At 70.1% G+C, this 113,340-nt stretch carries 101 protein-coding genes and 2 pseudogenes (2 of these 103 cut by a window edge); 50 read left to right on the top strand and 53 right to left on the bottom strand.

Annotation, left to right across the window (positions count from 1 at the left end; all coding sequences use genetic code 11):
- On the bottom strand, positions 1 to 2,271 hold the 5' portion of the coding sequence (locus tag ACIBLA_RS19315; RefSeq protein ID WP_399199250.1) for an alpha-L-fucosidase. Its footprint begins 222 nt before the window's first position; the window shows 2,271 of its 2,493 coding nt (coding positions 1-2,271); its start codon is at positions 2,269 to 2,271; the stop codon falls past the left edge of the window.
- 262 nt (positions 2,272 to 2,533) lie between these two features.
- On the opposite strand from ACIBLA_RS19315, the gene ACIBLA_RS19310 reads away from it, so the two are divergent.
- Positions 2,534 to 2,794: a hypothetical protein gene (locus ACIBLA_RS19310; RefSeq protein ID WP_399199248.1), complete on the top strand. Its 261-nt coding sequence runs from the start codon at positions 2,534 to 2,536 to the stop codon at positions 2,792 to 2,794.
- A gap of 79 nt (positions 2,795 to 2,873) precedes the next feature.
- Here ACIBLA_RS19310 and ACIBLA_RS19305 read toward each other — a convergent pair.
- Together ACIBLA_RS19305 and ACIBLA_RS19300 are read right to left on the bottom strand one after the other, a co-directional pair.
- Positions 2,874 to 3,041 (bottom strand): annotated as a pseudogene (locus tag ACIBLA_RS19305) (S8 family serine peptidase); the annotation flags it as partial.
- Positions 3,042 to 3,178: 137 nt separating this feature from the next.
- Positions 3,179 to 3,997, bottom strand: coding sequence for an endo alpha-1,4 polygalactosaminidase (locus tag ACIBLA_RS19300; protein ID WP_399199247.1), 819 nt, complete (start codon positions 3,995 to 3,997; stop codon positions 3,179 to 3,181).
- A gap of 326 nt (positions 3,998 to 4,323) precedes the next feature.
- On the opposite strand from ACIBLA_RS19300, the gene ACIBLA_RS19295 reads away from it, so the two are divergent.
- The 3 genes from ACIBLA_RS19295 (at position 4,324) to ACIBLA_RS19285 (ending at position 8,329) form a co-directional block, all read left to right on the top strand.
- Positions 4,324 to 5,721 carry a hypothetical protein gene (locus tag ACIBLA_RS19295; RefSeq protein WP_399199245.1) on the top strand — a complete coding sequence of 466 codons (1,398 nt, stop codon included), beginning with the start codon at positions 4,324 to 4,326 and terminating at the stop codon, positions 5,719 to 5,721.
- Positions 5,722 to 5,807: 86 nt separating this feature from the next.
- Complete coding sequence (locus ACIBLA_RS19290) at positions 5,808 to 7,058, top strand: MoxR family ATPase (RefSeq protein ID WP_363241991.1); 1,251 nt, start codon at positions 5,808 to 5,810, stop codon at positions 7,056 to 7,058.
- Positions 7,055 to 8,329, top strand: a complete 1,275-nt coding sequence (locus ACIBLA_RS19285) for a VWA-like domain-containing protein (RefSeq protein WP_399199244.1) — start codon at positions 7,055 to 7,057, stop codon at positions 8,327 to 8,329. Before ACIBLA_RS19290 ends, ACIBLA_RS19285 begins: the two co-directional genes overlap by 4 nt.
- A gap of 82 nt (positions 8,330 to 8,411) precedes the next feature.
- On the opposite strand, the gene ACIBLA_RS19280 is transcribed toward ACIBLA_RS19285, so the two are convergent.
- The 5 genes from ACIBLA_RS19280 to ACIBLA_RS19260 form a co-directional block, all read right to left on the bottom strand.
- Entirely contained in the window at positions 8,412 to 8,825 is a 414-nt protein-coding gene (locus ACIBLA_RS19280) for a hypothetical protein (RefSeq protein ID WP_399199243.1), read from the bottom strand.
- 38 nt (positions 8,826 to 8,863) lie between these two features.
- Positions 8,864 to 11,788, bottom strand: coding sequence for a glycoside hydrolase family 2 TIM barrel-domain containing protein (locus tag ACIBLA_RS19275; RefSeq protein WP_399199242.1), 2,925 nt, complete (start codon positions 11,786 to 11,788; stop codon positions 8,864 to 8,866).
- Complete coding sequence (locus ACIBLA_RS19270) at positions 11,785 to 12,447, bottom strand: response regulator transcription factor (protein ID WP_363241986.1); 663 nt, start codon at positions 12,445 to 12,447, stop codon at positions 11,785 to 11,787. Before ACIBLA_RS19270 ends, ACIBLA_RS19275 begins: the two co-directional genes overlap by 4 nt.
- The gene (locus tag ACIBLA_RS19265) at positions 12,444 to 13,574 is read right to left on the bottom strand and encodes a sensor histidine kinase (RefSeq protein ID WP_399199240.1); all 1,131 of its coding nucleotides are present in this window, start codon (positions 13,572 to 13,574) and stop codon (positions 12,444 to 12,446) included. The genes ACIBLA_RS19270 and ACIBLA_RS19265 overlap by 4 nt, the downstream gene beginning before the upstream one ends.
- Positions 13,575 to 13,693: 119 nt before the next feature.
- Entirely contained in the window at positions 13,694 to 14,722 is a 1,029-nt protein-coding gene (locus ACIBLA_RS19260; protein ID WP_399199239.1) for a ParB/RepB/Spo0J family partition protein, read from the bottom strand.
- Between the two features lie 237 nt (positions 14,723 to 14,959).
- Here ACIBLA_RS19260 and ACIBLA_RS19255 point away from each other — a divergent pair, with 237 nt between their 5' ends.
- Positions 14,960 to 16,450, top strand: coding sequence for a vanadium-dependent haloperoxidase (locus tag ACIBLA_RS19255; protein WP_399199237.1), 1,491 nt, complete (start codon positions 14,960 to 14,962; stop codon positions 16,448 to 16,450).
- A gap of 108 nt (positions 16,451 to 16,558) precedes the next feature.
- Here the strand turns inward: ACIBLA_RS19255 and ACIBLA_RS19250 are convergent, their stop codons facing one another.
- Genes ACIBLA_RS19250 through ACIBLA_RS19240 form a run of 3 tightly spaced genes read right to left on the bottom strand, consistent with a single transcriptional unit; the run spans position 16,559 to position 20,228 of the window.
- A complete protein-coding gene (locus ACIBLA_RS19250; RefSeq protein WP_363241982.1) occupies positions 16,559 to 18,157 on the bottom strand; it encodes an FAD-dependent monooxygenase in 1,599 nt (532 codons plus the stop codon).
- A gap of 59 nt (positions 18,158 to 18,216) precedes the next feature.
- Positions 18,217 to 19,893, bottom strand: a complete 1,677-nt coding sequence (locus ACIBLA_RS19245) for a Na+:solute symporter (RefSeq protein ID WP_363241981.1) — start codon at positions 19,891 to 19,893, stop codon at positions 18,217 to 18,219.
- Positions 19,890 to 20,228, bottom strand: a complete 339-nt coding sequence (locus tag ACIBLA_RS19240; RefSeq protein ID WP_363241980.1) for a DUF485 domain-containing protein — start codon at positions 20,226 to 20,228, stop codon at positions 19,890 to 19,892. The genes ACIBLA_RS19245 and ACIBLA_RS19240 overlap by 4 nt, the downstream gene beginning before the upstream one ends.
- Before the next feature lie 199 nt (positions 20,229 to 20,427).
- Between ACIBLA_RS19240 and ACIBLA_RS19235 the strand changes: the two genes are divergently transcribed.
- Complete coding sequence (locus ACIBLA_RS19235) at positions 20,428 to 21,168, top strand: DUF6081 family protein (protein ID WP_363241979.1); 741 nt, start codon at positions 20,428 to 20,430, stop codon at positions 21,166 to 21,168.
- Here the strand turns inward: ACIBLA_RS19235 and ACIBLA_RS19230 are convergent.
- The 10 genes from ACIBLA_RS19230 to ACIBLA_RS19185 form a co-directional block, all read right to left on the bottom strand.
- Complete coding sequence (locus ACIBLA_RS19230; RefSeq protein WP_399199236.1) at positions 21,161 to 21,862, bottom strand: SDR family NAD(P)-dependent oxidoreductase; 702 nt, start codon at positions 21,860 to 21,862, stop codon at positions 21,161 to 21,163. The genes ACIBLA_RS19235 and ACIBLA_RS19230 overlap by 8 nt on opposite strands.
- A gap of 206 nt (positions 21,863 to 22,068) precedes the next feature.
- The gene (locus ACIBLA_RS19225; RefSeq protein WP_399199235.1) at positions 22,069 to 23,637 is read right to left on the bottom strand and encodes a DUF6851 domain-containing protein; all 1,569 of its coding nucleotides are present in this window, start codon (positions 23,635 to 23,637) and stop codon (positions 22,069 to 22,071) included.
- Between the two features lie 135 nt (positions 23,638 to 23,772).
- A complete protein-coding gene (locus ACIBLA_RS19220) occupies positions 23,773 to 24,411 on the bottom strand; it encodes an isochorismatase family protein (protein ID WP_399199234.1) in 639 nt (212 codons plus the stop codon).
- A gap of 50 nt (positions 24,412 to 24,461) precedes the next feature.
- The gene (locus ACIBLA_RS19215; RefSeq protein ID WP_399199233.1) at positions 24,462 to 25,247 is read right to left on the bottom strand and encodes a 2,3-dihydro-2,3-dihydroxybenzoate dehydrogenase; all 786 of its coding nucleotides are present in this window, start codon (positions 25,245 to 25,247) and stop codon (positions 24,462 to 24,464) included.
- On the bottom strand, positions 25,247 to 26,437 hold the full coding sequence (locus ACIBLA_RS19210; protein WP_399199232.1) for an FAD-dependent monooxygenase: 1,191 nt from the start codon (positions 26,435 to 26,437) through the stop codon (positions 25,247 to 25,249). Before ACIBLA_RS19210 ends, ACIBLA_RS19215 begins: the two co-directional genes overlap by 1 nt.
- Positions 26,438 to 26,447: 10 nt before the next feature.
- Positions 26,448 to 27,767 carry an AMP-binding protein gene (locus tag ACIBLA_RS19205; RefSeq protein WP_363241973.1) on the bottom strand — a complete coding sequence of 440 codons (1,320 nt, stop codon included), beginning with the start codon at positions 27,765 to 27,767 and terminating at the stop codon, positions 26,448 to 26,450.
- Positions 27,764 to 28,525 carry an amidohydrolase family protein gene (locus tag ACIBLA_RS19200; protein WP_399199231.1) on the bottom strand — a complete coding sequence of 254 codons (762 nt, stop codon included), beginning with the start codon at positions 28,523 to 28,525 and terminating at the stop codon, positions 27,764 to 27,766. The genes ACIBLA_RS19205 and ACIBLA_RS19200 overlap by 4 nt, the downstream gene beginning before the upstream one ends.
- 35 nt (positions 28,526 to 28,560) lie before the next feature.
- Positions 28,561 to 29,664, bottom strand: coding sequence for a 3-dehydroquinate synthase II (locus ACIBLA_RS19195; protein WP_363241971.1), 1,104 nt, complete (start codon positions 29,662 to 29,664; stop codon positions 28,561 to 28,563).
- A gap of 33 nt (positions 29,665 to 29,697) precedes the next feature.
- Positions 29,698 to 30,522: a 2-amino-3,7-dideoxy-D-threo-hept-6-ulosonate synthase gene (locus ACIBLA_RS19190; protein ID WP_363241970.1), complete on the bottom strand. Its 825-nt coding sequence runs from the start codon at positions 30,520 to 30,522 to the stop codon at positions 29,698 to 29,700.
- Positions 30,523 to 30,563: 41 nt separating this feature from the next.
- Positions 30,564 to 31,811, bottom strand: coding sequence for an aspartate kinase (locus ACIBLA_RS19185; protein ID WP_363241969.1), 1,248 nt, complete (start codon positions 31,809 to 31,811; stop codon positions 30,564 to 30,566).
- 225 nt (positions 31,812 to 32,036) lie between these two features.
- Between ACIBLA_RS19185 and ACIBLA_RS19180 the strand changes: the two genes are divergently transcribed.
- Complete coding sequence (locus tag ACIBLA_RS19180; RefSeq protein WP_399199230.1) at positions 32,037 to 33,995, top strand: anthranilate synthase family protein; 1,959 nt, start codon at positions 32,037 to 32,039, stop codon at positions 33,993 to 33,995.
- Here the strand turns inward: ACIBLA_RS19180 and ACIBLA_RS19175 are convergent.
- Entirely contained in the window at positions 33,949 to 35,178 is a 1,230-nt protein-coding gene (locus ACIBLA_RS19175) for a 3-deoxy-7-phosphoheptulonate synthase (protein WP_399199229.1), read from the bottom strand. The two genes, ACIBLA_RS19180 and ACIBLA_RS19175, sit on opposite strands and share 47 nt — an antisense overlap.
- A gap of 360 nt (positions 35,179 to 35,538) precedes the next feature.
- Here ACIBLA_RS19175 and ACIBLA_RS19170 point away from each other — a divergent pair, with 360 nt between their 5' ends.
- Positions 35,539 to 36,690 (top strand): response regulator, encoded by a 1,152-nt coding sequence (locus tag ACIBLA_RS19170; RefSeq protein WP_399199228.1) that lies wholly within the window; start codon positions 35,539 to 35,541, stop codon positions 36,688 to 36,690.
- Positions 36,691 to 36,709: 19 nt separating this feature from the next.
- Here the strand turns inward: ACIBLA_RS19170 and ACIBLA_RS19165 are convergent, their stop codons facing one another.
- Both ACIBLA_RS19165 and ACIBLA_RS19160 read right to left on the bottom strand, forming a co-directional pair.
- Positions 36,710 to 37,600 carry an aromatic prenyltransferase gene (locus tag ACIBLA_RS19165; protein ID WP_399199227.1) on the bottom strand — a complete coding sequence of 297 codons (891 nt, stop codon included), beginning with the start codon at positions 37,598 to 37,600 and terminating at the stop codon, positions 36,710 to 36,712.
- 54 nt (positions 37,601 to 37,654) lie between these two features.
- Entirely contained in the window at positions 37,655 to 38,743 is a 1,089-nt protein-coding gene (locus ACIBLA_RS19160) for a polyprenyl synthetase family protein (protein WP_363241965.1), read from the bottom strand.
- A 290-nt stretch (positions 38,744 to 39,033) separates the two neighbouring features.
- Here ACIBLA_RS19160 and ACIBLA_RS19155 point away from each other — a divergent pair, with 290 nt between their 5' ends.
- Positions 39,034 to 41,691 carry an AAA family ATPase gene (locus ACIBLA_RS19155; protein WP_399199226.1) on the top strand — a complete coding sequence of 886 codons (2,658 nt, stop codon included), beginning with the start codon at positions 39,034 to 39,036 and terminating at the stop codon, positions 41,689 to 41,691.
- A 22-nt stretch (positions 41,692 to 41,713) separates the two neighbouring features.
- Here the strand turns inward: ACIBLA_RS19155 and ACIBLA_RS19150 are convergent, their stop codons facing one another.
- The 3 genes from ACIBLA_RS19150 to ACIBLA_RS19140 form a co-directional block, all read right to left on the bottom strand.
- The gene (locus ACIBLA_RS19150) at positions 41,714 to 43,420 is read right to left on the bottom strand and encodes a LuxR C-terminal-related transcriptional regulator (RefSeq protein WP_399199225.1); all 1,707 of its coding nucleotides are present in this window, start codon (positions 43,418 to 43,420) and stop codon (positions 41,714 to 41,716) included.
- 472 nt (positions 43,421 to 43,892) lie between these two features.
- Positions 43,893 to 46,070, bottom strand: coding sequence for an MMPL family transporter (locus ACIBLA_RS19145; protein WP_363241962.1), 2,178 nt, complete (start codon positions 46,068 to 46,070; stop codon positions 43,893 to 43,895).
- A gap of 161 nt (positions 46,071 to 46,231) precedes the next feature.
- Positions 46,232 to 46,636, bottom strand: coding sequence for a DUF6223 family protein (locus tag ACIBLA_RS19140; protein WP_363241961.1), 405 nt, complete (start codon positions 46,634 to 46,636; stop codon positions 46,232 to 46,234).
- Positions 46,637 to 46,906: 270 nt separating this feature from the next.
- Here ACIBLA_RS19140 and ACIBLA_RS19135 point away from each other — a divergent pair, with 270 nt between their 5' ends.
- A complete protein-coding gene (locus ACIBLA_RS19135; protein ID WP_363241959.1) occupies positions 46,907 to 47,314 on the top strand; it encodes a DoxX family protein in 408 nt (135 codons plus the stop codon).
- A gap of 53 nt (positions 47,315 to 47,367) precedes the next feature.
- Here the strand turns inward: ACIBLA_RS19135 and ACIBLA_RS19130 are convergent, their stop codons facing one another.
- Entirely contained in the window at positions 47,368 to 47,790 is a 423-nt protein-coding gene (locus ACIBLA_RS19130; RefSeq protein WP_363241958.1) for a YjbQ family protein, read from the bottom strand.
- A gap of 92 nt (positions 47,791 to 47,882) precedes the next feature.
- On the opposite strand from ACIBLA_RS19130, the gene ACIBLA_RS19125 reads away from it, so the two are divergent.
- Positions 47,883 to 48,983, top strand: a complete 1,101-nt coding sequence (locus ACIBLA_RS19125) for an NAD(P)-binding domain-containing protein (RefSeq protein ID WP_399199224.1) — start codon at positions 47,883 to 47,885, stop codon at positions 48,981 to 48,983.
- Between the two features lie 21 nt (positions 48,984 to 49,004).
- Here ACIBLA_RS19125 and mltG read toward each other — a convergent pair whose 3' ends face one another.
- The gene (mltG, locus tag ACIBLA_RS19120) at positions 49,005 to 49,853 is read right to left on the bottom strand and encodes an endolytic transglycosylase MltG (protein ID WP_363241956.1); all 849 of its coding nucleotides are present in this window, start codon (positions 49,851 to 49,853) and stop codon (positions 49,005 to 49,007) included.
- A 377-nt stretch (positions 49,854 to 50,230) separates the two neighbouring features.
- Entirely contained in the window at positions 50,231 to 52,075 is a 1,845-nt protein-coding gene (locus tag ACIBLA_RS19115) for a NovA family novobiocin export ABC transporter (protein WP_399199223.1), read from the bottom strand.
- Positions 52,076 to 52,191: 116 nt separating this feature from the next.
- On the opposite strand from ACIBLA_RS19115, the gene ACIBLA_RS19110 reads away from it, so the two are divergent.
- The 4 genes from ACIBLA_RS19110 to ACIBLA_RS19095 all read left to right on the top strand — a co-directional run bounded on the left by ACIBLA_RS19110 (position 52,192) and on the right by ACIBLA_RS19095 (position 58,116).
- Positions 52,192 to 52,653 carry a MarR family transcriptional regulator gene (locus tag ACIBLA_RS19110; protein WP_363241954.1) on the top strand — a complete coding sequence of 154 codons (462 nt, stop codon included), beginning with the start codon at positions 52,192 to 52,194 and terminating at the stop codon, positions 52,651 to 52,653.
- A gap of 143 nt (positions 52,654 to 52,796) precedes the next feature.
- On the top strand, positions 52,797 to 54,260 hold the full coding sequence (locus tag ACIBLA_RS19105) for a Gfo/Idh/MocA family protein (RefSeq protein WP_399199222.1): 1,464 nt from the start codon (positions 52,797 to 52,799) through the stop codon (positions 54,258 to 54,260).
- A 200-nt stretch (positions 54,261 to 54,460) separates the two neighbouring features.
- Positions 54,461 to 56,329, top strand: a complete 1,869-nt coding sequence (locus tag ACIBLA_RS19100) for an ABC transporter transmembrane domain-containing protein (RefSeq protein WP_399199221.1) — start codon at positions 54,461 to 54,463, stop codon at positions 56,327 to 56,329.
- Positions 56,326 to 58,116 (top strand): ABC transporter ATP-binding protein, encoded by a 1,791-nt coding sequence (locus tag ACIBLA_RS19095; protein WP_363241950.1) that lies wholly within the window; start codon positions 56,326 to 56,328, stop codon positions 58,114 to 58,116. The genes ACIBLA_RS19100 and ACIBLA_RS19095 overlap by 4 nt, the downstream gene beginning before the upstream one ends.
- A 158-nt stretch (positions 58,117 to 58,274) precedes the next feature.
- Here ACIBLA_RS19095 and ACIBLA_RS19090 read toward each other — a convergent pair whose 3' ends face one another.
- Positions 58,275 to 59,066, bottom strand: coding sequence for a metal-dependent hydrolase (locus tag ACIBLA_RS19090; RefSeq protein ID WP_363241949.1), 792 nt, complete (start codon positions 59,064 to 59,066; stop codon positions 58,275 to 58,277).
- A 108-nt stretch (positions 59,067 to 59,174) separates the two neighbouring features.
- Here ACIBLA_RS19090 and ACIBLA_RS19085 point away from each other — a divergent pair, with 108 nt between their 5' ends.
- The 8 genes from ACIBLA_RS19085 to ACIBLA_RS19050 all read left to right on the top strand — a co-directional run bounded on the left by ACIBLA_RS19085 (position 59,175) and on the right by ACIBLA_RS19050 (position 68,785).
- Positions 59,175 to 61,757, top strand: coding sequence for a DEAD/DEAH box helicase (locus tag ACIBLA_RS19085; RefSeq protein WP_399199220.1), 2,583 nt, complete (start codon positions 59,175 to 59,177; stop codon positions 61,755 to 61,757).
- Positions 61,758 to 61,793: 36 nt separating this feature from the next.
- On the top strand, positions 61,794 to 62,666 hold the full coding sequence (locus tag ACIBLA_RS19080; protein WP_363241947.1) for an acyl-CoA thioesterase II: 873 nt from the start codon (positions 61,794 to 61,796) through the stop codon (positions 62,664 to 62,666).
- 52 nt (positions 62,667 to 62,718) lie between these two features.
- A complete protein-coding gene (locus tag ACIBLA_RS19075; RefSeq protein ID WP_363241946.1) occupies positions 62,719 to 63,207 on the top strand; it encodes a glutathione peroxidase in 489 nt (162 codons plus the stop codon).
- A gap of 396 nt (positions 63,208 to 63,603) precedes the next feature.
- Positions 63,604 to 64,704, top strand: coding sequence for an ABC transporter ATP-binding protein (locus ACIBLA_RS19070; RefSeq protein WP_399199219.1), 1,101 nt, complete (start codon positions 63,604 to 63,606; stop codon positions 64,702 to 64,704).
- A gap of 34 nt (positions 64,705 to 64,738) precedes the next feature.
- Positions 64,739 to 66,124: an ABC transporter substrate-binding protein gene (locus ACIBLA_RS19065; protein WP_399199218.1), complete on the top strand. Its 1,386-nt coding sequence runs from the start codon at positions 64,739 to 64,741 to the stop codon at positions 66,122 to 66,124.
- Positions 66,121 to 66,978: a metallophosphoesterase gene (locus ACIBLA_RS19060; protein WP_399199217.1), complete on the top strand. Its 858-nt coding sequence runs from the start codon at positions 66,121 to 66,123 to the stop codon at positions 66,976 to 66,978. The genes ACIBLA_RS19065 and ACIBLA_RS19060 overlap by 4 nt, the downstream gene beginning before the upstream one ends.
- A complete protein-coding gene (locus ACIBLA_RS19055; protein WP_399199216.1) occupies positions 66,972 to 67,928 on the top strand; it encodes a carbohydrate ABC transporter permease in 957 nt (318 codons plus the stop codon). The genes ACIBLA_RS19060 and ACIBLA_RS19055 overlap by 7 nt, the downstream gene beginning before the upstream one ends.
- A gap of 11 nt (positions 67,929 to 67,939) precedes the next feature.
- Complete coding sequence (locus ACIBLA_RS19050; RefSeq protein WP_363241941.1) at positions 67,940 to 68,785, top strand: carbohydrate ABC transporter permease; 846 nt, start codon at positions 67,940 to 67,942, stop codon at positions 68,783 to 68,785.
- On the opposite strand, the gene ACIBLA_RS19045 is transcribed toward ACIBLA_RS19050, so the two are convergent.
- Positions 68,786 to 69,697, bottom strand: a complete 912-nt coding sequence (locus ACIBLA_RS19045; protein WP_399199215.1) for a LysR substrate-binding domain-containing protein — start codon at positions 69,695 to 69,697, stop codon at positions 68,786 to 68,788.
- A gap of 198 nt (positions 69,698 to 69,895) precedes the next feature.
- Between ACIBLA_RS19045 and ACIBLA_RS19040 the strand changes: the two genes are divergently transcribed.
- Positions 69,896 to 70,549 carry an HAD-IA family hydrolase gene (locus ACIBLA_RS19040; RefSeq protein ID WP_399199214.1) on the top strand — a complete coding sequence of 218 codons (654 nt, stop codon included), beginning with the start codon at positions 69,896 to 69,898 and terminating at the stop codon, positions 70,547 to 70,549.
- Positions 70,550 to 70,615: 66 nt separating this feature from the next.
- Here ACIBLA_RS19040 and ACIBLA_RS19035 read toward each other — a convergent pair whose 3' ends face one another.
- Entirely contained in the window at positions 70,616 to 71,857 is a 1,242-nt protein-coding gene (locus ACIBLA_RS19035; protein ID WP_363241938.1) for an acyl-CoA dehydrogenase family protein, read from the bottom strand.
- 153 nt (positions 71,858 to 72,010) lie between these two features.
- Between ACIBLA_RS19035 and ACIBLA_RS19030 the strand changes: the two genes are divergently transcribed.
- Positions 72,011 to 72,670: a TetR family transcriptional regulator gene (locus tag ACIBLA_RS19030; protein WP_363241937.1), complete on the top strand. Its 660-nt coding sequence runs from the start codon at positions 72,011 to 72,013 to the stop codon at positions 72,668 to 72,670.
- A 34-nt stretch (positions 72,671 to 72,704) separates the two neighbouring features.
- On the opposite strand, the gene def is transcribed toward ACIBLA_RS19030, so the two are convergent.
- Positions 72,705 to 73,241 (bottom strand): peptide deformylase, encoded by a 537-nt coding sequence (gene def / locus ACIBLA_RS19025; protein WP_363241935.1) that lies wholly within the window; start codon positions 73,239 to 73,241, stop codon positions 72,705 to 72,707.
- Positions 73,242 to 73,489: 248 nt separating this feature from the next.
- Between def and ACIBLA_RS19020 the strand changes: the two genes are divergently transcribed.
- The 12 genes from ACIBLA_RS19020 (at position 73,490) to ACIBLA_RS18965 (ending at position 86,558) form a co-directional block, all read left to right on the top strand.
- Positions 73,490 to 74,770, top strand: a complete 1,281-nt coding sequence (locus tag ACIBLA_RS19020; protein WP_399199213.1) for an ROK family protein — start codon at positions 73,490 to 73,492, stop codon at positions 74,768 to 74,770.
- A 5-nt stretch (positions 74,771 to 74,775) separates the two neighbouring features.
- A complete protein-coding gene (locus tag ACIBLA_RS19015; protein WP_399199212.1) occupies positions 74,776 to 76,065 on the top strand; it encodes an extracellular solute-binding protein in 1,290 nt (429 codons plus the stop codon).
- Positions 76,066 to 76,081: 16 nt separating this feature from the next.
- Positions 76,082 to 77,056 carry a sugar ABC transporter permease gene (locus ACIBLA_RS19010; protein ID WP_363241932.1) on the top strand — a complete coding sequence of 325 codons (975 nt, stop codon included), beginning with the start codon at positions 76,082 to 76,084 and terminating at the stop codon, positions 77,054 to 77,056.
- Positions 77,053 to 77,895 carry a carbohydrate ABC transporter permease gene (locus ACIBLA_RS19005; protein ID WP_399199211.1) on the top strand — a complete coding sequence of 281 codons (843 nt, stop codon included), beginning with the start codon at positions 77,053 to 77,055 and terminating at the stop codon, positions 77,893 to 77,895. Before ACIBLA_RS19010 ends, ACIBLA_RS19005 begins: the two co-directional genes overlap by 4 nt.
- A gap of 37 nt (positions 77,896 to 77,932) precedes the next feature.
- Positions 77,933 to 79,402 (top strand): glycoside hydrolase family 3 protein, encoded by a 1,470-nt coding sequence (locus tag ACIBLA_RS19000; protein ID WP_399199210.1) that lies wholly within the window; start codon positions 77,933 to 77,935, stop codon positions 79,400 to 79,402.
- Positions 79,360 to 80,571, top strand: a complete 1,212-nt coding sequence (gene nagA, locus ACIBLA_RS18995) for an N-acetylglucosamine-6-phosphate deacetylase (RefSeq protein ID WP_399199209.1) — start codon at positions 79,360 to 79,362, stop codon at positions 80,569 to 80,571. The genes ACIBLA_RS19000 and nagA overlap by 43 nt, the downstream gene beginning before the upstream one ends.
- Positions 80,572 to 81,022: 451 nt before the next feature.
- Positions 81,023 to 82,261 (top strand): MurT ligase domain-containing protein, encoded by a 1,239-nt coding sequence (locus ACIBLA_RS18990; protein WP_363241928.1) that lies wholly within the window; start codon positions 81,023 to 81,025, stop codon positions 82,259 to 82,261.
- A 48-nt stretch (positions 82,262 to 82,309) separates the two neighbouring features.
- Positions 82,310 to 83,038 (top strand): glutamine amidotransferase, encoded by a 729-nt coding sequence (locus ACIBLA_RS18985; RefSeq protein WP_363241927.1) that lies wholly within the window; start codon positions 82,310 to 82,312, stop codon positions 83,036 to 83,038.
- A gap of 138 nt (positions 83,039 to 83,176) precedes the next feature.
- Positions 83,177 to 84,202 carry a 6-phosphofructokinase gene (locus ACIBLA_RS18980; protein WP_363241926.1) on the top strand — a complete coding sequence of 342 codons (1,026 nt, stop codon included), beginning with the start codon at positions 83,177 to 83,179 and terminating at the stop codon, positions 84,200 to 84,202.
- Between the two features lie 131 nt (positions 84,203 to 84,333).
- The gene (locus tag ACIBLA_RS18975; RefSeq protein ID WP_399199208.1) at positions 84,334 to 85,284 is read left to right on the top strand and encodes a cytochrome c oxidase assembly protein; all 951 of its coding nucleotides are present in this window, start codon (positions 84,334 to 84,336) and stop codon (positions 85,282 to 85,284) included.
- A gap of 73 nt (positions 85,285 to 85,357) precedes the next feature.
- Positions 85,358 to 85,522, top strand: coding sequence for a hypothetical protein (locus ACIBLA_RS18970; RefSeq protein ID WP_363241924.1), 165 nt, complete (start codon positions 85,358 to 85,360; stop codon positions 85,520 to 85,522).
- 64 nt (positions 85,523 to 85,586) lie between these two features.
- Positions 85,587 to 86,558 carry an NADP-dependent oxidoreductase gene (locus ACIBLA_RS18965; protein WP_399199207.1) on the top strand — a complete coding sequence of 324 codons (972 nt, stop codon included), beginning with the start codon at positions 85,587 to 85,589 and terminating at the stop codon, positions 86,556 to 86,558.
- A 123-nt stretch (positions 86,559 to 86,681) separates the two neighbouring features.
- Here ACIBLA_RS18965 and ACIBLA_RS18960 read toward each other — a convergent pair whose 3' ends face one another.
- The 5 genes from ACIBLA_RS18960 to ACIBLA_RS18940 all read right to left on the bottom strand — a co-directional run bounded on the left by ACIBLA_RS18960 (position 86,682) and on the right by ACIBLA_RS18940 (position 90,110).
- Positions 86,682 to 87,842, bottom strand: coding sequence for an SPFH domain-containing protein (locus ACIBLA_RS18960; protein ID WP_363241922.1), 1,161 nt, complete (start codon positions 87,840 to 87,842; stop codon positions 86,682 to 86,684).
- Positions 87,843 to 87,876: 34 nt separating this feature from the next.
- Complete coding sequence (locus ACIBLA_RS18955) at positions 87,877 to 88,098, bottom strand: hypothetical protein (protein WP_363241921.1); 222 nt, start codon at positions 88,096 to 88,098, stop codon at positions 87,877 to 87,879.
- A gap of 131 nt (positions 88,099 to 88,229) precedes the next feature.
- Positions 88,230 to 88,688: a hypothetical protein gene (locus ACIBLA_RS18950; protein WP_363241920.1), complete on the bottom strand. Its 459-nt coding sequence runs from the start codon at positions 88,686 to 88,688 to the stop codon at positions 88,230 to 88,232.
- A gap of 102 nt (positions 88,689 to 88,790) precedes the next feature.
- On the bottom strand, positions 88,791 to 89,363 hold the full coding sequence (locus ACIBLA_RS18945) for a hypothetical protein (RefSeq protein WP_363241919.1): 573 nt from the start codon (positions 89,361 to 89,363) through the stop codon (positions 88,791 to 88,793).
- A 162-nt stretch (positions 89,364 to 89,525) separates the two neighbouring features.
- The gene (locus ACIBLA_RS18940; protein WP_399199206.1) at positions 89,526 to 90,110 is read right to left on the bottom strand and encodes a hypothetical protein; all 585 of its coding nucleotides are present in this window, start codon (positions 90,108 to 90,110) and stop codon (positions 89,526 to 89,528) included.
- A gap of 250 nt (positions 90,111 to 90,360) precedes the next feature.
- Here ACIBLA_RS18940 and ACIBLA_RS18935 point away from each other — a divergent pair, with 250 nt between their 5' ends.
- Complete coding sequence (locus tag ACIBLA_RS18935) at positions 90,361 to 91,077, top strand: lysophospholipid acyltransferase family protein (RefSeq protein ID WP_363241917.1); 717 nt, start codon at positions 90,361 to 90,363, stop codon at positions 91,075 to 91,077.
- 205 nt (positions 91,078 to 91,282) lie between these two features.
- Here ACIBLA_RS18935 and ACIBLA_RS18930 read toward each other — a convergent pair whose 3' ends face one another.
- The 8 genes from ACIBLA_RS18930 to ACIBLA_RS18895 all read right to left on the bottom strand — a co-directional run bounded on the left by ACIBLA_RS18930 (position 91,283) and on the right by ACIBLA_RS18895 (position 98,320).
- Positions 91,283 to 92,896, bottom strand: coding sequence for an alpha/beta hydrolase (locus ACIBLA_RS18930; RefSeq protein ID WP_399199205.1), 1,614 nt, complete (start codon positions 92,894 to 92,896; stop codon positions 91,283 to 91,285).
- Positions 92,897 to 93,040: 144 nt separating this feature from the next.
- Positions 93,041 to 93,811: an urease accessory protein UreD gene (locus tag ACIBLA_RS18925; RefSeq protein WP_363244218.1), complete on the bottom strand. Its 771-nt coding sequence runs from the start codon at positions 93,809 to 93,811 to the stop codon at positions 93,041 to 93,043.
- A complete protein-coding gene (gene ureG / locus ACIBLA_RS18920) occupies positions 93,808 to 94,503 on the bottom strand; it encodes an urease accessory protein UreG (RefSeq protein ID WP_363244217.1) in 696 nt (231 codons plus the stop codon). The genes ACIBLA_RS18925 and ureG overlap by 4 nt, the downstream gene beginning before the upstream one ends.
- 37 nt (positions 94,504 to 94,540) lie before the next feature.
- On the bottom strand, positions 94,541 to 95,215 hold the full coding sequence (locus tag ACIBLA_RS18915; protein WP_399199204.1) for an urease accessory protein UreF: 675 nt from the start codon (positions 95,213 to 95,215) through the stop codon (positions 94,541 to 94,543).
- Positions 95,215 to 96,936, bottom strand: a complete 1,722-nt coding sequence (locus ACIBLA_RS18910; protein ID WP_363244215.1) for an urease subunit alpha — start codon at positions 96,934 to 96,936, stop codon at positions 95,215 to 95,217. Before ACIBLA_RS18910 ends, ACIBLA_RS18915 begins: the two co-directional genes overlap by 1 nt.
- On the bottom strand, positions 96,929 to 97,240 hold the full coding sequence (locus tag ACIBLA_RS18905) for an urease subunit beta (RefSeq protein ID WP_363244214.1): 312 nt from the start codon (positions 97,238 to 97,240) through the stop codon (positions 96,929 to 96,931). Before ACIBLA_RS18905 ends, ACIBLA_RS18910 begins: the two co-directional genes overlap by 8 nt.
- Positions 97,241 to 97,255: 15 nt before the next feature.
- On the bottom strand, positions 97,256 to 97,558 hold the full coding sequence (locus ACIBLA_RS18900) for an urease subunit gamma (RefSeq protein WP_069626722.1): 303 nt from the start codon (positions 97,556 to 97,558) through the stop codon (positions 97,256 to 97,258).
- Between the two features lie 135 nt (positions 97,559 to 97,693).
- Positions 97,694 to 98,320 carry a TetR/AcrR family transcriptional regulator gene (locus tag ACIBLA_RS18895; RefSeq protein ID WP_399199203.1) on the bottom strand — a complete coding sequence of 209 codons (627 nt, stop codon included), beginning with the start codon at positions 98,318 to 98,320 and terminating at the stop codon, positions 97,694 to 97,696.
- A 122-nt stretch (positions 98,321 to 98,442) separates the two neighbouring features.
- Here ACIBLA_RS18895 and ACIBLA_RS18890 point away from each other — a divergent pair.
- A pseudogene (locus ACIBLA_RS18890) lies at positions 98,443 to 99,427 on the top strand (ABC transporter permease).
- Between the two features lie 195 nt (positions 99,428 to 99,622).
- On the opposite strand, the gene ACIBLA_RS18885 reads toward ACIBLA_RS18890, so the two are convergent.
- Entirely contained in the window at positions 99,623 to 99,907 is a 285-nt protein-coding gene (locus ACIBLA_RS18885) for a type II toxin-antitoxin system Phd/YefM family antitoxin (RefSeq protein ID WP_399199202.1), read from the bottom strand.
- Between the two features lie 84 nt (positions 99,908 to 99,991).
- Here ACIBLA_RS18885 and ACIBLA_RS18880 point away from each other — a divergent pair, with 84 nt between their 5' ends.
- Both ACIBLA_RS18880 and ACIBLA_RS18875 read left to right on the top strand, forming a co-directional pair.
- The gene (locus ACIBLA_RS18880; protein ID WP_399199201.1) at positions 99,992 to 100,627 is read left to right on the top strand and encodes an ATP-dependent Clp protease proteolytic subunit; all 636 of its coding nucleotides are present in this window, start codon (positions 99,992 to 99,994) and stop codon (positions 100,625 to 100,627) included.
- A 7-nt stretch (positions 100,628 to 100,634) separates the two neighbouring features.
- On the top strand, positions 100,635 to 100,943 hold the full coding sequence (locus ACIBLA_RS18875; protein WP_399199200.1) for a hypothetical protein: 309 nt from the start codon (positions 100,635 to 100,637) through the stop codon (positions 100,941 to 100,943).
- A 30-nt stretch (positions 100,944 to 100,973) separates the two neighbouring features.
- On the opposite strand, the gene ACIBLA_RS18870 is transcribed toward ACIBLA_RS18875, so the two are convergent.
- Both ACIBLA_RS18870 and ACIBLA_RS18865 read right to left on the bottom strand, forming a co-directional pair.
- Complete coding sequence (locus tag ACIBLA_RS18870) at positions 100,974 to 101,405, bottom strand: ATP-binding protein (protein ID WP_399199199.1); 432 nt, start codon at positions 101,403 to 101,405, stop codon at positions 100,974 to 100,976.
- Between the two features lie 241 nt (positions 101,406 to 101,646).
- On the bottom strand, positions 101,647 to 102,852 hold the full coding sequence (locus ACIBLA_RS18865) for an 8-amino-7-oxononanoate synthase (RefSeq protein WP_399199198.1): 1,206 nt from the start codon (positions 102,850 to 102,852) through the stop codon (positions 101,647 to 101,649).
- 143 nt (positions 102,853 to 102,995) lie between these two features.
- Between ACIBLA_RS18865 and bioB the strand changes: the two genes are divergently transcribed.
- The 4 genes from bioB (at position 102,996) to ACIBLA_RS18845 (ending at position 106,969) form a co-directional block, all read left to right on the top strand.
- On the top strand, positions 102,996 to 104,150 hold the full coding sequence (gene bioB, locus ACIBLA_RS18860) for a biotin synthase BioB (protein ID WP_399199197.1): 1,155 nt from the start codon (positions 102,996 to 102,998) through the stop codon (positions 104,148 to 104,150).
- Complete coding sequence (locus tag ACIBLA_RS18855) at positions 104,143 to 105,459, top strand: adenosylmethionine--8-amino-7-oxononanoate transaminase (protein ID WP_399199196.1); 1,317 nt, start codon at positions 104,143 to 104,145, stop codon at positions 105,457 to 105,459. Before bioB ends, ACIBLA_RS18855 begins: the two co-directional genes overlap by 8 nt.
- A gap of 1 nt (position 105,460) precedes the next feature.
- Complete coding sequence (bioD, locus tag ACIBLA_RS18850; protein WP_363244204.1) at positions 105,461 to 106,201, top strand: dethiobiotin synthase; 741 nt, start codon at positions 105,461 to 105,463, stop codon at positions 106,199 to 106,201.
- 87 nt (positions 106,202 to 106,288) lie between these two features.
- A complete protein-coding gene (locus ACIBLA_RS18845; RefSeq protein WP_363244223.1) occupies positions 106,289 to 106,969 on the top strand; it encodes a class I SAM-dependent methyltransferase in 681 nt (226 codons plus the stop codon).
- Positions 106,970 to 107,007: 38 nt separating this feature from the next.
- Here the strand turns inward: ACIBLA_RS18845 and ACIBLA_RS18840 are convergent, their stop codons facing one another.
- From ACIBLA_RS18840 to ACIBLA_RS18830, 3 genes are read right to left on the bottom strand one after another with little or no spacing between them, the layout of a single operon-like run.
- Positions 107,008 to 107,421, bottom strand: coding sequence for a fic family toxin-antitoxin system, toxin component (locus tag ACIBLA_RS18840; RefSeq protein ID WP_363244203.1), 414 nt, complete (start codon positions 107,419 to 107,421; stop codon positions 107,008 to 107,010).
- A 48-nt stretch (positions 107,422 to 107,469) separates the two neighbouring features.
- Positions 107,470 to 108,303, bottom strand: coding sequence for a protein phosphatase 2C domain-containing protein (locus ACIBLA_RS18835; RefSeq protein ID WP_363244202.1), 834 nt, complete (start codon positions 108,301 to 108,303; stop codon positions 107,470 to 107,472).
- Positions 108,304 to 108,348: 45 nt separating this feature from the next.
- Positions 108,349 to 108,597 (bottom strand): toxin-antitoxin system HicB family antitoxin, encoded by a 249-nt coding sequence (locus ACIBLA_RS18830; RefSeq protein ID WP_363244201.1) that lies wholly within the window; start codon positions 108,595 to 108,597, stop codon positions 108,349 to 108,351.
- 134 nt (positions 108,598 to 108,731) lie between these two features.
- On the opposite strand from ACIBLA_RS18830, the gene ACIBLA_RS18825 reads away from it, so the two are divergent.
- The 5 genes from ACIBLA_RS18825 to ACIBLA_RS18805 all read left to right on the top strand — a co-directional run.
- Positions 108,732 to 109,610, top strand: a complete 879-nt coding sequence (locus tag ACIBLA_RS18825; RefSeq protein ID WP_399199195.1) for an LLM class F420-dependent oxidoreductase — start codon at positions 108,732 to 108,734, stop codon at positions 109,608 to 109,610.
- A 90-nt stretch (positions 109,611 to 109,700) separates the two neighbouring features.
- A complete protein-coding gene (locus tag ACIBLA_RS18820; protein WP_399199194.1) occupies positions 109,701 to 110,339 on the top strand; it encodes a LysE family translocator in 639 nt (212 codons plus the stop codon).
- A gap of 117 nt (positions 110,340 to 110,456) precedes the next feature.
- Positions 110,457 to 111,836 (top strand): hemolysin family protein, encoded by a 1,380-nt coding sequence (locus ACIBLA_RS18815; RefSeq protein WP_363244198.1) that lies wholly within the window; start codon positions 110,457 to 110,459, stop codon positions 111,834 to 111,836.
- Positions 111,833 to 112,855, top strand: a complete 1,023-nt coding sequence (locus ACIBLA_RS18810; RefSeq protein ID WP_399199193.1) for a hemolysin family protein — start codon at positions 111,833 to 111,835, stop codon at positions 112,853 to 112,855. The genes ACIBLA_RS18815 and ACIBLA_RS18810 overlap by 4 nt, the downstream gene beginning before the upstream one ends.
- Positions 112,856 to 112,902: 47 nt before the next feature.
- Positions 112,903 to 113,340, top strand: partial view of an SGNH/GDSL hydrolase family protein gene (locus ACIBLA_RS18805; protein ID WP_399199192.1) — the 5' portion only. It continues 360 nt past the right edge of the window; the window shows 438 of its 798 coding nt (coding positions 1-438); its start codon is at positions 112,903 to 112,905; its stop codon lies beyond the right edge, outside the window.

Below are 113,340 nucleotides of genomic sequence, written 5' to 3'. Positions count from 1 at the left end.
ACGTTCCGCGCAGCAGTCGGTGCGGTTCCAGATCTCGACGGTGTCGATGCTGTGGGACCGTTCCAGATCGACCTGCCACCACGCCTCGCGGGAGGGTTCCGCGGTGTGGGTCGTGGTGTTGTCGCGCAGGTAGTCCCCCGCGGTGTTCCCGTCGACCGCGCGGCCGGCGACCCCGTCCCACGCCGTGCTCGACTGGGTCGCGGCCTTGCCGCGCGCCACGTTGGGCAGGACGACCTCGACAGGGCTGGTGAGTTCCAGGACCCGTCGTCCGCCGCCGGTCACGGCGGTTTCGAGGGCGGCCGGGCCGGTCGCGGTCCCCGCCGGTACCGAAACGGGGGCGGTCAGGCTGTGGGTACGGCCCGCCCCCAGGCCGCTGAACTTCTCTCCCCCGCCCGTGGTCCACCCTTCGGGCGCCCGCAGTGCCAGGGTGCCTTGTGCCGCGCTGTGGCCGAGGTTCGTCACATGGACGGGGACGTCCGTCACCGTGCCAGTCGTGAGCTGCCGCGGTGCCTGGGCCCAGGAGACGACGCTTCCGGTGGGTGCGACGAGCATGGCGTCGAGGCGCAGCCCGAGGTCCTCGCCCGCGTGGTCCGGCTGTTCGAGGGTGACGGTGACGGGGGTGACCTGACCGGGCCGTACGGAGAAGGGGCCGACGGCCTCGCGGGTCAGGTCCTCGCCCTTCACCAGCCGTGCCCGCGAGCCGACTTGGAGCCGGTAGAGGGCGTCCGGGCGGGCTTCTCCGCGTATCGCCAGCGACACCTGCCCGGCACGGTCGGCGGTGACGTACGCGGTGTGGCGCACGGTGGTCCGCCGAGTGCTGGAGTAGTTGCCGTCGTCGGCGTAGCTGGAGCCGTGCTCGAAGTCCGCCGCGCCGAGGGCCGCCGCTCCGCCGCGGCCCAGGGCGACGGTCTGTTCGGGGATGACGCGCAGCTCGCCGCCGAGTTCGACCTTGATCACGGGGAGCACCTGGTCGCTTGGCGTGGGCGGCAGTGTGACGACGAGGTCGTCCCCGTCCCTGCGCCAGTCGAGCCGTTCCGCCGCCCCGTCCTCGGCCACGTCTCGTACGGAGGTGGCCAGGCCGGGCAGGCGCAGTTCGCCCGACTCCGGCCAGTCGGTCACATGCAGGAACAGGTCACGGCCGTTGACCGTCACCTCGCCCCAGGGCTGCCCGCCGAAGCGGGTGGCGGACGCGTCGAGGACGGCGCCGGGGTGGCGGGCGAGCCAGTCGCCCATCCCGCGCAGGACATCGGCCTCGAACTCGACGACCGAACCGTCGCCGCGCGGACCGATGTTGAGCAGATAGTTGCCGCCGCGGGCCCGTACCCCGGTGAATCCGGCGACCAGGTCCCGGATCTTGCCGGGCAGGTCGTCGCGGACCTGCCAGCTGCGGTAGCCCCAGGTGTCGTGGTAGATCGACGCGGGAGTCTGCCAGGCGCCGTCGAGTGCGACGGAGGGGATCTCGTTGTCGCCGAGTGTGCGGAAGTCACCCTTGTTGTTCCACACCCGGCTGTTCACCGCGGCGTGCGGCTGGAGTTCTCGGACGATTCCGGCGAACTCCTCGCTCTGCGCGTCGGTGGGCGACGACATGTCGAACCACACCTCGGCGATGTCACCGTAGTTGGTCATCAGTTCGCGGATCTGTGCCTTGATGACGGGTTCCATCGAGGCGGGGATCGGATTGTTGTTGTTGCCGTCGAAGGCGTGGCCCTGGTGCCAGTCCACCAGGGAGAAGTAGAAGCCGAACTTCAGTCCCTGGCTGCGGCATTCGTCGGCGAGCGCCTTCAGGGGGTCCTTGCCGTAGGGGGTCGCGTCCGTCACGTCGTAGTCGGTGGTCGCGGTGTCGAACATCGAGAAGCCGTCGTGGTGCTTGCTGGTGATGACGACGTAACGCATGCCGGCCCGCTTGGCGAGCGAACAGATCTCGGCGGGGTCGAACCGGTCGGGCCGGAAGCGGGCGGCGACGTCGAGATACTCCTCCTCGGAGATGCCGGCCCACATCTGGATCTGCTCGCTGTACCCGGAGGTGACCGGCTTCCCCTGCCAGACACCGCCCAGTTCGGAGAAGAGACCCCAGTGGATGAACATCCCGAACTGGAGCCGCTGCCAAGCCGCGAGGTCTTCGTCGGCGCTGAGATCGATCGCGCCCGGAATCCCCCGGACGGACGGCGCGCCGGGCCGGTCCGCCGATGTGGCGACCGCCGCGGGAGGACTCGTCGCCACCGCCCCGACGGCGAGCAGCAATGCGAGCATGATGCCGATCATCTTGCGCATGGCGACATTCCTCCGCGAGCGATCCCGTGGGATACATCCGACCCTGAAAACCCAATTAGGCACTTTGCGGCCATATTTGACCTGCCTGAGAGTCAACACATCGGATGTTAAGGGCCAGTTGGCCGTGTGTCACCCCTCCGGCAGAGACCACGCCCACGGACCTGCCGGTCCGCCGAAACCTGTTTTCCCGCAGGCACAATGGCTCGGGCGATCCCCGACGGCCTCGCGATCGGCCGTCCGCCCTCACCATCCAGGAGCAGCCATGACCACGGAACAGGAAGCCCGCGACGCCATCCATCACGCGTTCGGCGACAGCGCGCACGCCGACGTGACCGCCTTCCCGGCGGGCAATCTCTCCATCACTCTCACCAAGGGCGAGCACGCGGCGACGATCGACGGGCACCCGGAGAGCGGCTGGGGATGGACGGTCGACCCCGCCGACGACGAGGGGTTCAGCGGGCACGAGAACACCGCCGGCACGCTCGACGAGGCGCTGGCCGACGTACGCGCCGCGCTCTTCTGACCTGGAAGAACCCGGAAGGACCCGGACGTGGATGGCGTTCCCCCGTCCGGGTCCCCGGTCGTCGTGCGTGCTCGTCGTGTTACGGGACGAGCTTGAGCAGCTTGTTCGGCGAGCCGGTTCCAACGCCCGTGATGACGTCGGACGTCGCGCCGTTCACCAGCGCCGTGGCGACGGCCGCCGGGGAGGCGCCCGGATGGTTCGTCAGGTAGATCGCGGCGGCCCCCGAGACGCGCGGCGCGGCGAAGGAATGACACACTCCGTCAACTTCCCGCCACACAGGGGCAATACGGCCGTCGCGAGCCCGGCGTGACCGGTTCGCCGTGCCACCGACGGACCGATCGGTATCACCGGTTACCGCATGGGGGGGCCGGTCCGGCAGCGTGGTCAGCAGGTCTGGCGGAGGTAGCCGCTGCTGCCCGCGGGCACGACGTCCATGTCGCGGCGGACGATGCTCAGAGTGTCCCGCCAGCCCGCGCACGCGGTCGCGAGCCCCTTGGGCGTGTACTCGATGACGATCACGTTGTCACCGAAGTACTCGGTGAAGGAGTCGCACTCCTCGTACTCCCCGCACTCCTCGACGATCGCGAAGTCGAGCCCGGTGTCGTCGCGGAACTCGGCGAGATCAGCCGTGTTCTTCTGACCGATCGCCAGACCCCTGTCGTGCGCGTGCTGCGACAGCAGGGTGATGAAGGCCATGGCGGCGGAGGAGCCGAACTGGCCCCGACTCCGCTCGTAACTGTCGTAGTTGTCGGGTTCCACGGCCTGGAAGCCGCTGTTCGCGCAGCCGTCGATCCAGCCGTTCACCTTCGCCGCGATACGGTCCCGCTTGCCCGAGGTGCTGACGTCCAGGATGGCCTCGTCCCACTCCTCGTCGATGATGACGTCGCCGTTGGCGTCGCGGAGCAGGAGGTCGGGCTCCCACTCGTCCAGTTCGTCGGGCTGGACCTGGAAGGCGTTGACGTAACAGATGTTGTAGAGCCCGCCCGCCGGGGAGTCCTCGCGGTCACGGCTGACCACGCCGACCCCGGCGGGCGGCGGGTACGCGCCGCCGATCTGGTAGTCGAACCCGGCATGGACCGGGGGAGGGGGCGCGGCGGCCGAGGCGCCCGCGGAGGGCGAGGTGAGAAGGGGGGTGATCAACGCCACCGTGAGGCCGGCGACCGCGGTGAGGAACCGGCGGGCACGGACACGTGTGATGCTCACAGTCGAGCTCCAGAGAGCTGGAGGGTACGTCCCCGCCTCGGACCCCCGAGGGTGTCCTGGCGACTCTGTCCGGACTTGCGGGCCTCATGGACCCGTCCACCGGCTAGGCGTACCTCTGGCGCCGTGTGCTCAGCTCAACTCTGCTCGCTCAGCAGCGGCGTTGCGAGGAGTAAAGCGAGCGGACCTCCTCCATGTCAACAGAGCCCGATGCGGGGGGGGCATCGGCAGAGGACCTGACAGAACCGGGCGGCGAGCGCTATGGTCGGCGCGATGACTACTTTCTCCGTCTGCAGATTGGGGGACCCGTCCGCGCAAGGTGAGTGCTGATGCTCACTGAGACCGCGAATGGGAATTCCCGCTATTCCTTCTGGCGGCGTGTGCGCGAGTTCGCCGTGCCGCCCTCCATGATCGAGACCGCGACAGCCCGCCGTCAGGTCGGCGACTGGGCGGGGGCGTGCGCCGCCGCCGGTATCGACGTCGATCTCCGTCTGCGTTCCGTGGCCCGTACGTACGGCCAGGATCTGGCGGCCCAAGTCCGGGCCGATCTCCGCCACTTGGCTCCCGATCTGTTGCGCTGGCACCTGCCGAGGATCGCTCCCGACGGTCTGCTGCGCCCCGGATCGACCATCGCCCTCGCCCGGTACGACCCCGGCTCCGGCCCGGTGGATCTCGTGGTCCGGACTCCGCCCGCCTGGGCGGACGCCGGGCAGCGGATCAGTCTCGCGCTGTGGGACGGATCCCATGCCGGGGCGAGCGCCAGCCGCCATCCGCATCCCCATCCCGACCGGCGGTTCCGGCTCGATCTGCATCGCCATCTGTGGGACGCGCGCAGGACCGACGAGCTTACGGCGCGGGCCGGGGTCAACTCTCCGTCCGGCGAGGGGCGTTCGGCGCCAGGGTCTGACGTGCTGGAGAGGGTGCCGCCAGCGCTCGGCTGCGCCGTCGACCGATGGGCGGACGAGGCCGGGATACTGCTCCGCGCCGAGGGCCGGTCCAGCGGCGCCTTCACCGTGCGGCTCGGGTCCCGGCTACGGCTGGACCTGGAACTGGTCGCGGACGAGGGCGGCGCCGGGCCGCCCGTGCCGCGGATCGCCCCGGCGGGCAGGACCGGCCGCTCGCCCGCGCCTCCGCTGCTGCCCGACGCGGCGACGTGGGTGCTGCCCGATCTGGAGCTGATCCACACCGGTGCGCTCGATGTCGACCGGCTGCACCCGCTGGTCGCCTCGGCGCTCGTACCGGGACACTCTCCGCCGGCTCCGTCCCGGATCGCGGAACAGGCCGGGCAGCCGCGCCTCGTGGAGTGCCGGGGAGCGCGGCACCGGATCGGCCTGGTCGACGGGGTGTTGGCGCCCTTGGACCACGACCCGGTCGAGATCCGGCGCGAGGAGCTGCTGGCCGCGCTGACCGGTACCCCTCTTGCCTGTCTGCGGGCGATCGACGAGGCGCACCGGAGACCGGACTGCCTCACCGGAGTCCGTGAACGCCTCGACCATGGTGATGTCGCCGGTGCGCTGGCCGTTGTCGAGGGTCTGCTGGGCCCCGACGCACTGCTGCGCGACGGCGCGCTGCGGGACGAGCTGGAGGCGGCTGCCCAACGGCGTATCACCTACGGCCTGTTCAGGACGGGCATGGTCGGACCCGGCCCCCGGTCCGGCCGCAGCATGCCGCACGGCGAACGCCCCCGTGACCACCGTTCGCATCCGCGCGTCGTAGCCACTCGCTGACGCGGGACCGCCAGTTCCACGGGGTCAACCAGCCCCGCACTCACTTCACTCACTCCGCTCACCAACGAACCCAAAGGTGATGACACTTGTCCACACGCACCGCGCCCGCCCCTGCCCGGAACTCCCAACTCGACGTGGCCGGTGACCTGTTGGCCCTGCTGCGCGACACGACCACCGAACCGCGCCCCGACACCCAGCTGGAGGCACTGACCCTGGCCGTGGCCGCCGACCTGCCCGTACTCCTGTGGGGTGAGCCGGGGATCGGCAAGACAGCCGCCCTGACACAGCTCGCCGCTTCGCTGGACCTTCCGCTGACCACGGTGATCGCGAGCGTCCATGAGCCCTCCGACTTCGCGGGCCTGCCTGTCGTCGGGGACGACCCCGCCGAGCAGGGTGTGCCGATGGCCCCGCCGGACTGGGCGGTTCGGCTCGTACGGGCAGGGCGTGGGCTGCTGTTCCTGGACGAGCTGTCCACCGCTCCGCCGGCCGTTCAGGCGGCCCTGCTCCGCCTCGTACTGGAACGTAGGATCGGCGCCCTCCAACTGCCGCCCGACGTGCGGATCGTGGCCGCCGCCAATCCACGCGCCTCGGCGGCCGACGGATGGGAGCTGAGCCCGCCGCTGGCGAACCGGTTCGTTCATCTCCAGTGGATCCACGACCACGAGGTGGTCGTACGCGGCCTCGGTGGGACATGGCCGCAGGCGACGCTGCCACGGCTCGACCCACGTCTGCTGCCGGAGGCCGTGGACTTCGCCCGCCGCGCCGTGTGCGGGCTGCTCTCGGCACGCGCCGGGCTTGTGCACCGGCTGCCCAGCAACGAGACCCGGCAGGGCGGACCTTGGCCGTCGCCCCGGAGCTGGGAGATGACACTGCGCCTCATCGCCTTCGCGACCGCCGCCGGATCCTCGCGGGACGTACTGTCCCTGCTCGTCCGGGGCACCGTCGGGGACGGTCCGGGGCTGGAACTGCTGGCGAGTCTGGACCGGATGGACCTCCCGGACCCCGAGACGCTGCTCGCCGATCCGGCGAACGCCGTTCTGCCCGAGCGGGGTGACCTGCGCCAGGCCGTACTCGACGGGGTGGTACGGGCGGTGCGCGAGCGCCCCGAGAAGTCCCGCTGGGACGCGGCGTGGGCGCTCCTGGTGCTGGCGATGGAGACCGGGGCCCCGGACCTGGTGGTCGTGCCCGCGACCACGCTCGCCTCGCTGCGCCAGGAGGAGTGGGACGTTCCGTCGTCGATCGACCGGCTGGCAGGGGCGGTGTCGCTGTCCCGGCGGGCGGACCGCGCGGCGTCGCGCGCCGCGTCCGTCGCGTCCGTCGCCGGGGCCGCCCGATGACACCGGACACGGACACGAGCACGGCCACGGCCGGACTGGACCTCGACAAACTCCTCGCCGCCCGACTGCACGCCGTTCGGGTCCGGCCCTTCATGGCGACGGCTCTCTTCGCTCTCCATGTGGTGGAGTCCCGGCAGGTGCCGACGATGGCCGTCGACCGGCACTGGCGGTGCTACGTCTCGCCGGCGTTCGTGGCCCGGACGCCGGTGGAGGAACTGGCCGGGGTCTGGGTGCACGAGGTGTCGCACCTGCTCCGTGACCACCACGGGCGCGGTGACCGGGTCGCGCGGGCCAACGGGCTGACCGGGCCGGGGGAACGGCTGCGGATGAACATCGCGGCGGACTGCGAGATCAACGACGATGTGTTCGGCGACGGACTGGTCAGGCCCGAAGACGCCGTCGGGCCATGGTCGTTGGGGCTCTCCGCAGGTGAGCTGATGGAGGACTATCTGCGCCAGTTCCGGCTCGGGACGAATACCCGGAACGTGACCTGGCTGGACTGCGGCAGTGGCGCCGACGGCCTGGAGCGGGAGTGGGACCTGGGAGCGGACGGCGCGCACGGACTGAGCGCTCAGGAGCGGGACGCTGTCCGGTTCCGGGTGGCGCAGGGCATCAGGGCCCGTCCGGGGAATGTCTCGAAGAGGTGGCAGCGGTGGGCGGAGGAGGCGTTCCATCCGCCGCAGCCGTGGCGGGAGTTGCTGGGGGCGGCGGTCCGCTCGGCGGCCTCCGGCTCGGGCGCGGGCGAGGACTACACGTACGGCCGGCCGTCGCGGCGCTCGGCCGGGGTGCCCGGCGCCGTACTGCCGAGCCTGCGGCGCAAACCGCCGCGGGTCGCGGTCGTCATCGACACGTCCGGCTCGGTCAGCGACGCCGAACTGGGCAGCGCGCTGCACGAGGTCGCCGCCATCTCCCGTGCGGTGGGCGGGCGTCGGGACCTGATCACGGTGCTGCCGTGCGACGCGGCGGCCCAGCTGGTGCACCCGCTCTGCCGGGCCGCGGGGATACCGCTGATGGGTGGTGGGGGTACGGATCTGCGTACGGGCTTCGCCAAGGCGCTCCGTAAGGGACCCCGACCGGATGTCATCGTGGTCCTCACCGACGGCCAGACCCCCTGGCCCGACACCCGGCCACCGTGCCGGACGGTGGTGGGCCTGTTCGACCGGCAGTCGTCCTCGACGTCGTGGGACGAGAACGATCCCGACTATGTGCCCGACTCGCCGCCCGCATGGGCGCGCGCGGTCTCCATCGGGTCGGCGACCCCCGCACGGTGACGGCTTCTCAGGACGCGGGCGGCCGGGGCGCTCTCCCACCCGCGGCCCGGCGGACGTCGCCTCCGCCGGGCCGGGGCCGTGGTCAGTCGGCGTTGAGGACGGCGATGCCCGCCTCGCCCTCGGCGAACCGGGCCAGCAGCTCGGGGAGCGAGGCCGAGCCGTCGTCGTCGATGAGCAGCACCGGCTGCTTCTCCCCGTCCCGCTCGGCCGGGACGAAATCCGTCACGATCACGCGGCGCAGCAAGGTGTCCGGGTGTCCGGACGTGGAGATGACGACCGCGAGCCGATCCCCGTCCCGCTCGTAGCGGGCGGACAGGTCGAAGGGCAGCAGGTAGAACACCCCCTCCTCGTCTTCGTGTCCCCGGTCGAGCAGCTGCGAGATCATGCGCCGGCCTGTCTCCTGGGAGGTGTGGTCGTGGCCGAGGAGCACCACCGGGCCGCCGTCCGGGTCCAGTCCGGGAACCGTGGTGATCCACATACGCGCCGAGTCATCCATGGCGGTGATTCAAGCGCATGGCACCGACAGTGCCCGGATCACGGGGTGGCCTCGGGAGTGAAGGTGAGCGTGAGGGTGGCGCTGTCCGGGTGGAGGCGGTATTGAGGCAGGACGCCGGGGCCGCAGGAAGCCGAGCCGAGGCCGTTCTGGGCGAGGTCGAGGTTGAGCACGATCGTGTCACCGGGTTCGAGGTCCGTGGTGTGGGCCGCCGCGGCCAGGTGCTCGGACGTCCAGCGGCGCGCGGTGAAGGCGAAGGCCGGTTCGCCGTCCACGCGCAGGCCCGCCCCGTCGGCGGAGGTCAGCCGCAGCCACCGCAGGTCGATGCGGTTGCCGTTCTCCTGGGGGAAGACATACGGCGTCTGGAGGGCGTCGACGGTGCTGGTGAAGCGGCCGATCCGGGCCGCCTGGCGGCTGTCGGCGTACGCCTCACCCGGTCCGCGCCCGAACCACTCCGCGCGGCCGAGGGCGGCGGGCACGGTCATCCGTACACCGAGCCTGGGCAGTGTGCACGGCCAGGTGCCCTCCGGCTCGACCTCCAGGCGCAGTCGCAGGCGCTGTTGGTCCGCGCTCCAGTGGTAGTCGGCGCGCATCCCGAAGCCGAGGCCGGGCGGCGCGACCCGTGTGCGTACGACGAGGGCGTCGCCGAGCAGTTCGGTGCCCACGAGGCGGTGCTGCAACCGGTGCAGCCCGGCGGCCCGCCAGCTCCGTTCGTCGGGGTTCTCGGAGCCGCGGTCGTTGTCGGTGGGAGCGCGCCACAGGTCGAGCCGGGGACCTTCGACGGGCAGGCCGCCGAGCGCGGTCAACTGCCCGGTCAGCGGGTCGAACACGCCGGGCCCCAGTCGCAGCGCCGATTCCGTCATGTCCGGGGCGGCCCCGGCCGCCGGGGCGGGGAGTGCCGGGGCGGCGGTGACGGGTGTCTGGCCCCATGCCACGACGTGCCCGGCCTTCGCCCACGCGGTGTCGGCGGCGAGCGCCGCCCGTACGGTGAGCCAGCTCTCCGCGCCGGTGGCGGGAAGCACGGGAAGGGGCAGGTCGGTGCTGTCGCCCGCGGCGAGCGGCGGCACGGTGAGTGTGCCGCGCGCGACCTCGGTCCCCTCCTGCTCAAGCACCCAGGAGAAGTCGAGATGCGCCGACGACAGGATGTCGTAGTGGTTGGTGACGCGTAGCGCGCCGTCGGCCCCCGTGATCCGCACCGGCTCGAAGACCTTGGCGAACTCCGCGAGAGCGGGCGAAGGCGTGCGGTCGGGGTGCACGATTCCGTCGATCACGAAGTTGCCGTCGTGCAGGGGCTCGTCGAAATCGCCGCCGTACGCGAAGTAGGCGCGGCCCTCCGCGTCCTGCCGGGCCAGGCCGTGGTCGATCCACTCCCACACGAAGCCGCCCTGGCAACGCGGGTGACGTTCGAACAGCTCGCGGTACTCCAGCAGGCCGCCCGGCCCATTGCCCATCGCATGGCCGAACTCGCACAAGATGAAGGGCAGTTCACGGATCCGCTCGGGTCCCTCGACGCCCCGTCCGATGCGGTCCACCACCTCGTGGCTCGCGTACATCCGACTGTGGACGTCGGTGTAGGCGCAGTCGGCGTCGCCTTCGTAGTGCAGGGGGCGAGTGGGGTCGCGCCGGTGGGTCCACTCGGCGGCGGCGGCCAGATTTCGCCCGGTGCCCGCCTCGTTGCCGAGCGACCACAGGACGACCGAGGGGTGGTTCTTGTCCCGTTCGACCATGCGGCGCATCCGGTCCAGATACGCGTCCGCCCAGCGGGGGTCGTCGCTGGGGTTGCCCTGCCAGTCGAGTTCGGAGAAGCCGTGCGTCTCCAGGTCGCACTCGTCGATGACCCAGAGGCCGTAGGTGTCGCACAGGTCCAGGAACGCCGGGTCGGGTGGGTAGTGGCTGGTGCGGACGGCGTTGACGTTGTGCCGTTTCATGAGTTCGACATCGGCGACGGCGAACTCGCGGGGCACGACGCGTCCCGAATCCGGGTGGAATTCATGGCGGTTGACACCGCGGAAGACGATGCGGCGGCCGTTCACCCTGAGTTGGCCGTCCTCGACGGTGACGGTGCGGAAGCCGATCCGTACGGGCACGCGCTCGGTCCCGGTGTGGACCTCGCCCTCGTACAGCCGGGGTTCCTCGGCGCTCCAGGGCGTCACGTCCGCCACCTCGGCGGGTTGCCCGGCGGGCAGGCCGACGACGCCGAGTTCGGGAACGCTGATCCGTACGCCGCTGTCCGCGTCGAGGCGCAGTGTGCCGCGCGCGGTGAGATGGTCGTAACCGGCGTCGACGGTGAAGTCCCGTACCCCGCCGGCCGGACGGGCGAGCAGGGTGACATCGCGGAAGATACCGGACAGCCACCACATGTCCTGGTCCTCCAGATAGCTGGCCGCGGACCACTGGTGGACACGGACGGCGAGCAGATTGCCGCGCGGTCGCAGCAGCGGGCCGACATCGAACTCCGCCGGCAGCCTGCTGCCCTTGGTCACGCCCAGTTCCGTGCCGTTGAGCCAGACACGTCCGCAGGAGTCGATGCCGTCGAAACGCAGCACGGCCGGCTCGTCCGGCCACTCGTCGGGCAGGTCGAAGGAGAGCCGGTAATCGCCCGTCGGGTTGTCGGAGGGCACATGGGGCGGGTTGACCGGGAAGGGATAGCGGACGTTGGTGTAGGCGGGACTGCCGTGGCCGGCCAGCTGCCAGTGGCCGGGGACGGGGATGTCGTCCCAGCCCTTGTCGTCGTAGTCGTCCCGTTCGATCCCGTCCGGCGCGGCCTCGGCCGACGGCGAGAGCAGGAAACGCCAACTGCCGCCCAGGCCGAGCGCGGGCGCGTCGGAGCGGAAGGCGGACCGGGGCGCCGACGAGCCGTGGCTGGGGGCCGGGTCTTCGACGTACGACGAGGAGGTCAACAGTTTCCCTTCAGCCCTTGGGGGCGCCGGCCTCGATCGGCCCGGCAGCGGGAGCGGTGCGGTCATCGGCCGCGGGGGGCCACCAGGCCGGATTCGTAGGCGAGGACGACGAGTTGGGCGCGGTCGCGGGCCTGGAGCTTGGTCATGGCCCGGTTGATATGGGTCTTCGCGGTCAGCGGGCTGATCACCATGTAGTCGGCGATCTGGTCGTTGGACAGACCCTGCGCGGCCAGAGCGACGGCTTCGCGTTCACGGTTGGTCAGCTCCTCCAGCCCGGTACCGACCTCCGCGTCGAGGGGCTGCGCGACGTACCGGCTGATCAGCATCCTCGTGATCGAGGGTGAGAGCAGGGCGTCTCCGCGCGCGGCGACGCGTACCGAGTGGAGGAAGTCGTCCGGCCGGATGTCCTTGACGAGGAATCCGGCGGCGCCGGCGCGCAGGGCGTTGAAGACGTTCTCGTCGAGGCCGTAGTTGGTCAGGATGACGACATGGATCTGGGACAGCAGCGGGTCCGCCGCGATCTGCCGGGTCGCCTCGATGCCGTCCATGACGGGCATCGAGATGTCGATGATGGCGAGGTCAGGCCGGTGTTCCCTGGCCTGGGCCAGGCCCTCCTTGCCGTTGGCGGCCTCGGCCACCACCTCGATGTCGTCCTCGGCGTCGAGAAGTGCGCGGAACCCGCTGCGCAGGAGCGGCTGGTCGTCCACCAGCAGGACACGGATCACGAGATCCTCGCCACGGGGAGTTCGGCCTGCACGGTGAATCCACCCTCGGTGCGGGGTTCGGCGCGGAGGCGACCGCCCAGTGCGGTGACGCGTTCGCGCATGCCCAACAGCCCGACCCCGGGCACCGGCGCGGAGCACGAACCGGCCGTGCCGTCGTCGTCGATCCGGATGGCGAGGGCGTCCGGGCGGTAGTCGATCCGGATCGTGGCGGTGGTGGCGGCGGCATGGCGGGCGGTGTTGGTGAGCGACTCCTGGACGATCCGGTACGCGGTCCGGTCGACCGCGTCGGGCACGTCGTGCCGCTGTCCCTCGATCGTCAGCGTCGTCTTCAGCCCTATCCCGAGGGCCCGTTCCACGAGCTCCGGCAGGTGGTCGAGCCCCTGCGACGGGGTCTCGGTGTTGTCGCGCAGCGTCTCCAGGGTCGCTCGCAGCTCCCGTGTCGCCTCACGGCCCGCCTGCTGGATCGCCAGCAGGGCCTCGGGCACCTGCTCACCGCGTTTGCGGGCGAGGTGGACGGCAACCTCGGACTGCACCTTGACGATCGAGATCTGGTGGGTGAGCGAATCGTGCAACTCCCGTGCGATGTGCAGCCGTTCCTCGGTGGCGCGCAGTCGGGCGGTCTCGTCACGGGTGCGCTCCGCCTCGTCCGCGCGGCGCTCCGCCTGCCACAGTGCCTCACCCGCGGCGCCGGCGGCGATCAGCCAGGCCAGTTCGAGGACGCCTCGCGCCTGTACGAACGCGTCACCCGCGGGCCCGTCTCCCGGAGAGACCATGACCGCGAGCGGGAGAACGACCAGCACCGCCACACTCGCGACCAGTGTGATGGCCCGGTGGCCCGCCCGTACGGCGGCGTACACGGCGAACAGGTACGCGACTGCGGGCACCTCGAAACCGACCGCGTTGTAGGCCAGTACGCACAGCCCGGTGACGGCCAGGGCGAGAACGGGAGACCGGCGGCCGAGGGCCAGCCCCAGGCCGCTCCCCACCACCAGCATGTACCCGAACAGGTCGAGTTCCGTATGGACGTGATCCTCGGACAGCGCGGTGACCAGGAGCGCCGCCGCCACGGAGGGAGGGATCACCCAGCCTCTGACCTGGGCCCAGACACTGGCCAGTCCTGTGCTCATGTCTGCACTTTAGCCGGATACGGCCGCGATCAACTCCTGCCGGGGAAGGAGTAGTTGGCTACCACGCCCACAGTATTCCGGCGGCGCCCGAGCGCCTGGCGCCGGCGTCGGCGTCGGGCTCATCCGGAGTATTCGGGTCGTGTCCGCGCCGTGCGCTCAAGTTCCTGCGCCAGCTCCAGCCAGGCCCCGGCACACGACCGCGCCAGTTCGGCGACGGAATCCCGCCAGTGCGGCGGTACGGCGTCGACCAGCTCGCACCATTCGACCGGCTCGACCACATGGCCGTCGAACCACCGGACGAAGGCGCGGCCGTTCTCCGCGTACTTCACCGCGGGATCACTGCTCAGATTGGTCCGCACCGCGTGCCACTCGCCCCGCCGAGGAGCGGCGGGCATTCCCGCGACCGCCCCGGCCCGCCGCGGCACCGCCGCGTCGTCGGCCGCCGGTACGTACGCCTTGACGATGCCACGCCGGGGGGTCAACACCGGTTCCTGACCCGCTCGTAGACGCTCACGTACGTCTCGGGCCGTCCCCACCGAGACGCCGGCCTCCCTGGCGATCACCCGCAGAGGGGCGTCGGGCTTCATGGCGATCACGTCACTCGCCCGCCGCCGGCCGGCGGAACCGTCGACGGGGCGGACCCGCCCGTCTCGGCCCACGCGGGTGCTGTCCCGCGCGGCCGGGACGAGGCAGCGCTGACGGATCGCGCTCACCGTCGTCGGAGACAGCCCCGTGGCAGCCGCTACGGCGCGGTCCGACCACTGACGGTACGTCGTGAGGACACGGACGGCCGCCGCCTCGCGATCGGCCGACGAGAGCGGCAGCCCGTGCTTGATGTTCGCGTGGACGGAGAGCAGGAAGGCTTCGCTGTCGTCACCTTCGAAGAAGAGGACGCAGACCGTCCCGTCGCCGCGGAGCTTGGCGGCTCGGAGCCGGTGCATGCCGTCGATGACCCGCATCGTGCTCCGGTGGACGAGAATCGGCGGAAGATCGCGCGCCGCCGCCAACAGCTCCACATGTTCGGGATTCTCCCCGGCCAGTCGGGGTGAATCGCCGGGAAGAAGTGCGGATATCGGCACCGGCACCGGGTTCGAACTTACCGGCTCAGCCTTGCTGTCCAATTCCAGGGTCTTCAGATAGTTCCGCATCCGAACACTCACCTATTTCATCCCCGAAAGCGATATGGCTTCCCCCTGCATCGTTGCTGACGAGCCGCGCCGCCAGCAACCCCCACCGGGGTCGTGAGCGGGTAGTGTCCACTGCTCGATCGAGTAGTGGACGCCGGGATTCGAAGCCGCTAGCGTCGTCAAAATCCGCCAACCTCGACCAATAAGAACGAACCCTCTTGCGGCTGTTTCAGAAGGTCGACGACAAGGAGAATATCCGTGACGAATGTGAGGCGGCTGCCGGGACGGCGCCTGGGGTACGCGGTGACCGTCGCCACCGCGGTGGCTCTGGTGGGATCACTGACCAGCGCGGCGCCGGCGTACCCGCAAAAGGCGGCAGGATTCGACCTCGACAACGGGAACGCCCTGATAGAAGTCGTCTATCCGAAGTTCCAGCGGGTGTCGCGAGAGCAGAGCTCCGGCCGATCCGTCTCATTCACCGTGGATCACGCCCTGCTGATAGAAATGCCTTGGTTCGACGCCCTGGCTCCCTATCATCCGACGGCTTCGGGAATCTTCTCGGATCTCGGCCGCCGTCCGAGCGACGAACACACGACGCGCAACAAGAATATCGCCGTCATCTACTCCGCCTTCACCTCGCTCAACGAAATTCTCCCGCAACACCGGTCCCGATGGCTGGAGATGATGGAAGCAGCGGGTCTCGATCCCAACAACACCGCGGAGGATCCGACCACTCCGAGCGGTATCGGGATTCTCGCCGCCAAGAACGCCATTGCGGCGCGAGAGGGCGACGGTTCCAACCGGGAAGGCGACAAGGGCGGCCGTAAGTACAATCAGCAGCCTTACGCGGACTACACCGGCTACCGGCCGGTCAACAGCCCGTACGAGCTGCGCGACCCGTCCCGCTGGCAGCCCAACGTGACGTCCACGAACAACGTCTTGCGGTCCCAGCAGTTCGCGACTCCCCACTACGGCCTCGTGAAGCCGTTCTCGTACGACAGCCCCACCCGGTTCGAGGTCTCTCCCCCGACGAGCAGCGACCACCGCAATCGCGGGGCGTACCAGCGTCAGGCCGACGAGGTCCTGAAGGCGTCGGCGAACCTGAACGACGAAAAGAAGATGACCGCCGAGCTGTTCAACGACAAGGTCCTCACCTTCGGGGCCGTCGCCGGTACGCCGGTGGTCACCCAGGGCAAGTACAGCACCGAGAAGATGGTGCATTACATCACCACCTCGGACGTCGCCTTTGTCGATGTCACCATCGCCACATGGCATTTCAAGCGCAAGTACGACTCGGTGCGGCCGTTCAGCGCGATCCGCCATCTGTACGGGAAGAAGAACGTAACGGCGTGGGGCGGGCCTCAGAAGGGCACCGTCAGCGACATCACCGGAAACGAGTGGCAGAGCTATCTGCACACGAACTCGTCCGACCACCCCGAGTACCCGTCGGCCTCGTCTTCGCTCTGCTTCGCGTTCGCCCAGCAGGTTCGGCGTTTCACCGGCACCGACAAGATCGACATCAATTTTCCGGTCGCCAAGGGTTCCTCCCTGGTCGAACCGGGAGTGACCCCTGCCAATGACATCAGTCTCAAGTGGAGCAACTGGACCGATTTCGCCGACGACTGCGGTGAGAGCAGGGTCTGGGGCGGTGAGAACTTCCCCGCCTCGATCGAGGCCTCGCGCGAGTACGCACCGGAGATCGGCGACCTCAGCTACGACTACATCCAGCGCAAGCTGAACGGCGGCTGATCTTCGCTCCGTTGAACCTGGCTGCTGACGGTGCCGCACCCCCTCCGGCACCGTCGGCAGCCAACTGCTGTCCGCGCCGGCCGCCCGCGGCGGCGTACGCGAAGCGGCTCACCCGGCGCCTCGTACCCGCCGGACCACGGCGGCCGGGTCGGGGTGGGCCGTGTTCCCGCGCCATGCCACATGATGGTCGGGCCTGAGAAGCACCAGGTCGCGCTCCCACACCCGCCGGGCCCCGGCGTCGGGCACCACCGTGTGGCTGACCGGCAGGCCTTGAGCGGCTGCCTCTTCGAGCAGTGTGTCGGCCCTGCCGTCGCCGGCGAAGTCGATGAGCGTGAAGGACGGGCCGAAGCGGTCGAAGAGCGGTTGCCCGCCTTCGAGGAGAAGGCTCGGCGGACGTCCTCCGGGCCAGGTCGTCGGTGTGTACTCCTGGGGGCGCCACGGAGGTTCGGGCGAGTCGTCGTGGCAGACGACGGGCGAGTCGTGGTAGCGGTAACCGAGTTCGATCCCCGCGTACTCGTTCTCGCCCCGCTGGGCGCGCAGGAAGGACGCGACGGTCGGGAGCGAGGCGCCCTCGCGAAGGAGTGTCCCCGCCTTGATGTGCACGCCGAGGTGTCGCTGTGACGTACGCATGTTGCGCAGACCCACCGGATGGCGTTCCGCCTCGTAGCTGTCGAGCAGCCGGGGACCGCCGAAGCCTGTGACGACGGCGGCGAGTTTCCAGGCCGCGTCGATCGCGTCGCCGATGCCCGTGTTCATTCCGTAGGCACCGGTCGGGAACATGCGGTGGGCGGAGTCCCCGGCGAGGAGCACCCGTCCGGCCCGGTACTGGTCCGCCATCACGAAGCCGGGGCGCCAGCGAGAGGTCATCAGCACTTTGTCGATCTTCAGGTCCGTGCGCATGGTGTCGCGCAGGAAGGCCGCCGGATCCGCCGGCGGGGTGTCGAACTCCGACGAGTCCACACCGTTCACATGCGCGGTCCAGGTGTCGACCTCGTCCTGGGCGATGATGATGTAGCGGAACGCGAAGTAGTGCCAGAACTGTCCGTGCCGGTGCAGGGTGTTCAGGTCACGGCTCTTGAAGTGCACCATGAACGCGCTCGGCAGTCCGGGTGCGTCGACGCCCTCCTGGCCGATGCCCACCGCCGTACGGACCCGGCTCGACGCACCGTCGCACCCGATCACGTACCGGGACCGGATCCGGACCTCGGCGTCCGTCAGCACGTCGACCAGGTGGCTGGTCACCGTGGAGTCGTCCTGGGTGAGGGAGTCGAACCGCAGGCCGCCCCGTAGATCGATCAGCGGATGACGCAGGCAGTGGGCCCGCAGTACCGGCTCCAGATCGATCTGGGAGATGCGCTGGCCGGGCTCGGCGGGACGGGTGCCGTCGTTGTGTGCGGCGATGCGGCGCCATTCCTCGGCGACCGAGGGGAGGCGCCACTCGGTGATCGGCTCGCCGGCCAGGCCGGTCGACCAGATCACGTCGGCCGGATGCTCCGGTCCGACGCCCGCGGACCGTACGTCGTCGGCGATGCCCAGTCGCCGGAAGAACTCCATGCTCCGGGAGTTGACGTAGTCGAGCTTCGGATGAACGGACGTCTCGAACCCCTGGTCGACAAGAACGCAGGGGACGCCGTGGCGGGCGAGCGCCAGTGCGGCGACCATGCCGACCGGTCCCGCGCCCACGACCAGAACCGGTACCGGATCCACGATTTCCTCCCGAGGGGTGTGGGGCGGCACGACGACCGCCCCACACCGTTCGCGATCGCTCAACGCGCTTCGCTGGGTGTCCGGCTCTCCGGATCGCGCTTCTGCGGGCCGCCGACGGGCGCGTCCTGCCGTCGAGCGGGAAGGACGGCGCCGGTATGGGCACGGACCTGCAGCTCGGCGAAGCCGGCGTCGTTCCGCTCCTTGCTGATGATCGTCCCGATGTAGCCGAGCAGGAAGGCGACCGGCACCGAGACGAGTCCGGGCTCGATGTCGACGAACTTGAAATTGGCGTCGGGGAAGATGGCGTCCTCCCTGGCCGACACACCGTCGGAGAACACGACCATGAACAGGGTCACGGCGATGCCCCCGTACACCGTCCACAGCAGTCCGGAGGTGTTGAAGCGACGCCAGAACAGCGAGTAGACGACCGCCGGCAGGACCGCGGCACCCGCCACGTCGATCGACGTCGGAATGAAGATGTGTGTCCGCACCGGCAGCATCGCGACACCCACGACGACGGCGGCGATGCCGATGATCTTCACGTTGCGCCGGATGTCCTTCAGTTCGGCCGCCGGTTCAAGGCGCCGTCCGCGCACCACGTTGATGTCCTTGGAGACCGCCGTCACCGCGTTGATCAGCAGAGCCGCGAAGACTCCGACGATCGTCAGAAGGGCGATCACCGCGAGTGTGCCGACCATGAACTGCCCGCCGAGGTCGTCCGCGAGCTTGGGCAGACTGATGTCACGGTGCGGCTTGATCACGCCGATGTTGTCTCCACCGAGGACCGCGACGGCGCCGAGGCCGACGAGGGACATGCAGAGATAGAACGCGACGACGATCATCGACGCCCAGCCGGCCGACCGCCGCGCGGCCTGTCCGCTGGTCACCGCGAGGTTGCGCATGAAGAGGAACGGGATCGCCGCGACCCCGACGACGATGCAGAAGAGCTTCGACAGGTGGACCCACCGTCCGGCGCCCTCACCGAACAGGCGGCCCGGACCGAGGAGATCGTAACCACCCTTGTGCGCCGCGGCGTTGGCCTCTGCCTGGGAGAGGAGGGTGAAGGGGTTCATGTCGAACTTGGCCAGGACCAGCGTGGTGAGCACCGCCACGACGGCGAACGCCACAATCGCCTTGAACACCAGGATCCGGGTGATTCCGAGCATTCCGCCCACATACACGTACAGGACGGTGATCAGCCCGACGACGCAGACCATGAGGGCCAGGCCCAGCATCTCGTCGAGACCGAACCACCGGTTGAAGATGAACGCGATCGCGGCCATGTTGATGATCGTGAACATGGTGAAGATCAGCAGGATGACGACGGCCGACGCGATCCGTGCCGGGCGTTCACGGGCGCGCATCGCGAACAGGTCGCCCAGCGTGTTCACGCCCAGGTTGCGCATGGGCGAGGCGAATATCAGCACCCCGAGCATCATGGACATCGTGAAGGCCGTCATCAGCAGAACGGCGTCGTAGCCGCTCAGCGCGATGTGGCCGGTGATGATGAACATGGTGGAGTACATGAGGGGCGCCGAGGCCAGCGCGACGGCGTTCTGGCCGAGGCCGATCCGCCGGCCCGCGAGCAGGAAGTCGTCCGGGCCGCGCGTGCTGTCGCTGTCCTTCTTCGCCAGGAAGTACACGAGCACCGCGGCGAGGATGCTGAGGGGGATGGCGATCGCCGGCGCTGCCCAGGTGTTGTCGACCGGGGGCGGTGGATCGGCAAGGATGGTCATCGGGATTCTCCTTCCAGTTCCGCCCGGATCCGCTCACTGAGGGGATCCAGTCGAGTGCGGGCGTATCGCAGGTACAGCCCGGAGAGCGCCACCACGAAGACGAACGACAACAGGACGAACACCAGGCCGACGTTCATGGTGTCGCCGACCTTCTGCCGGAAGAAGTCCGGGGCGAAGGTGGCGAGCGCGGATCCGGTGAACCACCACCCGAAGAAGAGGACGCTCGCCCAGAGGATGAAGGCATTCGATTGTCGGCGTAGGGCCTTGAACTGAGCGCTGTCATGTACGGCGACATAGCGGTCATCACCACCCGCCAGCGAATTAATCGTGCCCATGACACCTCCTCCTGATGAGGACGTCGTGAATGACGACGTCGTGGCGTGGCGATCAGTACGGCAGTCTCGGGCCTGGGCTCCCGTCCAGGTATGGCTCATTCACGGGATTCACCGTGTGCCCCGGAGAATTGGCGTGACCCGCGGCGAACCGCGTGAACGTGTGATGCCCGGCGACGGCGGCGGGGCCGATGGTTTCCGCATGACCTCGGCACCGGAGACGAGCACCTGGACGTACGACGACTTCACAACCGTCGAACTCGATCCCGCCCGCTGGAGAATCATGTCGATGGAGGGCGCCGACGGCGAAAGGCGGCGGTACCAGGATCGCAACGCACGGCTGCGCACGGGTGACGGGCGATTCGAGCTGACCGTCGACCCGTTCAGCCGGTTCCACGACACGGATCCCCGGCGGAACAACGCCAAGCAGATGTACCGGTCCGTGCGGCGCTTCGCCGTGCCGGCGGAGGGACGGCTGACGTTCGAGGTGGACATGGCGGTACGGACCTACCGCCAGATTCCCTATGACCTCCTCGACGCGTTCGGCACGGTGAACCTCTTCGACGTGGACACCGGCGTCGTCCTCAATGCCGCCGCGACCAACGACACGCTTTACGCGGTGGTCGAACGGCTCGTGCTGCCGGGTGTGACCCGGCCGCACGAGCACTACATCCACCGGACGGTCATGGACGTACCGACCGAGCCGGGGCTGGAGCACCGCTTCGCCATCAGCTACCGGGCCGACACGTCGGAGGCGGAGTGGTACGTCGACGGCCAACTCGCCTACTGGGCACGGATTCCGGTGCCGGTGGCGGGCTTCGACGCGGGCATGGCCCTGTTCTCGGCCCGCGATCTCACGCGCTACACGCGCGCGGAGCGGGAGCACGGGCAGGGCGCGACCGGCCGGTGGGGCCCCTGGCGGGTCACGACCGGCGTCAGATGAGTACGTCTCCGCCGTCGATGTTCAGGTTGACACCGTTGATCGAGCGGTTCTCCAGCAGGAAGCTGATCGCCTCGGTGCAGTCCCGCATCGTCACGGGCCGCCTGGTGAGCGCACGCGTCCGGGCGGCCTCGCGTGCCGCCGGCTTGTCGTCCCAGAACGGCGTGTCCGAGACGATGCTCGGGTGCAGGGCGTTGACCCGGATCGGTGAGAGTTCCACGGCCAGTGTTCTGACCAGCGCGCTGATGCCACCGTTGGCGGTCGTCACGGTGGTGGATCCGGGATAAGGACGGTGGCTGGCGAGGCCGCCGAGCAGTACGGCCGCGCTGTCGTCGGCCATCCGCGGGGCGAGGGCGTGCAGGACCGCGGTGTAGCCGACGAGTTTCACCGTCAGCAGGCGCGTCGCGTCGGACGGGCGGTAGTCACGCACGGTGTTGTGGTCCCGGTCGAGCGCCGCGAGGACCAGCCGGTCGACGCGTCGTACGTCGGCCAGACCGGCCTCGATCCCCGCAGTATCGGTCAGATCCAGTGCGAGTCCGCGAGTCCGCCCGCCGATCTCGTCGGCGATGCCCTTGGTCCGGTCCTCCGTGCGGCCGGTGATGATCACGTCGCTTCCGCGCTCGGCGCACGACTGGGCGAAATGCCGCCCGAGCCCCGACGTTCCGCCGATGACGACGACATGAGTGCGATCGGACATCGAGGTGTCCCTCCCGGTCTTCGAAAGTCGCGGCCGGCCGGCCGGTCGGGCGAACGTATCCGGGCCCTCCGGCCTCGTTCGCCCCGTGTTCGCGGTATTTCCTGCGGGAAACCGCACCGCCCGATCGGTACGCCGCGGCCACCGTCCCATCGCGTGTCCGCGCACAACTCACGATGTTCGACGGTGGCTGCGGGCATTCATCTGAATTACCTGGAATCCACGTCGCCCTTGACCTGCCGCTGCACGAACTCGTAGGCCAGATCGCCGAACTGCGCCCCGAAGTCGACGGACCGCTCGACCGTCTTCTTGAAGTGCACCCCGCCCCACACCCGGCTGATGGCACACTCCTGGACGAAGTCGGTCCAGGTGGCGTAGTGCAGCTTGACCTCGCGGGCGGGGGTGAGCTCCGGCTCCACCAGCGACGAGCCGGCGGGAGCGGTGTAGTTCAGGTTCAGGACGTCATCGCCGAAGAAGCGCCGCACCGCCTGCGCCTGGGCGGAGCAGAGTGTCGTGGAGCCGGACGGATACTCCGGGTGGTCCCCCACGTTGAGGTAACTGGACCACTCCTCGGCGGGGATGTCGTTGACAGTGCCCTTGCCGGGTCCACCCCAGGCCGTCACCGCGGCGCTGCCGTACACGTGCCGGACCGCGCTGAACGGCCGCACCGTGTCGTACATGGTCTTGTGGTGCCAGATGGCGATGAGCGTGTCGAACAGCGACACCGTGTTGGTGAAGAGCAGGTGCACCCAGCCGTCGAGGTCCAGCCGGTCCTCGTGGGCCAGAGCCGCGGCAGCCACCGAGGTGCCGAGGCCCAGTATTTTGTTGTCGAAGAACTCGCTTGTGACCTTCTGCTTGTCGGTGAGTGCGGCCGACGCCTCCAGGATCTCGTCCGCCGAGTACTTGTAGTCCCTGACCCTCGTGTGGTCTGTGTGCCGGGGCGGGTCGAGCCTGAACTGGCTCGGGTCGCGGAAGGTATGGGCCTTTGTCAGCCGCATCTGCGGGGTGACGAAGTGCTGGACGACGAAGATGCCCTGGTCACCCGCCCCGCCGCCGAGGCGGCGGTTGTGGGGCCCCAACTTCGGCTGCCACCGGGAGGGGTTGGCCAGCTTGTAGGCGGTGTTCACCGGCTTGTAGCCGGTGTAGTCCTCGAAGGGCTTGCCGTTGTACCGGCTGCCCTCGTCCCCGAGCTGGTTCATGCCGTCCCGCTCGGCGGCCGCGACGACTGCCTTGCCCGCCAGGTTGCCGATGCCGACCGGACTGGACCGGTCGGCCGACCCGTCGTCGGGGTCCAGGCCGACGGCGATCAGCAGTTCCCGGAAGGACGGCTCCCGCCCCGGCTCCACGCCTTGTATCACTCGGTACGAGGCGTACAGGCCGGCGATGTTCTTGTTCCTGTTGGTTGCGGCCTCGCCGGAGGGACGACGGCCGAGCCGGGAGTGGACGCCCACCGCGGTCGGGTGGTAGGGCGCGACCGCGTCGAACCACGCGGTCGTGGACAGATGGATGAACCGGTGCAGCACGGTCACGTCCATGGGCGCGATGACGTCCCAGGCCGGGTGGAACTGGGAGATCAGATCCCGGATGAAGTTGCCGGTGTCGAAGTCGAAGTCGACGGCCGACTTCGTCACCGGGCGGGTGGGCTCACCGGCGAATGCCGTGCCACTGTGCCCCAGAGTGGCCAGCGCCGCGGTCGAAGCACCGCCGAGCCCGCCGAGCAACAGCGTCCTGCGCCGCGGTGAGAAATCCGAGTCCGGAGAACGTCTGAGCGTCGTCATGCGTCGTGCCCTCTTCCCTGAATTTGGGGGAAATGCTGACACGAGGTTAGTGAATTCGTTCGTCAGGTCCACTGCACAATCGAGTAGTTGACGCTGCGCACGCATTCCGAGGGAATTCGAATTACCTGCTGTTGACTAATGCTTGAGTTTATCCAGAACGTCGGACGTGGAAAGCGGCACCGCGCAGCGATCCGCGGCATAGCGAAGCGCCATAAGATGGTCGTCGAGAGAGAGATCGGCCAGCGCGTCCGCCACCAGGAACGGCTCGATGTCACGGCTGAACGCGTCGCACGCGGTGATGAGGCAACCCATGTGCGCGTAGACGCCGCAGACGATGAGCTGGTCCCGTCCCGACTTCCGTAGTCGCTCCTCCAGATCACTGCGGAAGAACGCGCTGTAGCGCCACTTGGTCAACACCGTGTCGCCCGGCTCGGGGGCGACTTCGTCGGCGATACCGCGATCGGCCTCCCCCACTCCCATACCGGGACCCCAGAGGTCGTGCAGCAGCCCGCGGTCCTCGCGGCTCATGCCACCCGGCTGTGCCGTGTACATCACCGGCACCCCGGCCGCACGCGCCGCCGCGAGCAACTTCGCGGTGTTGGAGACCAGTTCGGTCAGCGGAGAGCGCCCGGCCGGAAACGGGCGCAGGAAGTACCGCTGCATGTCGTGCACGAGCACGACGGCCCGGTCCGCGCGCGGGCGCCAGGGCACCGCCGCGGACGGCAGATCGCCGTCGCCCGGCATGCGGTAGGGCGCGATGGGGGGCATGGCCATGGTTCGCTCTCCTCGTGTGTCCGTCCGGTTCGCCGGACGCCCCGACCGCCTCATACGTGCAGCGCGGCGCCACCGTCCACGTACAGGTCGTGCATCGTGACGTGACCGGCCTGTTCCGACACGAGGTACGCGACCGCCTCGGCCACGTCCTGCGGCTGGGCCAGTTTCCGCAGCGGGATACCGACGCGGTACGCGGCCGGCGAGCCCTCGATGGCCCGGCTCGGATCGGCTTCCGCGCCGAACATCGAGCGCAGCATGGGGGTGTCGGTCGAGCCCGGCGAGACGATGTTGCACCGGATGCCGTAGTCGGCCAGCTCCAGTCCCAGACACCGGGTGAACTGGGCGGACGCCGCCTTCGACGCGGCGTACGCGGCCATCTCCGTACGCGGTACACCGGCGGCGTTGGACGCCACGGTCACCATCGCGCCCCGGCGGCGGCCGGTCATCCGCCGGGCCACCGCGCGGGACATGTTGAACACACCGCCCGCGTTGACGGAGAGGGTCTCATTCCACTGATGATCCGTCAGTTCGACGACTCTGCCGGTGTGCAGGACGCCGGCCGCGTTGACGAGGATGCCGATGGGCCCCTGCTCGTCCTCGACGCGCCGTACGAGCGCGTCCACCGCCTCGCTGTCGCACACGTCGATGGCGTAGCCGCGGACCGACGCGCCTCCGGCCGCGAGTTTGGCCACGGCGGTGTCGAGGGCTTCGGCGTTGCGGTCCACGGCCGCGACGTGCGCTCCCGCGCCCGCCAGGGTGGCGGCCACCGCGGCGCCGATACCCTGCGCCGCACCGGTGACCAGCGCGATCGTCCCGTCGATTCCGGTCAGTTCCATCATGAACTCCCGCTGGTTGTGGCGGCTTGCCCGGCGTCGTACCCGAAGAGCCAGTCGTGCGCGTCGAGACCCGACGAGTTCCGGGTGGAGGTGTCGCGGCGGCGCTGCGCGTCCCCGTCGGCCAGGTGGAAGGTCTTCGCGTTCTCCCGCGACTGGCGCTGGATCCGTGTGGTGCGGGGCAGGCGGATCTCCTCGTAGCGGCGCAGGGCGGCGCTCTGGTCGTCCGGTTCCGCGTCGGCCAGGCAGGCCGCGAGGACGACGGCGTCCTCGATCGCCTGGTTCGCGCCCTGCGCCTGGAACGGCAGCATCGGATGCGCGGCGTCGCCGATGACGGTCACCCGTCCCGAGCTGAGCCGGTCGATGCTCTCGCGATCGTGCAGCGCCCATCTGCTGACCGTCTCCGCCGCTTCGACGAGCTGGGCGACGTCCGGGTGCCAGCCCGCGTACGCGGCGGCCAGTTCGGCGACGTCGCCCCGCGCCGACCAGGACTCCTCCCGCCAGTCCGAGGCGGCGACGGTCGCGCCGAAGCTCATCTGCCGGCCGGACGACACCGGGTAGCACACGCAGTGCCGGCCCGGTCCGAGCCACAGCCGGACCAGGGACGCGCCGAGCAGATGGGGCACTCGCTCGGCCGGCACCAGGCCCCGGTAGATCGTCTGCCCGGAGTACCGCGGCTGGTCGGGCGCCAGTTGCTCACGCACGACCGAGTGGATGCCGTCGGCGCCCACGACCAGATCCGCGGTGACCGTCGAGCCGTCGGACAGGCGCAGCCGCGCGGCGTCGCCGTCCTGCGTCACACCGACACAGCGGGCGCCGAGGTGCACCTGGCCGGCCGGAATGAGCGAGAGCAGGGCGCTGTGCAGGTCCGCACGGTGCACGGTGTAGTACGGCGCCCCGAAGCGCCGGCGGCACGGGGCGCCCAGCGGGGTGCGTTGCAGCAGCGAGCCGTCGTCCCAGCGGCGCATCTCGATCGCCCAGGGCGCGACCGCGAAGGAGCGCAGACGCGCGCGCAGGCCGATCCGGTGCAGCAACCGGGTGGCGTTGGGCGCCAGTTGCACCCCTGCCCCCACCTCGGCCAGCCGCTCAGCCTGTTCGTACACATGACAGTCGATTCCGGCCCGGCTGAGGGCGGCGGCCAAGGCGAGGCCGGCGATTCCCGCCCCCGCCACGGCCACCTTCATCCGAGGCATACCGCCCCCATCAGTAGTAGAGGAGCGCTTTGCCCCAGTCCTCGTCGGGCCCGAAGAGGCTGCGCGGTTTGACCACGTCCGGCATGGCGGTGAGCGCGTCGCGCGGTATCAGACTCCCCGGGGGCAGCCCGACGACATCGCATTCGACACCGAACACGGCCCGCACCGAGGACGTCAGTTCCGCCTGGGCGTCCTTCCGGTGCTCCTCGGGCACCTCGAACTCGATACGCAGGACGGTCGGTTCGGCCTTCGCCCGCCAGAACACCACCTCGTAGGAGTCCGGGAGGGAGAAGACGAGCTCCTCCAGCCGGTGCTGGGTGATCACCGCGGCACCGACCTCGTGGCCGAAAGCCGACCTGCCGAACACCTGGACCGTGGGCAGGTTCCATCCGCAGTCGCAGTCGTCGTAGGAGACCGACACGTTGTCTTCGAGGTTGTAGCGCAGAAGGGGCATCGCCTCGCGGAACAGCGGGGTGACCACGAGCTGGCCCCGGCCCTCCGCCGCGACGGTGCCGGTACTCGGGTCGTACACCTCGAACAGCGCCCGGTCGGCCCACAGATGCATCCGCCCGTACTGGCACTCGCCGGCGAGACTGCCGGTCTCCGTGGAGCCGTACTCCTCGATCACCGGCACCTGCCACAGCCGGCTGATCCGGCCGCGGCGGGCGGAGGTGAGCGGTTCGCCGCCGACGAACAGCGCGCGCAGCGCGGGGAAGTCGGCGCCGGGGCGGTGTCCGGCCGCAGTCGCGGCGGCTGCCCAGATGAGGCATTCGGTCGGCACCGACCAGGTCAGCGTGACACCCAGGTCGTGCAGGACGCGGGCCACGCGGGCGTACGGCATGGCCAGCGAACGGTTGTCGCCGGGGACCACGGTGGCGCCGTGCAGCCGGCCGGCGGCGTGCGCCAGATGCCCCGTCAGCAGCAGTGCGTACGGGGTGCGGACCAGGAAGGTGTCCGCCGCGGAGATCCCTATCCACTTGCGGGCGAAGCGCTCGGCCAGGTCGGTCCAGTCCTCCTGCGTGTAGTACGAGGCGGTGGGCTGCCCGGCGGTCCCGCTCGACTCGTGATAGGTGGCCAGCCGCTCCTTGGGGACGGCGAGCATGCCGTAGGGGTAGTTGTCCCGCAGGTCCCCCTTCGTGGTCAGCGGCAAGGTGGCGAGGTCGGCCGCGGTCGTGGGCAGGGCCGCCGGGTTCAGCCGCTCGCGGTAGAACGGCGAGCGGGCCGCCCAGGAGACGGTTTGCGGCAGCTGCTTCTCCTGGATGCGCCGCAGTTCCTCGGGTCCGTTCCACTGGCCGATTCGGGGCAGGTTCGAACCTGTGTCGTCGTTCACCGCTTCTCCTCTCCCAGGAGTCGATGTGCGTTGTCCCAGGCGATCTGCCGCCACTGTTCGGGCGGCAGCCGCAGCGCCTGGAACTTGGCCAGCTCCACGGACGGGTGCTGGAGCGGATACTCGGAGCCGAACACCACGCGCCCGGCGCCGAGTCGGCCGAGCGCCGCTTCGGCCACGCACGTGTAGCCGCCGGAGGTCTCCAGCAGGATGTTCGCCTCGTCCCGGATCAGCGTGAGAGCGTGGAAGTCGATGTTGCCGATGCCGCTGTGTCCGAGTACGAAGCTCACCCGTGGGAAGCGTCGGGCCAGTTCGACCAGGTCCGCCACGCCGGCGCCGGGGCGGGTGAGGCACACCGCGTACACGGGGTGGCCGAACTCGGCGGCCACGCCGACGAGTTCGGCCACCCGTGGATCGGTCAGGCCGACACCGTGTACGGCGGGCGAGACCTCCAGGCCACGGAAGTCGGCGGCCCGGGCACGGTAGACGTCGGCCGGGCGGTGCGGGTTGGCGAAGAAGAACGGCACCAGGCGCCCGTCGGTGCCCGAACAGGTCTCCAGCACCGCGTCGTTGTCGGCGTCGGTCTCGACGTGCCCGCCCTCGACGAGCTGGCGGGAGAGCCGGTCGAGGTCGATGGTGCCGCCGGCGCACACCACCGCTCGCTCCAGTCCACAGTCGTCCAGAGTCGAGAGCAGCCGCTCGGCGGCGCCCGGCCGGGGGGCCAGACGCATATGGAAATCCAGCACGGGCCCCGGGGTCATCGCGGCCACCACGCCTCTCTCATGGCTGCCACGGCTCACTTCTCGATGCAGAACTCATCGATCGGGTAGCCGACATGCCGCTGCTTGACGGGCAGATGACCGAGCACCTTCGTACCCGGCGTCAGATCCGTGACATTCAGTACCGTGCCGCCCGGCCCGAGCACCCGTACGTGCCAGTCGTCCTGCACGATGAGGTTGACGGTGACGCCCGACGGCGAGACCGCGTCGATCGCGAGCAGTGGCCTCGTCTCGATCTTGACCCGGCCGACGGTGACGACCCGAGAGTGCCCCTTCGCGTCGACGGCGAGCACCCTGCCGCCGGCGGTGAGTTCGCTGAGGTAGTTGGTGCGTCCCTCGGCCGACAGCGTGTAGGAGTGCAGCGCACCGGCGTTGACCCGGAACGGCCGGGTCGGCATGTACGGGAGCGGGTGCGTCTCGCTACAGCAAAGGATCATGCCGGTGGAGTGCGAGCCGACGAGAATGCCCTCGTCGAGCCGGAAGTTCGTGCAGGTGTCGACGCACGCGCGTTCCCCCATTCCCGCCCGCCGGATTCCGGTGATCTCCAGCTCCACCAGGGGCAGGTCCGCCGCCCCGCTCACGGCGGCGGCCTTCAGTTCCGTCGCCTCGCCCGGAACCCGGGGGGCGAGCATCACGCCGTCGGAGCCGTGCTCCAGCACGCCGAAGACGATCGCCGCCTCCTCGACATCGGCCACCTGGGTAATGGTGCTGCCGTCCGCTCCGGCCGCGGCGGCCAGCACGATCTCCAGCGGGATCTTGGTGGGGTCCCGGAAGTACAGCAGGCTCCATTTGTCGAGGCGCGCCGAGCTGCAGGCGTCTTCGAGGCTCGCGGCGTCCGTGATCTCCACATACCGGCCGAACTCCATGTCGGGGTACTGGCCCGCCAGTTCGGCGGGCTCCCCGTGGCGGGCCGGGTCGACGATGACCAGATCCGCGGGTGCCAGCTTCTCGGGCAGCGGCCCGTTCCGCGGGAACAGCACCTTCTTCACCGTCGGGGGAAGCGGCTCCAGGTCGGCCGGATCGTCCGCCACGATGGCGTCGACCCGTTGGTGCACGGCTTCCTCGATGATGGCTTGCTTGGCTCCGTCGGCGTTGCGGATGTCCAGCCAGCACAGCTTCACAGGTGTCTCCTCTGCGGAAAGGTCGGAGAATTCTCAAGACGTGAGGGCGAGACGGCTGTTCACGCCCTCCGGGCCAGGGACGTGCCGCGATTCGTGCACCAGCCCCGCGAGGGTGGCCGCCATCCAGCCGGGCCGTTCGGCCTGGAAGACGTTGCGTCCCATGGCCACACCGGCCGCCCCGCCCTTGAGGGCGTCGGACACCTGGGACAGCACGGTGTCGGTCTCGGCCGCGCGGGGGCCGCCGGCCACGATGACGGGGATCGGACAGACCCGTACGACCTCGGCCATCCGTTCGGGTGTGCCCGCGTAGTCGGTTTTGACGATGTCCGCACCGAGGTCAGCGGCAAGTGACGCGGCGTGCGCCACCAGTTCAGGCGCGCGCGAGTCCTCGATCCGCGGTCCGCGGGCGTACACCATGGCGAGCAGCGGGACGTTCCAGCGGTCGCACTCCCCCGCCACCGCCGCCAGATCGGCGACCTGCCGGGCCTCCTGGCGCGACCCCAGGTTGACGTGCACGCTGACCGCGTCCGCGCCCAGCCGCAGCGCCTCCTCCACGTGAGTGACGAGATACTTCGCGTCCGGATCGGGAGCGTGTCTGGTGCTCGCGTTCAGATGCACGATCAGCGACATGTCGCCGAACCGGCTGGGCTCGACATGGCGGAGGCTGCCCTTGTGCAGAACCACGGCGTCGACACCGGTTCCGACGAGGTCACCGAGCAGGGAGTTCAGATCGCCGCGCGGCAGCGGTCCGTCGGTGACGGAATGATCGAGCGGCACGACGAGCAGACGCCCGTCGCCGTGCCGGAAGAGCCGTCGCAGCCGGAGGCCCCGCGCGAACGAGGTGTTGTGTACAGCCACTGTGTCCTGCCTCTCTCAAACGGTGGCGGAACAGCCGGAGTTCAGGTCGCGGACGCGTCCACCGGGTCGTGCCGGTCGAGCTGGAACTCGCGGTGCAGGGTCTCGACCGCGTCGACGGTGCGTTCTCGCGGCACGATCACGGACAGCCGCATCTGGGAGGTGGAGATCCAGCTCGTCGGAATCCCGGCCGCGGCCAGGGCCGACATGAGCCTGGCCGTGTACTCCGGCCTGCTGAGCAGGCCCATCCCCACCACCGACACCTTGCCGACGTTCTCGTCGAAGTGGACACCGCCGCCGAAGGAGGCCGTCAGCTCGTGCAGTGCGCCCCGCACGGAGTCGGCCTGGCTTCGGCGGATCGTGAATCCCATGCGGAACTCGTTCTCGTACGGCCCGGACCTGGCCACCAGGTCCACCACCGTCCCCCGGGCGGCGAGCACTTCGAACACATCGGGAGCCAGGTCCTGCCGGCTGTCGCGGCAGTGCACCAGCACGCGCGCGACGTCGGTGTCGTGGGTGACCGCCACGACGGCACGGCGGGTCTCCAGCGGCAGGCCGTCCCGCCGGTCGACGACGGTCGTGCCGGGTGCTTGCGACGAGGCGTTCCGCACGCGCACTTCGACCCCTTCCATGGCCGCCAGTTCGATACAGCGGGTGTGCAGGATCCGCGCGCCCGCGAACGCCATCTCCGCCATCACACCGGGCTGGACCCACGGCAGGCATCGGGCCGCGGGCAGGATGCGGGGGTCGGCGCTGAAGACGCCGTCCACGTCGGTGTAGATCTCGCAGGCCGCCGCGTGAAGTCGCGCCGCCAGCGCCACCGCGGTCGTGTCGGAGCCGCCGCGTCCGAGCGTGACGACATCTCCGGTGCGGTCGACCCCTTGGAATCCGGTGACCACGGCGACCTGGCCGCCGGCCAGTGCCGCCTGTACACGCGCCGCCCCGATCCGTGAGATGAGGGCGTCACCGTGCCGGTCGGTGCCCCGGATCCCGGCCTGGTGACCGGTCAGCGAGATCGCCGGCACTCCCAGCCCGTTCAGTGCCAGGGCCATCAGAGCCGCCGACTCGCACTCGCCCACGGCCAGCAACTGATCCAGTTCGCGGGAGGGGGACGTGGCGCCCATGTCGGCCGCCAGCCTCAGCAGATCATCGGTCCTGCCGCCGCGTGCGGAGACGACCACGGCCACCGACGGTCCCTCTCGCCGCGACGCCGCGACGCGCAGGGCGGCGTGGCGAACACGGTCAAGAGTCCCCAGAGAAGTACCGCCATATTTCTGAACCAGAACATCCACGGTCGTTTTCACCCCCTCGCCGAACTGGTAGGCCACGACAGTAATCGCGAGCCACCGGCCCGCCCACTACTCGCGTGGGTAGTTCCACTCCGTTCAGCTATTCACGCCATGCCTGATGAACCGTTACCGGAAACACGTGATGGCGGCTTCACGTCATTGTGCGACGCCTTTCGCGACCGCAGTATCGAGGGCGGTGATCTCTGATCTCACGCTAAGGGGAGCGAAATGTACGGTACGGATTCGAGCACGGCCGGCCCTCGGGATGTGCTGACCGGCCTCGGCGAGGACGGTCGTGCCTTCGCCCTGCTCTACCGGCCCGGTTCGGCGCGGAACTCGCGCGTGGAGATTCTGACCGGCGAGATGCGCGAGGTGGACGCCCTCGCCGAACTGCCCCTGCCCGGCGAGGATTCCGGTGATGAGCGACATGATCTGCTGGTGGCGATCCCGTACCGGCAGATCACCGAACGTGGGTTCGCCTGCCGCGACGATCACGCACCGTTGCTCGCGATGTGCGTCCATGACCAGGCCGAACTCACCCGCGATCAGACTCTGGCGGGCTTGCCCGAGCGGAACGTGCGCGTGTCGGACGCCGGATTCGACATCAGCGACGAGGACTACGCGGCGATCGTCGAACGGGTGCTGGGTGATGAGATCGGACAGGGCGCCGGATCCAACTTCGTCATCAGGCGTTCCTTCGTCGCGCGGTTGGACGACTACTCGGTCCGCACGGAGCTGGCCGTCTTCCGGCGGCTCCTTACCGGTGAACTCGGGTCGTACTGGACTTTCCTGTTCCACACCGGCGCGGGAACATTCATCGGCGCATCACCGGAAAGACATGTCAGCATGGCCGACGGAACCGTGTCGATGAACCCCATCAGCGGGACCTATCGGCACCCGGCAACCGGCCCCGACATTGCCGGGCTGCTGGAGTTCCTGAACGACCGGAAAGAGGCCAACGAACTCTATATGGTCGTCGACGAAGAATTGAAGATGATGGCCCGCATCTGTGCCTCCGGCGGCCGGGTTCACGGACCTTTCCTCAAGGAAATGGCGCGCCTCACCCACTCCGAGTACATCCTGACCGGCCACAGCGATCTCGACGTACGGGACGTACTGCGGGAGACCCTGCTCGCACCGACCGTGACCGGAAGTCCGCTGGAGAACGCCTTCCGGGTCATCGGCCGTCATGAAGCGACAGGCCGCGGATACTACGGCGGCGTCCTCGCGCTGATCGGCCGTGATGCGGCGGGCGGTCGTACGCTCGACTCGGCGATCATGATCCGGACCGCGGAGGTCGGCGGCGACGGCCGGCTGCGCCTGGGCGTCGGCGCCAGCCTCGTCCGTGACTCCCGCCCCGTTTCCGAGGTGGCCGAGACCCGCGCCAAGGCCGCGGGTGTGATCGAAGCGCTGGGCCTCGCGGGGGAAGGTCGTCGCGCGCCGGGCGCGCCCGACTCGGTGGGAGCGCACGAGTCACCCACCGACGACCCCCGTGTGCGCCTGGCCCTGGCAGCCCGCAACTCCACTCTGTCGCGCTTCTGGCTCGACGGAGCACACGGGAGAACACCGGACCCGGCGCTGGTCGGGCGGCACGTGCTGATCGTGGACAACGAGGACACCTTCGTGGGAATGCTCGGCCATCAACTGCGAGCCCTCGGCCTGCGGACGACGATCACGCGATTCGACGATCCGCTGCCCTGGGAGGCGTTCGACGTCGTGGTCGTCGGCCCCGGTCCCGGCGACCCCCGCGACGCCACGGACCCGCGTATGGACACGCTGCGCACGCTCGTCCGTGACCTGCTCGCCGGCACCGTCCCGTTCCTGGCCATCTGCCTGGGCCACCAGATCCTCGCCACCGAGTTGGGCCTTGAAATCGTACGGCGCCCGGTGGCCAACCAAGGCGTTCAGAAACGGGTCGACCTGTTCGGCCGATCCGAACTCGTGGGCTTCTACAACACCTACGAAGCCCGCTCCGGACACGACTCCATATCCGCGACCGGGCAGCGCGAGCCCGTCGACATCAGCAGGAACGCCCGGACGGGCGAAGTGCACGGCCTGCGCGGTGCGGGTTTTCGCTCCGTGCAGTTCCATCTCGAATCCCTGCTCACCCAGCACGGCCCGGAGATCCTCGGTGACCTGCTCACCTCGCTGCTGGCGGACAAAGTCCCCTCGCCCACGCCTCGATGAGGGTGGCCGCCTGGTCGACGTTGAGCCGCGGATCGCACAGTGAGGTGTAGTGGCGACGCAGATCGTCGTCGCTCTCCACCGGTCCGCCGACGCATTCCGTCACGTCGTCGGCGGCGACCTCCAGGTGGAGTCCGGCGGGGTGCTGGCGGTTCTTCTCCAGGATGTCCCGGAATCGCAGAGCCTCGCTGATCATGTCGGTCAGATGACGGGTCTTCAGACCGAGCGGTGATGTCACGGTGTTGCCGTGCATGGGGTCGCAGAGCCAGATCGCGGGGTGTCCCGCGTTCGCCACACGGCGGACGACGGGTGGCAGGACGTGCTGGATCCGGTCTCTGCCCATACGCGGTATGAGGACGAGACGGCCGGGCTCACGTCGCGGATCCAGCGCCTCACACACCCGCGCGATGTCGTCGGGGTCCGCGGCCGGCCCGATTTTGCACCCGACCGGATTGACCACGGCGGAGAGCAGCGCGACGTGCGCGTCCGCCGGCCGACGTGTCCGTTCCCCCACCCATGGCAGGTGTGTTGAGGTCAGATACAGCTCGCCCGTGTCCGCGTCGTGGCGGACCAGCCGGGATTCGTAGTCGATGACAAGAGCCTCGTGGCTCGACCACGGGCCTTCGGCCGCGGGCGGATCGCCGTCCCGGTGACGATGCGCCCGCATGGCCCGCTGCACCCTGCCGCTGGCGTCGTAGGCCCACAGCATGCGCTCGGGGTTGGCCTTGCGGGTCACGGCCGAAGGGATCTCCGAATTTATCAAGTGCCCCTGAAAGGACGGGATGACCTCTGTCCCGTGCCGCTCGGTCGCCCGCGACCGGGGTTTGGCGAACTGTCCGCCCATACGGCCGACGCGAATGACACCGCGGCCGGTGAGTTCACCGAGCCGATCACCGAGGCGGTCGATGACACGCAGTTTCTCCGATATGTGCCGAGGGGTGCATTCGTAGAAGCTCTCGGCGCAGTCGCCCAGTTGGAGCAGAAGCGCGTCGGTCGTCAACAGGTGTGCCAGCGACCGCCGAAGATGCCGAATCTCCGTGAGGGTCACCAGGGGCGGTGCTGACGCCAGCCTTTGACAGGCCTCGTGGTGAGCGGCGTGGTCCCGCCAGTCCGGTTGCTGGGCCGCCGGCATGTGCTCCCAGGGCCCGAGTCGGGTGAAGTCCGCCGTAGAGCTGGGTGGTTGCATGTGTGCTCCCGTCAAGAGATTGCCGACCAGCGTGACCTCACTGCCGGGGCGCGCACATCACGTCTTCGCGCCTCTCCCCTGCCGACCGGATGACGGCGTCGAGCGCCTTGTGACGGAGAGTCAAGGGTAGAGAAGTAGAGGCCAGTGGGGCTAAAGTCAATTTCTGTGGCTCGAACGCATGGCGGTGGATCAATGACCTTACGGACAGTCAAAGTAAGGTCAGGCTTCCCTCGCTCGACGGCTCCCGGCTTCAACCCCGGACCCCCATGAGCGCGTCTCCCGCATTCAGCGAACTCCGTTCGCCCCATGCGGGCATGCGCGTACGGCGGATACTCAGGCCGACTCCAGGGGGACATTTCGATGACAGAAGTCGCTCCGCCATGTCCCGCGGCGCTGAAGACGTACTCCGTACTCGTGGTCGACCCCGAGGCGTCGGCCCGGACGGCACTCGCGACGGCGATCGGAGCCGCGCCAGGGCTGGAGTTGGCGGGCGAGGCGGCCAACGGCGAGGAGACGGTGGCCCGCGCCGTCGAGACCGGCCCGGACGTCGTGCTGATGGGCACCGGAGTGTCCGGCATGAACATCATGATCGTGACCAGACGCCTGATGGACGCCACCGACCGCCCTCCCAAGGTCGTCATCCTGACCGCCCCCGATCAGCGGGAGCGATACCGTGACGCCCTCCAGGCCGGGGCAACCGGTCTGCTCCTGCGGGACGCGCCACACGAACAACTCCTGGGCGCGATCGCCGCGGTCGCGGCGGGTTACACGGTCATGGCCCCCGCTTTCGTCGCCGAGTTGACGGAGCGGGACCGACGCGGGAACCCGCCTCCGGCTTTCGACGTATCCCCCGTCGCACCGCGTACGCCGCCGCCCGGCCCCCGCCGTGACTGGTGGGGGAAGACGGCGATCAAAGTCGTCCTGGCCAAGGAAGAGGCCCTGACCAGGGAGGCTCTGACCGGTCTGCTCCAACTGACGGGGGACATCGAGGTCGTCGCAGGCACGGGGCGGGGCGGCGGCGTGCCGGCACTCATCGACGAACACCGGGCCGGACTCGCCGTTCTCGACGTGCACCTGCCGGGCATGAACGGCATCGAGGTCGCCGAGCAGCTGCACCGGGAACGGCCCGGTTTCCCGGTGGTGCTCCTGACCTGCGGGGCCCGGCCCGGCCATCTGCACCGCGCCTTCAAGGCCGGCGTGCGCGGAATCCTCACCAGCGAGACCTCGGTCAGCGAGCTGAGCAGGGTGATCCGGGAGGTGCACGCGGGCGGACGCCACTGCCCACCCGAACTGGTCACCGAGGTGCTGGCCGTGGGCGAGAATCCGCTGACCGCCCGTGAGGCGGAGATCCTGAAGGCCGCCGAGGACGGCCGCCCCCTCACCGTCATCGCGTCCCAACTGCACCTGAGCCCGGGAACAGTCCGCAATCATATTCATTCGGCCATCCACAAGCTGAAGGCCGGGAACCGGATCAGTGCCGTGCACGCGGCCTCGCGGGCCGGCTGGATCTGAGTCGGCGAATGACGCGCCATCAGATGAAATCCATCACCCCTGGTTTCCATTTGTAGTGCGATTCGAGTTTGTCGTACTCCCCCTCCGGTGAGGACGCGAGGCCGTAAACGAATTTACGGTCGGCGTCACCGCGCGGAACACTCCTCACGAACTTCTCGATTTCCGGCTCGATTCGAACGGGTAGTGCCGTCAGGTCCGTGGTGGTGACGGCGTAGCAGATCCGCTCGACTCTCGACGAGTCCCAGCTCAGCGTGACATACAGCCCGAACGCTTCCCGGCCGAGCGTCAGCAGCCGCTCGCTCGGCTCCGGGAGTCCGATCTCGGCGAGCATCGACCGGATGGTCTTCCGTTCGAAGCACTCGTCCGGCACGTCGTTGAAGTAGATGTTCACCGTTCTGTGCGGGTAGTCGATTCCTATGACGCCCACTCTGTCGTCCAGGCCATGGGCGGCGAAGAAGTCCACATTCTCGGCCAGACCGCTCGGCATGGACGGGATACCGGCAAGCTTCGACAGCTCCTGAAGATCCGCCGGGGTGAAGAACGAGTAGATCTTCTTGAAGCCACCGGCGACTCCGAAGTCGATGGCGTAGCTCTCGACGGGGCATCGCTCCTGGATGTCCGGGAGCAGGGCGCCCACGGGGTGATTCACCGGTGCGACAAGGCCGTTCACCAGGGCGAGGCCATAGGGGTCCCGTTCCGTGGGATGCGTGGTGAAGCGGCAGTCGAGTTCTCCTACGTGGCTCAGTGCGGTGGCCACCCTGAAAGCGACCACGGTCGCCTCGTGCGCGAACGTATCGCCGTACGCGGTCAAGATGGGCCAGACCTTCTCACGCGAACAGGCCACACCCAATTGCCGGGCCGATTCCTCGACGGTCGAGTAGAGCTCCGCCACCTCGGTGGTTCCGGACATCCGTCCTCCAAGTGCTGGGAGTGCGCTCCGACATGCGCGAATACGTCGATATCCTCACTGCGCCCGCCGTGTCGCCCTGACCGCCGCCGCGGCGAGTTGGTCCTTCGCCGGGGCGGTGGCCTCACTCGTCTCCAGGACGGCCAGGGCATGGTCGGTACGGAGCGCGATCTGCCGTTCGATGTCGTCCACGGCACCGGTGCCGACGAATACGGCGCGCATGGCGGCGAGTTCGTCGTCACGGAGGTCGGTGCCGATCCTCGCCCTGAGAAACCTCGCCGCGGCCGGATCGCGTTCGTCGGCGTACTTGAGCGCCGTCGCAAGCAGGACCGTGCGCTTGCCCTCGCGAAGATCATCGCCTGACGGTTTGCCCGTCACCGCCGGGTCACCGAACACGCCCAGCAGGTCGTCGCGCAGCTGGAACGCGATCCCGATGTGGGAGCCGAACTCCCGGTAGGCCGCGACGAGGCCGGCCCCCGCGCCGGCGATCGCGGCACCGAACTCCAGCGGGCGTTCCACCGTGTACGAAGCTGTCTTGAACTGGTTGACGCGCAGGGCCGATTCGATGTTCTCGTCCTCGCCGGCCTGGTTCGTCAGGTCGAGCAGCTGACCGTACAAGACCTCCGAGCGCACCGCCGTCCACACCGGTGCGAGCCGGGCCTGCGCGTCCATCGGCAACCCGGAGGCGCGGACCATGGCGTCGGCCCAGGTCTGGGCGAGGTCCCCGACCAGGATGGCGATGGCGGTACCGAAGGCCTCGGAGTCGCCCGAGAATCCTCGCTCCCGGTGGCGCCGGGCGAAGGCCACATGCGCGGCCGGACGCCCGCGGCGTGTACGGGACGCGTCGATGATGTCGTCGTGGATCAGGGCCGCCGCATGCAGCAGTTCGAGTCCGGCGCAGGCGCTCAGCACCGCCGTGGCGGCCGGGCCGTGCCGGTCACCGCCTGCGCCGATCCAGCCCAGCCAGGCGAAGGTCGGCCGGACGCGCTTGCCGCCGCCCAGTACGAAGCTCTCCAACTCGCCTACGGCGGCCAGGACGTCCTGACCGAGCGTGTCGGCCTCGGCCCGCCGCTCGGCGAAGAAGTCCGTGAGCGCGGCATCGACAGCAGCCGTGTCCGTGGTCGCTCCCGGATGGCTGACGGTCATCTCATGATCTCCCGACGGAGGCGATGACGACTCTCGTGCTCATGCATCTCGAACTCCCATGAATTCGCTGAGATCACGTCACCGGAATGGGAACGAACATAATTTGGTTGGCACGTCCCTGACCACTACTCACGCGAGTAGTGCGATTTCGTACGGGTGCGCACACCCACCACCGGCGATCCCGCTAAGCTGAATCGGCTTTCAGGCTTGATCACTCGATCGCGACGCGATTCACGGGTGTTCAACTGACCAGTCCGGACAGTTGAACACGCGGCGACACGGGGGTAATCATGAATCCATTGCTGGGGCGTGAAAACGAACTGTCCGCGTTGAGCGGCCATATGAACGCGGTGTCGCGGGGATCCGGCGGCTGCGTCATCGTCGAGGGACCGTTCGGCATAGGCAGGACCCGCCTGTTGAAGGCCGCGGCGCTGGAGGGGGCCGAACGCGGACTGACCGTGGTCGCCGGCCGGGCGAACGGAACCGATCAGCCGATACCCGTCCATCTGCTGATCAACTTCCTTCGGCATGTGATGTCCGGTGAGACCGATTTCGACGACCTGCTGCGCCCCGACCGGAACCCCTTCTGGTTGGTGGATCGCATGGGCGAACTGGTCGACCACGCGGCGCGCAGGCGCCCCCTCGTGATCGTCCTGGACGACGCGCAGCGGGTCGACGACGTCGGTGCTCTCGTCCTCCAGGGCCTTGTGCAGTCGCTCGCCTCGTCGCCGGTGCTGTGGCTGCTCGCACGCCGGCCGGTTCCCACTCGGTCGCTCGCCCAGCACGCCATCGGCTGGCTGGCGGACCACGCCGCGGTACGGCTCCGTCCGGGGGCGCTGGACGAGAAGGCGGTGGCCGAGCTGTGTGCCGACGTCCTCGGCGCCGGGCCGGATTCGTCCGTACTCGGCTGGGCGGCTCGCTGCGACGGCAATCCGTGGCTGGTGAAGCAGTTGTTCACCTCGTTCGTCCAGGCGGGACAGGTGGTCATCGTCGACGGCATCGCCTCGGTGGTGGCCGGCCAACTACCCGAAGGGCTGCTGGCCGCCGTTGACCGCCTGCTGGACGAGATGCCGCCGGCCGTCCGGCGTCTGCTCGTGCATGGCAGCAGGATCGGTCACCCGTTCACGGTCGAGGAGGCGGCGGCCTCGCTCGGCGAGTCCGCGCCCGGTCTGGCTTCCGGCGTCGACGACGCGGTGCGTGTGGGCTTGGTACGGAGGGACGGCGAGGAACTGGCGTTCACCCATGGGGTGATCGCGGAAGCGCTTCGGCAGGCCGCGTTCCCGGAGCGGGAGCCGGTCGCGACGGTGTCGGCACCGCGGTCACAGCCGCAGTCACAGCCACGGTCGGAGGCGCAGCCACAGCCGCAACCGCGGTCACCCGGATGCGCCGGTGAGGACTTGGCGGCCCGCGCCATGTCGGCTCTGGGAGACGCCTTCGACGAAGCACCGCGGACGCTCGCACGCGCCCTGCGTCTGCTCGCCGCGGCGGGGCGGGGCGCCGAAGCCCGGAGACTCGCGGATGTCGCCCTGCGCCTCGGGATCGACGCGGCGGCCGAGACGTGCCTGGTACTTGAGTTGGGGCAGGGACTGCGGGACGCCGACCGCCATGACATGTCGGCCGAGCTTCTTCGCCGAACGCTGGCGCGGCAGGACGTCTGCGAGCTGGATCGTGCCAAGTTGAAGGGGGCGCTCGCGGACACCGCGAGGCGCGTGGGCGGTGCTCCCCACGCGCTCACAGCACCGTGGAGTGCGCGGCCGACCGGGTCCGCGACGGGGTTCCCGACGGCACTCGCCCCCGGCCGTGAGGCGGGCGAACGCCCGCTGTGGGCGTGGATGGTCAGGGCCCTCATCGCGGCGGATCAGTTCGACGAGGCCACCGAGGTCTGCGCCACCGTCAGGAAGGAGGCGGAAAAGCTCGGCGGGGACTGGCCACAGTGTCTCTGGTACGGCCTTCGCGCCGAACTCCTGGCAGCCACCGGCCGACTTGAGGAGGCACGTGCCGCGGCCGAGACCGCTCTCGGTCTGACCGACCGATCGGCAGCGGAGGATTCCGTACCCGCGCGTCTCGTTCTGGCCCGCGTCACCCTGCATCAGGGTGATCTGGCCGCCGCCGGCGAACAGTTGCGCATGACGGAACGGCTGGTGACCGCGGACGCGGCGGCCGACAGGACGAGTCTGGACTGGGCGCTCGCCCAGTTCCACGCGGCCGGTGGGCGTCCGGCGATGACGGTCCAGACACTGATCGATGTCGAGGGACAGGTCAGACCCGACCCGCTGCTCTTCACCGAGGCTCCTACGGCGGCGGCGACACTCGTACGGCTGGCCAGGCGGCTGGGACTCGACGCGGAGGCCGAACAGGCCGCCCGGTTCGCCCGGCGGATGTCGGAGCGCAATCCGACCGTGCTCGCGTTGACGGCCGGTGCCGAACACGCCGACGGTGTCCTGCGCGACGACCCGGTCGCCCTGGACCGGGCCGTGGAGCTCTATCGGCTCGCCGCACGCCCGCTGGCGGAGGGCTGCGCGCGTGAGGACGCGGCTCGGGAGGAGGAGAGCAGGGGGAACAAGATCCGGACGGTCCGGCTCCTTGAGTCCGCCATGGATCTCTATCTGGCGTGCGGGGCGCAGCGTGATGTTGCCGGGGTGCAGAAGGAGCTGCGCCGCCTGGGGGTGCACAACGTCCGTGCCCTGGGTACGGAGAGGGCCACATCGGGCTGGGAGAGCCTTACCGGTGCGGAGCTGCGTGTCGTACGGGCGATCGTCGACGGCAGAACCAACAGAGAGGCGGCGAGCGTGCTGTTCCTGTCGCCGCACACCGTCGACAGTCACCTCCGGCGGGTGTTCTCGAAGCTCGACATCAACAGTCGCGTCGAACTGACCAAGCACTTCCTCGCGCACGAGCCGTTCCCACCCGCCCTCGCCGCTCCGCAGCAACGTGGGTTCGCCGGGTGACACGGCCCGTGCGCGAGGCAACTCAGGGGCTGTTGTCGCCGGTTGTACCGGCCTCCTGCCTCTCCTGGTCCCCCATCGAATACACTGCGGCTCCGCTCGAATAGATCGCGGCTCCGCGTGCCAGTTCGGTGCGGGTCTTGATACCCAGCTTCCTGAAAACCTTCCTCAGGTGGTAATTCACGGTGTGCGCCGACAGGTAGACCTTTTTGGCGATCTGACGATTCGTCAGTCCCACGCTCACCAGATACGCGATGCGTCGTTCCATGTCGGAGAGAGTGGACCAGCAGGTGGCATCCCGCTGCCGTGTGTCGACGTCGTCGGAACTGGCCGGCGGGGACGTCTGCCACCTCTTCGCCGATGTCTTCGCGCTGTGGAGTTTGGCGAGTTCTCCCGTCGCCAGGGCGACCGAGATCGGATCCGGCGACTGCGCGATGATGCGTGCCAGCGCGGCCTGATCACCGCTCACCAACGCGTTGGCGTGCACGGCGCTGAGAGCGATGACCGGAACACCGGGGTTGTCCCGCGCCAGGCGGTCCACCGTTTCGAGAACGCTGCGCGTGAGGCTGATGTCACCGACATCGAGCGCCAGTCGGACCAGGAACGCGGCCGCGCCCGGATCCTCGATGTAGAGGCTTCGCTCGGTCGGCAGATGGCTGTACTTGTCTGACAGCACTTCGATGGCCGCCCGGGGCCCTTCTCCCTTGGCGGTCACCCGCACGTCCGTCCACGCGTACTGCACGGAGTGGAACGCCGCCCGGTCCCCGGCCAACTCACTCTGCGCCCGCTTCAGATAATCGGCGGCCGTGGGCAGGTCCCCCGTGTAGAGAGCGGCGGTGCTGAGCACGGTGAACGCGAGGGGCCGGAGGACGGGAACGGCGTCCCGCTCCACCGCCGAGGTCACCAACTCCGCCTGTCGGCGGGCGTCTCTGAATCGTCCGGCCTGGAGAGCCAGCCGCGCTCGCATGGCCGCGGGCGCTGCCGCCCAGACCCGCGTGGGCAGCCCGTGCAGCCCGGCCTCCGCGTCATTGATCAGCGAATCGGCCTTGTCGAATTCACGAAGATTTGCCAGCTTGCCCGCCAGTGCCAGCTGGAAATGAAGCCGCCAGACCGGATCGACGGTGCCGCAGTAACGCACCGCGGTATTCCCCAGACTGAGGCCGTCAGCCAATTCTCCAACCCGCCAGCGGGCGTTGGAGAGCGTCGTGAGTGCCATCAGAGCCGCAATATCACCTTGACCGACGCCTCGTTCGCCTAAAATCCTCTCGGAACGCTTCTCGGCTTCTTCGTCACCCAGCAGGAAGTGGCCAAGAATAAGAGACGCTTCCGCATCGAACCGGACGGGAGCCGTAATGTTCGGGTCGGCAAGAATACGCTCCGCAATACCTATTCCGGCCGCCGTCCTGCCATTCATCATCAGACCGTGGACATTCGAGTAGGCTCCGCCGGCTTCCCGTACGGTCCAAGGGTTGTTCTCCGCCGGAGGATCGACCATCCGAAATCGCCGGCCGGGCGCGGGCTTGTCTCCATCCGGGTGTCCCATCGCCTCACGGCGCAACGCGCCACGTACGGGAGCGGGAATGGAGGCCATCACCCCCCGCAGCAGGAAATCGCTCCGGAAGGCGAGTTGATGCTCGGCCGCGACGACGAACCCCGAGGCCATCGCCTCGTCCAGCGGCGGGAGCAGCGAGGCCGAGGATCGATCCAGCATTCTGGAAACGTCCTCCAGCATGAAGGATCTCCCCAACACCGCCGCGACCTTGAGGAACTGCTGACAGTCCGTACTCAGATCGCCCAGCCTCCGCGGTGTGTTCCGTGGCTTCGCGTCCCCCGTCTCAGATCTCATTCCCATAACCCCCGTAGACTATGTTCATGTGTGTGAACCGAGAAGCTGCGACAAAATTAATGCATACCCCGATGAAGCTCCATAGAAATTTTGTCATGGCATGAGAATGCGGTTCTCACGACCTCGCGCGTTACTTTCAGCCTGACGCGACCATGACATAAATAATGGGTTGCGGAAGCGATTTTCCGCCACCACGAACGCTTCACGCAGAACGCCAAATCTCCGGGCGGCAGAAGAAAAATAACGGTTGCCCCGCATCAATTCGAGAGCCCTGTCCAACTTTGTATCAGAGCTCCCGACAAAAGAGTGCGGGGAACCCCGTCCCTGGGGTTCCCCGCACTCCGGCTCGCGAAAGAAGTCAGACTCTGGCCTCTTCTCCGACCTCGGTCTGCTCGGTCGGCGTCTTCTTCGGATCCCGGCGTCCGGGCATCCACCAGTTGGTCTTGCCGCACAGCTCCATCACCGCGGGCACGAGGATCATCCGGATGATGGTGGCGTCGATGAACACGGCGACCGCCATCCCCAGACCGATCTGCTTGATCGCGACGTCGGGGCCGAGCAAGGAGGTCGTGAACACGGCGATCATGATGGCCGCCGCGGCCGTGATGACCTTGGCGGTGCGCGCCAGCCCGCGGGTGACCGCTGTCCGGGTGTCGCCCGTGCGCTCGTACTCCTCACGGACACGCGAGATCAGGAAGACCTCGTAGTCCATCGACAGGCCGAACAGGACCGGGAACATCATCATCGGAACCCAGGTCGTGATCGGCATCTCGGTGGGGAAACCGAGAGCCTTGCCCAGCCACCCCCACTGGACGACCGCGACCAGCACCCCGTAGGCGGCGCCGATCGAGAGCAGGTTCATCACGGCGGCCTGGAGCGCGATGGTGACCGACCGGACAAGCGCGATCAGCAGGACGAGGGACATCACGATGACGACCGCGATCATCAGGGGCAGCCGCGAGCTGGTCTCCTGCGCGAAGTCGATCGCTCCGGCGTTCGGGCCGCCGACGTAGACGTCTTCCCCGCCGGACGCCTTGGGCAGCACGTCGTCGCGGAGTTCGTGCACCAGGTCGGTGGTCGCCCGGTCCTGATATCCGGTCTTGGGGAAGGCCATGAAGGTGGCGGCCTGCCCGTCCTCACTGACGCGCGGCTGCGTGACGTGGGCGATGCCGTCGGTCGCGCCGACCGCCTCGACTGCCGGACTCAGATCCGCGTCCTTGGAGCCGACCTCGGTGGCGAAGATCAGGGGCGCGCCGTAGCCGGGGCCGAAGCCCTCGGAGACGATCTCGTACGAGGTGTAGCTGCTCCTGTCGTGGGGCTGGACGCTGGCGTCGGGCAGACTCAGCCGCATCGACAGCGCGGGCGCGGCCAGGACAAGCAGACCCGCACCGGCCAACAGCGCGGCGACCAGCGGCTTGCGCTGCACCACACCGGCCCAGCGCTCGGCGGGGGTGGGCCGCTCTCGGGACGGGCCACCGGCCGGCTCGCGCCGGCGGGGGGTGCGGCTGGGCAGGCGCAGCGAGCTGATCTTGTGGCCGGTGAAGCCCAGGAACGCCGGCAGCAGGGTCACCGCGGCGACCATCGTCACCAGCACGGTGAGCGACGCTCCGATGGCCACACCGGTCATCAGCCGTTGCCCCATGGTGACGAGGCCGAGCAGCGCGATCACGACGGTCGTCCCCGCGAACAGCACCGCGTGTCCCGCCGTCGTGATGGCCGTCACTGTGGCGGTCTCGGGGTCGTCGCCGGCCTTCAGGCTCTCCTTGTAGCGGGTCACGATGAACAGCGCGTAGTCGATGCCGACGCCGAGACCGATCAACGCCGCGACGAGGACGGTGAAGTCCGGCGAGGGGACCAGGTGCCCCACGAGCTTGATGAGCGCGATACCGCCGAGGATCGCCACGAGGGCTGTCACGATCGGCAGGCCCATCGCCACCAGCGACCCGAAGGCGAGGAAGAGGATCACCGCTGCCGCCAGGACACCGACGCCCTCGGCCGGACCCTGCTTGGGGGTCTCGGCCTTCTCCGCCTTGTCCCCTCCCAGCCCCAGGACCACTCCGTCACCGGAGGCTTCCTTGACCGTGGTGACCAGGGGTTTGACCTCGGTCTTGTTCAGATCCTTCTCGGTCAGCGGGATGGTCGTACGGGCGATACGGCGATCGTCCGTCACCAACTGCTCGTCCTCGTACGGCGAGATCACCGGTCCCGTGATGGACGAGGCGGACAGGTCGGCGACGACCTTCTCGATCTTCTGCCGGGCGGCGGGGTCGTCGATTCCCTTCTCCGCCTTGATCGCGAGCGTCAGGGTGTCCCCCTGCTGCTCGGGGAAGTGCTTCTCGATCAGGACCTGCGCCTTGGCGGACCCGGTGTCTCCACCGGTGAAGTCGTTGTCGGGGTCGGCCCCGAAGCCGAAGCCGACGACCGCCACGGCGATCACGCCAACGATCCAGGTGAGGAGGACCAGCCGGCGGCGCCGATAACAGAATCGGGCCAGTCCCGCCAGAGCTCCGTCCGTACGGGGAGTCACGGTTGGCATCTACTTCTCCTCAAGTCGCTGAGCGGTGCGCTCCACATTCGTGGCCGGGCTCTTCGGCGTCGACGTGCGTGTGAAGTCACTCTGCGGACGGGGCTACCACGGACGCGGTACTCCATCCGCGGTAGGCGGTCGGCGGTAGGCGGTCGGTGACGTCGGTCTGGTCAGGCGGTCCGGCGGGAGCGGGACAGGGCCAGCCAGCCGATGACCGCGCCGATCAGGCCCAGCAGCAGACCGACGATGGCCCCACCCCGCCCGTTGCCGGTGCCGACACCGTCGCTGGACTGGGCGAGAGCCACCCCGCTGAGGACCAGGCCGATCAGCCCCAGCGGCAGAGCGACGAAGGCCCCTCGCTGCCCGGAGCCGTTGCCGTTACGACCGGCGGCGCGAAGAGCCAGCCCGCCGACGATCACGCTGACCAACCCCAACAGGAGGGCCACGCTTGACAAGCCGCGCCCGGACCCCTCGCTCTCGGCGGCTACCGAGACATGCGCTGCCGCCGGCGCGGCAAGACAGATCACCCCGAGCAGGGCGGCTGTGGCAGCGGTGAGCAGGTGACGGACGGACATCGGAGATCCCTTCGGCGACGTGACGGGGTGCAGGCGAAACCCTAGATTCCGGTGCGGTGACGGGTCGTCATGCCGGAGTCGGAGGGGCCTACCGCCCGTGTCGTATGCGCTCAACGCCTCGTACCACGGCGGCAGTCCTCCGCTTGTGGCGGTCGGTCAGGAGCCTTTTGCGCACCCCTTGTTGGCCCTTCCCCCGCCACCGCGCCAGCGGCTATCGTCCTGCGGCCAGGTGCCCAACCACACCGTGAGGGACCTGACTGGGGGGCTTTGATGAGCAGACCGGAATCGGCGTCGGGCAACGGAGCGGGCAAGGCGGCGGAGATCGTTCTATGGATCTGCCACGCACTTCTGGTGCTGGTGTTCCTGGCCGCGGGGGCCGCGAAAATCGCCGGGGCGCAGCAGATGGTCGAAGCCTTCGACCAGATCGGAGCCGGTCAGTGGCTCCGGTATTTCGTCGGCGTCGTCGAACTCACCGGCGTCCTCGGCCTTCTCGTGCCGCGCCTTGTCGGCCTCGCCGCGCTCGGGCTGGTCGCCTTGATGACCGGAGCGATGATCACGAACGTCGTCATCGACGCGTTCTCGCTCCTGGCGGTGATCCTGTTCGTGCTCGGCTCCGTGGTCGCGTGGGGGCGACGGGATCGCACCAGGGCGCTGATCCGTCCAGGCGCCACCGGGTGACCGGAGGAGGCCGCGCTGGTCAGCCGGGGAAGGTCATCAGCCGAGGAAGGTCGTCAGCCGAGGAAGCTCAGCCGCACCTTCCGGTCCGGGTTGTCGGTGTTCGTGTCGACGAGGCAGACCGATTGCCAGGTGCCCATCTCCAGCCGGCCGGCGATCACCGGGAGCGTCGCGTGGGGTGGGACCAGGGCCGGGAGGACATGGTCGCGGCCGTGGCCCGGTGAGCCGTGGCGGTGCCGCCAGCGGTTGTCGGCCGGGAGCAGGGTGTGCAGGGCGGCGAGCAGGTCGTCGTCGCTGCCCGCGCCCGTCTCGATGACGGCCACGCCGGCGGTGGCGTGCGGGACGAAGACGTGCAGGAGGCCGTCCCGGCCGGCCGCGGTCTCGTGGAGGAACTGTTCGCACAGGTGCGTCAGGTCCGTCACGGTCTCGTCGGTGCCGGTGGCGATGTTCACGATCCTGGTGGTGAAGGCGTCGGGCATGGGTCCATCCTGCCGCGCCCGGTGTGCGTTCGCGCTGTGCGTTCGCACGCACGCACGGGATGATCCGCGCACCCCCGGCTGTTGGTAGAAACGTGAACGACTTCGGGGTGGCAGCGGTGCGGGGGGTTCGGGACGTGGACGTCGTGGTGATCGGTGCGGGGCAGGCCGGGTTGTCGAGCGCCTACCATCTGCGGCGCGTCGGGCTTGTGCCGGACCGGGACTTCGTGACCCTCGACCATTCCCCCCGGCCGGGCGGCGCCTGGCAGTTCCGGTGGCCCTCGCTCACGTATGAGAAGGTCCACGGGATGCACGCGCTGCCCGGCATGGAGCTGACCGGCGCCGCCGGGTCGCGGCCGTCGTCCGAGGTGATCGGCGAGTACTTCAGGGCGTACGAGGAGCGGTTCGACCTGCGCGTACGCCGGCCCGTGGACGTGGCGGCCGTACGGGAGGGCGACGGTGGGCGGCTGCGGGTCGAGACGTCGGACGGCGTCTGGTCGGCGCGGGCAGTGATCAATGCCACGGGCACCTGGGACCGGCCCTTCTGGCCGCGCTATCCGGGGCAGGAGACGTTCCGGGGCCGCCAACTGCATACGGCCGGGTATCCCGGCCCCGGCGAGTTCGCCGGACTGCGGGTGGTCGTCGTCGGCGGCGGGGCTTCCGGCACCCAGCATCTGATGGAGATCGCGGACGTTGCCGCGGCGACCACCTGGGTCACGCGCAGGCCACCGGTCTTCCGGGAGGGTCCGTTCGGGGAGGAGCAGGGGCGGGCCGCCGTCGCGCTGGTGGACGAGCGGGTACGCGCGGGGCTGCCGCCCCGGAGCGTGGTGTCGGTGACCGGGCTGCCGGTGAACGAGGCGATCACGCGGGCGCGTGAGCGGGGCGTGCTCGACCGGCTGCCGATGTTCGACCGGATCACGCCGTCCGGTGTGGTCTGGGACGACGGGCGGCGGGTCGACGCCGATGTGATCCTCTGGGCCACCGGTTTCCGCCCGGTGATCGAGCACCTGGCGCCGCTTCGGCTGCGCGAGCCGGGTGGCGGGATCCGGGTCGAGGGCACGCGCGCCGTACGGGACGGGCGTGTCCATCTGGTCGGTTACGGGCCTTCGGCCTCCACGATCGGCGCGAACCGGGCCGGTCGCGCGGCCGTACGCGAGATCCGGGCGCTTCTGGAGCGGGAGCCTGTGCTGGTATGAGGTCCGGTGCGGGCCGGGCGCTCAGTCGGTCGCGGAGCTTCTGTTGGCGTTGAACTCCTCGACGTTGGCCCGGTGTTCCTCGTAGTCGGCGGTGAAGCGGGTGTCCCCCGGCGCCACCGTCACGAAGTACAGCCAGTCCCCCTGCGCCGGGTTGATCGCCGCGTTCATGGCCTCCTCCCCCGGATTGCCGATCGGTGTGGGCGGCAGGCCCTTGAACTCGTAGGTGTTGTAAGGGCTCGCGGTCTTCGTGTCGGAGTGCGTGGTGTCCAGCGTGCTGCGGTTCAGGGCGTAGTTGAGGGTCGAGTCCATCTGGAGCGCCATGTCACGGGCCAGTCGGTTGTGCACGACGCGCGCCACCCGGCCCATGTCGGCGGGCGTGTCCGCCTCGGCCTGCACGATGCTGGCGATCGTCACGGTCTGATACACCGTCACGCCGTTGCGCCGCGCGCCTTCGGTGATGCGGTCGGCGCCGAAGCGCTGCCGCGCGGTGTCGACCATGTAGCCGAGCAGACCGGCGGGGGTCGCGTCGGCCTCGACCGGATAGGTGGCCGGGAAGAGGTATCCCTCGGGGTTGCGCCGGGCGGCGCCGGGGAGTTCGAACCGGGTGCCGGTCGCCGCCTTCTCGGTGGTGCCGGGCGGGATACCGAGGACCTTGTCGACGGAGGCGTACACCTGGGTGGCCCGTCGCCCTTCGGGGACGAGCAGCGACACCGTCTTCTTCTCTGCGGGTGGTTTCGCGGTGAGCAGCAGCGGCACGAGGACGGCCAGCGCGACGACGACCAGCCCCGCCGTCGCGATCAGGAGCAGTCGGCCACGGCGGGTCAGGCGGGGCCGGCGCGCGGCTGTCGCGTGCGGGGGCTCGTTCGTCATGCGGGCACGCTAACCCGGACAAAGCGCGGATTCCGGCACCTCGCACAGGGCGAAGCGGGACATCACCGCGACGCGAACACACGAACGTGGGATCGGGTGTTCGCCGGAAGGTGTGACCGCAACGGGATTCTGGGCCCAACTCCCCTGCGACAGCAGATACTTACGGTGCGCAAGCGACGGGCTGCAGACCGCGATTGCGCTGTCCCAGCTGTGCATCATCACGAGGAGAACGCACCACTATGAACGTCATCACCAACCTGCTCGCCGGCCTCGTCCACTTCGTCGGCTGGCTCGTCTGACGCACCCCTACAACCGGCGCCGTCGCTTCCCGTCCCAGGGAGCGGCGGCGCTGCCGTGTCCGCCGTGTCCGCCGTCCGTCAGGCGGCGCTCGTGCGCGCGTCCTGTGCGGCGGCCAGGGGCGTGGGTGTTCCGTCCCTGCGGACGAGCGCCGCGTATCTGCCGTCGCGGTCGATCAGCTCCTCGTGCGTACCGCGCTCGGCTATTCGCCCCGCGTCGAGGACGACGATCTGATCGGCGTCCCGCACCGTCGAGAGCCGGTGCGCGATGGTGATGGTCGTACGGCCCTCGGAGAGGGCGTCGATGGCCTGCTGGACCGCGTGTTCCGTACGGGTGTCGAGCGCGCTGGTCGCCTCGTCGAGCACGAGGACCGGCGGGTCGCGCAGGATGGTGCGGGCGATCGCGAGGCGCTGTTTCTCGCCGCCGGAGAACCGGTATCCGCGCTCGCCGACCAGCGTGTCGTACCCGTCGGGCAGGGCGGCGATGTGGTCGTGGATCTGGGCCGCCCTGGCCGCCGTCTCGATCTCCTCGTCCGTCGCGTCCGGCTTCGCGAAGCGGAGGTTGTCCGCGACGGAGGCGTGGAAGAGATACGTCTCCTGCGACACGACGCCGACCGCGCGGGCGAGGGTGTCGAAGCTCAGGTCGCGTACGTCGACCCCGTCGAGCAGGACCCGGCCGCCCGTCACGTCGTACAGGCGCGGTACGAGATAGCTGAGGGTCGACTTGCCCGATCCGGTGGGACCGACGACGGCGAGGCTGCCACCCGCCGGAACGGTCAGATTCACGCCGTGGAGGGTGTTGCCGTCCTTCTCGTCGTAGCTGAAGTCGACGCCGTCGAAGCGCACTTCGCCCCGGATCTTGTCGAGCGCGACGGGGCTGGCCGGTTCGGTGATGTCGACGGGCAAGTCGAGGTATTCGAAGATGCGCTGGAAGAGCGCGAGCGACGTCTGCATCTGCACGCCGGTGGAGAGCAGGCTCACGGCCGGGCGGAAGAGGCCCTGCTGGAGGGAGACGAAGGCGACGAGCGTGCCGATGGACACGGCGGTGCCGCCGGACTGGAGGACGAAGCCGGCCGCCCAGTAGATGACGGCGGGCATGGCGGCCATGACGATGCCGATGACGGACATCCGCCACCGCCCCGCCATGTTCGACCGGACTTCCAGGTCGACAAGGCGCTCGGACTCCGCGGCGAAGGATGTGGTGAGTGAGTCGGCGCGCCCCATCGTGCGGCCGAGGAGGATGCCGCTCACCGACAGCGACTCGGTCACCGTGGCGGCCATCGTGGCCATCTGCTTCTGCCGTTGCAGGGTGATCCGCTTGCGCTCACGGCCGACGCGGCGGCTGATCCACACGAACACCGGCAGCAGGAGCAGCGAGACGACGGTCAGCCGCCAGTCCAGCGCGAGCATCGCCACGACGGTGGCGATGACGGCGGTGAGGTTGGAGACCAGCGAGGTGGCGGTGGAGGTGACCGTCGCCTGCATGCCGCCGATGTCGTTGGCGATCCGGGACTGGACCTCGCCGGTGCGCGTGCGGGTGAAGAACGCGAGCGGCATGCGCTGCAGCTGCGCGTAGACGGCCGTCCGCAGGTCGTGCATGACGCGCTGGCCGACCGTCGTGGAGATGAGGGTCTGGACGACGCCGAAGACGCCACTGAGGACGGCGGCGAGGATCATGCCGAGGGCGAGCAGGCTGAGCAGCCCGGTGCGGCCCTGCGGGATCGCGGTGTCCAGGATCTCGCGCAGCATGAAGGGCGAGACGACGGCCACGAGGGACGAGGCACCGACGAGCAGGCCGACGACGGCGAGCCGACCGCGGTACGGACGGAACAGCCGGAAGATACGGCGCAGTTGGGCCGGTGGCTCGGGCTGGGAGGGATCCTGCGGCCGGGCGGAGGGCCTCCAGGTCGACAGTTCGGACTTCATGGGCTCCTTCGAGGGATTCGGGGAGAAGAGATTCGGGGCAATACGGGAAAGCATGGAGGAGCATAGCTCACTGTTACCTAGCTTCACAATGTACGTAGTCCTGTTATTATTCCGCCATGAGCACCCCCGACGCCGACGGCCTGCTGGCCGAACAGCTCCTGAGGCTGACCCGCAGGCTCCACCGCGTCCAGAAGCGCTATCTGGAGCCGATCGGGATCACCCCCGCGCAGTCCCGCCTGCTGCGCACGGTCGCCTTCTACGACAGTCCGCCCCGGATGGCGGATCTCGCCGAGCGCCTGGAAGTGGTGCCGCGCGCCGTGACGAGCCTGGTCGACGGCCTGGAGTCGAGCGGCTGTGTACGCCGTGCGCCCGACCCGACCAACCGCCGGGTGATCCGGATCGAGCTGACCGAGACCGGCCGGGGCGTGCTGCGGGCGCTGCGTGACGCGCGCAGGTCGGCCGCCGAGGACATCCTGGCGCCGCTGACGGCGGACCAGCGCGACGTGCTCGGCGGGCTGCTGTCGGCGCTGGTGGGCGGACCTGTCGACGAGGGGGGCGTGCCGGTCCGGCGCTGCTGAGCGGGTTCCGGCCACCGCTCCGAAGAGTCCAAGGGTCCGATCGAAGAGTCCAAACGAGGCCTCTTGCGCATCGCCAGTCCCAACTACCAAGGTCCTTCCCGAGGTTCAATTCCGCCGCGCACGTCAGCTCCTGTGGAGGCTTCATGAACGACGCAGCACAGCAGAACCCCGGCAAGGACGACGACAACGGCGGCTCGATGAGCCGCCGTTCCGCTCTCCGGACTACGGCGGGCGTCGCCGGCGCCGGGCTCGGGCTCGGCGCCCTGGGCAGCGGCACCGCCGCCGCGGCCCAAGCCGCCCCTGCCGCCCAAGCCGCCCCGGCCCCAGCCGGCGCCGAATCCGCCGTCCCCGAGCGCCAGGGCCGCACCATGGCCGGTGTGCCCTTCGAAAGACGCTCCACGGTCCGCGTCGGCATCATCGGCCTCGGCAACCGCGGCGGCAGCATGATCGACCTGTTCCTCGCGGTGCCCGGCGTCCAGGTCGTCGCCCTGTGCGACACGGTGCGGGACAAAACCCTCAGCGCCGCCGCCAAGGTCGTCAAGGCCGGGCAGCCCGCACCCGCCGTCTACACGAAGGACGAGCACGACTACGAACAGCTCTGCGCGCGCGGCGACGTCGACTTCGTCTACGTGGCCACTCCGTGGGACTTCCACTTCGAGATGGCCAGGACGGCCATGCTGGCCGGCAAGCACGTCGGCGTGGAGTGTCCGATCGCGATGCGCCTCGACGAGCTGTGGAAACTGGTCGACCTCTCCGAGCGCACCCGGCGCCACTGCATGCAGCTGGAGAACTGCGCGTACGGCAAGAACGAGATGCGCGTCCTGCGGATGGCGCACGCGGGCCTGTTCGGCGATCTGCTGCACGGCGCCGGCGCGTACAACCACGACCTGCGCGGCCTGATGTTCGATCCGGACTACTACGAAGGCCCCTGGCGCCGGCTGTGGCACACCCGGCTGCGCGGCGACCTCTATCCGAACCACGGCTTCGGCCCCGTCGCCAACTACCTGGACATCAACCGCGGTGACCGCGCCGTCAGCATCACCAGCATCGGCACGCCCGCACTCGGCCTCGCCCAGTACCGCGAGGAGAACATGCCGCCGGGCGACGCCAGTTGGAAGGAGACATACGTCAGCAGCGACCGGACGATCAGTCTCGTCCAGACGGCCAAGGGCCGGGTCGTCCGGTTGGAGCACGACGTCTCGACACCGCACCCGTACAGCCGGATCAACAGTCTCGGCGGCACCAGGGGCGTCTTCGAGGACTATCCGGCGCGCATCTACATCGAGCCGGACCACGCGAACGACGAGTGGGGCGACTTCGGCGCGTACGCCGAGTGGGACCACTGGCTGTGGAAGGAGCACGCGAATCCGCCCGGCGGGCACGGCGGGATGGACTACATCATGGTCTTCCGGCTGATGCAGTGCGTCCGGCTGGGTCTCGTCCCCGACTTCGACGTGTACGACGCGGCGACGTGGACCGCCCCCGTACCGCTGAGCCACGCGTCCATCAAGGCGAACGGCCAGCCGCAGCAGATTCCGGACTTCACCCGCGGCGAGTGGAAGAAGTCCCGCCCCGGCACGGACTCCGAGAAGCCGTCCGAGGCTTAGGGGGCCGGCCCGAGGTGCAGCCCGAGGTGCAGCCCGAGAAGTAACCCGAAAGGCCGTAGGCCCGGTCGGTGCGAGCGCGCCGGCCGGGCCTTGCCACGCCCGCTCCCGGCGTGGCCGAGAAGCGAATAATCGATTGCCCCGGAGCGTCCCTGAAGGACAACCTTGCACGGTTTGGGCAATCCACGACTCACTGGGACGTCATGCAGATTCGCGATCTTCCGTATCCCGATCCCGGCACACCCGATGCCCGGTCAGGACCGCGTTTCCTGTACTGGCTCGGGCGCCGTCAGCTGCGCGGACAGCTGAAATCGCTCTCCTGGGGGCTGCTCCACCAGCTGGGCGTCGCCGGGCTGCCGCTGGGCGCCGGACTCGCCGTACAGGCCGTCGTGGACCGCTCGGGCGGGCGCCTCGCGCTGGCCGGTGCCGTCATCGCCCTCTTCGGCGCCGCGATCACCCTCGGTGACACGATGCTGCACCGCGCGGCCGTCACCAACTGGATCACCGCGGCGTCCCGCGTCCAGCAGCTGCTGTCCCGCAAGACCGCCGAGCTGGGTTCGGCACTGACCCGCAGGGTCGCGGCCGGCGAGGTGGTCGCCGTGTCGACGGGGGACGTCGAGAAGATCGGCTGGTTCGTCGAGGCGCTGTCGCGCTTCCTGGCGGCGGCCATCGCCGTCGTCGTCGTGTGCGTCGGTCTCGTGCTGTACGTGCCGTCGATCGGCGCGGTCGTGGCAATCGGCGTGCCGGTGCTCGCCCTGGCCGTACTCCCGCTGCTCCCCCGCGCCACCCAGCGCGCCGACGTCCAGCGCGAGAAGGCCGGCCGGGCCACCGAGCTGGCCGCCGACACGGTGGCCGGACTGCGTGTGCTGCGCGGCATCGGCGGCGAGGAGCTGTTCCTCACGCGCTACCGGGAAGCCTCGCAGGAGGTCCGCGAGGCGGCCGTGCGCAGCGCCCGCATGTGGGCGCTGATCTCGACGATCCAGGTGTTCCTGCCGGGCGTCCTGCTGATCACGGTGGTCTGGTACGGCGCGATCCTCGCGGGCGACGGCCGGATCTCGGTCGGCGAACTGGTCACCGTCTACAGCGCGGTCACCCTGCTGCTCTTCCCGCTCCGGCACTTCGAGGAGATCGCCATGGCGTACTCCTTCTCGCGTCCTTCGGCGACGCGCGCGGCCCGCGTGCTGCGGCTGGAGCGGACCTCTTACGAGGAGGAGCGCGGCGGTCTCGACGACGCCCGGCCCACCGGTGACCTCTTCGACCCGGCGACCGGTCTGCTGGCCCCCGCCGGTCGGCTGACCGCCGTCGTGTGCGGCGACCCCGACGCGGCCGGGCGGCTGGCCGAACGTCTGGGCGGGCACACGGCCGACGAGGAGAAGCTTCCGTCCGCGCTGCTCGGTTCGGTGGCGCTCGACGACCTCCCGCTGGACGCGGCGCGCGCCTCCGTCCTCGTACAGGACAAGGATCCGGTGCTGCTGTCCGGCACGCTGACCGAGCTGCTGGACGTTCCCGCGTCCGGCGCCGTGGAGCCGAAGGACGCCCTGGACGCCGCGCAGTGCGACGACGTACTCGCCGCGCTCGTGCAGGCGTCGGTGGACGGCAGCGGCGACCCGATGCGCTCGCGCATCACCGAACGCGGCCGGTCGCTCTCCGGTGGGCAGCGCCAGCGGCTCGCGCTGGCCCGCTCGCTGGTCGCCGACCCGGAGGTGCTGGTCCTGGACGAGCCCACATCGGCGGTGGACTCGCACACGGAGGCGCGGATCGCGGAAGGCGTACGGCGCCTGCGGAGCGGCCGTACGACCGTCGTGTTCGCGTCGTCGCCGCTGCTGCTCGACCGGGCGGACACGGTGGTGTTCGTCCACGACGGGAAGGTCGCGGCGACGGGGGCGCACCGGGAGCTGCTGCGGGACGACCCGCGCTATCTGAACGTCGTCACGCGCCGCACGGACGACGAGGCGGAGGCCGAGGCCGAGGCCGAGAACAGGGCGGGCGACGACGCCTCGGGCGACGGGGCGCATCTGCCGACACCGCTCACGACACCGGAACAGCTGGAAGAGATCGAGGAATCCGCATGATCGGCGTGGCACCACCGGAGTACGACCCGGCGGCACCGGAGTCGGCCACCACCCTGCCCGTGGCCCGTCCGGTGACCGTACGGGCCTATGTCGTGGAGCTGCTGCGGCGGCACCGCAAGCCGTTCGTCCTGCTCATCGCGGTCAACGCGGTCGCGGTGATCGCCTCGATGGCGGGTCCCTATCTGCTCGGCGGCGTCGTCGAGGACCTGTCCGAGGGCGCCAAGGGGGCGCAGGAGCTTCATCTGGAGCGCACCGCCGTCATCTTCGCGTGCGCGCTCATCGTCCAGACCGTCTTCACCCGGATGATGCGGCTGCGCGCCGCGATGCTCGGTGAGGAGATGCTGGCCGACCTGCGCGAGGACTTCCTCGTACGGTCGGTACGGCTGCCGCCCGGCGTCCTTGAGCGCGCCGGCACCGGCGACCTGCTGTCCCGGATCACCACCGACATCGACCGGCTGGCCAACGCGATGCGCGAGGCCGTGCCCCAGTTGGCGATCGGGGTGGTGTGGGCGGCGCTGCTGATCGGCGCGCTGGCGGTCACCGCACCGCCGCTGGCGCTCGCGGTGGTGCTGGCGCTGCCGCTGCTGATCGCGGGCTGCCGCTGGTACTTCCGGCGGGCACCTGCGGCGTACCGCGCGGAGGCGGCGGGGTACGCGGCGGTGGCCGCGGTGCTCGCCGAGACGATCGACGCCGGCCGGACGGTGGAGGCGCACCGCCTCGGCCGCCGCCGGGTGGCGCTGTCCGACCGACGCGTCAAGGAGTGGACGGCGTGGGAGCGGTACACGCTCTACCTGCGGTCGGTGCTCTTCCCGGTCATCAACCTCACCCACGTCACGATCTTCGCGGCGACGCTGGTGGGTGGCGGTGTCTTCGTGCTCCAGGGCTGGATCACGGTCGGGCAGCTGGCGACCGGTGCGCTGTTCGCGCAGATGCTGGTCGACCCGGTCGGTCTCATCCTGCGCTGGTACGACGAGCTTCAGGTGGCGCAGGTGTCGATCGCCCGCCTCGTCGGCGTACGCGAGATCGAGCCGGACGACGGCGACGAGAAGGTCGTGCCGGACGGCAGGGACGTCAGCGCCGACCAGGTCAACTTCGGCTACCGCGAGGGCGTCGACGTCCTCCACGAGGTGACACTGGACGTCGCTCCGGGCACCCGCGTCGCCCTGGTCGGACCGTCCGGCGCGGGCAAGTCCACGCTGGGGCGGCTGCTCGCCGGGATCTACGCACCGCGGACGGGCCGGATCACGCTCGGCGAGGCCGAACTGTCCCGGATGCCCGCGGAGCGGGTGCGCGGGCATGTCGCCCTGGTCAACCAGGAGCACCACGTGTTCGTGGGCTCGATGCGCGACAACCTGCGGCTGGCCCGCGCGGACGCGGCGGACGCCGAGCTGTGGGCGGCGCTCGGTGCGGTCGACGCCGACGGCTGGGCCCGCGCGCTCGATGACGGGCTCGACACCGAGGTCGGCTCCGGCGGTACGGCGCTCACCCCGGCGCAGGCCCAGCAGATCGCGCTGGCACGGCTGGTGCTGGCCGACCCGCACACGCTGGTGCTGGACGAGGCGACGTCACTGCTCGACCCGCGCGCCGCCCGGCATCTGGAGCGGTCGCTGGCGAAGGTGCTGGACGGCCGCACGGTCGTGGCCATCGCACACCGCCTGCACACCGCGCACGACGCGGACGTGATCGCGGTGGTCGAGGAGGGCCGGATCAGCGAACTGGGCAGCCACGACGCCCTGGTGGCGGCGAACGGCGCGTACGCGGCGCTGTGGCGCTCCTGGCACGGCTGAGTTTCCGCCTCCTCCGGCGTGTCCGAAGGGCTACGGGGGTGAACGTGTCGGCCGTCCCGGGCCGGACGGGACCTCACGGACATGCCGTGCCGACCGGTACGCGGGCTCGGGGGGGCGCCGCCCTGCCCAGTCCCCCCGCCCCGACCGAGAGCGTGCCGTCAGATCACGTTCAGCGCCGCCGCGCCGCCCACCCCGCCCAGCAGCATGAACACCGGCATCAGCACCTTCAGCTCCACCCAGCTGCCGGCCCGGAAGCGGATCGCCTTCGGTGGTCCGATCGGGTACCAGCGTTTGCGGCCCACCGGGATCGGCCACAGGATCGGGCAGCCCGACACCGTCAGAGCGTCGCCGATGTCGTGGACCAGCGCGCCCAGGACGATCGGCAGGCCCAGCCACAGGTACTCCTGGCCCGGCGCCGTGAACAGCCAGTCCGAGCCGTTGCCCGGCTTGTCCAGTACGCCGGCCAGGATCCACGCGCTCGTCGCGCCGAGCAGCCACACGAGTACGTCGCTCGACATCCGTGCCGCCCGCCAGAGCAGCCCCTCGACGGCGAGCACCATATGGACGAAGAGCAGCGCGAGGACCGCCCACCGGCCGCCGAGGATCGCGAGCGCGGAGGCGCCGCCGCCGATCATGACGGCCCAGAGCCAGGTGTGTGTGAGGGTGCGGTGGCCGCCGGTCCTGCGCGGGTCGGCCGGTTTCTTTGTCGCCTTGTAGACCGCGTACGACATCTTGTCGACGATGCCGCACAGCGCCTTGGACACCGGTCCGAACGCCCGCGAGATCGTCGCCGACTTGTGGTCCAGGTCGGGCGCGAGCGCCGCCCCGGCGCAGATCAGCGCACCGACGACCAGCACCGGCCAGGGCATGGCGCGGTCCGCCGCCGCCGCGGCGGCTCCCACCCCCAGCCAGGCCGCCGCGCCCGACAGCGAGTGCGCCGGCCCCATCATGGTCGTCCCCGCATGGTCGATCCCCGCCCCGTCGTCGCTGTGGTGGTGCGTGCTGAAGGGTCCATCACCGTTGCGGCGAGGCCCAGTTGACAGGGCAGCGTATCGTCCGTGATCTTCGGCTGGTCGTCCGGTTCCCTCATCGGGGCGGAAGGCAGGCAAGATGGGGGCGTGACCCTTATCGATCAGCTGCCGCCGGATGCCGACCCCGATGCCCTCTTCGAGGCCTTCTCGTCATGGGCCGAGGGCGAGGGCATCGCGCTCTATCCGGCTCAGGAGGAGGCGCTGATCGAGGTGGTCTCCGGGGCCAACGTGATCGTCTCCACCCCCACGGGATCCGGAAAGAGCCTGATCGCGGCGGGTGCGCACTTCACGGCGCTGGCCGCGGACAAGGTCACCTTCTACACCGCTCCGATCAAGGCGCTGGTGTCGGAGAAGTTCTTCGACCTGTGCAAACTCTTCGGTACGGAGAACGTCGGCATGCTGACGGGCGACGCGTCCGTGAACGCCGACGCGCCGGTCATCTGCTGCACGGCGGAGGTGCTGGCCTCCATCGCCCTGCGCGACGGCAAGGACGCCGACATCGGCCAGGTCGTGATGGACGAGTTCCACTTCTACGCCGAGCCGGACCGCGGCTGGGCGTGGCAGATCCCGCTGCTGGAGCTGCCTCAGGCGCAGTTCATCCTGATGTCGGCGACGCTCGGCGACATGTCGCGGTTCGAGGAGGATCTGACGCGCCGTACGGGGCGGCCCACCTCCGTCGTGCGCTCGGCGACGCGCCCGGTGCCGCTGAGTTACGAGTACCGCCTCACCCCGATCACCGAGACGCTGACCGAGCTGCTGGAGACCCGTCAGGCGCCGGTCTACATCGTGCACTTCACCCAGGCGGCGGCCGTCGAGCGCGCGCAGTCGCTGATGAGCATCAACATGTGCTCGCGGGAGGAGAAGGACCGGATCGCCGACCTGATCGGCAACTTCCGCTTCACCACCAAGTTCGGCCGCAACCTCTCCCGGTATGTGCGCCACGGTATCGGGGTGCACCACGCGGGCATGCTGCCGAAGTACCGCCGACTCGTCGAAAAGCTGGCGCAGGCCGGTCTGTTGAAGGTGATCTGCGGTACGGACACGCTCGGCGTCGGGGTCAACGTCCCCATCCGTACGGTGCTGTTCACCGCCCTCACCAAGTACGACGGCACACGCGTGCGTACGCTGCGTGCCCGTGAGTTCCACCAGATCGCGGGCCGGGCCGGCCGGGCCGGTTTCGACACGGCGGGCTTCGTCGTCGCGCAGGCTCCCGAGCATGTCGTGGAGAACGAGAAGGCGCTCGCCAAGGCGGGCGACGACCCGAAGAAGCGCCGCAAGGTGGTCCGCAAGAAGGCCCCGGAGGGTTTCGTCGCCTGGTCGGAGACGACGTTCGACAAGCTGATCGGTTCCGACCCGGAGCCGCTGACCTCCCGCTTCCGGGTCACGCACACCATGCTGCTGTCGGTCATCGCGCGGCCCGGCAACGCCTTCGAGGCGATGCGCCGTCTCCTGGAGGACAATCACGAGCCGCGCAAGCAGCAGCTGCGGCACATCAGGCGCGCGATCGCCATCTACCGGTCGCTGCTGGACGGTGGCGTGGTGGAGCGCCTGGACACCCCGGACGCCGAGGGCCGCATCATCCGGCTCACGGTCGACCTCCAGCAGAACTTCGCGCTCAACCAGCCGCTGTCGACCTTCGCGCTGGCCGCGTTCGAACTGCTGGAGCCCGGCTCGCCCTCGTACGCGCTGGACATGGTCTCCGTCGTCGAGTCGACGCTGGACGACCCCCGGCAGATCCTCGCCGCGCAGCAGAACAAGGCGCGCGGCGAGGCGATCGGCCAGATGAAGGCCGACGGCGTCGAGTACGAGGAACGGATGGAGCGGCTTCAGGAGTTCACGTATCCGAAGCCGCTGGAGGAGCTGCTGTGGCACGCGTACGAGGTCTACCGCACCAGCCATCCGTGGGTCGGCGACCACCCCGTCTCGCCGAAGTCCGTCATCCGTGACATGTTCGAACGGGCCATGACCTTCACGGAGTTCACGTCGCACTACGAGCTGGCGCGCACCGAGGGCATCGTGCTGCGCTATCTCGCGGGCGCGTACAAGGCGTTCGAGCACACCATCCCCGACGATCTGAAGTCGGAGGACCTGGAGGACCTGATCGCCTGGCTCGGCGAGATGGTGCGGCAGGTCGACTCCAGCCTCCTCGACGAGTGGGAGCAGCTGGCCAACCCGGAGGTGGAGACCGCCGAACAGGCGCAGGAGAAGGCCGACCAGGTCAAGCCGGTCACCGCGAACGGCCGCGCGTTCCGGGTGCTGGTGCGCAACGCGATGTTCCGCCGGGTCGAGCTGGCGGCGCTGGACAAGACGTACGAACTGGGCGAGCTGGACGCCGAGTCGGGCTGGGACGCGGATGCCTGGGGCGAGGCGATGGACGGGTACTGGGACGAGTACGAGGAGCTGGGCACCGGTCCGGACGCGCGCGGCCCGAAGCTGCTCGGCATCGAGGAGGACCCGGAGCACGGTCTGTGGCGGGTCCGGCAGTCGTTCGCCGATCCGAACGGCGACCACGACTGGGGCATCAGCGCGGAGGTCGACCTCGCGGCGTCCGACGAGGAAGGCCGGGCGGTGGTCCGCGTCACCTCCGTGGGCCAGCTGTCCGCCCTGTAGTTCGACCACCCACCTCACCCTGTGGAGAACGGAAAAATGACGAATCCCGCCGAGCGGCTGGTCGATCTGCTCGATCTTGAGCGGATCGAGGTCAACATCTTCCGGGGGCGCAGCCCGGACGAATCGCTGCAACGGGTCTTCGGCGGACAGGTCGCCGGCCAGGCGCTGGTCGCGGCCGGGCGCACCACGGGGAACGACCGGCCGGTCCACTCGCTGCACGCCTACTTCCTGCGGCCCGGCACACCCGGCGTGCCGATCGTCTACCAGGTCGAACGGGTGCGCGACGGCCGGTCGTTCACCACGCGCCGGGTCACGGCGGTGCAGGAGGGACGGACGATCTTCAATCTGACGGCGTCCTTCCACCACGCGGAGGAGGGCGGCTTCGAGCACCAGCTGCCGCCGCGTCTCGACTTCCCGGACCCGGAGTCGCTGCCGACGGTCGCGGACGAGGTCCGGGAGCATCTGGGCGGGCTGCCGGAGGCGTATCAGCGGATGGCGCGCCGTCAGCCGTTCGACATCCGCTACGCGGACCGGCTGCGCTGGACGGCCGAGGAGGTCAGGGACGCCGATCCGCGCAGCGCGGTGTGGATGCGGGCGGTGGGCCCGCTGGGCGACGACCCGCTGGTGCACACGTGCGCGCTGACGTACGCGAGCGACATGACGCTGCTGGACGCGGTCCGTATCCCGGTCGAGCCGCTGTGGGGGCCGCGCGGGTACGACATGGCGTCGCTGGACCACGCGATGTGGTTCCACCGGCCGTTCCGCGCGGACGAGTGGTTCCTGTACGACCAGGAGTCGCCTATCGCGACCGGCGGGCGGGGGCTGGCCCGTGGGCGTATCTACGACCGGTCGGGCCGGCTGCTGGTCTCGGTCGTCCAGGAGGGGCTGTTCCGCAAGCTCGGCGGCTGAGGCGCGACAATGGGCGGACAGGGGGAGACCCGACTGTTCCGAGGAGACCTTGATGACTCTGTACGACATCCCGCTGCGCACCCTGACCGGTGAGCCGACGTCCCTGGCCGCGTACAAGGGCCGGGCGGTGCTGGTGGTGAACGTCGCGTCCAAGTGCGGCCTGACCCCGCAGTACGAGGGTCTGGAGCGGCTCCAGCAGACGTACGGCGACCGGGGCCTGACGGTCCTCGGCGTGCCCTGCAACCAGTTCGGGGGCCAGGAGCCGGGCAGCGCCGAGGAGATCGAGACGTTCTGCTCGACGACGTACGGCGTGAGCTTCCCGCTGCTGGAGAAGTCCGAGGTCAACGGCGAGAACCGGCACCCGCTGTACCGGGCGCTGACCGAGCACGCGGACGCCGGGGGCGAGGCGGGCGACGTGCAGTGGAACTTCGAGAAGTTCCTGATCTCCCCGGAGGGCGAGGTCGTGGTCCGTATCCGTCCCCGCACGGAGCCGGAGGCCCCTGAGGTCATCACGGCGATCGAGGCTCAGCTCCCCGCGTAGCACTCACTTCTGAGACCGATGCCCGGCCCGTGACAGTGGGGCCGGGCATCGGTGCGTCGGGGCCGGGGGTCCTACGAGAATCAGTGCTGCCTGAGAAACAGAGCATTACGCCCTGAAGGTTTCTCCCGCCCCAGGGAATCGGTCTTCCGTCCGAGGAAGACGCGCCTTTGCAATACCGGCGTGTTGGCGGCTCACTCCCTCTCGCTCGATTGTGTTTCCTGATCGCCGATTGTGTCCGCGCGACGGAAGTTTCACTGTCATCCCAGTTCAACGCCGATGTGACGGCAATTCGCGGACCTCATCGCGGCGATTTCCGTTCACCGGCCGTACATGGATGGCTGTTGCACTTCGCCTCCCGGCGGCATTCGCCGAAACACGAAGAGGGAGCGCGCATCCGTGAGCCGTATTCAACTGGAAGGACTGACCCGGCGTTTCGGTTCGGTGACCGCGGTCAATGACGTGTGGCTCGACGCCGCCGACGGTGAGTTCGTGGTCCTTTTGGGACCGAGCGGCTGCGGCAAGTCGACTCTGCTGCGGATGATCGCGGGCCTGCTGCCGCCGACCGGCGGCCGCGTGCTCCTCGACGACCGCGACATCACCCACACCCCGCCGCAAGGCCGCGATCTGGCCATGGTGTTCCAGAGCTACGCGCTCTATCCGCATCTCTCGGTCGCGCGGAACATCGGATTCCCGCTTCGGGCGCGAGGTCGGTCCAAGGCACAGATACGGGCCAAGGTGAAGGAAGTCGCCACGGTGCTCGACCTCGACGGCCTGCTGGACCGCAGGCCCAGGGAGCTCTCCGGCGGCCAGCGCCAGCGGGTGGCGCTGGGGCGTGCGTTGGTGCGGGACCCCGGCGCGTTCCTGATGGACGAACCGCTGTCCAATCTGGACTCGAAGCTGCGGTCCACCACCCGTGCCGAGATCTCCGCTCTGCATCGGCGGTTGGGTGCGACGTTCGTCTACGTCACACACGACCAGGTCGAAGCCATGACCATGGCGACCGAGATCGTCCTGCTGAACGACGGCAGGGTGGAGCAGGTAGGCACCCCGGAGCAGGTATACGACGAACCCGCTTCGGCGTTCGTCGCGGGATTCCTCGGCTCGCCCGCGATGAACCTTCTCGAGGCGACCGTCCATGCGGTCGACGGCGTGCTGTCCGTGCGCGGCGCCGGCATCGACCTGCCTCTCGGGATCGACGCCTGCATTCCCGAGCGCCCGGTAACCCTGGGCGTGCGGCCGGAACACCTCACCGTGAGTGCCCCGGGGGACACCGGTATCCGCGGCGTCGTGCGCGCCGTGGAGAACCTCGGCAGCGAGGAGGTCGCGCACGTCCTGGCGGGTGAGTCGCGACTGTGCCTGCGCGGACCACGGCCACTGGGGCTCCGTGTGGGCGACCCGGTTCATCTCACGGTTCAGCCCCGGCATCTGCATCTTTTCGACCCGGCGAGCGGGCGCCGCCTGACCTGGCGGGCCACCCCTGTCACCACCTCTTCCTGACCCACGATTTCCCATCCCACGAAGGGCAACCACCATGAGAAGTAAGAAGACGTTGCTGGCGGGCGCCGTGTCGGCGCTTGTGATCACACTGACCGCCACAGGCTGCGGCCTGGGCAGCGGCACACCCGACAAGACCGCGCCCGTGAAGCGCGTTCCCGAGCTCAAGGCCGGCCAGAAGGTCTCCATCGTGCTGGAGAGCTACAACTTCGGCCAGGCGGGAGCGTGGACGGACACGTTCAACGAGCTGATCACCGAGTTCGAGCAGGCGCACCCGAACATCGAGGTGACGGGGCAGAAGCCGCAGGGAAACAGCGCGAACCCGGCTTCGGACACAGTGACGAGCCTGCAGAGCCAGCTCGCGACCGGCAATCCGCCCGACGTCGCGCAACTCGGTTTCAGTGACCTCGACTTCACCGTGAACCAGCTCAAAGCCGCGCCCCTGGACGACCTGTTCGGCAAGGACGCGGTGCAGAAGAACTTCGCGGGAACCACGTACCCGTACGCCAAGAACGCGCGCACACTCGGTGATTGGAAGGGCAAGACGTACGGCGTGCCGTTCGTGTTCTCCACACCGGTCCTCTACTACAACGCCGAGCTGTTCACCGCCGCGGGACTGGACCCGGCCAAGCCGCCGGCGACGTGGGCCGAGGTCGAGCGGGCCGCGCTGGCGATCAAGAAGAAGACCGGCAAGGACGGCGCCTATGTGGATTGCCTGACCAAGTCCGCGAAGGACTGGTGCTTCCAGTCTCTGGTGCGCTCGAACGGTGGCCGTGTCATCTCCGACGACCGCACGTCGCTGCGGTTCGCCGAACCCGCCGCGGTCGAGACCGTCCGGACGATGCAGGGCATGGTGCGCTCGGGTGCGATGCCGAACCGCACCCAGATGCAGGCCGTCGAGGGCTTCACGCGTGGCGACCTCGGCATGATCCTTGAGTCCAGCGCCGTGCAGGGGACCTTCGAGAAGGGCGCCAAGGACAAGTGGGAGCTGCGGTCCGCCGCGATGCCCTCCTTCGCCGGCAAGCCCGTGGTGCCGACCAACTCCGGCGCGTCCCTGTTCGTTCTCGCCAAGGACCCGGCCAAGCAGCGGGCCGCGTGGGAACTGATCAAGTTCCTGACGAGCGAAGAGGCCTACACCACCATCTCGACCAAGATCGGCTACCTGCCGCTGCGCACGGAGCTGGTGAACGATCCGGCCGCGCTGAAGCCGTGGGCGGACAAGAACCCGCTGATCAAGCCGAATCTGGAGCAGTTCGCCCGGATGGAGCCCTGGGTGTCGTTCCCCGGCGCGAGCTACGTGCAGGTCCGCGACGGCATGATGGAGGCCGTCGAGAACTCGGTGTTCCAGGGTGCGGACGCGGGGACCACGCTGCGGACCAAGCAGGACGAGGCCGCGAAGCTGATCCCGGGTGGCGGACGGTGAATGACGACAACCGGCCCGACCTGACTCTGATCCAGCTGTCCGACACCCACATCATGCCCGACGGACAGCTGATGCACGGCACCGTCGACACGATGGACAACCTGGTGGCCGCGGTCGAGACGGTGGAGGCATCCGGTCTCCCGGTCGCGGCGTTCGTACTCAGCGGCGATCTGACCGACAGCGGCAAGGCGACCGCGTACCGGCGGTTGCGTTCGGTCGTCGAGCCCGCCGCGGCGCGGCTCGGCGCCGAGGTGGTCTACGCGCCGGGCAATCACGACGATCGGGCCGCGTTCCGGAGCGAACTGCTGGACGAGCGGCCGTCGACCGAGGAATACGACGTGGTGCGGATGATCGGCGGACTGCGGGTTGTCGTGCTCGACAGCACCGAACCCGGCCGTCACGACGGGCATGTGTCACGGTCCCAGTTGGACTGGCTGGCCGACGTGCTCGCCGAGCCGGCACCGCTCGGCAGTCTGCTGGTGACCCACCACCCACCGCTGCCCTCCCCCGTTCCGACGGTGCACCTGCTGCGGATGCGCGAGGCCGACCGGCTGGCCGCAGTGCTGGCGGGCACCGATGTACGGATGGTGGTCACCGGGCACGCGCACCACACCGGATGCGGTGCGCTGTCCCGGATCCCTGTGTGGGTGGGGCCCGCGACGGCCTACGGCGTGACGGTGGTCCCGCCGAAGGGCAGGCTCCGCGCCGCCGCCCACACCGCGTTCAGCCGCATCGACGTCTTCGGTGAGCACGTGGTCGCGACCGCGGTGCCGATGTCGCGGGCCGCCTCGGTGTACGACGTCGACGAGGCGGACCGGCTCCGGTACATCCGGGAGGTCGTCGGAACATGGTGAGCGGAGAGTTCACCGAAGTCTCGGTGGTACGGCCGCGGGTCCCCGCGGCCGTACCCGCCGCCCGGCCCACGTGGTGGCGCCGGGCGGCCCGCGCCGCACCCCCGTATCTCTATCTCGCGCCCGCGTTGGTGATGCTGGTGGTGTGGACCTACCGGCCGCTGGCGCAGACCGTGCAGTTGTCGTTCCACTCGTGGAACCTGCTGCCGACCTCGCCGATGGCCAATGTGGGCCTGGCCAACTACGAACGGCTGCTCTCCACCCCGGACCTGGGTGATTCGGTGTGGCGCACGGTGCTGGTCATCCTGGGCCTGCTGCCGTTCACGGTGGTCGTCCCGGTTCTGGTCAGCCTGTTGTCGCGCCGGGTCCAGGGCCGGGCGGGCGCGGCGTACCGGGCGATGGTGTTCGCGCCGATGCTGGTGGCTCCGGTCGCGGGTGCGGCTGTGTGGCAGTGGCTTCTCGACCCGGACTCCGGTGTGGTCAACTCGGCGCTGGGTACGCGGATCAACTGGCTGCACGACGCCGGGCCGGCACAGATCGCGATCATCCTGATCACCGGCTGGCACCTTGTGGGGTTCGCGGTGTTGGTGGTGTCGGCCGGCCTGACCGGGATCAACCCCGACTACGCCTCGGCCGCGCAGGTGGACGGTGCCTCGCGGGGACAGATCCTGCGGTGGATCACCCTGCCGATGCTGTCGCCGACGTTGGCGTTCCTGCTCCTGATGACGGTGCTTCTGTCGGCCCAGTGGACGTTCCCGCTGATCGACACACTCACCCAGGGCGGGCCGGCCGAGTCGACCACGACCGTCTACTACCTGTTGTGGGACTACGGATTCCACAGTTACGACGCGGGGCTCGGCGCCGCCGCGGGCGTGATCTTCTTCATCGGTTTCGTCCTGGTCGCCGCCGTGCTGGTGCGGCTGTCGGACCGGCTGAGCCACTACGACGACTGACGAGGCGGACGATGACAGTCCACACCGAATCCGAAGAGCCGCTCGGCGACCGGGGGACGGCGCGTAAGGCCGTCGGGCACGTCGTGCTCGGGCTGATGAGCCTGGGGTGCCTGTTCCCGATCTACTGGCTGTACGCAACCTCGGTGCGCGCTCCCGGCGACGTGCATTCCCTGTCGCTGCTGCCGTGGCCCTTGTCGCTGGCCAACTACGCCGACGCGTTGAACAAGACCGACATGTTCACGATGCTGGCGAACACCATGATCATCTCCGTGCTGACCGCGCTGGGCCAGTTGTTGACCGGGCTGCTCGCCGCGTACGCGTTCGCGGCGTGGCGGTTCAGGTTCGAGCGTCTGCTGTACCTGGCGTTCGTCGGCACTTGGCTGGTCCCGTTCCAGGTGACGATGCTGCCCAACTACGTGCTGCTCTCGCGGTTGGGCCTGCTCAACACCCTGGCCGGGGTGATCGTGCCGAACCTGTGCTCGGCACTGGGCGTGCTGATGCTGCGGCAGCACCTGATGGGCTTCCCGAAGGAACTGCTCGACGCGGCCAGGATGGACGGCCGGGGTTCCTGGAGCACGTTGTGGACCGTCGTTGTCCCGACGCTGCGGCCGGTACTGGCCGCGCTGGGAATACTGCTGGCCATCACCGCGTGGAACGAGTACTTCTGGCCCGCGATGGTGATGCAGCGCAGCAATGCCGTGGTGCAACTGGGACTGCGCAGCTTCATGGGCACCGAGGGCAACGACTGGGGGCCGCTGATGGCTGCTTCCGGACTGGCGTGTCTACCGGTGTTCGCGCTGTACCTGTTCCTTCAGCGGCACATCGTGAACGCTTTCGTCCGATCTGGACTGAAGTAGTCATCTCTCGTCCTGGACGCGGGCGGCGGCGGGCAGGCAGTCGACGAACGCGTCCACCAACGAGGCGCGGCCACCCACGGCCCACGCCGCGTACAGGTCCACCATGGGGACAGGATCGTAGAGCCGCACCACGGCGGTCCGTGAACCGCCGGGTGCGGCCCCGGTCAATTGCCCGCGCGACTCGGAGGCGAAGCCGACCAACGGTCTGATGGAAGCGAGAATGGCCGTGGCGCCGGGGTCGTCGACCTCCTCCGCCACGGTCAGCTGAATGCCGCTGCGCTCGGCAGCGGAGAAGATCACGTCGTACATCGCCGTGGACTGCGCCCGGTCGAAGAGGATGCAGGACTCGCCCGCCAGCTCACCGAACGCCATCCGGTCGCGTCCGGCCCACCGGTGCCTGCTGCCGACGACCGCGACGAGCGGGACCCGCAGCAGGTGCCGGTGACAGAGGCGGGCGGCGGTCGGCTTGCCGTAGACCATGGCCACGTCGATACGGTCCTGTGTGAGGGCGGTGAGTTGCGGGCCGGTGCGCATCTCCCGCATCTCCACGTCGATCGCGGGATACCGCGCGGCGAGAGTGGCCAGGGTGTCGGGGAGAACGCGCTGGCCGGCGGGGAAGTTGTAACCGACCCGGACGGTGCCGGCCCGGCCGGCCGCGGCAGCCCTGGCGGTCTCGCCCGCCCGCTGGACCCGGGCGACGATGTCGCTCGCCTCCTCGCGAAACACCACCCCGGCGGGCGTCAACCGCACTTCGTGGGAGTTCCGGGAGACCAGCTCGACCCCGATCGAGCGTTCCAGCCGCTGCAGGTGCTGGCTCAGCGACGGCTGCGCCAGATGCAGCCGTGCGGCGGCCCTGCCGAAATGCAGCTCCTCGGCGATCGCGAGGAACGACATCAGGTGACGCAGTTCCATTGTTCGACCTCCCTCGGGGCGCTCAGTGTCGTCCCGCCACGGTGCGCCCAGGTGAACACGCGGCGACAGACTCGTCACTCCCGCTGAACAGGCTGGCCGAGGGCCTTGCCGATCACCGTGGCCAATCGGGCGTTCGGTGATTGCTCCTTGCCGATGACAAGCGGGCTGTCCGAACATCGGCACGACGAGGGAGTGCGCATGGATGAGATCACGGTGGTCTGGTGCGACTTCGGTGGCGTTCTCACGCCACCGATCGACGAAGCGTTCGCCCGCGTGGTCGCGGCCGCCGCGGTGCCGGCGCGGGAGTTGCGTTCGGCTTCCGAGACCGTCGCCGCGGACATGGGGCTCACCGGTGTGGCACCCCTCGAACTCGGCCTGCTCAGCCAGGCCGAGTGGGGCCGCCGCGTCACCGCCGCCCTGGCGCCCCGGTGGCGTCCCCGCGTCGACCTCGGCCGGTTCGGGGACCACTTCTATGCCGACCGCGAGCTGAACCTCGCGCTGTTCGACCACCTCGTGGGACTGCGCGCACGGGGGATCCGGCTCGGCCTGCTGACCAACAGCGTCCGCGAGTGGGAACCGCACCGCGCGGCCATGCTTGCCGCCGCCGGGCGCTCCGCCGACGTTTTCGACGCTGTGGTGCGCTCGCACGAGGTCGGCGTCGCCAAACCGGACGAGGCGATGTTCAGCCTCGCCGAGGCAGAGTTCGACACACCGCCCGAGCAGTGCCTGCTGATCGATGACGCGGCGGCCAACTGCGCGGCCTCCCGCCGCCGCGGCTGGACTGCCGTGGCACACCTCGACACCGAACGCACCATCGCGGCCCTCGCCCGATGCGTGCCGCGGAGACAGTGAGCACCTCCGAGGACGGCGATGGCCGCGACGGGGACGGCGTCGCCTGCGGGTGGCGCTCCCGGAGGGTCAGCGGATCGGCATGCCCGACAGCGTGCGCGCGACGACCAGGCGCTGGATCTCGCTCGTGCCTTCGAAGATCGTGTAGATCGCGCTGTCGCGGTGCATCCGTTCCACCGGGTACTCCCGTGTGAAGCCGTTGCCGCCGAGGATCTGAAGCGCCTGCGCCGTGACCTGCTTCGCCGTCTCGCTCGCGTACAGCTTCGACATCGAGCCCTCCGCAGCGGTGAACGGCTTGCCCGTGGCCGCCATCCAGGAGGCGCGCCACACCAGCAGCCGGGCCGCGTCGATCCGGGTGCGCATGTCGACGAGTGGGAACGCGACGCCCTGGTTGTCGATGATCGGGCGGCCGAACTGGCTGCGGGTCTTCGCGTAGTCGAGCGCCACCTCGTACGCGGCGCGGGCCGTGCCCACGGCCATGGCGCCGACGGCGGGGCGTGAGGCCTCGAAGGTCGCCATGGCCGCGTTCTTCACACGCTCACCGCCCGCCCCCGCCCCGGTACCCGCCCTGGCCTCGCGGGCGCGGGCCAGCCGCTCGTCCAGTTTCTCCTTGCCACCGAGCAGGCAGTGGCCGGGGACGCGGACGTCCTCCAGGACCACCTCGGCGGTGTGCGAGGCGCGGATGCCGTGCTTCTTGAACTTCTGGCCCTGGGTCAGGCCGGGCGTGGCGGGCGGGACGATGAAGGAGGCGTGGCCCTTCGAGCCGGCCTCGGGGTCCACGACGGCGACCACGACGTGCACGTGCGCGATGCCGCCGTTGGTCGCCCAGGTCTTGGTGCCGTTCAGCACCCATTCGTCCTTCGCCTCGTCGTAGACCGCGCGGGTGCGCATCGCGGCGACGTCCGATCCGGCGTCGGGCTCGGAGGAGCAGAACGCGGCGACCTTCACGTCGTCCACGTCGCCGTACATCTGCGGTATCCAGGTGCCGATCTGTTCGTCCGTGCCGTTGGCGAGGACGCCGACGGCGGCGAGTCCGGTGCCGACGATCGACAGGCCGATGCCCGCGTCGCCCCAGAACAGTTCCTCCATCACCATGGGGATGGAGAGGCCGGTGGGGTCGAAGTACTGCTGTGCGTAGAAGTCGAGAGAGTAGATGCCGACCTTGGCGGCCTCCTGGATGACGGGCCAGGGAGTCTCCTCCCGCTCGTCCCACTCGGCGGCCGCCGGGCGGATGACGTCGGCGGCGAAGCCGTGCAGCCAGTCGCGTACCTGCTTCTGGTCGTCGTTGAGTTCGAAGGTGAACTCGGCCATCGTCTTCCTCCAGCACTGCTGTTACTTACGGTAACTCCAGTCTGTTACCGGCAAGTAGAGGATGTCAACCTGCGGCGGGCTGATCTGCGAGGACCGCGGGCTTGGTGTTACGTTGCCGGGGCGTCACGGAATCGCTCGGGCGGGGAGACACTCATGGGGACCACACAGCAGGCCGACCAGCATCGCTCCGCCCATCAGCGGCGCCGCCAACTCCTGGAGGCCGCCGACCGGGTCGTGCTGCGTGACGGGCCGAAGGCCTCCATGAACGCCATCGCGGCAGAGGCCGGGATCACCAAGCCGATCCTCTACCGCCACTTCGGCGACAAGGGCGGGCTCTACCGCGCCCTGGCGAAGCGTCATACGGACGCGCTGCTCAGCGCGTTGAAGGCGGCGCTCGACGCGCCCGCCGACCGCCGCGAGCGGGTGGAGGCCACGCTCGACACCTACCTCGCGGCGATCGAGGCACGCCCCCAGGTGTACCGGTTCCTGATGCATCCGTCTGACAGCACCGTCGGCGGCGAGAGCCAACTCCCCGAACAGGGCTTCGATGTGGGCCGGCACTCGGCCCCGCTGCTGCGCCGCCTCGGCGAGGAGTTGGCCACGGTCATCGAGGAGCGGGTCGAACTCGGCCCCGACAGCGCCCGGTTGGCCCGCGTCTGGGGCCATGGGATCGTCGGCATGATGCACGCGGCCGGCGACTGGTGGCTCGGCGAACGGCCCTGCTCGCGCGCCGAGTTGGTGAGCAGCCTGGCCGATCTGCTCTGGGGCAGGCTGTCGTTGGTGGACGACCGGGCGGGCAGTCCGGGGCTCTGACGGATCTGGCGCCGAACGCGGCGGGCGCGCCCGCTCAGCTCCAGGACGCGCGCCGCGCCGCGCGCAGCACCTTGGACCGGCGCAGGCCCGTCAGCCGGTCCGGATAGACCAGACCGTCCAGATGGTCGCACTCGTGCTGGAGACAGCGCCCGAAGAATCCGGTGCCGTCGATCCGTACGGGCGCGCCGTCCACCGTCACGCCCTCCACCACCGCGTGGTCGAACCGCTCCGTCCCCGCTTCGAGGCCGGGCAGCGAGAGGCAGCCCTCGGCGCCGCGCAGGGTGATGCCGTCCGCCGTCACCAGGCGGGGATTGACGACATGTCCGAGATGGCGGACGTCCTCGTCGTCGGGGCAGTCGTACACGAACACCCGTAGCGGCACACCGATCTGGTTCGCCGCGAGACCGACCCCGTTCGCCCGGTACATCGTCGCGAACAGGTCCTCGACCAGCCGGGCGAGTTGTGGCCCGAAGTCGGTGACGGGCCCGCAGGGGGCGTGCAGCGTGGGGTCGCCGAGCAGTCGCAGCGGGCGCACCCGCCCGGCGCTGCCGGGGATCAGACGGCCGCGCACGGGTCCGCCGTGAAGTCCGTCCCGCGGTCAACGGGTTCGATCGTCGCCATCGCGCCAGCGTACGTCGGACCGGCGGCGCGACAAGGGCGCGGGGCGCCGTACCGGAGCTGTACCGGAGCCGTACAGAAGCCCGTACGGGAGCCGCACGGGCGGCGTTTACCGGAACGTGATGCGCCACATGTCTGGTTTTCATCGGTCACCTGTGTCTAGAGTTGCGCCACCGAATTAATCTCAGAGTGAGAGGAATTGTGGCAACTACCTCGCTCCCCCGTACCTCCAACCGCAGCGCCGTGATCGCGGCCCTGCTCTCCGGCGCGGACATGGACCGTCAGCGGCTCATCGCCGAGACCGGCCTGAGCCGGGCCACGGTGTTCCGCATCGTGGACGACCTGATGACCGAATCCCTCGCCCTGGAGGGAGTCCGGGTGCTCCGGGAAGGCCCCGGCAGACAGTCGACGTCCGTCAGCTTCAACCACCGCTCCGCGCTCGTCTGCGGAGTCGACCTCGGCGGCACCAACTGCCGGGTCGTGGTGGCGGACGCGCTCGGCCGCGCCCTCATCAGGAGCCGGGACACCACACCTCGCGACGCGTCGGCCGGCGAACTCGCCGCCTGGGTGGCCGGCCGGATCACCGACCTGGTCGACCGGCACGGCGACGGCGTGCCGCTGCACACCGTCACGATCGGCCTGCCGGGTGTCGTCACCGGCGACGGACGGTCCGTCGTGGCCTCGCACAACCTCGGCCAGATCAAGGGCACCGGATTCATCGAGACGGTCTCCTCCCTGCTGGGCGTGGAGACCGCGGTCGGCAACGACTCCAACCTCGCCCTGCGCGGTGAACTCCAGTACGGATCGCTGCCGGACAGGGAGACCGCCGTCCTGCTCGCCATGGGTACCGGCCTCGGTTCCGCCGTCTCCATCGACGGACAGGTGCTGCTCGGACGGACGGGCCTGCTCGGCGAGTTCGGCCGGCTCCCGCTGCCCGGCCGCGAGGAGCGCCTGCGCGATCTGCTGTCCGGGGCCGACCTGGTGGCGTACGCACGCGGCCGGGGGGTGCGCGTACCCACGGCGCGGGCCCTGTTCGAGGATCCGGAGGCGTACGCGCCGCTGCTGGCCGAGGTGCACGGCGCGCTGGCACACCTCGTGACCGTGGTCGCGCTCGCGTACGAGCCCGGCACCGTGGTCCTCACCGGCGGCTTCTCGGAGTCGTTCGACACAGCGCGGCTGACCGCCATCAGCGACCAGGTCGCCGACACGGTCGGCGTCCGCAGTGTGGTGCGCAGGTCCGACCTCGGGGACTCGGCGGGCCTGCTGGGCTCGATGGCGTCCTCCCTCGGCCGCCTCTACGACTCGCTGGGCGTGAGCGCGGAGGACGCGGCCTCCGTGGCCGTCGACCGCACTCTGATCATCCGCCGCCTCGCGGACTGCCCCACCGCCCCCACCGCCCCCACCACTCCCACGGCCCCCACGGCCGACCCCGCCGACACGACCCCCCGCAGCACGCACGACGAGCAGATGGCAGAAGGGTGACAACGATGAACCGATCACGGACCCGGTACGCACTCGCGGCGCTTCCGGTCCTCGCGCTCACACTCACGGCGTGCGGCGGTGGCGGGGTGGCGAAGTCCGACTCCGACAACAAGCTGACGATCTGGATGATGACCGGCGGGCCGGGTGACAACCCGCTGATCAAGGAGGCGACCGCCGAGTTCAGGAAGAACCACCCCGACATGGCGGTGGACATCGAGATACAGCAGTGGGACGGCGTGGCCACCAAGATCACCACGGCGCTGGCCAGCGGCAACCCGCCGGACATCGTGGAGATGGGCAACACCCAGACCCCGCTGCAGACCTACTCGGGCGGCCTCGCCGATCTCACGGAGAGCAAGAAGTCCTTCGAAGGCTCCGACGGCTGGCTCACCGGTCTCTCCGGTCCCTCCGAGTTCGACGGCAAGCTGTATGCCACTCCGCTCTACGGCGGCACCAAAGTGGTCATGTACAACAAGAAGATGTTCGCCGACGCGGGCATCACCTCTCCCCCCAAGACCCTCGCCGAACTCCAGGAACACTGCGGCACGCTCGCCGACGCGAACAAGGACACCGCGAACTTCTCCGGCTTCTACGTACCGGGCCAGTACTGGTTCAACGGCATGCCCTTCCTCTTCGCCAAGGGCGGCAAGGTCGCCTCGCAGAAGGACGGCAAGTGGCAGGCCGAGATGTCGTCGCCCGCCAACCTGGCCGGCCTGAAGGCATGGAAGTCGTTCCAGAACACCTGCTCCACCCCCTCCTCCGTCGGCGTCAACACCGACAGCCCCGACCAGGACCAGCTGTTCGCCGACGGCAAGGCCGCCATGGCGTACGTCAAGGCGTGGGAGCCGGCCGCCGTCATCGAGAAGAACCCGAAGATGAAGGACAACATCGGCTTCTTCGCGATGCCCGGCTACACACCCGACAGCACGATGCCCGTGATCGTCTCCGGCTCGACCATCGGGATCGCCGCCGGCAGCCCGGACCGGGACGCCGCCGAGGACTGGCTGCGGATCGTCACCGGAGAGAAGTTCCAGCAGAAGATGGCGCTGGAGCTGAACCTGCTGCCGATCTCACCGGCGTTCACCCCGCCCGGTGTGCCCGAGCAGCTGACCGTCGCCTCGCAGGCCAGCAAGGTGAGCCAGCCACTGCCCAACAGTCCGGGAGAGGCGACGCTGGAGACCGAGCGCTACAACGAACAGTTCTTCTCGAAGATCGCGAGCGGTGCCGACATCGCCTCGTCGTCGGCCGCGTACGACAAGCACGCGACGGACGCCTTCAACTCGCTGAGCGACTGACACCCCTGGACGCCTGATGGCACTCACTGAGAAGCACCGTCCGGTGCGCGCGCCGGACAGGGACCGCCGCACCGGGCCGCCCGGCCGGCGCGGTCCGGCGCGGCGGTCCCGGATGCTGCCGTGGGCGATGCTCGCCCCGGCGCTGGCCGCGCTCCTGCTGATCCAGGGCTATCCCCTGGTACGGCTGCTGACCCTGTCCACCCAGGAGTTCGGCCCCCGGTCGCTGTTCACCGGGCAGTCGGACTTCATCGGCCTGGACAACTTCACCCGGATCTTCACGGACGCCGACTTCCTGGGCGTCCTGGTGCGGACCGTGGTGTTCACGCTGGTGTGTGTGACGCTGCTGATGGTGCTGGGATTCCTCATCTCGCATCTGCTGATGGGCGTCTCGCCGTGGGCCCGTGTCGTCACCACCGTGTGCCTGGTGCTGGTGTGGGCGATGCCCATGGTGGCCGCGACGCTGGTCTGGCAGTGGATGTTCCAGCCGCAGTACGGCGTCGCCAACTGGCTGCTCACCCAGCTCCGGGTCTTCGGAGACATGTCGGTCTACGACTGGTTCTCCCATCCCACCCAGGCGCTGGGCCTGATCATCCTGCTGACGGTCTGGAAGGGACTGCCGTTCGTGGCGCTGACCCTGTTCGCCGCGCGCGGTCAGATACCCGAGTCCCTGTACGAGGCGGCCCGCCTGGACGGCGCCGGGACGCTCCAGATGTTCCGCCACATCACCATTCCGATCATGCGGCCGGTCCTCGCGATCCTCACCATTCTCGAAGTGATCTGGTCGGTGAACTCGTTCACCCCGATCTGGGTGCTGACGCAGGGCGGCCCCGACGGGGCGACCACCACGCTCGGCGTGTACGCGTACATCACCGCGTTCAGCCGTAACGAGTACGGCAGCGGCGCGTCGGTCGCGGTGGTGACCGTGGTGATCCTCGCCCTGTTCTCCGTCGCCTACGTCCGCAGGCTGTCCCGGCAGGGGGATGTCGTATGAGCACCACTCGCTCTCCCGCCCGCAGACGGCGCGGTGTCAACAACGCGATCGCCATGGCGGTGTCCGCCGTGATGGTGTTCCCCGTCTACTGGATGGTGGCCACCGCGCTCAAGGAGCGGTCGGACATTCTCAGTTCGGTGCCGGAGTTCGTCCCCTGGCCGATCAGCCCGGAGAACTTCACACGGGCGCTGGACAAGCCCGGCTTCTGGGTGTTCGTCCGCAACTCCCTGACGGTCACGGTCTCCTCGGTGGTCCTGTCGCTGATCATCTCGCTGTTCGCGGCGATCGCGATCGCGCGGTTCCGGTTCGCCGGCCGCAAGGCGGTGCTGACCGTCCTGGTGCTGGTGCAGATGGTCCCGGCGGCGGCCATGGTCATCCCGGTGTATCTGATGCTCCGGTCCGTCGGCGGGCTGGACTTCCTGCCGGGCCTGGTCTTCACGTACATGACCTTCGTGCTGCCGTTCACGATCTGGACGCTGCGCGGATTCGTGGACGGTGTCCCCGTCGAGCTGGAGGAGGCCGCGCTCGTGGACGGGTGCGGGCGGTTCCAGATGTACGTACGGGTGCTGCTGCCCCTGCTGATGCCGGGCATCGTGGCGACCTCGATCTTCGCGTTCGTCAACGCGTGGGACGACTACATCTTCGCCTACGTGATCATGAAATCGCAGGACAACTACACGCTGCCGGTCTGGCTCGTGTCGTTCAAGACCTCGGAGAGTGTCGACTACGGCGCGATGATCGCGGCCTCGACCATCTTCTCCGTCCCCGTACTCGTCTTCTTCCTGCTGGTGCAGCGCCGTCTCGTGGGCGGCATGACCAGCGGCGCGGTCAAGGGCTGACCGCGGGACGACCCGACGCAAGGTGAGGAATCGAATCATGACCGAGCTGTCCCGGCTCGCCCACGGCGTGCTGTTCCCCGCGCTCGGACGCAGGACCGTCCCCAAGTGGGCGCGCGCCCGCGTGGCTGAAGGACTCGGCGGCTTCGTCCTGTTCGGCAAGGACATCGCCTCCGCCGAGCAGGTGCGGGAGCTGACCGGGGCCCTGCACGGCCTCCGCGACCATGTGCTGCTCTCCGTCGACGAGGAGGGCGGCGACGTCAACCGGCTTGAGGAGTACGGCGGTACGTCCGTACCGGGCAATCACGCCCTGGGCCGTCTCGACGATCCCGCGCGGACCCGCGAGTCCGCCTACCAGATCGGCCTCTCACTGGTGGAGGCCGGCATCGACTGGGACCTGGCACCCGCCGTCGACGCGGCCGTCAACCCCCTCTCCCCCAACGGCATCCGCACCTTCGGTGCGGACCGTGCGCTGGTCGCCGAGCACGCGGCGGCCTGGGTCGAGGGACTTCAGGCCGCCGGGGTGAGCGCCTGCGCCAAGCACTTTCCCGGCCACGGTCTCAGCTCCACCGACGCGCATCTCGGCACGCCCACCGTGGACCTGTCCCGGCAGGAGCTGGTGGACCACTACCTGGACCCGTTCCGCGCGGCCATCGCCGCCGGCGTCGACAGCATCATGGTGTCGCACGTCCACCTCAGCCGGCTGGACGACGTCCCCGCCACCATCAGCCCCGCCGTGCTCACCGGTCTGCTCCGTGACGAACTGGGCTTCGAGGGCGTCGTGATCACCGACGCGCTGGAGATGCGCGGGATCGCCGACGTGGCGAGCCTGCCCGAAGCGGCGGTCCGGGCGATCGCGGCCGGCGCGGACGCACTGTGCCTGGGCGCGTGGGCGTTCGGGGACGACGTGGACGCGGCGGCCGGCGCACTGGTGGCGGCCGTGGAGAACGGCACCCTGCCCGAGGAGCGGCTGCGCCAGGCGAACGCCCGTCTCGCGAAGCTCGGCACCCGGCCGCGCGCCACGGGCGTCCCGCACGACGACACCGTCGGCGAGCAGCAGGCACACGACGTCCTGGAGGTACGCGGCGACCCGCTGCTCAAGGGGCGCCGTGCCCTGGTCGTACGGCTCGACCCGACGCACTCGCCCGCGCAGGGCGGCGCCTCCTGGGGCGTGGAGGCGCCGCTGCGCGAAGCGGGCATCGACGTCGAGGCGCTGGCGGTCGCGGGCGACACCTACAACGCCGAGGGCATGATCAAGGCCGAAGTCGGCCTGTATCTGGACGAGTTCGGGCCGGACGCCGATGTGGTGCTGCTGGTGCGCAGCTCGCACCGGTTCCCCTGGCAGCGGCCGGTCCTGGACGAGCTGCTGGAGCGGTATCCACGGTGCGTGGTGGTCGACATGGGGGTGCCGGGCGACGACTTCGGCGGCTTCCGGGGGTGGGTGCGTACCTTCGGCGCCTCGCGCGTGTGCGCGAAGGCGGCGGTGGGCGCGCTGCTGGGCACCCGGTGAACGCGGGCGGGCGACCGGCCTCGCGGGACGGACGGCTGTTCACCGGCGGCGAGTTCGTGACGCCGGACGCCGTGGTCACGGACGGGTGGCTGCTCGTCCGGGACGGCCTGATCCACTCGCTGGGCACGGGCGCCCCGCCCGAGGCACCGGAGACCGTGGTGGATCTGGGCGGCCGGACCCTCGTGCCCGGATTCGTGGACCCGCACTGTCACGGCGGAGCCGGCCACTCCGTCTACACGGGCGACCCCGCCGCCGTACGGGGGGCGGCGGCGGGGCATCTCGCGCGGGGCACGACCACGATGCTGGCGTCCGTCGCGACGGTCGAGCCGCCCGCGATGGAGGCGGCGGTACGCGCGGTCGCGTCGGTCATCGACGACGGGTCGGCGCCCAACCTGGTGGGCATCCACTTCGAGGGCCCGTTCCTGTCACCCGCCAGGCGCGGCGCACAGACCCGCTCCGCGCTGCGCGACCCCGACCCTGAGCTGCTGGCGCGGCTGCTGGAGGCGGCGGGCGGGCACGCGGTGTCGATGACCGTGGCACCGGAACTGCCGGGCGCGCCCGAGCTGATCCGGCGGTACGCGGACAAGCTGGTGTGCTGTCTGGGCCACACCGACACGGACGCGGACCGGTTCGCGCGGGCCGCCGATCTCGGCGCCCGCGCGGTGACGCACCTGTTCAACGCGATGCCACCGCTGCACCACCGGGAGCCGGGCCCGGTCGCCACCGCGCTGCTCGACCCCCGGCTGGTCTGCGAACTCGTCCTGGACGGGCACCACTTGGCCGACGACACCGTACGGCTGGCCCACCGGGTCGCGGGCCCCGACCGGCTGACACTGGTCAGTGACGCGATGCCGGCGGCGGGCATGGCGGACGGGGACTACGCCTTCGCGGACCGCGAGGTGACCGTGTCGGGCGGGGTGGCCAGACTGCGCGGCACGGACACGCTCGCCGGATCGACGCTGTTCGTGGCGGAGGCGTTCCGCCGGGCCGTCCTCACGGTGGGCCTCCCGTTGGCGGACGCCGTACGGATGACATCGACGACGGCGGCCCGGCTGCTCGGCCTGCCCGACCGGGGCGCGCTGCGCCCCGGCCTCCGCGCGGACCTGGTCGAACTGGACCCGACGCTGCGCCCGGCCCGGGTCTGGCTGGCCGGTGTACCGGTCGGGTGACGCCCCCGTGCCGGGGCGTGCGGGGCTCTTGACGCCGTCCGGTACGTGCGGGCGTCGCCCCGCGGGCGGGAACGGCGCTGGAGGCGTACACGCACGTCGTTCGGAACGCGAGCGGTCGGCGGGAATGTGAAGGACCACTGGGGACCGGGTGGCGGTTGTGTGGCGGCCTCGCGGAACCGGGCGCCCCGGTCCGCTCCGACCGCCCCGGAAGGGATCCGCACAACCCGGCGGCCAGGTCGGCACGACCGGGGGCGTACAAGCGGCGCGAATGCCGTGTCCGCGTGGAAACAACCCGTTTCTCGGGCGGCGTCGCTCCCCCGCACGCCCGCCCGGCGCATTCGTTCAGGCGTACGTGTGACAACGATCAGCCCGTTCTCCGGTGCCGTGGTTCGGGCCCGTGCACGTATCTCGATAGGCTGAGCCCGGACCGACGCGAGGAGGATCAAGGACGATGGCAGGCAACACGGACCCGCTGTCGCCACGGGCCAAGCTGGCCGTGACGGCAGGCAAGGCCGCAGCGGCGGTGTCGCGCGCTGCGGGGCGCGGCAGCGGATCGGTGATCGGCGGCAAGGTGGCGTTGCGGCTCGACCCGGATCTGCTCGCCGCTCTCGCGCAGCATCTGGACGTCGTGCTCGTGTCGGCGACGAACGGCAAGACGACCACGACGCGGCTGATCGCCGAAGCCCTGCGGGCCAGCGGCCCCGTCGTGTCGAACGCGCTGGGCGCGAACATGCCGGCCGGCATCACCTCCGCCCTCGCGGGCGGCTCGGACGCCAAGTACGGCGTGATCGAGGTGGACGAGAAGTACCTCGCCGGTGTCGCGCGTGACACCACGCCCAAGGCGATCGCCCTGCTCAACCTCTCCCGCGACCAGCTCGACCGCGCCGCCGAGACCCGCATGCTGGCCGAGCACTGGCGCGAGGGGCTGGCCGGCTCGAAGGCCGTGGTCATCGCCAACGCCGACGACCCGCTGATCGTCTGGGCCGCGTCGTCGTCCCCGAACGTGGTCTGGGTCGCCGCCGGACAGGAGTGGAAGGACGACGCCTGGTCCTGCCCCGCCTGCGGCGGTGTGATGCAGCGGCCCGGCGACGACTGGTTCTGCGGCCAGTGCGGTTTCCGCAGACCCGCCCCGAGTTGGGCGCTGCACGGCGACCATGTTCTCGACCCGCACGGCTCCGCCTGGCCGATCCACCTCCAGTTGCCCGGCCGCGCGAACCGCGCCAACGCCGCCACCTCCGCCGCCGTCGCCGCCACGTTCGGTGTGCCCCCGCAGGTCGCCCTGGAGCGCATGTACCAGGTGCAGGCCGTCGCGGGACGGTACGACGTGGTCTCCTTCCTCGGCCGTGACCTGCGGCTGCTGCTCGCGAAGAACCCGGCGGGCTGGCTGGAGACGTTCTCGCTCATCGACCCGCCGCCCACCCCGGTGATCCTCGCGGTCAACGCCCGTGGCGCCGACGGCACCGACACCTCCTGGCTGTGGGACGTGGACTACACCCGGCTGGCCGGTCACCCGATCTTCGTCATCGGCGACCGGAAGCTGGACCTGGCCGTGCGTCTGGAGGTCGCGGGCCTGGACTTCCGGGTGTGCGCGACCGTCGACGAGGCCGTGCAGATGGCTCCGCCCGGCCGTATCGAGGCGATCGCCAACTACACGTCGTTCCAGGATCTGCGCCGCCGCGTCGGCAACTGAGACAGCCAGCCACAGAAACCGACGTAGTCGGAGAGGGACGAACGAGCAATGAGCGACAACAGTCTGCGGCTGGTGTGGATCTACCCGGACCTGCTGAGCACGTACGGAGACCAGGGCAACGCACTGGTGGTGGAGCGCCGGGCCCGGCAGCGCGGTCTCGGCGTCACGCGCGTGGACGTACGCAGCGACCAGGCCGTACCGACCTCCGGCGACATCTATCTCATCGGCGGCGGCGAGGACCGGCCGCAGCGGCTGGCCGCCGAGCGGCTGCGCCGTGACGGCGGTCTGAACCGGGCGGTGTCCAACGGCGCGATCGTCTTCTCGGTCTGCGCCGGATACCAGATCCTGGGCCACGAGTTCGTCAACGACCTCGGTGAGCGCGAGGGCGGTCTGGGACTGCTCGATGTGATCTCCACCCGTGGCGAGGGCGAGCGGTGCGTCGGAGACGTACTGGGCGACATCGATCCGCACCTGGGACTGCCGCCGCTGACGGGCTTCGAGAACCACCAGGGCATCACCCATCTCGGCCCGACCGCCCGGCCGTTCGCGCGGGTGTCGCTGGGCGGGGGCAACGGCACGGGTGACGGTACGGAGGGCGCGTACAACGACACGGTCTTCGGTACGTACATGCACGGCCCGGTCCTCGCCCGTAACCCGCTGATCGCCGATCTGCTGCTGAAGCTGGCGCTCGACGTGAACGCGCTGCCGCCGGCGGACGACCGGTGGTACGAGGCGCTGCGCGCCGAACGGATCGCCGCCGCGACGCAGCCGGCCTGACGCTCCCCGTTCACCAGCAGGGCGTCCAGCAGTCGGACGCATGGTTCAGCCCCGCCACCGCGCGCCGGTAGGGTGGCGGGGATTCAGCCGGACGGCGTGGTCCGGCAGTCGGCTCACGTTGCAAAGGTTCTCCGGGCAATGCGAATTGGTGTGCTCACCTCCGGCGGCGACTGCCCCGGTCTCAATGCGGTGATCCGGTCCGTGGTGCACCGCGCCGTCGTCGACCACGGTGACGAGGTCATCGGCTTCCACGACGGCTGGAAGGGCCTTCTGGAGTGCGACTACCGCAAGCTCGACCTTGACGCGGTCGGCGGCATCCTGGCCCGTGGCGGCACGATCCTCGGCTCCTCCCGCGTCCAGCCCGCGCATCTGCGTGACGGTGTGGAGCGTGCGAAGGGGCATGTGGCCGACCTCGGGCTCGACGCGGTCATCCCGATCGGCGGCGAGGGCACCCTCAAGGCGGCCAACCTGCTCTCCGAGGCGGGGCTGCCGATCGTCGGCGTACCGAAGACCATCGACAACGACATCTCCTCCACGGACGTGACCTTCGGCTTCGACACCGCCGTCGGCGTCGCCACGGAGGCGCTGGACCGGCTGAAGACCACCGCCGAGTCCCACCAGCGCGTACTGATCGTCGAGGTCATGGGCCGGGAGACGGGCTGGATCGCGCTGCACTCGGGCATGGCCGCCGGTGCGCACGCGATCGTCGTCCCGGAGCGGCCGTTCGACATCGGCGAGCTCACCGAGCTGGTCGGCAAGCGGTTCTCGGCGGGCAAGCGCTTCGCGATCGTGGTGGTCGCCGAGGGCGCCAAGCCCCGTGAGGGCTCCATGGAGTTCGACGTGGGCGGCAAGGACATCTACGGGCACCAGCGCTTCGCGGGCGTGGCCAGGCAGCTCTCCGTCGAACTGGAGGAGCGCCTGGGCAAGGAGGCGCGGCCGGTGATACTGGGCCACGTCCAGCGCGGCGGCACGCCGACCGCGTACGACCGGGTGCTGGCGACACGCTTCGGCTGGCACGCGGTGGAGGCCACGCACCGCGGCGAGTTCGGCATGATGACGGCGCTGCGCGGGACGGACATCGTGATGGTGCCGCTCGCGGAGGCCGTCGAGACGCTGAAGACGGTGCCTGCGGAGCGGTACGCCGAGGCTGAGTGCGTGCTCTGACCGGAGCACACGCTTTCTGAACCGGTACGACGAACCGCCCCCGGCCGCGAACGGCGCCGGGGGCGGTTCTACTCTGGTTCCCGGGTGCGGACACATCGCACATTCAGGATCGTCCCAGCGGGAGAGCACGTATGGATCACGGCGGGCACGGCACGACGATGGACCTGCCGCCGTTCACGCTGAGCCGCGCGCTGGAGTTCTCCCCCGACGCCTTCTTCCTCGTCGGCTGCCTGCTGGCGCTCGCGCTGTACGGCTGGGGTGTCGTACGGCTGCGTGCGCGGGGCGACGACTGGTCGCCCGGCCGCACCATCTCCTTCGTGCTCGGCGTGCTGACCGTCGCACTGATGATGTGCACCGCGCTGAACGACTACGGCATGGTCATGTTCAGCGTGCACATGGTCCAGCACATGGTGATCAGCATGGTCTCCCCGATCCTGCTGCTCCTGGGCGCGCCGGTGACCCTGGCGCTGCGGGCGCTGCCGGTCGCGGGCCGGGGCCGCAAGGGGCCGCGTGAGCTGCTGCTGGCGGTGCTGCACAGCCGGTTCATGCGCTTCGTGTCGCATCCCGCCTTCACGATCCCGCTGTTCATCGCGAGCCTCTACGGGCTCTACTTCACCTCGCTGTTCCAGTTCCTCATGGAGTCGAAGCCGGGGCACATCGCGATGATGGTGCACTTCCTCTCCGTCGGGCTGATCTTCTTCTGGCCGATCATGGGAGTGGATCCGGGGCCGCACCGGCCCGGCTATCTGATGCGGATGCTGGAGCTGTTCGCCGGGATGCCGTTCCACGCGTTCTTCGGGATCGCCCTGATGATGGCGAGCGAGCCGATGGTGGGGGCGTACGACAATCCCCCGGCGTCGCTGGGCATCGATCCGCTCTCCGACCAGAACGCGGCCGGCGGGATCGCGTGGGCGTTCAGCGAGATCCCGTCCGTGCTCGTGCTGATCGCCCTGGTGTACCAGTGGTACCGGTCGGACCAACGCCAGGCGAAGCGCTTGGACCGGGCCGCCGACCGGGACGGCGACAAGGAGCTGGCCGCGTACAACGCCTACCTCGCGTCGTTGCAGACACGCGGACAGTAGCGCGGACGGTAGCGCGAAACCCGTCTTTCGGGTGACGATGGTCTTCACGGCCCCGGCCAGGAGGAGGACGGACATGTCCGGATCCGGTTCCACGAAGACCATGGGGATAATCACCGTCGGTGCGCTGGTGGTGGTGACGGCCTACACGGCGGCGCTGGGGAGCAGCGGGTGGCTCTGGTTCGGGTGGGTAGTGCTGGGGCTGGTGACGCTCGCGATGGTGGCCTCACGCAGCAGCTGAGGAGGCGGGGAGTAGCTTTTCGGGTGTCGAAGATCCACCGCACTCTTTCAGGAGCCTTGACCATATGAGCAGTGAGCCGACGATGCGCGCGATCATCCAGGACTCCCTCGGCGGCCCCGAGGTGCTGCGCCTCGCCGAACGTCCGCGGCCCCGCCCGATTCCGACCGAGGTGCTGGTCCGGGTGCACGCGGCGGGTGTGAATCCGGTCGACTGGAAGTGGCGCGAGAGCGGCGGTATCGGAGGTCTGCTCGGTGCGCCGCCGTTCGTCCTGGGCTGGGACGTGTCCGGTGTCGTGGAGGAGGTCGGCTTCGGTGTGCACACGCTGAAGGTGGGTGACGAGGTGTACGGGATGCCGTGGTTCCCGCGTCCGGCCTCCGCGTACGCCGAGTATGTGACCGCGCCCTCACGGCAGTTCGCGCTCAAGCCCCGCACGGTCGACCACCCCGCGGCGGCGGCCGTGCCACTGGCGGGGCTGACCGCCTGGCAGTCGCTGACGGACGCGGCGCACGTGACGGCGGGCCGGCGGGTGCTGATCCACGCGGCGGCGGGCGGTGTGGGGCATCTGGCGGTGCAGTTCGCCAAGCATCTCGGGGCCCATGTCATCGGCACGGCGAGCGCCGCGAAGCACGACTGGCTGCGTGAGCTGGGCGCGGACGAGGTCGTGGACTACACGAAGGTCCGTTTCGAGGAGGTCGTGAGCGATGTCGACGTCGTCATCGACCTGGTGGGCGAGGGGCACGACGCGACGACGACGCGCTCGCTGGAGACCCTGCGGCCGGGCGGCACGATCGTCGCGGTCCCGTCCGCTGTCGCGCCGGAGGTGCTGGAGGGCGCCCGCGCGCGGGGACTGAACGCGACCGCTTTCCTGGTGGAGCCGGACGGCACGGCCCTCGCCCGGATCGCCGACCTGATCGACAAGGGCGTGGTGCGGGTGGAGGTGGCGGACGTCCTGCCACTGTCGGAGGCGGCGGAGGCGCAGCGCCGGGTCCAGGAGGGCCGCACGCGCGGCAAGATCGTGCTGAGCGTGACGTCCTGACGTAGCGTCATCCGGCTCTGGTGCGTGGCCTGTTGACCTCGTACGCGTCGCGCGCCGGGCGGGCTCCTTCGAGTCCGCCCGGCGCGTGGCCGAGGGCAGGAGGGGCGGGAGGCCCGTCCGTGGTCAGCCGGTGGTGTCCACCCGTGCCGGTGCCTGGCCGTTCATCTGCGATGTCCGGTCCGGGTGCTGATCGGCCGGTGGCCGGGACGAACCGGTGTTCCGTTGCAGCGAGTTGAGGATGGTCATGCCCTGGCCGACCAGCCCGGCCGCCATCTCGTTGACGCCGTCGGTGCCGTTGAGGACGGTGAGGTTGGAGTCCGCCAGACCCTTGGCCGCCGCGTCCGCCAGCTCCGGAAGCACCTCGACGACGCGGTTGGCGGCCAGCAGTTCCTGGTTGCCCTCCCGCAGGGACAGTGCGCGCGCGGTGTTCGCGTCGGCCTGGGCCTGCGCGAGTGTCCGCTGGCGGTACGCCTCCGCGTCCGCCGGGCGCCTGACCTCCGCCTCCAGCCGCTGGGCCGCCAGCAGTGCCTGCCGCTCGGCCAGTGCCGTCTGCTCCTCGATGACGTCCTGCGAGGCCTTCGCCTGGGCCAGCGGTCCCGCCTGCGCGGCGCGCGCCCGCACCTGCTCGGTCTCCGCCTGGAAGCCGGCCCGCTTGATCGAGGTGTCCCTCTCGTACTCGGCCTTCAGCGCCTCCGCCTGCTGCTCACGCTCGGCGGCCTCCTGGTCGGCCCTGGCCGCGGCGATACGGGCCTGGCTCGCGACGGCCGCGGCGTGCGGCGCCGCGAGGTTGTTGATGTAGCCGGTGGCGTCCTCGATCTCCTGGATCTGGAGGGCGTCCACCACGATGCCCAGCTTCTCCATCTCGCTGTGGCTGCCCGCCTTCACCTCCTGGGCGACCCTGTCCCGCTCCCTGATGATCTGTTCGACTGTCAGTCCACCGATGATGGACCGGAGGTGACCGGCGAAGATCCGGCCCACCAGGTCTTCCATCCGGTCCTGTTCGGCGAGGAAGCGCCGGGCGGCGTTGGCGATCGACACGGCGTCGTCACCGACCTTGAAGACGGTCACCGCGCGGACGGTCAGCCGGATGCCCTGCTGGGTGACGCAGTCCTCGGCTATCTCCGCCTCCCGCAGCGCCAGGGACAGCATGCGGGCCTTCTGCTTGATGGGAAGAACGAAACTGCCGTGACCAGTGACTATCCGGAACTGGGTGTCCTGGACCTGCCGTTTGGATCCGGAGATGAGCATCGCCTCGTTCGGTGCTGGAACACGCCAGAACAACATGAGGGAACTCCCGTCCTGCTACACACTGCACACATCAGTCGGGCAGCGGCTCCACCCTCACCGAGCGGGCCGAGACCCGGTCGGTGACGACCACCTGGACGTTGGTGGCGATCGGCCGGTCGGACCAGGCGGCGTAGGCTTCGGAACCGCCGCGTACGGCCACCAGTACCTCCCCCGGGCCGTCGGGCGGGATCGGGACGGTGATGCGTCCCACGGCTCCCACCGGGCTCTGCGAAGAGTCATCTGTGACGGACATGAACCGTTGCCCTCACCTCCAGCGCTCAGCACGCCCCCGGTCATTTCAGGCTACTCCGGGGGCGTGCCGATGGCCGGTCGAGCCGATGGCCGGTCGAGGAATCGCCGACGAGCCGGCCGGTGGGCGAGCGGTCAGTGCGGGCGCTCGCGCCGGGGACGGAAAAGCAGCAGAAACACCGTGGCGACGACGGCGATCGCCTCGACCACGACGGTGGCCTGCTTCTCGCCGAACCAGAACGGCTCGTACATGTTCGGGAACGGTCCCCACGCGCCGACGTTCACATAGCGGTAGATCAGCAGGAGCGCGAGTCCGCCGGCCGCCACGGACCAGGCGAAGAGATCGGCCGGGAGGCGGCGCCAGACGAGGACGAGGAGCGCGGCCAGCGCCGCGAGACCCGCCTCGATCCGGAAGAGGTCGCCCTGGCTGATGTCCGCCGAGACGAAGTCGTACTGGGGCGCGAGATCCGCGTGGTAATACGCGTCAAGGGCGAGGGCCGCCGCGGCGACAACCCGCGCCACGCCCCGCAGGATGCGGCCGACGTCTCCCCGGTGCTTTGGGGCAGCGGGCGGGGCGGTGGGCTGAGATGACATGGGGGTCTCCATTCGCCGCCGCCACCTGCGCCGTCCGGGCGTCCGGGCATCCGACGAGGCTGTCGGAGCCAGGGCGCGGGTGGCGACGGCCCCGGCCGATGATCAGTAGCCGCCGCCGTTGTTGTTCTGGGGCTTGGTCGTGACCTTCTTGCCGTCGGGGTTCATGATGAACCACTTGGCGCCGAAGGCGTTGACGTCCTGCCCGTTGATGTCACCGGGCTTCTTGTCCCCTTCGAACCGGTACAGCGGGCGTCCGTTGTACGTCACCTGCTCGCTGCCGTCGGAGCGCTTGGTCGTCTTGAGCAGATTGGACTTGACCCCGCTGCCCGCGGCCGGCGTCGACTTGACGGTGAACGGGGGCCAGGCCGTGGCGCAGGAGCCCGAGCACATCGACTTGTTCGTGGTGTCCTTGTCGAACTCGTAGAGCGACCGGCCCTGCTCATCGACCAGCATCTTGCCGAAGGACCCGTTCTTGACGTCGACCTTGGGCGCGGCCGACGGCGATGCCGACGACGCCGCCGGGACCACGTCGACCTCATGGTCGTTGGGCTGTTCTCCCGTGTCCGAACCGCTGGCGCTGCCCTGGCCGCCACCGCCGTCCGAACACCCGGCCGCCGCGGTGGCGATCAGCAGTGCGGAGGCCAGCGCGGTGACTGTCCTGGTGTGCCGTCTCATCAAGGACTCCTCGGTCGTCGGCCGCCCGCGTGGGCAGCACACGGCCCGCCCGATCGGGGCCGCCAGCCCCAGTGCACAGCAGGGCAGACGGACCGGCCACCTGGGCGGGGCCGTCCGGAGTGCGGCCCGGACGGGACCGAGGAGTACGCGTACCGGAGCCGGTCAGGCTTCCTCGAAGTAGGCGTCGAGCACCGCGTCGAGCTCGGCGGTCCACTCCTTGAGGCTGCTCCGCGACGGCGCGTCGACGTCCGACTGGTAGTGGCGGCGGCCGGTCGTGTGCAGGGTGACGGTGAACCGGCGGCCGAACCTGGGGGTCTCGACCTCCACGGCCCCGATCTCGTCCCAGCCGAAGTCGGCCTCCGCCTCGTCCAGCTGGAACCGGACGCCGGTGCGGTCGGCGGTCATAGAGGCGCGGCGGTCGCTGACCTCGAAGACGGGACCGTCGTCGGTGTCGGCGGCGCCGGTATCGGCCTCGTCGTCGGAGGCGTCGTCCTTCGCGAAGGAGACCGCCCCGTCCGCCCCGTCCGCTCCGTCCTCCCCCTTCGCCTCGTCATCGGCCTTCTCGCCGGCCTTCTCGTCTGCTTTCGCCTCCACCTCTTCGGTGGCCTCGTCGGCGGCCTCCTGAGGAACATCCTTGGCGGCGTCGTCAGCCTCCTCTGCGAGGCGGGGTGCCATGAACCCGGCGATGTATCCGGGATCGGTTCCCGCGGCGGGTACGGGCTGGATTATCGGATCGATGCGCTCCACGGCTGGCAGTATGGCCGATAAACCTGTGCGAGGAACACTCGGTCCACGCGGGAGCGCCAAACGCGCCTGCGAACAGGCCGAGTTGTCGCACAGTCCGAGCGCCACCGAGGTGAAGCCGCCGGTCCGGACCTTTCTGATCGAGGACGCTTACAAGCGGCGGACCCTGCACCTACACTGAGCCCCCGACAAGCCCGATGAACTGGCACGACGTAACACTGGAGCCGGTCCTGCGATGTGAGGAGCGCCCCCGTTGTTCTACTACGTGCTGAAGTACGTGCTCTTGGGGCCCCTGCTACGGCTCCTCTTCCGGCCCCGGATCGAAGGGCTCGAACACATCCCGGCGGACGGCGCCGCGATCGTCGCGGGCAACCATCTCTCGTTCTCCGACCACTTCCTGATGCCGGCGATCATCCGGCGGCGGATCACGTTCCTCGCGAAGGCCGAGTACTTCACCGGACCCGGCCTCAAGGGACGCCTCACCGCCACGTTCTTCCGCAGCGCCGGTCAGATCCCGGTCGACCGGTCCGGCAAGGAGGCCGGCCAGGCGGCGATCCGGGAAGGGCTCGGAGTGCTCGGCAAGGGCGAGTTGCTGGGGATCTACCCGGAGGGCACGCGCTCGCACGACGGGCGGCTCTACAAGGGCAAGGTCGGGGTCGCGGTGATGGCCATCAAGGCGCAGGTCCCGGTGGTGCCGTGCGCGATGGTGGGTACGTTCGAGATCCAGCCGCCCGGTCAGAAGATCCCGAACATCAGGCGGGTGACGATCCGCTTCGGTGAGCCGCTGGACTTCTCGCGCTACGCGGGTCTGGAGAACGAGAAGGCGGCGGTCCGCGCGGTCACCGACGAGATCATGTACGCGATCCTCGGGCTGTCCGGGCAGGAGTACGTGGACCGGTACGCCGCCGTGGTGAAGGCGGAGGAGGCCGGGCAGGCACCGGCGAAGAAGTTCCCGCGCCTGCGCCGCTGAGCGGGGGAGGGGGGGGGGGGGGGGGGGGGGCCCGCCCGGGGCCCCCCCCCCCCCCCCCCCCCCCCGGCGGGGGGGGGCGGGGGGGGGGGGGGGGGGCCGGCCCCGGGGGGGGGGGGGGCCGGCCGGCGGGGCGGGGGGGGGGGGGGGGGGGGGGGCCCCCCCCCCCCCCCCCCCCCCCCCTCCCCCGTCTCCCGACGAGCGGTCGTTACGGCTTGGGTGTGGCGTGCGGTGCGCACGTCACGTCCTGGCGGTCCAGCTCACCGCTGAGCAGATACGACTCCACCCGGTCGTTGATGCACGGGTTCGCCACATTGGTGATGCCGTGCGAACCGGCGTCCCGCTCGGTGATCAGGCGTGAGCCCTTGAAGCGCTTGTGCAGCTCGACGGCGCCCCCGTACGGGGTGGCGGCGTCGCGCGTGGACTGCGCGATCAGTACGGGCGGCAGGCCCGGACCCGTGCCGACCTCGACCGGTGTCTGCTGTTCCACGCCCCAGGTGGCGCAGGGCAGGTTCATCCAGGCGTTGGTCCAGGTGAGGAACGGATGGTCGCGGTGGAGCCGGGTGTTGTCCCGGTCCCAGGTGCGCCAGTCGGTGGGCCACTTGGCGTCGGTGCACTCGACGGCGGTGTAGACCGCGTTGCTGTTCTCGGCGCGCGTGTTGCCCACCGTGTCCGACAGGTCGGGCCCGGCGGCGTCGACGAGCGCCTGGGTGTCTCCGGCCAGGTACTTGCTCCAGATGTCGGCGACGGGCACCCAGCTGGAGTCGTAGTACGGAGCGCTCTGGAACAGGGCGACGAGTTCGGCCGGTCCCACGACGCCGCCGATCGGGTCCTTCGCGGCGGCGGTGCGGAGCGTGTCCCACTGCTGCTGGACCTTTTCGGCGGTGTCACCGATGTGGAACGTCGCGTCGTTGTCGGCGACCCACTTCTTCCAGTCGCCGAGGCGCCTCTCGAAGGCGACGTCCTGGTCCAGATTGGCCTGGTACCAGATCTTCTCCTTCGACGGGTTGACCACGCTGTCCAGCACCATGCGTCGCACATGGGACGGGAAGAGCGTGCCGTAGACGGCGCCCAGGTAGGTGCCGTAGGAGACACCCACATAGTTGAGCTTCCGGTCGCCGAGCGCGGCCCGCAGGACGTCCAGGTCACGCGCGGTGTTGGGCGTCGTCATATGCGGCAGCATCCAGCCGCTGCGCTCCTTGCAGCCGTCCGCGTACTCGGCCGCGAGCTTGCGCTGGGCGCGCTTGTCGGCCTCGCTGCGGGGGACGGGATCGGCCTTGGGAGCCTTGACGAACTCCTGCGGGTCGACGCACGAGATGGGCGTCGAGCGCCCGACTCCGCGCGGGTCGAAGCCGACGAAGTCGTACGCCCTCGCGGCATCCGCCCAGATGGGGTTCTTGGTCACGACGCGGCGCGGGAACGCCATGCCGGAACCGCCGGGGCCACCGGGGTTGTAGACGAGGGAGCCCTGACGCTCCTCCGCGGTGCCCGTGTTGCCGATCCGGTCGACGGCTATCTTGATCTGCTTGCCGTCCGGACGGGCGTAGTCGAGCGGGACGTTCACATAGCCGCACTGAATCGGCTTCTCCAGGGACCAGTCGGCCGGGCAGTCCGCCCAGTCGATCCCTTGCTCCGCGGCCCGCTCGGCGGCGATTTCGGCGCCGGCCGCCTGGGGGTCGCGCGTCCTCTGTTCCGCGCTCGGCGCGGTCGGGCCGCTGTCGGTGCGGCCGTCGGCGCTCGCCGATGTGGCGGCGAGCGTGGTCGCTATGAGCGTGCCCGCGAGCAGCGTGCCGGCCGAGCCGAGCACTGCTGTGCGTCTCAAGTGGTACCTCCCCTGTCTGGTGCGCCGCACCTCGCGGCGCTGTTCGTAGGGTTACCGAGAGGATCCTTTCGCCTGTGAGCCAGTTGGGAACAGGCCAGACGACCGATTCTTTGCCGAACCGATAGCCGGTAACTCCGGTTCCGCTCAGCGGTACAGGTCCGCCAGCGCGTCGTCCAGCACCCGTCGCAGCGCGCGGGCGTCCGGGGCGAGGGCGGTCACCAGCGCTCCGGGGCCGGCCAGCGGGGTGAGTACGGCGGTGTCGCCGAGCAGTCGAGTGGCTACCGGTTTCTCGTCGAACTCCGGTGCCACCACGAGGAGTTGACCGACGGCCCGATGGCCGCCGATGACCGCTCCGCCGTCCCATCCGCCGGGCGCGCCGGGTCCGAGGGCGAGCTGCTGGTCGAGCAGCGGGCGGCCCGCGCGGTGCACGGTGAGCCGGGTGGTGAGCGTGCCCGGCTCCTCTCCGTGACGGCCGAGGATCTGTTCCTCGCGCAGCACCAGCCGGGCGGTGGGGCTGAGTTGGACGCGGGTGTGCGCCCGCAGGTCGCTGCCGGTGACGGAGATGAGCTGTTCGGGCAGCCAGTGCAGGACGGCGCTCTCACCGACGGTCAGACGCACGTCGTAGCCCGCGTGGTCGGCGGGCCCGTCTGCGGTGCGGCGGCCGGGCAGCGCGATCATGGCCGCCGCCGCGTCGACGGTGAGCGCGGCCCCGTCGCGTACGGCCGCTTCCAGGGCGAGCCGGTCGCCGCCGAGCGGCGCGCTCATCGCGCCGACGACCGTGACGCGGGCGTGGGCGGCCGTGGCCGCGCGCGTACGGCGCAGCGCCAGGGGGCCGTCGCTCTCCAGCACCGGCAGGGCCGTGCCGCCGCGTCCGTCGGGCACGGCGGTGATCCGGGCGGTGGCGCGGACGCTCATGCCGTCCAGGCGGTGAATCGCGCCCGTACCCAGTCGGCCACCGGGGCGACCCCGTCCGGGCCGGTGAGCGAGGTGAACAGGACGGGGAGTTCGCCGCGCTGCTCTTTGGCGTCGGAGGCCATGCGCCCGAGGTCGGAGCCGACATACGGCGCGAGGTCGGTCTTGTTGATCACCAGCAGGTCCGAGGTGGTGACGCCGGGACCGCCCTTGCGGGGGATGTCGTCGCCGCCGGCGACATCGATGACGAAGATCTGCGCGTCGACGAGGCCTTTGGAGAAGGTGGCGGTGAGATTGTCGCCGCCGGACTCGACCAGAATCAGGTCGAGCGGTCCGACGGAGTCCTCCAGGTCCTCGACGGCTTCGAGATTGGCGGAGATGTCGTCGCGGATCGCGGTGTGCGGGCAGGCGCCGGTCTCGACGGCCTGGATCCGCTCGGCCGGCAGCACGGCGTTGCGCAGCAGGAACGCCGCGTCCTCGCGTGTGTAGATGTCGTTGGTGACGACGGCGATGGACAACTGGTCGCGCAGCGCCCGGCACAGGGCCGCGACGGTCGCGGTCTTGCCGGAGCCGACGGGCCCGCCGAGGCCGATGCGCAGGGCGCGCCGTGAGCCGTCGGGTCGGACGGCCCCGGCGCCGTGGCTGTGCGGGTCCCGGTACGGGTCGGTGTACGGGTCGGCGTGGTCGAGGTGCACGGTGCGGCTCCTTCGTGACGAGTGTTGCTACGAGTCGTTACGACGCGAAGAGGCGGACCGGCCAGGCCGCGTGCGCCTCGGCGGTGATGTCGAGCAGCGGCGCCGAAGCGGCGGGCAGGGCGCCGGGCCCCTTGCGTACAGCGCGCTGCGCGGTCGCCACCGCGTGCCGCGCGGTCTCGTCGATGTCGGGGGCCAGCCGGGCCAGCACGGCGGTCGCGTCGAAGGGGTCGAGGCTCAGCAGCCGTACGGCGGCGGTGGCCGGGCCGCTGACCGTCTCGTACAGGACGCAGTGCGCGGCGTCCTCGGGGCCGAGCCCGGCGGACCGTGCGGCGAGGCCGAGGACTATCGGCTGGTGGGCGCCGCGTGGGCGGGCCGCCGCCAGGGCGTCGAGTTCCGGGCCGGGCCAGGTGGCGCGGGCGGCGCGCATCATCTGGCGGCCGAGCTTGCGTGCGGTGGCGCGCAGGGCGGGCGAGGGGGTACGGGCGTCGGCGGCCTCGTCCAGCGCGTGGGGGTCGACGCCGAGTACGGCCGCGGCGGCGATGGCGGCGGCGGTGAGGCCGGTGGTGTGCAGCCGGCTCCGGCAGAAGGACGCCAGGTCGCGGGCGTCGGTGAGCCGCCCGGCGCGGACGGCCGGCTCGGCGCCGCCCGAGTGGGCGTGGCCACCGGCCGGGAACCGTCCGTCGGCGAGGACGAGCAGCGCGGCGCGGCTCATCAGAAGAGGAAGTAGCGCTGCGCCATGGGCAGTTCGGCGGCGGGCGCGGGGTCGACCACGTCGCCGTCGATCGTCACGGTGAAGCTGTCGGGGTCGACCTGGACGTGGGGCAGGGCGTCGTTCTGCCGCATGTCGGACTTGCCGACGGAGCGGGTGTTCTCGATCGGTACGAACCGTTTGCCGAGGCCGAGCCGTTCGGGCAGCGCGTCCTCGATCGCCGCCTGTGCGACGAAGTTGACCGAGTTGGACGCCGGGGCTGTGCCGGTCGCGCCGAACATCGGCCGGGGCATGACGGGCCCCGGCGTGGGGATGGACGCGTTGGCGTCGCCCATCTGTGCGTAGGCGATCTGGCCGCCCTTGATGACCAGTTGGGGTTTGACGCCGAAGAACGCCGGGTCCCACAGGACGAGATCGGCGAGCTTCCCGGTCTCGACCGAGCCGATCTCATGGCTGAGTCCCTGTGCCACGGCCGGGTTGACGGTGTATTTGGCGACATATCGACGGACTCGGTGGTTGTCTGCGCGGCCGTCGCCGGGCAGCGCGCCCCGGCGCTTCTTCATGACGTGCGCGGTCTGCCAGGTCCGCAGGATCACCTCGCCGATACGGCCCATGGCCTGTGAGTCGGAGGAGATGATCGAGATGGCTCCGAGGTCGTGCAGGATGTCCTCGGCCGCGATGGTCGACGGCCGGATCCGGGACTCGGCGAAGGCCAGGTCCTCGGGGACGGCGGGGTTGAGATGGTGGCAGACCATCAGCATGTCGAGGTGTTCGTCGATGGTGTTGACGGTGTGCGGCCGGGTCGGATTGGTCGAGCTGGGCAGGACGTACGGCTCGGAGACCACCGTGATGATGTCCGGCGCATGGCCGCCTCCGGCGCCCTCCGAGTGGTAGGCGTGCAGGGTGCGCCCGGCGACGGCGGCCAGTGTGTCGGCGACGAATCCGGCCTCGTTGAGCGTGTCGGTGTGGATGGCGAGCTGGACGCCCGTCTCCTCGCAGACACCGAGGCAGGCGTCGATGACGGCCGGGGTCGCGCCCCAGTCCTCGTGGATCTTGAACCCGAGTGCGCCGCCCCGCAGTTGGGAGTGCATGGCGTCGCGGGACATCGTGTTGCCCTTGCCGAGCAGTCCGATGTTGACGGGCGACGACTCCAGGGCCGCGAACATCCGCGCCAGATGCCAGGGGCCGGGGGTGACGGTGGTGGCCTTCGTGCCCTCCGCGGGTCCTGTGCCGCCGCCGACGAGGGTGGTGATGCCGGAGGACAGCGCCTGGTCGATCAGGGTCGGCGAGATGAAGTGGACGTGGGCGTCGACGGCTCCGGCGGTGAGGATCTTGCCGTTGCCCGCGATGATCTCGGTCTCGGGCCCGATGACGAGGTCGGGGTGGACGCCGTCCATGGTGTCCGGGTTGCCGGCCTTGCCGATGCCGGTGATCCTGCCGTCCCGGATGCCGATGTCGGCCTTGACGACGCCCCAGTGGTCGATGACCACGACACCGGTGATCACGGTGTCCGGCGCGCCTTCGGCCCGTGTCGTACGCGACTGGCCCATCGACTCGCGGATCACCTTGCCGCCGCCGAACACCGCCTCGTCACCTGCGAGTCCGGGGCCGCCGGAGCGGTCCTCCTCGATCTCGACCAGGAGGTCGGTGTCGGCGAGCCGGATCCGGTCGCCGGTGGTGGGGCCGAAGAGGTCGGCGTAGCCGGCTCTGGTCAGCTCAGGCATCGAGGGGACCTCCGGTCTCGCCGCGCAGGCCCGGAACGACGCGGCGTCCGGTGAGCGGGACGAGTTCGACGTCGACGGGGATGCCGGGTTCGAACCGTACGGACGTACCCGCGGCCACGTTCAGGCGGAGGCCGTGCGCCGCCGCGCGGTCGAACCGCAGGCCGGGGTTTGTCTCGGCGAAGTGGTAGTGGGAGCCGATCTGGACGGGCCGGTCGGCGGCGTTGAGCACGGTCAGGCGGGTGACGGGGCGGCCCTCGTTGAGGGGCACGGCACCGTCGGCGTACAGGATCTCTCCGGGAATCATCGGCGCGCTCCCCCGTCAGACGATCGGGTCGTGGACGGTGACGAGCTTGGTGCCGTCCGGGAAGGTGGCCTCCACCTGGACGTCGTGGATCATCTCGGGGATGCCTTCCATGACGTCGTCGCGGGTGAGGACCTTGCGTCCGGACGCCATGAGTTCGGCGACGGTACGGCCGTCCCTGGCGCCTTCGAGGAGGTGCGAGGTGATCAGGGCGACCGCCTCGGGGTGGTTGAGGCGCAGCCCGCGCGCGAGGCGTCTGGTCGCCACGTCGGCGGCCACATGGATGAGCAGACGTTCCTGCTCGTGCGGGGTCAACTGCACGTTTCCACCTCACTGTCGCGGCCCGGTCCGGCGTGGAGCCTGTTGCCGCCCGTATCGGATTCAACACTCTGTTGAACGCCAACGGGGGGCTCACAGCCAGACATCGCACGTTACGGCGGAAGTTTTTCCGGCAGGTTAACCGGCCTTTTGCTCCCCCATGGACATCAACCCGCGCAGTCCGTTCCGCAGAACCTCCACGGGGACCTCGCCGAAGAGCGCCTGCTGGGCGACGAAGCCCTGCGCGACGCCGATCATCGTGCGGGCGACATGCTCCGCCGGGACGTCGGCACGCATCAGCCCCTCGGCCTGATACGCCTCAACGACCTTCACCCAGGCCGCGTGCACGTGCCCGTATCCGGCCCGGATCAGCGTCGAGAGCGACTCGTTTCGCAGGGTCTCCGTCCACACCTGGACGATCAGGCGCGGGATCTGGCCGCCGTTGCCGGCGCCCGGGATGAACTCACCGCTCAGCACGCGCCCCATCACTTCGGTGATCAGTACGTCGGGCGGCTTCGGCGGGCTCTGGCCCGCCGCGTCCTCGAAGGCTTCCCTGATGGTGTCGAGGACTTCGGTGGCGATGGCCCCGATCAGCTCCTCCTTGCCGGCGAAGTAGCGGTAGACGGCACCCGCCGAGAGGTCGACCTCGCGGAGCACGTCATGCATGGAGGTGGCGTGGAATCCGTTGCGCGCGAAGCAGCGCGCGGCGCCGTCGAGGATCTGCTGTCTGCGGGCGTCGAGGTGCTGCTGGGATACGCGGGCCATGCGATCAAGGTAAAACGAACATTCCTTCTTGACAAGTTTCGGGCTCGCCGATAACAGTGGCACAAATCGCAAAACGAACGATCCTTCTTTTTGACTTTCCCATGCACCGAAGGGGGACACCCATGTCCGCCACTCCCACCCGCCGCACGATCGGCGTGATGTTCCTGATCCCGCTGATCGCCGCGCTGGCGCTCGCGGCCTTCGCCTGGCCCGCCGCCCGCGTCGCACCGCACGACCTGCCGGTCGGCGTCGCCGGGCCCGCGTCGTCGACCGCGCCGCTCCAGCAGGGGTTCGACCGGCAGCCGGGCGCCTTCGACGTACACCGGTACGACGACGAGGCCGCCGCGCGCGGCGATCGAGAACCGGGACATCTACGGGGCGGTGGTCGCCACCCCGCGAGGGCCGCATGTGCTGACCGCGACGGCCGCCGGCCCGGCGGTCGCCCAGATGCTGCGGGACGCCGCGACCGCGCAGGCACCAGCGGGCACCGGGGTACAGGTGAGCGATGTGGTCGCCGCCCCCGCGGGCGATCCGCGCGGCAGCGCGTTCGGCGCGAGCATGCTCCCGCTGTCCCTCGCGGGCGTCGCGACCGGCGTACTGGTGAGCGTGCTCGCGCTGCGCGGGGTCCGCGCGGTGGGCGCGCTGTTCGGGGCGGCGGCCCTGGCGGGCGTCACCGCCGCCGCGCTCGCCCACAGCTGGCTGAACGTGATCGCCGGCGACTGGTGGGCGGAGGCAGGGGTGTTCGCCCTCGCCGTGCTGGCCGGCGGCTCGACCGTGGCGGGTCTCGCCGCGCTGCTCGGCCGCCTGGGGATCGGTGTCGGCTCGCTGCTGATGGTGCTGATCGGCAACCCACTCTCCGGGGTGTCGAGCGCGCCGGAGCTCCTGCCGGAGTCGGTCGGCGCGCTCGGCCAGTGGCTGCCGCCGGGCGCGAGCGGTTCCCTGCTCCGCTCGACCGCCTTCTTCGACGGCAACGCGGCCGGGCCGCCGGCCCTCACGCTCACGATCTGGACGGCACTGGGCCTGACGGCGGTGCTCGCGGGGGCACGCCGACGGGAGGTGCCCCCCGAGCCCTCGTCACGTACGAGGGAGCCGGCCCGGGCGGCGTGACGACGCGCGCCCTGCTTGGCGGGAGGCGACTTCCCCGGCTCCGGACCGTATGACGGAGCCGGCCTGCCTCGCGGAACGCGGCTCCGCCCCCGCTCAACACGGCCCCCGCCCTTGACGGTTGAACCGGTGGCCGGGCACACCAAAGGCGCGGCCCCTCGGGCCGTGCCTTTCGCCTTGCCGTGCGAACCGACGCGATCAGCGCGGCGGGTCGTGCTTCGCCACGATGCCGAAGTCCGTGCGTTCGCCCGCAGCGGACGTCACCGACCGGATCGCGCTCACCGACGCGATGACGCGCTCCTCGGCCGTGGCGGCTTCCTCGGCCTTGACGTTCTCCAGTCGTTCCAGGTCAGCGGCCGACACCAGGGCGACGAGCGGCTTGCCGTGGCGCGTCACGACCACGCGTTCCTCGCCGTAGACGACCCGGTTGATCAGGTCGGCGAGTTCCGCCCGCGCTTGCGTCACCGGAATTTCGTAGGCCATGCTCGCCATCTTACGGCTTGTACGTCCTGTACATTTTTTACAGACGGACGAGAGCCGTGTCCGGCACGCGAGGAGAGGCACACCATGAACCGTCCTTCCGCCCGTTACGTCCTGCCGGAGTTCACCGAGCGGACCTCCACCGGGACCCGCTCCCTCGACCCGTACTCCAAGCTCTTCGAAGGACGGATCGTCTTCCTCGGCACCGCCCTGGACGACACGGCGGCGAACGACGTGATCGCACAGCTTCTGCATCTCGAATACGCGGCGCCCGACCAGGACATCGCGCTCTACATCAACTCCCCCGGCGGCCCGCTGAGCGCCATGTCGGCCATCTACGACACGATGCAGGTCGTCGGCTGCGACGTGGCCACCACCTGCCTCGGCCAGGCGGCGTCCACCGCTGCCGTCCTGCTGGCCTCTGGCGCGCCGGGCAAGCGGATGGCGCTGCCCGGCGCGCGCGTCGTGCTCCAGCAGCCGGGAATCGAGGAGCCCGTACGCGGCCAGCCGTCCGATCTCGCCATCCACGCCGAGGAGCTGCTGCGGCTGCGGGCCCTGATGGCGCGGACGCTGGTGCGGCACACCGGCCGGAGCGCCGAGCGGATCGACGCCGACATCGACCGGGACACGATCTTCGACGCGACGGGCGCCATGGAGTACGGCCTGGTGGACCAGGTCGCACAGGACCGCTGGGCGTCCCTCGGCTTCAACTCCCCCCGGTGAACGGCCGATGCTGCCGCCGGAACTGCCGCCGCTGCCCGCACTGACCCGCGCCGAGGGCGACTTCGTCGACAGCTATCTCCAAGTCGTCGACCTGGTGGGCCGGATCAACCCCTCGCGCGCCGACGACACGTACAGCGCGTTGCGCGCCGCGCAGGCGCTGGTGGCCAGGGCCGCCGAACTGCGCGACGCGCTGACGCTGATGCACGCGAGAGGAGAGACGGAGCTGCACTCACCGACCCTGGACCGTGCGCTCCGGGTACTCGACGGGGAACGCAGGGCCAAACGCGTCACCATGCCGCCCGGACCGGTGACTTGACGAAGCCCGCCCTCCCCGACGCGCCCCCGCTCACCCCCCTGTCCCGGCCGTCCAGGGCAGGGTGATCCAGACCGTCTTGCCGCCGTCCGCGGTGGGGGTGACGGACAGTCGGCCGCCGTACTCGGCGGTGAGCGAGCGGATGATGACCATGCCGCGGCCGTTGTCCTGCTGGACCGCGGCCGGGAGCCGCTGCGGCCACCGCGGGTGGCTGTCGGTGACTCCGACGCACAGTTCCTCGTCGCGCTCCAACGTGACGTCGATCGTGAACGTCGGCGATCTGCCGAAGGTGTGCTGCACGGCGTTGGTCGCCAGCTCCGAGATGATGAGGCGAACCGTTTCGGCGGTGTCGGCGTCAGCCGGCAGCCCCCATTCGGTGAGTACGCGTGCGACGTATCTGCGGGCCTCCGGTACCGAGGCAGGATCGCTCGGCAGGGTGACGGATGCTTCCTGATGGTCTGCCATGGCGAGGCTGTCCCTTTCCCGCCGGGACGCAGACCGACCTACGGCTGATGCCCGCGAGTACGTCTCCGGATTGCGCTTCGCGCCACACTGCCATCAACGACACCCCGCACAGGGGCGATCCGCCAGGATTTGGCCCCCTCTGTCGCTCTAAGCGGTGAACCCTGCTACGCGAGACCGTATTTGAGCGGGCTCAAGTTTTCGGCGCCGCCGACCGAGGTGCGGAGCGCGTCGCGCGGGGGTCTCAACCGGCCGGCGTCACGGCCCCCGCGGGCGCGGTCGCGACGATCGTCTCCACCGCGGTGTCGACCTGCCGGTCCGTCAGGTCGGCGCGCGCCGTGAGCCTGATCCGGGAGATCCCGTCCGGCACCGACGGCGGCCGGAAGCAGCCGACCACCAGGCCCGCCGCCCGGCAGTCGGCGGCCCATCGCACGGCCGCGTCCGGAGACGGCGCCCGGACGGAGACGACGGCCGCGTCCGGACGTACGGCGGTCAACCCCGCCCCGGTCAGGCCGTGATGGAGCGCGTTCGCCACCTCGCGCGCACGGACCGCCAGCGCCGGGTCGTCGCGCAGCAGCCGCAGGCTCGCGAGCGCGGCACCCGCCGCGGCCGGCGCGAGGCCGGTGTCGAAGATGAACGACCGTGCCGTGTTGACGAGTTGGTCGATGACCCGAGCCGGGCCGAGGACCGCGCCGCCCTGGCTGCCGAGCGACTTGGAGAGCGTGACGGTTGCGACGGTCCCCCGGTCGCCCGCCAGGCCCGCCGCGTGGACGGCACCACGGCCGCCGTCGCCGAGCACGCCGAGCCCGTGCGCGTCGTCCACGAGCAGTGCCGCGCCGCGCGTACGGCACACCTCGGCCAGCCGTGTGAGCGGCGCCGCGTCACCGTCCACCGAGAACACCGAGTCGCTGACGGCCAGGGCCCGCGATCCCTCGTGCGCTTCGATGGCCTTGTCCACGGCCTCCGGGTCCGCGTGCGGTGCGACCACCGTCTCGGCGCGCGAGAGACGGCAACCGTCCACGATGGAGGCGTGGTTGGCGGCGTCGGAGACCACCAGCGAGCCGCGCGCGGTCAGCGCCGTGAGGGCGGCGAGGTTCGCCGCGTAACCGGACGACAGGACGAGCGCGGCCTCGAAGCCGCAGAAGTCGGCCAGTTCGCGCTCCAGTTCGGCGTGCAGGGCCGTGCTTCCGGTGACCAGTCGCGAGCCGGTGGCGCCCGCGCCCCAGAGGCGCGCGGCGTCGGCCGCCGCGCCCGTCACCACCGGGTGGTGGGTGAGCCCCAGGTAGTCGTTGCTCGCCAGATCCAGCAGCGCGGAGTCGGCGTGGCGGGGCCGCAGCGTACGGACGAGGCCGGACCGCTCGCGCCCGCGCGCCTCGTCGTCGATCCAGCCGAACGGGTCCGGCGGCGTCACCGGGGACGGCGTGCGCGGTACGGGCGGCTTGGGTGGCACGGGTCGGGTCCTTTTGTAGGCAGCCCACAGACCCTAACCGTCGGCGGACGCGCTCCAGGTGTGGTCATACACACACCTGAATGCCCCTGTCTTGTTGGATTCATCCTTGGCCCGGAGGCCCGCCGTAGGCCAGGATCGGCGCCATGGACCTGCTGAACACACTGGTGGAGAAGGGCCTTCGGCGCGATCTGCCGTCGCGCGAAGAAGCGCTCGCCGTGCTGGCGACCTCCGACGACGATCTGCTCGACGTGGTGGCCGCGGCCGGGAAGGTGCGCCGCCAGTGGTTCGGGCGGCGGGTCAAGCTCAACTATCTGGTCAATCTGAAGTCCGGGCTCTGTCCCGAGGACTGCTCGTACTGCTCGCAGCGGCTCGGGTCCAAGGCCGAGATTCTCAAGTACACCTGGCTGAAGCCCGACCAGGCGACCGAGGCCGCCGCGGCCGGAGTGGCGGGGGGCGCCAAGCGGGTCTGTCTGGTCGCGAGCGGCCGGGGGCCGACGGACCGGGACGTCGACCGGGTGTCGCAGACCATCGGCGCGATCAAGGAGCAGCACGCGGACGTCGAGGTCTGCGCCTGTCTCGGGCTGCTCTCCGACGGCCAGGCGGAGCGGCTGAAGGCGGCGGGCGCCGACGCGTACAACCACAACCTCAACACCTCCGAGGCGACGTACGGCGACATCACCACCACCCACACCTACGCGGACCGGGTGGAGACGGTGCGGCACGCGCAGGGCGCGGGTCTGTCGGCCTGTTCCGGGCTGATCGCGGGCATGGGCGAGAGCGACGCCGACCTGGTGGACGTGGTCTTCGGGCTGCGTGAGCTGGACCCCGACTCGGTGCCGGTCAACTTCCTCATTCCGGTGGAGGGCACGCCGCTGGCCGGGGAGTGGAACCTGACTCCGCAGCGGGCGCTGCGCATCCTGGCGATGGTGCGGTTCGTCTGTCCCGACGTGGAGGTCAGGCTCGCGGGCGGGCGCGAGGTGCATCTGCGGACGATGCAGCCGCTCGCGCTGCATCTGGCCAACTCGATCTTCCTCGGCGACTACCTCACCACCGAGGGCCAGGAAGGCAAGGCGGACCTGGACATGATCGCGGACGCCGGGTTCGAGGTGGAGGGCGCGGGCACGACGACACTGCCCGAGCACCGGGGAGGCGGCGGGTGCGAGAGCGCGTGCGGTTCGCCGGACAGTGCCACGCCGGCCGGTGCCACGCCGGCCGGGGCGGAGCCGGCGTCCGCCCGTACGGACCTGGTGACGGTACGGCGGCGTGGTGCCGGTACGGACCTGGCGCCCAATGCCTGACACCGCCGCACGGGGCGCGCTCGATCCGGGCGAACTGCTCGCGCTGGACCGGGCCCATGTCTGGCATCCGTACGGCCCGATGCCCGGCCGCACCGACCCGCTGGTCGTGGAGTCCGCCTCCGGTGTACGGCTCCGACTCGCCGAACCGGCCCACGGGCGGCGCGAGTTGGTCGACGGCATGTCCTCCTGGTGGTCGGCGATCCACGGCTACAACCACCCGGTCCTCAACGAGGCGGCGCACGGCCAGCTCGCCCGGATGAGCCATGTCATGTTCGGCGGGCTCACCCATGAGCCGGCCGTCCGGCTGGCGGCCCGGCTGGTGGAGATCACCCCCGAACCGCTGCGGCATGTCTTCCTCGCCGACTCGGGTTCGGTGTCGGTGGAGGTGGCCGTCAAGATGTGCCTCCAGTACTGGCGTTCGCTGGGCCGCCCGGCCAAGCGGCGGCTGCTGACCTGGCGCGGCGGCTACCACGGGGACACCTGGCAGCCGATGTCGGTCTGCGACCCCGAGGGCGGCATGCACGGGCTCTGGTCGGGGGTGCTGCCGCGGCAGATCTTCGCGGACGCGCCGCCCGCCGGCTCCGAGGCGCCCGACGAGGCCTACGCGGACGGTCTGCGCGCGCTCGTCGCCCGCCACGCCGACGAACTGGCCGCCGTGATCGTGGAACCGGTGGTGCAGGGCGCGGGTGGCATGCGCTTCCACTCCCCCGACTACGTACGGGTGCTGCGCGAGGCCTGTGACGAGTACGGCGTGCTGCTGATCCTCGACGAGATCGCCACGGGCTTCGGGCGCACCGGCGCGCTGTTCGCGGCGGAACACGCGGGCGTCTCGCCCGATGTGATGTGTGTGGGCAAGGCGTTGACCGGCGGCTATCTCACGATGGCGGCGACGCTGTGCACATCGGCCGTGGCCGAGGGCATCTCGCGCGGCGAGGTGCCCGTCCTCGCCCATGGCCCCACCTTCATGGGCAATCCCCTGGCCTCCGCCGTGGCGTGCGCCTCGATCGACCTGCTGCTCGGCCAGGACTGGCAGGGCGAGGTCAAGCGGATCGAGGCCGGGCTGCGGGACGGTCTCGCCGACACGGCGTCCCTGCCCGGTGTGCGGGACGTGCGCGTCCTCGGCGCCATCGGCGTCGTACAGCTGGACCACGAGGTGGACATGGCGGCGGCTACTCGGGCGGCGGTGCGTGAGGGCGTGTGGCTGCGGCCGTTCCGCGACCTCGTGTACACGATGCCGCCGTATGTGACGGACGACGACGACATCGCCCGCATCTGCCGTGCGGTGGCGGCGGCTGCGCGGGAGGCCTGAGATGCCGGTACTGATCGTTTCCGGGACCGGGACAGAGATCGGCAAGACGGTCGTCACGGCGGCCGTCGCCGCCGTGGCGTTGTCGCAGGGCCGTTCGGTCGCGGTGCTGAAGCCCGCGCAGAGCGGTGTCGCGCCCGACGAGTCGGGGGACGTGGACGAGGTGATACGCCTGGCGGGCGGCGTCACCACGGTCGAACTGGCCCGTTTTCCGGAGCCGTTGGCGCCCGCGACGGCGGCCCGGCGCGCCGGCGCGCCGCCGGTGCGGCCCGAGGAGATCGCCGAGACGGCCGGGAAGCTGGCGACCGAGCACGACCTGGTGCTGGTCGAGGGCGCGGGCGGCCTGCTGGTGCGTTTCGACCACGAGGGTGGCACGCTCGCCGACGCCGCCCGGCTGCTTGCCGCACCGGTGCTGGTGGTGGCGCCGGCCGGGCTCGGCACGCTCAACACGACCGCGCTGACGGGCGAGGCGCTGCGTGCGCGCGGGCTCGACGCCCTGGGGGTGGTGATCGGCGCCTGGCCCGCCGTGCCGGACCTGGCGGCGCGCTGCAATCTGGCCGATCTGCCGGACGTGGCGGGGGCCCCGCTGCTCGGGGCCGTACCGGACGGCGCGGGGGCGTTCACCCCGGCGCTGTTCCGTGCACGTGCGGGCGACTGGCTGGCTCCGGCGCTGGGCGGGGGCTGGGACGCGGCGCGGTTCACGGCGAACGGCGGTCGCGCCTGGCCACCCGGGTCCCGTCGGTAACGAGTTCCGTTCCGCGAGCTGCCGAGCGGAGCCGTACGGGGAAGAATCATGGTGTCGTCCCTGTATGCGCCGGAGGAGATCCGCGAAATGCATCTGCGCTACCGCAAGGTCCCCAAGGACTCCGTGCACCACCCCGTCTTCGCGCGGTTCTACGCGCGGATGAGCGTCGCCGCCGACGCCAGGGGCGGCATCGCGGCCCACCGCGCGGAGCTGCTGACCGGCCTGTCGGGACGGGTCGTGGAGATCGGCGCGGGCAACGGGCTGAACTTCGCGCACTACCCGGCGGCGGTCTCCGAGGTCGTGGCCGTCGAACCGGAGCGCAGCCTGCGGCAGCTGGCGGTGGGCGCGGCGATGCGGGCCGAGGTCTCGGTGGATGTGCGGCCCGGCACGGCGGAGGAGCTGCCCGTCGACGACGAGAGCTTCGACGCGGCCGTCACCTCCCTGGTGCTGTGCACCGTACGGGACGTGCCGAAGGCGCTCGCCGAGATCCGCCGCGTCCTGCGCCCCGGCGGCGAGCTGCGCTTCTTCGAGCACGGTCTGGCGGCGGAGCGTGGTCTGGCGACGGTGCAGCGGGTCCTGGACCGGACGGTGTGGCCGAGGCTGTTCGGCGGGTGCCACACGGCGCGGGACACCCTGGCCGCGATCCGCGAGGCGGGCTTCGAGTTCGGCGCGTACCGCTCGCTGCGGGTGCCGGATCCCGGACCTCGGATGCCGACGTCGCCGTGTGTGCTCGGCGTGGCGTACCGGCCGAGGGCGGATCTGGTCTGACCACGGAACCACGGCACCACGGGTTCCGGCGGGCGGTCTCAGAGGCTCCAGCCGCGCAGCTCCTCCGCGATGAGGCGTACGTCCGCGCTGCCGTCCTTGACCAGTTTGGCCAGGTCCCTGACCTGCTCGGGCGAGGTGACGACCTTCAGGCCGCTGGCGACGAGATAGCCGTACGCCACGGCGGAGGCGTACATCGCGTTGGACCGCTCCAGCGCGGGCACATGCAGCAGGCTCTGGAGGAGCGCGGCGGCGCGGCTGTACGGGTCGGTGTAGACCGGGGTACCGAATATCTCCGCCTCGTGACGGCTGACGGCGGCCACCAGCGCACCCCAGTCGGTGACTTGGGGATCGCCGGGCATCTTGTGCTCGGCCACCATCAGCAGCCAGGAGAGATCGATCCGCAACGTCGGGTCGGCATGTGACGGCGGATCAGGGGATTCGGGGTTGTCCATGGAGGCAGTTGTCTCAGTGAGGAGGGTGGGGTGGGGAGTGCTCGATGATCAGTATCCCCGACGCGGCCGGGGGGTGTGGATGAGAAGTGCGGTGATGTTGTCCTGCCCGCCCGCGTCCATGGCGTACCCGATCAGCGCCCGCGCATCCTCAAGCGGCGTGCGATCGGGCGGTGTTGAGTGTCCGTTCCGGGCGAGGACGGCCCGCAGCGCGTCGGCGTCGGACAGATGGCGCGTCAGTCCGTCCGTGCACAGCAGCAGCCGGCCGGGCCCCGGTGGCCGGTAACTCCGGCTCCGTGCAGCCGGTTCACCCGCGTCGGCGCCCAACCACGCGGTCAGGGCGTCGTGTTGGCCGGAGTCGTCCTCGGTGAGCACCATGCACGTGCCCTCGTCGGGCAGCCAGTACGCGCGGCTGTCGCCGATCCAGGCGCACCAGACGCCCTCGGGGCCGGCGATGCCCGCGACGTACGTACAGGCCGGGGCCTCGTCCACGGAGGCGGCCAGCGCGCTCACGGCGCGGCCCGCGCGGGCGGCGGCCTCCGCCAGGACCGTCTCGGGCAGGGCGCCCTGCCGCAGCCCCGCCCGGAGGTGGTCCGCGCCGACGGTGGTCGCGACCTGGGCGGCGCGCTCCGCGCGGGGCGACATGGACACCCCGTCGCACACGACGCCGATCGTCCAGTCGCCGGTCCCGGTCAGCGCCATCGCGTCCGCGTTGACACCGCGCCGCCTGCCGCGGTCGCTGACGCCGGCGGCGACCGTGCCGAGGGTGGTCTCGATGTGGGAGCGGTAGGCGGGCTGCGGTTGGCCGCAGTCCCAGCAGTGGCCGTCGGGGGCGACGGTTCCGCCGCAGGCGGCGCAGTGAGGTGGCTCGGTCGGGTCAGTCATCGACCGCCCATCCTGCCGGACCGGGGCCGGGGCCCGGACCGGGCGTCAGTGCGTGCCCTCGCGCCCCGTGGTGGCGGTCGTGGCGTCCGCGCCGAACTCCTCCGTGAACACCGACTCGTACTGCTTCATGAAGTCGGCGGCGGACTCGACGAAGGTCTTCCCGACCTCGCCCACGTCCTGCTTGACCAGCTCCTCGATGTAGCGGTTCACGCTCATGCCGCGCCTGCCCGCCTGCCGCCGGGCGGCCTCCGCGGTGGTCTCGTCCACGCGTACGTTCAGCTGGGTCTTCGCCACCCCAACAAGCTAGCGCGCCGATGCTAGCGTCGGCAAGTGCGCCGATTTCCCGGCGGAACGACAGATTCCGCCATTAGTGTCACGGCCGCACGCCCTGTTCCCCGCTCGCTGTCACACACGGACGAGGAGACCTCATGACCAGGCCGTTCCGTTTCGGAGTGAACATGGTGACGCCCGCGTCGGGCGCCGACTGGAGCAAGCGCTGCAAGCGGGCCGAGGAGCTGGGGTACGACATCATCCTGGTGCCCGACCACCTCGGCATGGTCGCCCCCTTCCCCGCCCTGGTGGCGGCGGCCGAGGCCACGGAACGGCCCCGGCTGGGCACATTCGTACTCAACTGCGGCTTCTGGAACCCGGCGCTGCTCGCCCGCGAGATCGCCACGACGGACGCCCTCACCGAGGGCCGGCTGGAGGTCGGGCTGGGTGCCGGCTATGTGCGGGAGGAGCACGAGCGGGCCGGGCTCGCGTTCCCGCCGCCGGGCGAACGTGTCGACCATCTCGTCCGTACGGTGGACACGTTGGACGACCTGCTGGGCGACGAGACCCATCAGCCCCGGCCCGCGCAGCGGCCCCGGCCGCCCCTGCTGATCGGCGGCAACGGCGACCGGGTGCTGCGGCTGGCCGCCGAACGCGCGGACATCGTCGCCTTCACCTGCGCGAAGGCGGTCGAGGGCGGGCTGAACGCGCTCTCGGCGGAGGAGGTGGACGAACGCGTCGCCGCCTACCGGGGTTTCGCCGCCGGGCGTGAGACCCCGGCCGAGCTGAACGTGCTGCTCCAACTCGTGGCCGTGACGACGGACCGCGCGGCGTCGGTACGGCCCCTGCTGCCGTACCTGCCGGGTCTCACGGAGGACGAGGTGCTGAAGGTGCCGCTGATGGCGGTCGGCACGGTGCGGGAGATCGCCGACCAGCTGCGCGACCAGCGCGAACGGTACGGCTTCACGTATCTGACGGTCCTCGACCCGTACATGGAGGCCCTGGGCCCGGTGATCGAGGAACTGCGCGGCACCTGACTCCAGCGCCTCTCCGCCTCCGGCGGCCGGCGACCGGTGACCGGCGGAAACCGGTGGATGTGCCAACGGCTCCGCCTCTAGGCTCCGGCCATGGTGTCCACCGACCGTCTGCTCGCCTTCGCGGCCATGTCGTTCCTCCTGATCGTCATTCCCGGTCCCAGCGTGTTGTTCGTGGTGGGGCGGGCCCTGGCGCAGGGGCGGCGCGCCGCGCTGACCACGGTCGTGGGGAACACGCTGGGAGCCTGTGTGCTCGTCGTGGGCGTGGCGCTGGGGATCGGGGCCGTCGTGGAGCGCTCCGTCGTCGTGTTCACGGTGCTGAAGCTGGTGGGCGCCGGGTACCTGGTGTATCTGGGGATCAAGGCGATACGGCAACGCGGCTCGCTCCAGGGCTCGTTCAGCGGTGAAAGTCCCGCGCGAAGCGACCTGCGCACACTGTGGGAGGGGTTCGCGGTCGGTGTGGCCAACCCCAAGACCATCGTGTTCTTCGCCGCCGTGCTCCCCCAGTTCGTCGACCCCGGCAAGGGACACGTCGCGGCCCAGATGCTGCTGCTCGGCCTGGTCTTCAACGTCATCGCGGTGGCGTGCGACACCGCTTGGGGCCTCGCCGCCGCGACCGCCCGTGGGTGGTTCGCCCGCTCGCCTCGCCGGCTCGCGATGGTCGGTGGAGCGGGCGGGTTCGCGATGATCGGCCTCGGCGTCACGGTCGCCTCCACGGGCCACAAGGAGTAGGGATCGCTCGGGGGGGGGCTCGCGCGGAGCGCGTAGCGTGTCCCGGATGCCCACCGACAGCGGCGGATATCGCGCCGTCCGCCGACCACCGGCCGATCATGGGACGGAGGTGACCCGATGACCGAAGTGCTCCTGCTTCTCGTGGCCGTGCTGCTCGCGCTGGCCTGTGGGGCTTTCGTCGCCGCCGAATTCTCCCTGACGACGGTGGAGCGCAGCGACCTCGAACGGGCGGTCGACGACGGTGAGCGTGGTGCGGCGAGCGCCATGAAGGCCGTACGCAGCCTCACCTACCAGCTCTCCGGCGCCCAGTTGGGCATCACCGTGACCAACCTGGTCGTCGGTATGCTCGCCGAGCCGTCCGTGGCGAAGCTGATCCGCGGTCCCGTCGAGGCGATCGGCTTCTCGCCGTCCGTGGCGTCCTCACTGGCGCTGGTCATCGGTACGGCCCTGTCGACGGGCGTCCTGATGGTCGTCGGCGAGCTGGTCCCCAAGAACTGGGCCATCTCCTCGCCCCTCGCGGTCGCCAAGGTGGTCGCCACTCCGCAGCGATTCTTCACCGCGGCCTTCCGGCCCTTCATCAGCCATCTCAACAACACGGCGAACCGTCTGGTGCGGCGTATCGGCCTGGAGCCCACCGAGGAACTGGCCTCCGCCCGCGGCCCGCAGGAGCTGATCGCCCTCGCCCGGCACTCCGCCAAGGAGGGCGCGCTGGAGGCTGACACCGCCGAGCTTTTCGTACGGACCCTCAATCTCGCCGAGCTGACCGCGGAGAACGTGATGACCCCGCGTGTGCAGCTCACCGCGCTCGATGTGCGGGCCACGGCCGAGGACGTCGCCAACGCCACCCGCGCCACCGGGCTCTCCCGCTTCCCCGTCTACCGCGACGGCCTCGACAGCGTCGTCGGCGTCGCGCACATCAAGGACGTGCTGAGGGTCCCCGGCGCGCGCCGGGGCCGTACGAGGGTGTCCGAGGTGATGCGCGATCCCCTGCTCGTACCGGAGTCGCTGACCGTGGACCGGCTGCTGGACAGGCTCTCCGGCAACCGCACCATGGCCGTCGTGATCGACGAGTACGGCGGCACCGCCGGCGTGGTGACTCTGGAGGACATCGTCGAGGAGGTCGTCGGCGAGGTGCGCGACGAGCACGACCCGCACGAGACCTCCGACCTGGCCCGCGCCGGGGAGGACGCCGACGGCCGCGACCTGTGGTCTGCCGACGGCGCCACCCGCTTCGACCAGCTGTGGGGCATCGGGCTACGGGCGCCCGAAGGGCCGTACGAGACGCTGGCCGGTCTCGTCGCCACCGAACTCGGGCGGATTCCCGTCGAGGGTGACCGCGTCGAACTGGGCGGCTGGCACATCGACGTGGTCGACGCGTCGGGGCGGCGGGCCGCCCGCGTACTGCTGCACGCGCCCCTTCCGACGCCGGGCGGCGACGGCGACGGGGACGGGGACACGGACGACGACGGCGACTCGGGCGAGGGGGCCGGCCGATGATCGTGATCCAACTGCTCGTCGCCCTGCTGACCCTGGTCGTGAACGCCTTCTTCGTCGGGGCCGAGTTCGCCCTCATCTCGGTGCGCCGCAGCCAGATCGAGCCGGCCGCCCAGGAGGGCGACCGGCGCGCCCGCAGTGTCCTGTGGGGCCTCCAGCACGTGTCGGCGATGCTCGCCGCCGCCCAGCTCGGCATCACCCTGTGCACGCTGGTGCTGGGCATCGTCGCCGAGCCCGCCATCGCGCATCTGCTGGAGCCCCTGTTCAACGCGGTGGGCGTGCCCCACGGGGCGGTGCACCCGATCTCGTTCGTCATCGCGCTCGCCCTGGCGACGTATCTGCACATGCTGCTCGGCGAGATGGTGCCCAAGAACATCGCCCTGGCCGAACCGGTGCGCGCGGCGCTGATCCTCGGCCCGGCGCTGGTGGGGCTGGCCCGCGCGCTGCGTCCGGTGATCTTCACGGTCAACGCGTTCGCGAATCTGCTGCTGAGGCTGCTGCGGGTGGAGACCAGGGACGAGGTGTCGGCGACGTTCTCCAACTCCGAGCTGGCCCGGATGGTCACGGACGCCGGCGACGCGGGGCTCCTGGACGACCGTGCGGCCGAGCGGCTGCACGACGCGCTGGAGCTGGGCCGCAGGCCGGTACGGGACGTGGTGATGCCGCTGGAGCGGGTGGTGACGGCGCGGGTCGGGATCACGCCGGTGGAGCTGGAGGCGATGGCCGCGGAGTCCGGGTTCTCCCGGTTCCCGGTGGTGGACGGGTCCCGGCGGATCCTCGGCTACCTGCATGTGAAGGACGCCCTGGACGCGATGCCGCGCGACGAGGCGTTCGCGGTGTCCGGGATGCGGGCGATCGCCCAGGTGCGGGCGGACACCCCGATGGACGACGTCCTGACGGCGCTGCGCCGCAGCCGTACGCATCTGGCCGCCGTGCTGGACGAGGACGGCAAGCTGGAGGGTCTGGTGACGATGGAGGACGTGCTGCGTGAGCTGGTCGGGAGGCATGCGCAGGGGTCCTGAGGCCGGTCCCGGCGCGTCTTCGTCCCCGCGATACGATCGCGGACGCCATGGAGAAGAACGCCACGTACACCAGTCTGGTCGCGGTCGGGGACTCGTTCACCGAGGGGATGTCCGACCTCCGGCCGGACGGGTCGTACCGGGGCTGGGCGGATCTGCTCGCGGCCCGTCTCGCCGACCGTACGCCCGGCTTCCGGTACGCGAATCTCGCCGTACGCGGCAAGCTCATCGGCCAGATTCTCGACGAGCAGGTGGACACCGCCGCCGCGATGCGGGCGGACGTGGTGACGCTGGTCGGCGGGCTGAACGACACCCTGCGGCCCAAGTACGACGCGGCGCGCGTCCTCGGGCAGCTGGAGGAGTCGGTGGAGCGTCTCGCACCGACCTGCGGGCGACTGGTGCTGATGCGCAGCCCGGCCCGCCGGGGTGCGGTGGTGGAGCGTTTCCGGCCCCGCTGGGAGAAGCTTTTCTCGTTCGTCGACGAGCTG

Origin of the sequence: Streptomyces sp. NPDC050433 (genome assembly GCF_044458565.1) — a bacterium.
Lineage (GTDB): Bacteria > Actinomycetota > Actinomycetes > Streptomycetales > Streptomycetaceae > Streptomyces.
The sequence above is the reverse complement of the archived record's forward strand: the minus strand, read 5'-3'. Positions and strand labels throughout refer to the sequence as shown.

Bases quoted from the DNA above. Each gene is read 5' to 3' on its own strand.
- ACIBLA_RS19310 (WP_399199248.1), top strand. From the start codon at position 2,534: ATGACCACGGAACAGGAAGCCCGCGACGCCATCCATCACGCGTTCGGC.
- ACIBLA_RS19295 (WP_399199245.1), top strand. From the start codon at position 4,324: ATGCTCACTGAGACCGCGAATGGGAATTCCCGCTATTCCTTCTGGCGG.
- ACIBLA_RS19285 (WP_399199244.1), top strand. From the start codon at position 7,055: ATGACACCGGACACGGACACGAGCACGGCCACGGCCGGACTGGACCTC.
- ACIBLA_RS19280 (WP_399199243.1), bottom strand. From the start codon at position 8,825: ATGGATGACTCGGCGCGTATGTGGATCACCACGGTTCCCGGACTGGAC.
- ACIBLA_RS19275 (WP_399199242.1), bottom strand. From the start codon at position 11,788: ATGACCGCACCGCTCCCGCTGCCGGGCCGATCGAGGCCGGCGCCCCCA.
- ACIBLA_RS19265 (WP_399199240.1), bottom strand. From the start codon at position 13,574: ATGAGCACAGGACTGGCCAGTGTCTGGGCCCAGGTCAGAGGCTGGGTG.
- ACIBLA_RS19260 (WP_399199239.1), bottom strand. From the start codon at position 14,722: ATGCGGAACTATCTGAAGACCCTGGAATTGGACAGCAAGGCTGAGCCG.
- ACIBLA_RS19245 (WP_363241981.1), bottom strand. From the start codon at position 19,893: ATGACCATCCTTGCCGATCCACCGCCCCCGGTCGACAACACCTGGGCA.
- ACIBLA_RS19240 (WP_363241980.1), bottom strand. From the start codon at position 20,228: ATGGGCACGATTAATTCGCTGGCGGGTGGTGATGACCGCTATGTCGCC.
- ACIBLA_RS19235 (WP_363241979.1), top strand. From the start codon at position 20,428: ATGACCTCGGCACCGGAGACGAGCACCTGGACGTACGACGACTTCACA.
- ACIBLA_RS19230 (WP_399199236.1), bottom strand. From the start codon at position 21,862: ATGTCCGATCGCACTCATGTCGTCGTCATCGGCGGAACGTCGGGGCTC.
- ACIBLA_RS19225 (WP_399199235.1), bottom strand. From the start codon at position 23,637: ATGACGACGCTCAGACGTTCTCCGGACTCGGATTTCTCACCGCGGCGC.
- ACIBLA_RS19220 (WP_399199234.1), bottom strand. From the start codon at position 24,411: ATGGCCATGCCCCCCATCGCGCCCTACCGCATGCCGGGCGACGGCGAT.
- ACIBLA_RS19215 (WP_399199233.1), bottom strand. From the start codon at position 25,247: ATGGAACTGACCGGAATCGACGGGACGATCGCGCTGGTCACCGGTGCG.
- ACIBLA_RS19210 (WP_399199232.1), bottom strand. From the start codon at position 26,437: ATGCCTCGGATGAAGGTGGCCGTGGCGGGGGCGGGAATCGCCGGCCTC.
- ACIBLA_RS19200 (WP_399199231.1), bottom strand. From the start codon at position 28,525: ATGACCCCGGGGCCCGTGCTGGATTTCCATATGCGTCTGGCCCCCCGG.
- ACIBLA_RS19180 (WP_399199230.1), top strand. From the start codon at position 32,037: ATGTACGGTACGGATTCGAGCACGGCCGGCCCTCGGGATGTGCTGACC.
- ACIBLA_RS19175 (WP_399199229.1), bottom strand. From the start codon at position 35,178: ATGCAACCACCCAGCTCTACGGCGGACTTCACCCGACTCGGGCCCTGG.
- ACIBLA_RS19170 (WP_399199228.1), top strand. From the start codon at position 35,539: ATGACAGAAGTCGCTCCGCCATGTCCCGCGGCGCTGAAGACGTACTCC.
- ACIBLA_RS19165 (WP_399199227.1), bottom strand. From the start codon at position 37,600: ATGTCCGGAACCACCGAGGTGGCGGAGCTCTACTCGACCGTCGAGGAA.
- ACIBLA_RS19160 (WP_363241965.1), bottom strand. From the start codon at position 38,743: ATGACCGTCAGCCATCCGGGAGCGACCACGGACACGGCTGCTGTCGAT.
- ACIBLA_RS19155 (WP_399199226.1), top strand. From the start codon at position 39,034: ATGAATCCATTGCTGGGGCGTGAAAACGAACTGTCCGCGTTGAGCGGC.
- ACIBLA_RS19150 (WP_399199225.1), bottom strand. From the start codon at position 43,420: ATGCTGGAGGACGTTTCCAGAATGCTGGATCGATCCTCGGCCTCGCTG.
- ACIBLA_RS19145 (WP_363241962.1), bottom strand. From the start codon at position 46,070: ATGCCAACCGTGACTCCCCGTACGGACGGAGCTCTGGCGGGACTGGCC.
- ACIBLA_RS19140 (WP_363241961.1), bottom strand. From the start codon at position 46,636: ATGTCCGTCCGTCACCTGCTCACCGCTGCCACAGCCGCCCTGCTCGGG.
- ACIBLA_RS19135 (WP_363241959.1), top strand. From the start codon at position 46,907: ATGAGCAGACCGGAATCGGCGTCGGGCAACGGAGCGGGCAAGGCGGCG.
- ACIBLA_RS19130 (WP_363241958.1), bottom strand. From the start codon at position 47,790: ATGCCCGACGCCTTCACCACCAGGATCGTGAACATCGCCACCGGCACC.
- mltG (WP_363241956.1), bottom strand. From the start codon at position 49,853: ATGACGAACGAGCCCCCGCACGCGACAGCCGCGCGCCGGCCCCGCCTG.
- ACIBLA_RS19115 (WP_399199223.1), bottom strand. From the start codon at position 52,075: ATGAAGTCCGAACTGTCGACCTGGAGGCCCTCCGCCCGGCCGCAGGAT.
- ACIBLA_RS19110 (WP_363241954.1), top strand. From the start codon at position 52,192: ATGAGCACCCCCGACGCCGACGGCCTGCTGGCCGAACAGCTCCTGAGG.
- ACIBLA_RS19105 (WP_399199222.1), top strand. From the start codon at position 52,797: ATGAACGACGCAGCACAGCAGAACCCCGGCAAGGACGACGACAACGGC.
- ACIBLA_RS19100 (WP_399199221.1), top strand. From the start codon at position 54,461: ATGCAGATTCGCGATCTTCCGTATCCCGATCCCGGCACACCCGATGCC.
- ACIBLA_RS19095 (WP_363241950.1), top strand. From the start codon at position 56,326: ATGATCGGCGTGGCACCACCGGAGTACGACCCGGCGGCACCGGAGTCG.
- ACIBLA_RS19090 (WP_363241949.1), bottom strand. From the start codon at position 59,066: ATGATGGGGCCGGCGCACTCGCTGTCGGGCGCGGCGGCCTGGCTGGGG.
- ACIBLA_RS19080 (WP_363241947.1), top strand. From the start codon at position 61,794: ATGACGAATCCCGCCGAGCGGCTGGTCGATCTGCTCGATCTTGAGCGG.
- ACIBLA_RS19075 (WP_363241946.1), top strand. From the start codon at position 62,719: ATGACTCTGTACGACATCCCGCTGCGCACCCTGACCGGTGAGCCGACG.
- ACIBLA_RS19065 (WP_399199218.1), top strand. From the start codon at position 64,739: ATGAGAAGTAAGAAGACGTTGCTGGCGGGCGCCGTGTCGGCGCTTGTG.
- ACIBLA_RS19055 (WP_399199216.1), top strand. From the start codon at position 66,972: ATGGTGAGCGGAGAGTTCACCGAAGTCTCGGTGGTACGGCCGCGGGTC.
- ACIBLA_RS19050 (WP_363241941.1), top strand. From the start codon at position 67,940: ATGACAGTCCACACCGAATCCGAAGAGCCGCTCGGCGACCGGGGGACG.
- ACIBLA_RS19045 (WP_399199215.1), bottom strand. From the start codon at position 69,697: ATGGAACTGCGTCACCTGATGTCGTTCCTCGCGATCGCCGAGGAGCTG.
- ACIBLA_RS19040 (WP_399199214.1), top strand. From the start codon at position 69,896: ATGGATGAGATCACGGTGGTCTGGTGCGACTTCGGTGGCGTTCTCACG.
- ACIBLA_RS19035 (WP_363241938.1), bottom strand. From the start codon at position 71,857: ATGGCCGAGTTCACCTTCGAACTCAACGACGACCAGAAGCAGGTACGC.
- ACIBLA_RS19030 (WP_363241937.1), top strand. From the start codon at position 72,011: ATGGGGACCACACAGCAGGCCGACCAGCATCGCTCCGCCCATCAGCGG.
- ACIBLA_RS19015 (WP_399199212.1), top strand. From the start codon at position 74,776: ATGAACCGATCACGGACCCGGTACGCACTCGCGGCGCTTCCGGTCCTC.
- ACIBLA_RS19010 (WP_363241932.1), top strand. From the start codon at position 76,082: ATGGCACTCACTGAGAAGCACCGTCCGGTGCGCGCGCCGGACAGGGAC.
- ACIBLA_RS19005 (WP_399199211.1), top strand. From the start codon at position 77,053: ATGAGCACCACTCGCTCTCCCGCCCGCAGACGGCGCGGTGTCAACAAC.
- ACIBLA_RS19000 (WP_399199210.1), top strand. From the start codon at position 77,933: ATGACCGAGCTGTCCCGGCTCGCCCACGGCGTGCTGTTCCCCGCGCTC.
- ACIBLA_RS18990 (WP_363241928.1), top strand. From the start codon at position 81,023: ATGGCAGGCAACACGGACCCGCTGTCGCCACGGGCCAAGCTGGCCGTG.
- ACIBLA_RS18985 (WP_363241927.1), top strand. From the start codon at position 82,310: ATGAGCGACAACAGTCTGCGGCTGGTGTGGATCTACCCGGACCTGCTG.
- ACIBLA_RS18980 (WP_363241926.1), top strand. From the start codon at position 83,177: ATGCGAATTGGTGTGCTCACCTCCGGCGGCGACTGCCCCGGTCTCAAT.
- ACIBLA_RS18975 (WP_399199208.1), top strand. From the start codon at position 84,334: ATGGATCACGGCGGGCACGGCACGACGATGGACCTGCCGCCGTTCACG.
- ACIBLA_RS18970 (WP_363241924.1), top strand. From the start codon at position 85,358: ATGTCCGGATCCGGTTCCACGAAGACCATGGGGATAATCACCGTCGGT.
- ACIBLA_RS18965 (WP_399199207.1), top strand. From the start codon at position 85,587: ATGAGCAGTGAGCCGACGATGCGCGCGATCATCCAGGACTCCCTCGGC.
- ACIBLA_RS18960 (WP_363241922.1), bottom strand. From the start codon at position 87,842: ATGTTGTTCTGGCGTGTTCCAGCACCGAACGAGGCGATGCTCATCTCC.
- ACIBLA_RS18955 (WP_363241921.1), bottom strand. From the start codon at position 88,098: ATGTCCGTCACAGATGACTCTTCGCAGAGCCCGGTGGGAGCCGTGGGA.
- ACIBLA_RS18950 (WP_363241920.1), bottom strand. From the start codon at position 88,688: ATGTCATCTCAGCCCACCGCCCCGCCCGCTGCCCCAAAGCACCGGGGA.
- ACIBLA_RS18945 (WP_363241919.1), bottom strand. From the start codon at position 89,363: ATGAGACGGCACACCAGGACAGTCACCGCGCTGGCCTCCGCACTGCTG.
- ACIBLA_RS18925 (WP_363244218.1), bottom strand. From the start codon at position 93,811: ATGAGCGTCCGCGCCACCGCCCGGATCACCGCCGTGCCCGACGGACGC.
- ACIBLA_RS18915 (WP_399199204.1), bottom strand. From the start codon at position 95,215: ATGAGCCGCGCCGCGCTGCTCGTCCTCGCCGACGGACGGTTCCCGGCC.
- ACIBLA_RS18910 (WP_363244215.1), bottom strand. From the start codon at position 96,936: ATGCCTGAGCTGACCAGAGCCGGCTACGCCGACCTCTTCGGCCCCACC.
- ACIBLA_RS18905 (WP_363244214.1), bottom strand. From the start codon at position 97,240: ATGATTCCCGGAGAGATCCTGTACGCCGACGGTGCCGTGCCCCTCAAC.
- ACIBLA_RS18895 (WP_399199203.1), bottom strand. From the start codon at position 98,320: ATGGCCCGCGTATCCCAGCAGCACCTCGACGCCCGCAGACAGCAGATC.
- ACIBLA_RS18885 (WP_399199202.1), bottom strand. From the start codon at position 99,907: ATGGCCTACGAAATTCCGGTGACGCAAGCGCGGGCGGAACTCGCCGAC.
- ACIBLA_RS18880 (WP_399199201.1), top strand. From the start codon at position 99,992: ATGAACCGTCCTTCCGCCCGTTACGTCCTGCCGGAGTTCACCGAGCGG.
- ACIBLA_RS18875 (WP_399199200.1), top strand. From the start codon at position 100,635: ATGCTGCCGCCGGAACTGCCGCCGCTGCCCGCACTGACCCGCGCCGAG.
- ACIBLA_RS18870 (WP_399199199.1), bottom strand. From the start codon at position 101,405: ATGGCAGACCATCAGGAAGCATCCGTCACCCTGCCGAGCGATCCTGCC.
- bioB (WP_399199197.1), top strand. From the start codon at position 102,996: ATGGACCTGCTGAACACACTGGTGGAGAAGGGCCTTCGGCGCGATCTG.
- ACIBLA_RS18855 (WP_399199196.1), top strand. From the start codon at position 104,143: ATGCCTGACACCGCCGCACGGGGCGCGCTCGATCCGGGCGAACTGCTC.
- bioD (WP_363244204.1), top strand. From the start codon at position 105,461: ATGCCGGTACTGATCGTTTCCGGGACCGGGACAGAGATCGGCAAGACG.
- ACIBLA_RS18845 (WP_363244223.1), top strand. From the start codon at position 106,289: ATGCATCTGCGCTACCGCAAGGTCCCCAAGGACTCCGTGCACCACCCC.
- ACIBLA_RS18840 (WP_363244203.1), bottom strand. From the start codon at position 107,421: ATGGACAACCCCGAATCCCCTGATCCGCCGTCACATGCCGACCCGACG.
- ACIBLA_RS18835 (WP_363244202.1), bottom strand. From the start codon at position 108,303: ATGACTGACCCGACCGAGCCACCTCACTGCGCCGCCTGCGGCGGAACC.
- ACIBLA_RS18825 (WP_399199195.1), top strand. From the start codon at position 108,732: ATGACCAGGCCGTTCCGTTTCGGAGTGAACATGGTGACGCCCGCGTCG.
- ACIBLA_RS18820 (WP_399199194.1), top strand. From the start codon at position 109,701: ATGGTGTCCACCGACCGTCTGCTCGCCTTCGCGGCCATGTCGTTCCTC.
- ACIBLA_RS18815 (WP_363244198.1), top strand. From the start codon at position 110,457: ATGACCGAAGTGCTCCTGCTTCTCGTGGCCGTGCTGCTCGCGCTGGCC.
- ACIBLA_RS18810 (WP_399199193.1), top strand. From the start codon at position 111,833: ATGATCGTGATCCAACTGCTCGTCGCCCTGCTGACCCTGGTCGTGAAC.